Source organism: Saccharothrix algeriensis, from assembly GCF_016907655.1.
Lineage (GTDB): Bacteria > Actinomycetota > Actinomycetes > Mycobacteriales > Pseudonocardiaceae > Actinosynnema > Actinosynnema algeriense.
The window spans coordinates 6,442,787-6,558,129 of the sequence record NZ_JAFBCL010000001.1; the positions used below are offsets into that span (position 1 = coordinate 6,442,787).

Consider the following 115,343-nt stretch of genomic DNA (forward strand, 5'->3'; position numbering starts at 1 on the left):
CGCCGACGCTGCGGTCATCACCTCGCTGCTGACCGCGTGGCTGGGCGAGCCGCCGCCGGACGAGACGCTGCGCGAGCCCGCGGGCCTGGCGCTGGAGCGGCTGGTGGCCGCGACCCAGATCCGCTTCCCCGTGGTGGCCGACCTCGCCCGCAGCCTGGTGTTCGCCTGGTTCGGCCAGCCCCTGCTGCGCCGCAACCGCGCGCGCGTCTACGCCGACGTCCGCGAGCACCTGCGCCACCTCGACGCGCACCCGGACGCGCCGGACCGCGCCGAGCGCGTCGCCGAGATGGTGCGCAGCACCGAGCCGCTGGTGCGGCTGCTGGGCAGGCGGCTGGTCCGCGGCCACCGGGACAACGCGGTCATGCTGGAGGTGCTGACCCGGCGGTACTACGGCAACAAGGGGCTCACCGGCGTGCGCACCCGCGAGGTCGCCGGCTGCACGTTCGTGGTGGCCGAGCGCGCGGGCTCGTGCGTGGTCTCCACCGCGGTGGGCTTCGACGCGCTGGGCAGCGCGCTGCGCGGGCTCGCGGAGCTGGCCGGCGGCGAGGACACCATCGACGCCGACATCTACCTGGCGTGGGAGAACCAGCCGGAGGGCACCGACGCGATGGCCGCCGCGCTGCACGAGGTGGTCACCGCGCACCCGTTGCCCGAGCAGGTCCTCCGGCTCACCACCACGGTCGCGGGCAGCCGCGGCGCGGTGATGCACCACCACTTCACGTTCCGCCCGTCGACCACGGGGATGGCCGAGGAGCGGCTGATCCGCGGCCTGCACCCCTACATCGCGCAGCGGATGCAGATGGAGCGGCTGAGCCGGTTCGACCTCACCCGCCTGCCGTCCTCGGACGAGGAGGTCTACCTCTTCCGGTGCGTGGCGCGGGAGAACCCGTCCGACGACCGCCTCGTCGCGTTCGCCCAGGTGCGGGACCTGACCGAGCTGCGCGAGCAGGGCGGCCGGCTGGTCTCGCTGCCGACGGCGGAGGACACCCTGGCCGCCTGCCTGGACTCGATCCGCCGCGCGCAGGCGCAGCGGCCGTCGAAGAAGCGCTTCCCGACCAACCGGGTCGTGATCTACGTCTGGCCGCCCAGCGACCTCACCCGCGCGGAGCTGGAGATGATCGCCGGGCGGGTGCTGCCGACGACGGCGGGCGCCGGGCTGGAGGAGATCCTGCTCATCGGTCGGCAGCGCGACCACGAGACCGGCGAGCTGGTCAAGATCGCCGTGCGGGCCACCTTCGACGCCACCGGCGGCGCCCAGCTGACCGTCGGCGAGCCCTCGGCGGACCCGGTCGAGCCGCTGGACGACTACCGGCTCAAGGTGCTGCGCGCCAGCAGTCGCAACACGGTCTACCCCTACGAGCTGACCGGCCTGCTCGGCGAGTTCACCGAGCACGACCTCGACGACGACCACGCGCTCGTGCCGGTCGACCGGCCCAAGGGGTGCAACACCGCGGCGATCGTCGCGGGCGTGGTCACCACCCGGACCGCGCGGCACCCGCAGGGCGTCACCCGGGTCGTGCTGCTGGGCGACCCGACGAAGTCGCTGGGCGCGCTGTCCGAGCCGGAGTGCCGCCGCGTGATCGCCGCGCTGGACCTGGCCGAGCGGATGCAGGTGCCGCTGGAGTGGTACGCGCTGTCCTCCGGCGCCCGGATCTCCATGCGGTCGGGCACCGAGAACATGGACTGGGTGGCCGCGGCGCTCAAGCGGATCGTGGAGTTCACCCAGGACGGCGGCGAGATCAACATCGTGGTCACCGGCATCAACGTCGGCGCGCAGCCGTACTGGAACGCCGAGGCGACGATGCTCATGCACACCAAGGGCGTCCTGGTGATGACGCCGGACTCGGCGATGGTGCTCACCGGCAAGCAGGCGCTGGACTTCTCCGGCGGCGTGTCGGCCGAGGACAACTTCGGCATCGGCGGCTACGACCGGGTGATGGGCCCGAACGGGCAGGCGCAGTACTGGGCGCCGAACCTGACCGCGGCGCGGGACGTGCTGATGTCGCACTACGACCACACCTACGTCGAGCCGGGCGAGGACGGGCCGCGGCGGACGGGGACCGGCGACCCGGTCGACCGGGACATCTCCGACTTCCCGCACTCCCTGGCGGGCAGCGACTTCACCACGGTCGGCGAGATCTTCTCCGCCGAGGCCAACCCGGACCGCAAGAAGCCGTTCGACATCCGGACCGTGATGCGGGCGCTGTCCGACCAGGACCACCCGGTGCTGGAGCGCTGGGCGGGCATGGCCGACGCAGAGACCGCGGCGGTGCAGGACGTGCACCTGGGCGGGATGCCGGTGTGCCTGCTGGGCATCGAGTCGCGGTCGGTGCCGCGGCGCGGGTTCCCGCCCACCGACGGCCCGGACACCTACTCCGCGGGCACGCTGTTCCCGCGCTCGTCGAAGAAGGCCGCGCGGGCGATCAACGCGGCCAGCGGCAACCGGCCGCTGGTGGTGCTGGCGAACCTGTCGGGCTTCGACGGCTCGCCGGAGTCGCTGCGCAAGCTGCAGCTGGAGTACGGCGCGGAGATCGGCCGGGCGATCGTGAACTTCCGCGGTCCCATCGTGTTCTGCGTGATCTCCCGCTACCACGGCGGCGCGTTCGTGGTGTTCTCCAAGGCGCTGAACCCGAACATGACCGTGCTGGCGCTGGAGGGCTCGTTCGCCTCGGTGCTCGGCGGCGCGCCCGCCGCCGCGGTGGTGTTCTCCGGCGAGGTCGACGCCCGCACCGCGGCCGACCCGCGCGTGCAGGAGCTGGAGGCCCGCGTCGCGGCGGCCTCCGGCGCCGAGCGCGGCGTGGCGACCGCGGCGCTGGACGAGCTGCGCTCGGCGGTCCGCGCGGAGAAGATCGGCGAGGTGGCGGCCGAGTTCGACCGGGTGCACGACATCCGGCGCGCCGTCGAGGTCGGCTCCGTCGACGCCGTCATCCCGGCCGCCGAGCTGCGCCCGCGCGTCATCGCGGCCATCGAGTCGCACCGGCTCCGGCAGTCCTGACGGTTCCGGCCCCACCGCCGGCCCACCACGCGTGGGCCGGCGGTGGGGCGCGGGCGTCGGCGAGCGGGCGGGCCCACGCGCGCGGTGGACCGCCGGGGCGGGCTTCCCGCGCGTGGACGGGCGACCGGACCGCCCGCCGCCCCCGACGCGATGACCGATCGACCTCGACCATGGTCGAGGTCGGTGGTCCGGGGGCGGCGGACGGACCCGCTCAGTACGCGCGGGCGACCGCCAGGAGCCGGTTGGGCGAGCCCCTGGGGTCGGACACCACGCCCTTGGTGGCGTTGTCCGCCAACGCGGTCGCCACCTGGGCAGGTGTCAGGGCGGGCGTGCGGGACAGCAGCAGCGCCGCCGCGCCGGCCACGTGCGGCGTCGCCATGGACGTGCCCGACAGGTCGCCCGAGTCCGTGTCGCTGCCGTTGTAGGCCGACGTGATGCCGTCGCCGGGCGCGAACAGGTCCACGCAGCTGCCATGGTTGGAGAAGTAGGACCGCCGGTCGTTCCAGTCCGACGACGCGACGGTCAACGCCTCCCGCACCCGCGAGGGCGAGTGCCGGCACGCGTCGTCGGACTCGTTGCCCGCCGCGACCACCGCCACCACGCCGTTGGCGACGGTCCGCCGCACGGCGTCCTCGATCACGCGGTCCGGCGCGTCGCCGCCCAGGCTCATGTTCGCCACGGCCGGGCCGGACGCGTGGTGGGCCACCACCCAGTCCAACGCCTCGGCGACGTCCTCGCTGCTGCCGTTGCCGGCGCAGTCGAACACCTTCGCCGAGACCAGCCGGACGCCCTTGGCGACGCCGTAGGACGAGCCGCCCGCGGTGCCGGCGACGTGCGTGCCGTGCCCGTGGCAGTCCTCGTCCTGGTCGTCCACGGTGTTGGTGCCCCACACCGCGCGCCCGCCGAAGTCGCGGTGGGTGACCCGGACCCCGGTGTCGACCACGTACACGGTGACGTCCGACGCCGTGCCGGGGTACCGGTAGAGGCCGTCCAGCGGGAGCCGCTGCTGGTCGACCCGGTCCAGCCCCCACGACGGCGGGTCGCGCTGCTCGCCGTCGACCCTGACCCGCTGGTTCTGCTGCACGTAGGACACCGCCGGGTCGGCGGCGAGCCGCCGCGCGTCGTGCGCCGCCATGCGTGCCGAGAACCCCGGGAACACGTGGGAGAACGTGTGGACGACCGTGCCCGAGTACCGGGCCGCCAGCTCGTCCGCCGCGCGTTCCCCCTTGAGCACCACCACGTAACTGCCCTCGATCGCACCGGGCGCGTCCGCGCCCAGCACCTCGGCCACCGCGGTCGGTGCGGCGCCCACCAGCGCGCCGGCCGCCACCGCCGCGACCGTCAACCAGGATCCCGTCCTCATCGCACCTCCTGTGCGTCCTGCGGACAACGGCAGGCTAAGGCCGCTCGGCCGCACCGCGACGGGGCCGACCGGGCGGTTGCTCCGCGCCGACCGGAAAAGACCCCGAACGGTCGCCCTACCATCGTCCGGGTCCCGGGACGAACGGCGGACCCGCCGGCCGCGCGGCGCGGCTCACCGCAGAGGTTGCGCCGGCCGCGGCCCCTCGCACACCCGGGACTCCCGGGGTGGCCGGCCCGGGACCGCCGCGGCCCGACCGGGGGGCGCGGCGACCGCTCGGCGCCCCGAGCACCCCTCCCGGCCGGGTTTCACCACGCCGGCACCTCGTCCGCCGCGCGGACCGCGAGGTGGTAGTGCCGCTCGGCCGCGTCGAGGTGGGCGGCGAGTTCCGACTCGCCGGAGGGGACCACCCGCAGCCGGGGCGGCGGTCCGAACGCCGACGCCGGGTCCGGGTCGGCGGGCGGGGCGTGCGGAGCCGCGGGCGGCGCGAGGTCGAACGGGTCGTGCACGGCGTCCAGCGGCCAGGCCCGCGCCGCCGCGGGCGCGGGGCCCGGACCGACCCCGGCGCAGGCGTGCTCGACCAGCTCGAAGGCCAGCCGGCTGCGGCCGAGCGCCGTGATCAGCTCGAAGGCCAGGACCAGCGCGGGGGCGGCCACCACGCCCGCCCACCGCTCCCGGGTGGGACCGGGCGCGAACCGGTGGCCGAAAGCCTCGATCGCCAGCGCCGCCGGCAGCGCGAGGCCGAGCGCCGCCTCCCGCCGGCGCGCGCGTTCCCCGCGCCGCAGGGTCGCGCGGGCCGAGGAGGCCACCACGTCGGCGCGCAGGAAGTCGACGCGCGCGGCCTGGTGCCACGCGCCGGACCCCGCGCACAGCTCCCGCGCGGCGAGGAAGTGCCGCTCGCCGTCGGCCCAGCCGCGGGTGACCGAGGAGACGTAGCCGCGCAGCAGGCGGCACTCGACGAGCACCGGCACGTCCCCGGCGCGCTCCAGGGCGGTGGTCGCGTCGGCCAGCAGCCGGTCGGCGGTGCGGACGCGGGCCCGCCGCAGCGCGACGGCCGCCGCGCCGAGCCGGCAGCGCGCCGCGCCCACCACGTCGCCCGCCCGCTCGTGCCGCCGCAGCGCGGCGGTGAAGCGCTGCCCCGCCTCGGCCGCGCGGCCGGCGCGCAGGGCCAGCCGGGCCAGGTCCTCCTCGACGCCGGCGGGGTCGTCCCCGGCCGCCGCGCGCAGTTCGCCCGCCAGCAGCAGGTTCTCCTCGGCCCCGGTCCGGTCCCCGGTGCGCGCGGCCAGGGCCGCGAGGCCCGCGTAGGCTTCACCGGCGAGCCGGGGCTCGCGGTCGAGGGCGATGTCCAGCGCCCGCCGGAACTCGACCTCGGCCTCGGCGAGGCGCTCGGCCGCGAGCAGGGCGTTGCCCCGGGAGTTGCGCAGCTGGAACGACAGCAGCGGGTGGGCGGCCCCACCGGCGGCCCGCTCGGCCGCGGCCAGGTCGGCGAGCGCCTGCGGGGCCCGCCCGAGGGAGGTCAGGGTCTGCGCGCGGTTGACCAGCGCCGCGCACCGGACGGCGGCGGTGCCGTACTCGTCGCCGGCGGCCCGCTCGACCTCGGCGCAGGCGGCGAGCGCCCGCTCGAACAGCGCCAGGGCTTCCCCGGGCCGCCCGCGGTCGGCCACGACCCCGGCGAGGTTGCACAGCGCCCGCGCGCGCAGGTCGAGCCCTCCCGCGTCCGCGTCGGGCGCCAGGGTCCCCCGGTGCGCCGCGTCGAGCAGCGCTTCCGCCCTGCCGAGCCGGCGCCGGGCGTGCGCGCGCGCCGCCCGGTCGACGAGCCGGCGCACTTCCGTCCACTGTGGACCGTAGTGGCCGGTCGCCCGCACGCCCAGCAGGTCGTCCCCCGGTGATCGGCCCATCGCCCGGCCCCCTTCGCCCGAGGCCGACATCGTAGCGGGGACGGCCGCGCGCGCACCGCGACCGCGGTCGGGCCCGGGGTCCCGGTCGAACAGTTCCCGGGGTGGTGTCGAATCCGGGCGCCGTCGTTCGACGCTCGGGTGACGGCTGATGCCGGCGCCGGGGGAAACCCGGCGCCGGCCCGGGACGACAAGGGAGTGGCGATGCGGTTCCTGGTGCTGCACCGGCTGGACGAACGCGCCTCGGAGGCGTGGGACCCCAGCCCCGAGTTCGTCGAGAGGATGGGGGAGTTCGTCCGCGAGGCGGTCGACCGGGGTGTCCTGATCACCGCCGAGGGCGTGCACCCCTCGGGGAAGGGCGCCCGGGTCCGCAAGGCCCGCGGCGCGGGGACCACGGTCAGCGACGGGCCCTTCACCGAGGCCAAGGAGGTGATCGGCGGCTTCCTGCTGATCAACGCCGCGGACCGCGCGGAGGCCGTCGGGTTCGCCCGGCGCTACGCCGCGCTGTTCGACGAGGTCGAGGTCGAGGTCCGCCAGGTCGTGGAGGAGGAGGACCTGCCGACCCCGGTCTGACGGGTGGTGGGTCGGCCGCGAGGCCGTGCCGGGGAGGCCGGCCCACCACGACCCGCCTCGTCGGCGGGCCCCGCTCAGCCCCCCAGTTCCGCGGCGAGCCCGTCGGAGGTCAGCACCCGGCCGAAGAAGCCGCGGATCGAGCGGAGCGTCGCCTCCTGCGCGGAGCCGGACAGGGCGCCGGTCGCGTCCTCAGCGCCGCAGGGTGGTCTCCCGCTCCACGCGGGAGAGCTTCTCCGGGTTGCGCACGGTGTAGAGCCCGGTGACCAGACCGCCCTCGACCCGCACCGCCACGACGCTGTCGACCTCCCCGTCGAGCCGCAGCAGCAGCGCCGGGCCGCCGTTGACCTGCACCGGCTCGACCGACACCGCGGCGCGGATCCGGGGCAGCCCGGCGGCGAGCAGGCGGGCCACCCGGTCGGCGCCGACGACGGGCCGCAGCACGGCCTGCTTGACCCCGCCGCCGTCGCCGAGCAGGACGACGTCCGGGGCGAGGACGTCGACCAGGCGCTGCAGGTCGCCCGTCTCGATCGCCAGCCGGAACGCGTCGAGCGCGGTGCGGGCCTCGGCCGGGGAGACGACCCCGCGCGGCCGGCGCGCGGCGACGTGCGCCCGCGCCCGGTGGGCGATCTGGCGGACCGCGGCCGGGCTCTTGTCGACGGCCGCGGCGATCTCGTCGTAGGCCAGGGCGAAGACCTCGCGCAGCACGAACACCGCCCGCTCGGTCGGCGCGAGGGTCTCCAGCACCAGCAGCACCGCCATCGACACGCTGTCGGCCAGCTCGACGTCCTCGGCCACGTCGGGCGCGGTGAGCAGCGGTTCGGGCAGCCAGGGACCGACGTAGGACTCCCTGCGGCGGCCGAGCGCCCGCAGCCGGCCCAGCGCCTGGCGGGCGGCGATCCGGACCAGGTAGGCGCGCCGGTCCCGCACGCCGGCGAGGTCGACGCCCACCCACCGCAGCCAGGTCTCCTGGAGGACGTCCTCCGCGTCGGCCGCCGAGCCCAGCAGCTCGTAGGCGACGGTGAACAGCAGGTTGCGGTGGGTGAGGAACGCTTCGGTGGCGGGGTCCGGGCAATCGCCCTCGCCCCCGCCGCGCGGGTCGGGAGTGGTCCGCGACGTGCCGGTCATGGGTGGCTCCTGTTCACTCGGGACTGCGCCACCCAACGGACGCCGGGCGCCGCCGTTCTGTGACAGCAGGACGGCCGGCGGTTGTTTCCCCGCCGCGGTGGCGCCGGGCCCCGATGGCCCGGGTGGCGCGCGTCACCTTCCCTTCCGTCACAACGACACCGCGGCCGGCATCCAGTGGTCGTCCAGCGCAGAGCGCACAACCGAGGAACGGGGACGAAGTCATGAGCGCCCGCATCAACCTGTTCGACAATGAGCTCGCCATGAAGTTCGCCAAGCGGTTCGCCAACGCCGGCCTGGTGATCCGCCGGTCGTCCCTGCCGGAGTCCACGCAGGAGCTGGTGTCGCTGCGCGCCAGCCAGATCAACGGCTGCGGCCTGTGCACCGACATGCACACCAAGGACGCCGCGAAGGCCGGGGAGAGCCCGGTCCGGCTCCACCTGGTCGCGGCGTGGCGCGACGCCACGGTGTTCACCGACGCCGAGCGGGCCGCGCTGGCGTTGGCCGAGGAGGGCACCCGGATCGCCGACGCCCACCGCGGCGTGTCCGACGAGACGTGGGCGCAGGTGCGCGAGCACTACGACGACGACCAGGTCGCCGCGCTGGTCGCGCTGGTCGCCCTGATCAACGCGGCCAACCGGGTGAACGTGATCGTGCGCAACCCCGGCGGTTCCTACGAGCCCGGCATGTTCGACGCCGTGATGGGCTGACCGGCTCGCGGAGCCCGGTCCGGGACCGCTCGGCCCACGGGCCGGGCGCGACCGTTGGGGGAGTGCCGCCGGGTGGGTGGCGGCTCCCGCCCGGCGGCACTCCCCACCGGGCGGGAGCGTTCCCGGGCGTTCACCGCCGTCACCGGATCGGCCGCCGGTCGTCGGTCGCGCGGTGGCGGTGGGTCGCCACCCGGTCGAGGTCGCGGCCAACCGGGTGCAGTGCGGTCGGATCCGCCGCCCGACTAAGTAGGGTCGGGAACTTGTGACGTCCACCATATCCGCGAGGAGCCGTACATGTCCGTACGCAGACGTCCCGGGGCGCTGATCGCGTTCAGCGCCCTCGCCCTGCTCGGCGCCGCCACCGCGGCGCCGGCGTCCGCCGCGCCGGACGCGACCGCGCTCGCCGCCACCTGCAGCGAAGCGCCGCGGGACCTGCCCGTCCACCAGTTCACCGACCACCGCGAACTCGGCGTCGAGCTGGACCGCATCGAGCGCGTCAGCGGCGGCAAGGTCGCGGTCGACCTGCTCGGCCGCAGCAACCGCGGTCGGGAGGTCTGGTCGGCCCGGGTGGGCACCGGTCGCAAGGCCGTGCTGCTGACCAGCGAGATCCACGGCAACGAGAAGACCGGGACCGACGCCCTGCTGACCCTGCTGGACTGGGTCGGCACCAGCGACAGCGCCAAGGCGAAGCGCTGGCGCAGCGAGCTGACCATCGTCGCCATCCCCAAGATGAACCCCGACGCCGCCGAACTCGACCGCCGCGGCAACGACATGACGTGGCAGGAGGTGACCGCGCGCTTCCCGCAGCTGCGCGGGGCGCCGCCGGCGTGGAACTACTACACCGGGTCGCTGCAGGGTGACGACTACTCGGCGAAGCCGGGGTTCGACATCAACCGCGACTACCACCCGGACCTGGACTACGTGCCGCGCAAGGAGGACCTGCCCGGCGCGTCGGGGCTGCCGGGCTGGTACCTCTCGCCGGAGACCCGCATCGTCCGGGACGTCTACCGCGGGCTCACCGCCGAGTTCGGCGAGGTGGACACCTACGTCGACCTGCACCACCAGGGCGCCTGCTACGTGATGCCCGACGACCCGGAGCAGTTCGTCACCCTGTCGCTGTCGGGCCGGTTCGTCAACGACCCGGCGACCACCCCGGGGCTGGAGAAGTACGCGGACCGCTACGACCTGGACTACTCGAAGCGGCTCAACGTCGCGGTGCACAACGCCCTGCAGGCCGCCGCCGCGAACCGCCCGGTCTTCGGCAACGTCACGCTCTACCCGCAGGACATCCACCTGCCCGGCACCGGGCTCGGCTCGTTCGCGCTCAACGGCAGCGGCGCCGTGCTGTTCGAGGTCCGCGGTCAGACCCAGACGCTGGGCCAGCAGCACCGCGCCCTGCTGACCCGGGCCGTCCACATCGGACTGGACGGGCTGCTGTCGAGCATCGCCAGCGGCCAGGTGCACCGGCTCTCCCCGGCCGACTACGACCGGATCCCCCCGCGCGGCCCCAACATCGGCGGTCCGGGCGAGGACGCCGACCGCCGGGGCGGCGACCCGCGCGACGCCGTGCTGGAGCGCTAGGGCCGTGCTGGAGCGCCAGGCCGGTCCGGCGGGGCGGTGGAGCGCCAGGCCGGTCTGATGAGGTCGCGGTCGGGTGGCCGGTGACGTGCGTGACGGTGATCCCGCCGGGGAGGGGTTCGGCAATCGGCCTCCTCGGCGGGATCACCCGGGGGTGTTCCGGTTGTGAGGTTGCTCTGCCCCGTGTTGGTCCACGTGCGGTTGGTCTGCCCGTGTTGGCCCACTGTTCGGTGCGGAGCTTGGTGGAAGAGAGGAAAGAGTCCTCGCCGGACGGGCAGGCCGCCAAGGAGGAGGAAGAGCGGTCGTGTTCTCCCCGTGTGGCCTGTCAAAGACGACCATGCTTTCTTGGGGGGTGCAAGCGAAAAGCGTGCTTGCACCCCCCAAGAAAGCATGGTAGCCCTCCGGGCAGGCCATACGGGGAGAACACGAAGGCACAGGTTTGCGCCGGGGGCGCTGCCTGCTGTCGAAGCCGCCGCCCGGTGCCGCGACGGCCGGGGCTACCGTGCGCACCTGGTGCCGCCCGGTCGTGGAGCGCCGTGCGGCGGCTCGCCGCGGCGGTGAGCTGGAAGTCCACTGTGGACTGAATTGTGCGGTTGTTTCTCCGGTTGCGCATTGACAGTTGCCATTTGCGGATTACCGGTCGTACCGACGATCAGCTGTATCGCGTGCGCTGCGCGTTCAGTATGGTCACGTGATTGTGGAAGGTGGGTTCGGGACCCGGCGGAGCAAGCGGTGGCTGAGGCGGTTCGCGCCTTGGGTGCTGCTGGCCGGTTTCGCGTACCTGTACCTGGCGATCTGCGTGTCCGGTGGGAACGCCGGGCCGGCGGGTGTCGCCCAGGTCGTCCCCGCCGCGGTCTCCGCCCCCGCGGCGACGCCGCCGCCGGCCGACCACCACCACGGTGACGACGACGGCGGTGGCGTCCTGATCCACCACCCGGAGTGCTCGGTCTTCCTCGGCAGCGAACTGCCGGCGGGGGTGGACCTGCTGCTCGCGCTGGGGTTCCTCCTGTCGTTCGGCGCGTTCGGCGAAGCGCGGCACCGCGTCGCGCGCGGAGCCGGTGGAACACGGCCGCGTTCGACCGGGCTGTCCGGTGGGCGCGTCATCCTGCTGTCGCTGTGCGTCGCGCGGACCTGACCGGTCCCCGCGCGGTGGTGCGCCCCGCGACGCCCGGTGCGGCGTCGGACCGGGCACGCGTGCCCCTGACCGCCGCCGGGACCCGCTGAAAACCGCGCGCTGACCGTCGTGCGGCGCGGCGGGCGGCCCGTCGTGCGGGAACGAGCGTGATCGCACCACGTCCTTCTTCCCTCTGTTGTCGAGGGCATCTTCCGTCGCCGTGTGCCCGTGCGCCCCATCTCGCGCTGATCGCTGCTCGCAGTCGTCCCGCCTGCGCTCGTGCACGTCCCGAGCGGAAATCCCTGGGAGTCCACATGGTCCACATCCCGCACCCCGGCCCCGGCCCGGACGCCGCGGTCCTCCCGACGGTGCTGGACACCGTCGGCGCCACCCCGATGATCGCCCTGCGCCACCTGACCGACGAGTCCGACGCGTCGGTGGTCCTCAAGCTGGAGCGCTGCAACCCCGGCGGCAGCATCAAGGACCGGCCCGCCTGGCACATCGTGCGCAAGGCCGAGCAGGACGGCCTGCTGGCGGCCGGCGGGACGATCATCGAGTCCTCCTCCGGCAACTTCGGCATCTCGCTGGCCATGATCGGCGCGGCCCGCGACTACCGCGTGATCGTCATCGTCGACCCCAAGGTCACCGCGACGAACCTCGCGATGCTGCACGCGTTCGGCGCGGAGGTGATCGTCGTGGACGAGCAGGACGACACCGGCTCCTACCACAAGACCCGCATCGCCCTGGCCAACCGGCTGCACCGGGAGATCCCCGGCTCCTTCCGCCCCGACCAGTGCTTCAACCCGCTCAACTCCGAGGCCCACTACCGCGACACGGCCGTGGAGCTGGTCGACCAGTCCGGTCCCGCGCTGGCCGCGGTGGTGGCCACGGTGAGCACCGGCGGGCAGCTGGGCGGGATCTCCCGCTACCTGCGGGAGCACGCGCCGCAGGTGCACGTGGCGGGTGTGGACGCGGTGGGCTCGACGGTGTTCGGCGGCGAAGCGCACTCCTACCTCATCCCCGGCGTGGGCCTGGGCTGGACGCCGGCCAACGTCGACGACCTGTCCCGCCTGGACTCGGTCTACAAGGTCTCCGACGAGGACGCCTTCCTCGCCTGCCGGGTCCTGGCGCGCGCGGAGGGCGTCCTGGTCGGCGGTTCGACCGGGGCGGCGCTGTGCGTGGCGCTGCGGCTGGCCCGGCAGCACGGCGCGGGCCGCTCGGTCGCCCTGCTCGCCGCCGACAGCGGCGAGCGCTACCTGCACACCATCTACAACGACGACTGGCTGGCCGAGCACGGGCTGAGCCCGGACACCTCGCCGGAGGAGCTGCACCGCAGGGTGGAGCGCCTGACCCCGTACAGCGTCCAGCCGGCGCAGACGGCCAACTACCGGCCGGAACTCGCCGAGCAGCTGGGCTCGCCCTACGCGTCGGCCGGCGACCGCCTGCCCACGGCGGCGGGACGGCCGCGGTCATGACCACCGACACCGGGCGCGCGCCGCGCGGGGCGTGGTCGCTCCCGGACTTCCGCCGCCTGTGGCTGGCCAACACCGCCGACGCCTGGGCGGTCTCCCTGCTGCCCGCGGCCGTGACGCTGGCGCTGGTGCACCGGGGCGCCGGGGCGCTGGCGCTGGGACCGGTGCTGGCGGCCAAGACCGTCGGCTTCGTGGTCGCCACCGTGCCGGGCGGCGTGCTGGCCGACCGCTGGTCCCGCCGCAAGGCGATGGTCCTGGCGTGCCTGGTGCGGGCGGTCGCCGCGCTCGCGCTGCCGGTGGCGCTGACCGGGCCGGGTTGGGGCAGCGCTCTGTGCGTCCTGCTCGTCGGCGCGGGCGAGGGCGCGTTCCGCCCCTCCTACCAGGCGATGGTCGGCGACCTGGTCCCCGAGCCGCAGCGGCAGTCGGCCAATGCCCTGTCCACGATCACCTTCCGCCTGGCGCTGGTGCTCGCGCCCGGCGCGGCGACGCTGGCGGTGGTGCGCTTCGGGCCCGCGGCGGTGCTCGTGCTCACCGCCGCGCTGTGGTGCCTGACCGCGCTCGCCCTGCGCGGGCTGCCCGAGCACCGGGGCGCCAGCGGGAGCCCGGAGGGGTCGGTGGTGGCGCAGTTCCTGTCCGGCGTGCGGGAGGCCCGCCGCCACCGGTGGTTCGTGGCGGGCCTGGCGATGCTGGTCTTCGTGCTCGCCGCGGGGGAGGCGTCCCAGATGGTGCTGCTGCCGGTGATCAGCCGCGACCGGTTCGGCACCGACTTCGTCTACGCCGCCGCGCTCACCGGCTACTCGGTCGGGGCGCTGGCCGGCGGCGCGGTCATGACCCGCTGGACGCCGCGGCTGCCCGGCCTGGTCGCCGTGCTGGGCCTGGCGCTGTACGCGGGCATCCCGCTGGCGCTGGCGCTCTCGTCGCTGGCCTGGCCGGTGCTGCTCGCCTACGTCCTGGCCGGGGTGGGCATGGAGCTGTTCAACGTGCCGTGGTTCGGCGCCGTCCAGCGCGAGGTCCCGCCGGACCTGCGGGCCCGGGTGTCCTCTTTGGACTTCATGGTCTCCTACTCCATGAGCCCGCTCGGGCTGGCGCTGCTGCCGCTGGTCGTCGTGGCGGCCGGAATGCAGGCGGCGCTGGTCGGCACCGCGGTCGTGGTGCTGGTGGCCTGCCTGGCGACGCTGGCGGTGCCGGGGATGACCCGCTTCCGCACGCCGGGGCGGACGCCGGCCGCCGTCGCCGAGGACCGCGCGGCGCGGTGACGCGGTCGGACCGGTGGCCCGTCGCGCCCGGCGGGCCACCGGTCAGGCCGGGGGGTCGAGCAGCTCGGACAGCAGGCGGCGGACCCGGCGGTCGATCTCGTCGCGGATGGGCCGCACGGCGTCGACGCCCAGGCCCGCCGGGTCGTCGAGTTGCCAGTCGAGGTAGCGCTTGCCGGGGAAGACCGGGCAGGTGTCGCCGCAGCCCATGGTGATCACCACGTCGCCGGCCTCGACGTCCGCGGCGGTGAGCCTGGTGGGCGTCGCGGCGGTGATGTCCAGGCCGAGCTCGGCCATGGCCAGGGCGGCGGCCGGGTTGACCCCGTCGGCGGGCGCGGAGCCCGCGGAGCGGACGGCGACCCGGCCCAGCGCGTAGTGCTCCAGCAGCGCGGCGGCCATCTGCGAGCGGCCCGCGTTGTGCACGCAGACGAACAGCACTTCGGGGATCGCGCTCAACGGGGTCTCCTCGGTCGGTGGGGCGGCTCATCAGCCGGGCATGATGTATCATACTCGAGTGATATCAGTACAGGATGATGTGCTGCGCGTCCTCGCCGAACCGCTGCGCGCGCGCATCGTGGAGTCGCTCGCCGAGGAGCGGCTGTGCACCTGCCACCTCGTGGAGCTGACCGGGGCGACGCAGACCAACATCTCCAACCACCTCAGGGTGCTGCGCGAGGCCGGGCTGGTCGAGGCCGAGCCGCGGGGCCGCTTCACCTACTACCGGCTGGTGCCCGAGGTGCTGGAGCGGGCCGCCGCCTCGCTGGCCGCCGTGGCCGACCGGGCGCGCTCCGGCGAGCAGACCCGGAGGGCCTGTTGAGCGCCCCCGCCGCCGACCGGTCCGCCGTCCTGCGCGGGCTGTCGTCGCTCGACCGCCTGCTGCCGGTGTGGATCGGGGTGGCGATGGCGGCCGGCCTGGTGCTGGGCCGGCTCGTCCCCGGCCTGCCGGGCGCGCTGGACGCGGTGCGGGTCGCCGGGGTGTCCCTGCCGATCGCCCTGGGCCTGCTGCTGATGATGTACCCGGTGCTGGCCAAGGTCCGCTACGACCGGCTGGGCGCGGTGACCGGCGACCGGCGCACCCTGGCGCTGTCGCTGGTGCTGAACTGGGTGCTCGGCCCGGCGCTGATGTTCGCCCTGGCGTGGCTGTTCCTGGCCGACCTGCCCGAGTACCGCACGGGGCTGGTCATCGTCGGGCTGGCGCGCTGCATCGCCATGGTGGTCATCTGGAACGACCTGGCGTGCGGCGACCGCGAGGCCGCCGCCGTGCTGGTCGCGCTGAACTCGGTGTTCCAGGTCGTCATGTTCGGCGTGCTGGGCTGGTTCTACCTCGACCTGCTGCCCGGGTGGCTGGGCCTGGGCACGACGTCGCTGGACTTCTCGCCGTGGGAGGTGGCCCTGTCCGTGGTGGTCTTCCTGGGCGTCCCGCTGGCCGCGGGCTACCTCGGCCGGAGGCTGGGCGAACGGGTCCGCGGGCGGGACTGGTACGAGTCGAGGTTCCTGCCGAGGATCGGCCCGGTCGCGCTGTACGGCCTGCTGTTCACCATCGTGGTCCTGTTCGCCCTGCAGGGCGACCGGATCACCGCGCGCCCGTGGGACGTCGCCCGCATCGCGCTGCCGCTGCTGGTGTACTTCGCGGTGATGTGGGTCGGCGGCTACCTGCTGGGCAGGGCGGCGGGCCTGTCCTACGAGCGCACCACCACCCTGGCGTTCACCGCCGCGGGCAACAACTTCGAGCTGGCCATCGCCGTGGCGGTCGGGGTGTTCGGCGTGTCCTCCGGGCAGGCGCTCGCGGGCGTCGTCGGCCCGCTGATCGAGGTCCCGGTGCTGGTCGGGCTGGTCTACGTCAGCCTGTGGCTGCGCGGGCGCTGGACCACCACCTGAGCCCGGCGGCGCCGGGAGGGCCGGCCCCGGTGGTGGGACGTGCCCCGCGAACTGCGGAGCCGCCGGGGCGCAGCGCCCTACACTGCTCGGAGAGGTCCGCACCAGGTGAGCACCGGGGGAGTGGGATGTCCGGCGGATTCGCCCCGCTCACCGCCGACGACCCGCGCGTGGTCGGCGGGTACGCGTTGCGCGCGCGGCTGGGCGCCGGCGGGATGGGCCGGGTGTACCTCGCGTTCGGCCCCGGCGGGCGGGCGCTGGCGGTCAAGGTCGTCCGGGCCGAGCACGCCGAGGACGAGGAGTTCCGGCGGCGCTTCGCGCAGGAGGTGGCCCTCGCGCGCCGGGTGCGGGGCGCGGGCGTCGTGCCGCTGGTGGACGCCGACCCCCTGGCCGCGCTGCCGTGGCTGGCCACCGCCTACGTGCCCGGACCGTCGCTGCGGCAGGCCGTCGCCGAGCACGGCCCGCTCCCGCCCGCCGCGGTCCTGCGGCTGGTGGCCGGGGTCGCCGAGGGGCTGGCGGCGGTGCACGCCCGCGGCATCGTGCACCGCGACCTGACGCCGGCCAACGTCCTGCTCGCCGAGGACGGCCCGCGGGTCATCGACTTCGGGATCGCCCGCGCCGCGGCGGCCACGTCGCTGACCCGGACCGGGGCCAGCCTGGGCACGCCGGCCTTCATGGCGCCCGAGCAGGTGCGGGGGCGCCCGGTCACGCCGGCCGCGGACGTGTTCGCGCTCGGCCACCTGGCGGTCTTCGCGGCCGCGGGCCGGCCGGCGTTCGGCGAGGGCAACCGCGAAGCGCTGTTCTTCCGGATCCTCGGCGAACCGCCCGACACCGGGGACTGCCCCGAGGAAGTCCGCGCCATCGCGACCCGCTGCCTGGCCAAGGACCCGGCCGAACGGCCGTCGCCGGCCGAGGTCCTGGCGCTGGTCGCCGAGCGGGCGGGCGGGCGCCCGCCGCCGGGCCCGTGGCTGCCCGAAGCGATCCGCACGTCCCTGGCCGCCCACGACACGTCCGCCCTTCGCCGCACGTCCGCCCTTCGCCGCACACCGGGCACCAGCACGGCAGTCGGCCCCACGGTGGCCGGCCGCACAGTGGTCGGCCCCACGGCGGTCGGCCGCACGGCCACGCCGGCGCGGGCTCGCCGGGCCCGCCGCCGCGGGTCGGTCGGCCCGACGGTCGCCGCCGCCGTGATCCTCCTGGCCACGCTGGCGGTCGTCACCGCCGGCCCGGTCCGGGTGCTGAACGCGGCGACCGGGCTGTTCCCCGACCCGAGCGCCCTCCCGACCACGCCGCCCCCGGCCGCGCAGGCGCCCGCCGAGGCCCCGCCCCGGTCGCCGACGGGCTCGCCGGCCGCCGGGTGCGCCCGGGTGGTCGAGGGCATCGAGGCGTTCAACCGGTTGCCGGAGGACGGGGGCTGGGCCGCCCGCGTGGCGGGCGCGCGGCACCTGGCCACCGCCCTGGCCGCCGCGGCCGGGGTGGTCACCGACCCCGCCGTCCGCTCGGCCCTGGAGACGATGGCGACCGACCTCACGACCGCGATCGGCCACGCCCTGACGGGGGACGTCGAGCAGTTCCTCGCCCTGAGCGACAAGGTCGTGTCCGACGGCGAGGCGCTGGTGAACGCCTGTCGGGGGACCGGCTGACCGCTCGTCCCCGTGCCGGAGCGCGCCCCGGCTCCTAGGCTGGGTGCGTGCGCCTGGGTATTCACATCACCGAGTTCACCGTTCCCGCCGGCCCGGCCGGCATCGCGCCGGAGCTGGCCGAGGTCGCCAGGACCGCGGACGCCGCGGGCGTCGCGCGGTTGTCCGTGATGGACCACTTCTTCCAGATGGAGCGGGTCAAACCGGCGACGGACCCGATGCTGGAGGGGTACACGACGCTCGGCTTCCTCGCCGCCCACACCTCCGCCGTGCAGCTGGGCCTGCTCGTCACGGGCGTCACCTACCGCCACCCCGGCCTGCTGGCCAAGATCGTGTCCACTGTGGACGTGCTGTCCGGCGGCCGGGCCGAGCTGGGGATCGGCGCGGCCTGGTACGAGCGGGAGCACCTCGGGCTCGGGGTGCCGTTCCCACCGCTCGCCGAGCGGTTCGAGCGGTTGGAGGAGGCGCTGCGGATCTGCCTGCAGATGTGGGACCCAGAGGACGACGGGCCGTTCGAGGGCGAGCACTACCGGCTCGCCGAGACCCTGTGCTCGCCGCAGCCGATCCGCCGGCCGCCGATCCTCGTCGGCGGTGGCGGCGAGAAGAAGACGCTGCGGCTGGTCGCCCGGTACGCCGACGCGTGCAACCTGTTCGCGGGGGACAAGGACCAGGTGCGGCACAAGCTCGACGTGCTGCGCGGGCACTGCGACGCGCTCGGGCGCGACTTCTCGGCGATCGAGAAGACCCTGACCTACCGCGCCGCTCCCGGGGTCGGCGGCGCGGACGGGTTCCTGCGGGACGTGGCCGACTACGCCGGGCTGGGCGTCGACACGGTGATCCTCGTGCCGCCGGGCGACGCGCCGGCGGCGTGGGCGGAGCGGGTCGCCGCGCCCCTCGTGCCGCGGCTCGCGGACCTGTGACCCGGCGGTCCGGGCGGTCGGCCCCGCCTGCCGCCCGGACCGCCGTCAGCCCTCGGTCAGCCGGGAGAGGAATTCGTGGTTGGTGCGCGTCTTGCGCAGGCCGTCGAGCAGGACGTCGACCTCCCGGCCGTCGAGCGCGCGGCGCAGGGCGTTGGTGACGGCCAGCTCCCCGGGGGAGAGCAGGAGGTCCTCGCGGCGCGTCCCGGAGTGCTCCAGGTCCACGGCGGGGAAGACCCGCTTGTCGGCGGTCCTGCGGTCGAGCTTCAGCTCCGCGTTCCCGGTCGCCTTGTACTCCTCGAAGATGAGGGTGTCGCCGGCGGAACCGGTCTCGACCAGCGCGGTGGCGAAGACGGTCAGCGAACCGCCGCCCTCGACGTTGCGCGCCGCGCCGAGGAACCGCTTGGGCGGCAGCAGCGCCCGCGAGTCGATGCCACCGGACAAGATGCGGCCGGACCCGGTGGCGGCGAGGTTGTAGGCGCGGCCGAGCCGGGTGAGGGAGTCGAGCAGCACCACCACGTCCCAGCCCTCCTCCACCAGGCGCTTGGCGCGCTCGACGGCGAGTTCGGCGACCGCGACGTGGTCGGCGGGGGAGCGGTCGAAGGTGGAGTCGGCGATCTCGCCCGGCACGCTGCGGCGCAGGTCGGTGACCTCCTCGGGCCGCTCGCCGACCAGCACCGTGATCAGGTGGCACTCCGGGTTGTTCCGGCTGATGCCGCGCGCGATCGCCTTCAGCACGGTGGTCTTGCCCGCCTTGGGCGGGGCGACGATCAGCGCCCGCTGCCCCTTGCCGACCGGCATCGCCAGGTCGACCACCCGCGTGACCAGGTCGTCCGGCCCGGTCTCCAACCGCAACCGCTCGGACGGGTGCACGGGCACCAGGTCGGTGAAGTCGGGACGCCGCAGGCCGTCCGCGGCCGGCCGGCCGTTGACCTCGTCGACGCGCACGAGCTGCGGTCGCTGCCTGCCCCGCCCCTCGCCGACCGCGCCGGCCACCAGGTCGCCCCGGCGCAACCCGAACCGCTCCACCAGGAACGGCGGGACGCTCACGTCCTCCGGGGCGGCGAAGTAGCCGCTGGTGCGCAGCCAGGCGGCGGAACCGTGGGTGTCGAGGAGACCGCTGGTGGTCGTCGCGGTCCCGATTTCGTTTTCTCGCAACAAGGTCGACGTCATCGTGGGGGTGTGTCCTTTCCGGACGGAGGCGGGCCGTGCGCACACGGGACCGAGCGAAGGCGAACACCGCGGAACGCGGGTCCGAACCTGGGAGACATCCCGTGGGAGGCTTGGCCAACATCCACCGGGACGATGCCAGGGTAGCCGCGATCGACCACGACCGCAAACCACCCCGTGGCGTCGAGGACGCTCTCGCCTCAGCCGCGCCCCGCGCGGCGGCGCTTCAGCTCGCACCGCAAGCCGCGCCTCTCGCGGCGACGCTTCAGCTCCAGCAGGCCGCGCTCCGCGTGGCGGCGCTTCAGCTCTCGCCTCAGGCCGCGCTCCGCGCGGCGGCGCTTCAGCGCAGCCGTGTGCCTCGTGTTCTCCCCGTACGGCCTGGGCGCAGCCCAATCATGTTTTCCGGGGGGCGTCAAGCACGCTCTTCGCTTGACGCCCCCCGGAAAACATGATTGCCTCCGGCAGGCCGTACGGGGAGAAAACGACGCACTTCCCTCCTCCTTGGGGGCCTCCCGGCCGCTCTTCATACTGAGATCGCGCACCGATCCAGGAAATATTTGGCGCGGTACGGATCTAAGTTAAAGAGCTTTAAAGAGTCCTCGCCGGACAGGCAGGCCGCCAAGGAGAAGGAAAAGAAACAGCGGTCGTGTTCCCCCCGCATGACCTGTCAAAGACGACCATGCTTTCTTGGGGGGTGCAAGCGAAAAGCGTGCTTGCACCCCCCAAGAAAGCATGGTAGCCCTCCGGGCAGGCCATACGGGGAGAACACGAAGGCACCGGGCTGCACGGGGCGTGCCGAAGGTCCAAAAGCGCAAACCGGATGTGCGGGCCTGCTGTCAGTTGTGGTGGGGGTGCAGGTCGGAGAGTCGGATGGCGTACCAGCCGATTGGGCCGCAGTCGGTGGTCCAGGGGCACCGTTCCTTCACCACGGCTATTCGGGAATCCCTGCTGAGGTGGGGGCCGATGACGTCCGCGACGCCCCTGCGCGGTTCGGGGAGGGTGGTTTCGCGGCCGGTTCGCAGGTCATAGAGGTAAGTGCGGCTGGCGGCGAAGTTGTTCGGATCGCGGCTGAGCCAGTAGTAGCCGACGAGGGTGCCGGTGGGGTTGGTGGACCGCACTCCCACCGACCAGGTGAGGCTGTCCTCCTCCCAGGTCCGCAGCACGACCGGGGTGGCGCCGGGTGCGGTGGAGAGCTTCTTCAGCTCGAAGCGGTACTCGCCCGACCGGACGGCGTAGAAGATCCACCTGCCGTCACCGCTCAGGGTGTGGCCCACGTCCTCCGGCAAGGCGCGCAGCTCGCCGGTGGTGGTGTCCAGGATGGTGGAGCGGAGGGCTTCGCCGCGCTGCGGCTGGTACTTGATCAGGAACTTGGTGGCGTCGTCGGACACGCCCATGCCGCTGGTGCGGGTGCAGCCGTCGAACGGGTCGTTGCACTTGAGCAGTTCGGTCGTCTCGCCGGACGTGACGTCGTGGCGGCTGATGACGTTGTGCCCCTCCTCGCCGAGGCCGGCCCAGGTCAGCCACCGGCCGTCGGCCGACAGGCGGATGTGCTCGATGTACCACCGCCACGGCAGGGTCGTGACGCGTCGGGCGCCCGACGCCAGGTCCCGGTGGAACAGGGAGGGCTCCTCCTTGTCGCCGGTGCCGTAGGCGAACGCCGTGCCGTCCGGGCTCATCGCGCCGGTCCGCCAGTCGGCCACCAGCGGTGCGCCGTTCTCGTCCACGCTGACCAGGGTGATCGCGCCTGACCACAGGTCCTTGCGCACCAGGTAGTGGCCCAGTCCCCGGGACGTCCGGTGCGCTTCGGGGATCATGTTGCTGTCGGTGCGCGCCGCGAACAGCGCGTACCGGCCGTTGCCGGACGACGCGAGGAACCCCGTTTCCTGGCCGCCCACCGACTCGGGTTCGCCCTCGGCGTCGGTGTCGACCCTGGTGAACCTCGGGGCGGCTGCCGCCGCGGTTCCTGCCGCCTGCTGCGCCGCCGCGACGCCGACCGACGCCGCGGTCGGGATGCCGGCGGTGGCCACGGCCAGCACGGCGATCGTTCTCCGCAAGAATCCCATGATGGTCCTTTCAGGAGATGTGCCTGCGAGTGTGGCAGCACCTCCCTTGCCCGAAAGGGAACTCTTCGCTGCTCAGGACACCTCGCCGGGCATCGGCGGGATCACCCGGCGACGGGCGGTCCGGCCGCGGTGAGGGCCGCTCGCGCCGCGGAAGACCGGACTACCGGCCGTAGAGGGCGTGGTGGGCGCGGCACTACGGTCTGCTCGGTATGGATCTCCTCGGTCGTGACGACCTGGTGGCCACCGCGCGGGCCGCGCTCGCGCGGGGGTGCGTGCTGCTGCACGGGCCGGTCGGGATCGGGAAGTCGGCTGTCCTCGAAGCCGTCGTGGAGGCCGCCGCGCCGGAGGGGCGCCCGGTCCTGCGCAGCAGCCCGGTGGCGGCCGACCGGCTGATCCCGCACCTGGTGCTGGCCGACCTGCTCGCCGACGTCCGGGTCGACCTGCCCGCGCCGCAGCGCGAGGCGGTGGACCGGGCGCTGCGGCGCCGGGACGGGGAGCCCGACCCGCTGGCCCTGCGGCACGCCGTGCTGACCGCGTTCCGCGAGTCGGCGCCGCTGGTCGTCCTGGACAACGGGCAGTGGGTGGACGACGCGTCGGCGCGCGTGCTGGCCTTCGCCGCGGCCAGGGCGGGGACGCGGGTGCTCGTGGCGGCGAGGGAGCCGGTGGCCCGGTGGTGCGGCGAAGTGGTCGAGGTGCCGCCGCTGCCGGCCGCGGCGACCGCGGAGCTGATGGCCCGGCACGGTCGGGTCGACGTGCACCTGGCCGGCGGGAACCCGTTGTACGCCATCGAGCTGGGCAGGTCCCCGGGTGGGATCCCCGCCCGGTTGCGGCACGTCGTGGCCGGGTTGCTGGCCGAGCAGCTCGCCGGGACCCGGTCCGCGCTGCTGGTCGCCGCCCTGGCCGAGCGGCCGACCCTGCGCCTGCTGGTCCACTGCGGGCACGAGCGGGCCGCCGGGGAGCTGGCGGGCTGCCCGCTGGTCTCGGTGGGACCCGACGGCGGGGTGCGCTTCCGGCAGCCGCTCGTCGCCGCCGCCCTGCCGCTGGTCGTGCCACCGGACGAGGTGCGCGCGGCGCACTCCCGGTTGGCGGTGGCCGCGGCGGACCCGGTGGAGCGGGTGCGGCACCGGGCGCACTCGGTGGCCGGCTACGATGAGCCCACCGCCGCGGCGCTGCTGCGGGCCGCGGGCGAGGCGCGCCGGCGGGGCGCGCTGGAACGGGCCGCGGAGCTCGGCGCGCTGGCCGCCGAGCGCACCCCGCCGGGAGCCCCGTCGCGGGCGGCCGTGCGGCGGCTGCGGGCCGCGGGCGACGCGCTGGTGGCCGGCCGGCACGAGACGGCGACCGCGCTGGCGCAGGAGGTGCTGCGCTCGCCCGCGGTGCCCAGGGACCTGCGGGTGCGCGCCCAGCTGGTGATGGTCGACGCGGTCCGCTACGCGCGGACGGCGGCCGGCGGCATCGTGGGGGAGGCGCTGACGCGCGCCAGGGGCGACGCCGCCCTGCAAGCCCCGGTGGAGCACCGGTTCGCCGTGCACTCCGCGCTGGGCGGCGACCTGCGGGAGGCCCTCCGGCACTTCGCGGACGCCGTGCTGCTGGCCAGGACCGCCGGGGACCTGCCCACCGAGGCCATGTCGCTGTGCTCGCTCGCGCTGTGCCAGACCGCCCTGGGCGACCCCACCGCGCCCGCGACCCTGGACCTGGCGCGCCGGGTCGTGCCCGAGCGGATGGCGGCCACCCACGACGGCACGCTGTGGGTGGACGCCCGCCTCGACCTGTTCGCCGACCGGCTGCCGGCGGCGGCGCGGCGCCTCACGGCGCTGCTCGACCACGCGGGCGACCGCGGCGCGCTGTCGGAGGTCGTCGGCATGACGTGGGCGGTGATCGAGGTGCTGGTCGCGATGGGCCGGTGCGGCAGCGCGCTGCGCCGGGCGGCGGACTGCCTGCGGCTGGCCGAGGCCCTGGGGTCGGACGTGCCGCTGGCCTGCTACGGGGCCGCGCTCGCCGAAGCCTACGGCGGGGACCCGGTGGCGGCCGAGGCCCTCGCGCGCCGGGGGGCGGTCCGCGCCGAGTCCGACGGCGACCGCTCCTCCCTGGTGCGCAACCTGCACGCGCAGGGGCTGGCCGCGCTGACCGCCGGCGACCCGGTGGCCGCGGTCGACCCGCTGCGCCGGGCGGTGCGGCTCGAACTGGACATGGGCGTGGTGGACCCCGCGGTGTTCGCCGTCCGCCCGGACCTGGCCGAGCCGCTGGTCGCGGTGGGCAGCCTGGCGGAGGCCGCGGGGGTGATCGGCGGCGCGCGGGCCTGCGCGGTGCGCCTGGGCAGGCGCGGGGTGGTGGCCGCGCTCGACCGGGCCGACGGCCTGCTGCGGCTCGCGCTCAAGGACTTCGGCGCGGCCGAGCGGTCCCTCGGGGCGGCCGTCGAGGTCCACCGGGAGCTGTGCCAGCCGTTGCAGCTGGGCCGCAGCCTGCTGGCGCTGGGCGTCGTCGAGCGCCGGCGCAAGCGCCGCGGCGCGTCCCGCCGGCTGCTGGAGCAGGCCCGGCAGGTGTTCGCCGACAGCGGCGCGCCGAGGTGGGCCGACCGGGCGGCGGTGCTGCTGGGCGACACCCCCGGCGGGGCCCTGCTCACCGGGTTCGAGGCCAGGATCGCCCGGCAGGTCGCCGGCGGCGCCGGCAACCCGGTGGTGGCCGGACGGCTGAGCATCAGCGTCAAGACGGTGGAGGGGGCGCTGACCCGCATCTACCGCAAGCTGGGAGTGCGCAACCGCACCCAGTTGGCGGCCGTGTTGCGCGGGGAGCGGGAATTCCCCGTTTCCGACCCCGCGGCGGGCGCTCCATCCTGACTCTCGCCTGTCCCCCCTGCCTAGTGGACGAGGAGATCCCTGCATGCGTCCCTTCATCCTGGCCTGCGCGCTGTTGTGCGCGGTCACCGCCGTCACCGCCGGCCCGGCGAGCGCCGACCGGCGCGACGACGTCTCACCCATGATCATCGGCGGCACGCTGGTGTCGTCGGCGCCGTGGTCCGCGGCGGTCTACCGCAGCGGCTCGTTCACCTGCTCCGGCACGATCATCGCGCCGACGTGGGTGCTCACCGCCAAGCACTGCGTCGGCTCCGGCCTGACGGTCCGGGTCGGCAACGTCCTGCGGGCCCAGGGCACGCCCGGCACGGTCAGCCGGTACGTCAACCACCCGCAGGCCGACGTGTCCGTGCTGCAGCTGAGCGCGCCCATCCAGACCAGCCAGTACTCCAGGCTGGCCGACACCAACCCGGCCAACGGCACCACCAACCAGATCTACGGCTGGGGCTACACCAGCCGCAGCGGCCCGGTGTCGGCGCAGCTCAAGACCGCCAACGTGCGGATGAACTCGATCTGCCGGGACTACTACGGCGGCCAGGCCCTGTGCACCTCCCGGATCAACGGCAACGCGTGGTCCGGCGACTCGGGCGGCCCGCAGATGTACAACGGCCTCCAGGTCGGCGTCGCCTCCACCGCCGACGGCAGCTCCACGCAGCAGTACAGCAGCGTGCCCGCCGTCCGCGCGTGGATCCGCTCCACCACCGGCGTCTGACCGCTCCTCCCGCCGGCCGCCGGGACGCACCCGGCGGCCGGCGGGCCCGCGCGGGTGGCCGGGTCGCCCGCCACCCGCGCCGGTCGGTCAGGAGCGGCCGGGCGGCGCGTCGGTGACCGTGCCGGTGACGGTGATCCCGCTGCCGCCCGGCAGCGGCGGGAAGTGCCACCGGACCTGCTCGGCCGGCTCGGCCTCCGCGTCGGCGGTCGTCGGGACGGCGAACTCCGCGCTCCACTGCCCCGCCGGGACGTGGGCTGCCGCCATCAGCCGGGTCGTGGACAGCGGCCGGGGCGGCAGCGGGTCCTCCCCGTACGACTGGGTGGAGAACCAGTCGGCGTCGACGTCGGTGGTGCCCAGCTCGGGCGCGTCGGCCGGCGCGATCGGCGCGCCGAGCTGGAGGACCGCCTGGTCGGCCACCGCGGACAGCGTCGCGCGCCAGACCAGGGAACCGCCCTCGGCGACCCGGTCGGAGACCGGGGTGATGGTGAGCGTTGGCCGGGGGTCGTCGTCGAGCACCTCCAAGCCGCCCGCGTACCGGCCGGTGACCGTGCCCCGCACGGCTTTCGCCAGCAGCGCGCGCCGCGAGCCCGTGCTCCACCGGGTGTTGCCGGTGACCTGCATCGGCACTTCGATCGTGTGCTGACCGGGCTCGACCGTCACCAGCCGCTGGGTGAACGCGCCGCCGTCGCCGTCGTGGACGAACAGCCGCACCGACCCCGGGCCGTCGCCGGTGACGGTGACCGGCAGCGTGTAGTCCCGCGTGCCGGAGTCGCCCTCCTGCACCGTCAGCTCCCCCACGTCCACGCGCGGCAGCGCGGTCGGCCGCGGGTCGGGCAGGCCGCGGTCCCAGCCGTGCGCGTCGATCAGCCACGCCTGCCCGGGACCGCCGCGCGGCACCAGTTCCAGCGCGGCGACCCGGTGCAGGTCGACGCCGTGCGGCGGCAGCGGGACGCGGACCTCCTGCGCCCAGCGGGCGGAGGTCCGCTCGGTGCCGGGCAGGCCGTCGAGCGACACCGAGCCCAGCCGGGCCCGACGGCCGGCGGTGTCGGTGACGGCCACGTCGAAGCGGGTGGCGGCGGTGTTCGGCGGGACGGCCAGCCGCAGCGCCAGCTCCCGCGCCCCGGCCAGCGACACCGCCCGGCCCGGCCGCACGACCGCCGCCCGGCCCTCGGCGGACCACCGCAGCGCGACGGCGTGGCGGCCGGGTTCCTGTGTGATCCCGGAGAACCGGGTGAAGTGCGTCGACCCCCACCACTCGACCGGGTTGACGCACGCGGTGGCCGGGTCGGCCGAGACCTGGTCGCACACCCGCGCGCTGCCCTCCGCGGTGGTCGCCCCGTCGGGCACGACGAACGCCGACCGCGCGCCGCCGACGGCGTGGCTGAGCACGCGCGCCGGGTCGGCCGAGGGCGCGCGGACGCCCGAGCCGTCGACCAGCGGCAGCACCCGCTGGTCGCCCGCGACGAACAGGCGCGCCGCCGCCGCGACGTAGGTCGCGCCCGCCGCCTGCTGCTGCCGCGCCGTCAACCGGGTGGCCGTCCCCGGCGAGCACACCGGGTCGGCGGGCGCGGCCGGGAAGTCGTCGAACGCCGGGGCCTGCGCCTGGCCGGGCGTCCACTCGGTGTTGAAGTAGTTGTGGTTCGCGCCGATGAGGTACAGCGCGCTGTGCAGGGCGGTCCCCGAGCCCACCCCCCGGGTCGCGTCCAGGTAGAGCTGGCCCTGCAGGTCCCGCACGTCGCCGTCGCAGCCGGGCAGGATCGTCACCGACGGCACGTCCACCGCCGGGTTGTGCCCGAAGATCGTCGGACCGATCAGGACGGTGCCCCGGATGCGCCAGCGCGCCGGCCCGTCGTGCCCGCTGCCCGGTGGCGGCGGCGAGAGGCTGTCGGTGGCCGCCCGGTTGACGCCCTCGCCGCCCCGGGAGTGCCCGACCAGCAGCACGTTCGCCAGGTCGGCCGCGGGCGAGGCCCGGACGACCTCCGGCGCGGAGGCGCGACCGGGGCCCGCCCAGTCCGCCCACTTCGCCAGGTGCGCGCGCACCAGCGCCGAGCGCGCCCCCGCGCCCGCGTCCGGGTCGTCGAGGTCCTGCGCGTTGACGCCGTTGGCCGAGATCGACACCGTCACGTAGCCCTGGGAGGCCAGCAGCCGCTGCGCCTGGAGGTACCCGCGGTGGCTCGGCACCGGCTCGGCGCCCGCCGGGCACGGCCACGTGGCCCAGATCCTGCCCGGGTCGGCGGGGTCGTAGCAGGTGAAGTGCCTGCCGTGCAGGAACAGCGCCAGCGGGCGCCGGCCGCGCGCGCCGTCCGGCGCCACGACCACGGCCTGCGCCTCGACCGGCGCCGGGTACCCCGGCACGGTGATCGGGTCCAGCGCGTACTCCCCGGTGCGGGTCGGGAAGGGGCCGGGCCGGCCGGGGTCGGTGGCGCCGGCGGGCAGCGGCGCGGGGGCGGGCGCGGGCGGCGCCGAACCGGCCGGGCCGACCGGCTCCTCGGCGTCCAGCCGCCGGCCCGCCGCCCGGACCCGGAGCCGGTCGGCGCGTTCGAGCACCGGCCCGTCCAGGGTGTAGGAGCGCAGGTCGGCGGAGGGCCGCGGCACCCCCAGCAGCCGGTCGCCGTCCCAGAACTCGACCGCCGCGCCGCCCAGCGGGATCGGGGCGGGAGCGGTCCAGACCAGTCGGTCGCCGTCGAGCGCCCACCCCGGCGGCGGTGGGCCCGTCGCCGGTTCGGCCGCCGCCGCTGCCGCCGGCGCGACCAGGCCGGCCGCCAGCAGCGCGGGGAGCAAGGACGTGATCAGGCGCATGTGCAATCCCCCTCGAATTGTCCGATGCGCCACCCAGTTCTAGTGCTGTCGCGGATCACGCCACAAGAGTCCAAAAAGACGGATTTCGCGCTGATATAATGCGTTCCGCTTGTTTCCGGTTCGGTTTTGTTTCCGGTCCGGTCCGGTCCGGTCCGGTCCGGTGCTCGGTGCGGTGCGGGGTGTTCGCCTGACGACCGTCCACAGTGGCCGGTGGCGGGGCGGGGTCGGGGTTCCGCCGTGCGCGAAGCAGCCCCTGGCCGCGGGGCGGCCAGGGGCTGCGGTCTCGCTGGGGTTTCCGTGCGCGCCCTCCCTACTGCGCGGCGGCGAACCGGGCCCACACGCGGTGCTCGCCCAGCAGGGCGAGCACCTGCTCGACCACGTCGGTCGGCCCCTCGCCGGTCACCACACCGGGGCCGGAGCCGACCACCGCCGCGCCGGCGCCCCACGCGCCGATCGCCTTGGCGTGCCGGAAGGTCTCGGCGATCAGCAGGTCCACCCGCGGGTCCAGCGGCGACCCGGCCACACCGGCGCCCGCCTTCGCGTCCCGCGTCGGCAGCGCGTCCGGCGCGGGCGGGGGAGCGGCGGCGACCAGCAGGGCGTCGAACTCGACCGAGCGCGCGGTCAGGAAGGTGCGCTGGGCGACCAGCCCGTGCGCGAGGTCCCCGCCGCGGGCCGCGATGACCAGCGGCACCACCCCGGCGGCCTGGAGCGCGAGCCGGGCCGTGCGCACGCCCTCGAGGCCGTCCGGGTCGTCGGCGTCGACCACGATGCCCACCATCCGGCCGTCGACCGGCCAGGTGCGCCCGAGCTGCGACAGCGCCGGGCTGGGCTGCACCTGCGGCAGGTCGTCCGCGGCGGGCGCGGGCAGCCCGAGGCCCGCGGCGACCTCGGCGCACAGCCGCGCGTCCACCTTGGCCAGCACCTGCAGCTGCCGCTCCTTGATCGCCTGCTCGTAGCACTTGCCCAGCTCGAACGTGAACGACTGGATCACGTGCTCCTGCTCGATCGGGCTCAGGCTCTGGAAGAACAGGCGCGGCTGGGTGAAGTGGTCGTCGAACGACGCCGCGGCCCGCCGGACCTTCGTGGCCTCCGCGATGCGCTGCGGCACCTCGACGAACGGCTTGTCGCCCGCCCCGGCGTGGAACGGGCACCCGCCGTCGAGCGAGTTCGGCTTGTACGGCGCGACACCGCCGTGCACCGCGTGCTGGTGGAACCCGTCGCGCAGCATGTCGTTGACCGGCGCGTGCGGGCGGTTGATCGGGATCTGCGCGAAGTTCGGGCCGCCCAGGCGGGTCAGCTGCGTGTCCAGGTAGGAGAACAGCCGGGCGTGCAGCAGCGGGTCGTCGGTCACGTCGATGCCGGGCACGAGGTGGCCGGCGTGGAAGGCGACCTGCTCGGTCTCGGCGAAGAAGTTCGTCGGGTTGCGGTTGAGCGTGAGCATCCCGATCGGCTGCACCGGCGCCAGTTCCTCGGGCACGATCTTGGTCGGGTCGAGCAGGTCGATGCCCTCGAACGTCTGCTCGGGCGTGTCCGGGAAGACCTGGATGCCGAACTCCCACTGGGGGAACGCGCCGGACTCGATCGCGTCGTACAGGTCGCGGCGGTGGAAGTCCGGGTCGACGCCGTTGATCAGCTGCGCCTCTTCCCACAGCAGCGAGTGCACGCCCTGCTTGGGCTTCCAGTGGAACTTCACCAGCGACGTCTCACCCGCCTCGTTGACCAGGCGGAAGGTGTGGACGCCGAAGCCCTCCATGGTCCGGTAGGAGCGCGGCACGCCCCGGTCGGACATGTGCCACAGCACGTGGTGGGTCGCCTCGGTGTGCAGCGACACGAAGTCCCAGAACGTGTCGTGCGCGCTCTGCGCCTGCGGGATCTCCCGGTCGGGGTGCGGCTTCGCGGCGTGGACGATGTCGGGGAACTTGATGCCGTCCTGGATGAAGAACACCGGGATGTTGTTGGCCACCAAGTCGAAGTTGCCCTCGTCGGTGTAGAACTTCGTGGCGAACCCGCGGGTGTCGCGCACGGTGTCCGCCGAGCCGCGGGAACCCACGACGGTGGAGAACCGCACGAACACCGGCGTGGTCTTGCCCTCCTTGAGGAACCCGGCCTTGCACACCGACTCCGCGGTGCCGTAGCCGACGAACACGCCGTGCACCCCGGCGCCGCGCGCGTGCACCACCCGCTCGGGGATGCGCTCGTGGTCGAAGTGCATGATCTTCTCGCGCAGGTGGTGGTCCTGCAGCAGCGTCGGACCGCGCTCACCCGCCTTGAGCGAGTGGTCCGTGTCGTGCAGCCGGACGCCCTGCGCGGTGGTCAGGAACGCGCCCTGCTGGCTCTTGGTGGTCTTGGCCGCCCCGGTCGGCGCCCCGGTCGGCGACACGGTTTCCGGCGCGTCCTGGTCGGCCTTCGGCGGGAGCGGCTCCCGCGGTTCGGTCGGCTGCGCGACGGTCGGCGGCTCACTGCCCGGTGCACCCGGAACGTCCGGCGTGACCAGGTCGGTCACCTTCTCGACTGCCTTTTCGAGAGCGTTCTTCACGATCTCGGCGGGGTTCTTCGACTCCACTCGCCCTCCCTTGGTCGACCGCCGGTTACCCCTCGTCGGAGTGATCTACACCGGCGGGCAGGGGCTCCGACGGGTGGACATCGCGAGCGAACGGGTGGTCTTGGGGGGACACGGTTTGTGATGGCGTCGAGGGGGTGGTGCGAGGGGGTGGTGAGGGGGGTCGGTGGTCGACCCTGGTGAAAAGAGGAAAGAGTCCTCGCCGGACGGGCAGGCCGCCAAGGAGGAGGAAGAGCGGTCGTGTTCTCCCCGCATGGCCTGTCTAAAGACGACCATGCTTTTCCTGGGGGTGCAAGCGAAAAGCGTGCTTGCACCCCCAGGAAAAGCATGGTAGCCCTCCGGGCAGGCCATACGGGGAGAACACGAGGGCATCGGTTTGCGCGGGCCGCGCCGGGGGGCTGGGGCGGTGCGGGGTGGGTGGGAGAGGGGTGGGGTGGGGGTGAGCGGTGCCACAAGGGGGAGGGGGTGACGCGGGCGGGTGGAGACCCAGGTGTGCGGGGCGGAACGCCGTAGTTCAGGCTGGTCCCCGGACCGCAAGGCCGTCGACGGGTGATCAAGGAGTGAGCGCGTGCCGATCCTGGACGAGAAGTTGGGTGACATCTACGACGAGGTGCTGCGCCGCAACCCCGGTGAGAACGAGTTCCACCAGGCGGTGCGCGAGGTGCTGGACAGCCTGGGGCCGGTCGTGGCCAAGCACCCGGAGTACGCCGACGCGGCCGTGATCCGCCGGTTGTGCGAGCCCGAGCGGCAGATCATCTTCCGCGTCCCGTGGGTGGACGACTCCGGCACGGTGCAGATCAACCGCGGGTTCCGGGTCGAGTTCAACTCGGCGCTCGGGCCGTACAAGGGTGGCCTGCGCTTCCACCCGTCGGTCTACCTGGGGATCGTCAAGTTCCTCGGCTTCGAGCAGATCTTCAAGAACTCGCTGACCGGAATGCCCATCGGCGGCGGCAAGGGCGGCTCGGACTTCTCGCCGCGGGACCGCTCCGACGGCGAGGTCATGCGCTTCTGCCAGGCGTTCATGACCGAGCTGTACCGGCACATCGGCGAGTACACCGACGTGCCCGCCGGGGACATCGGGGTCGGCGGCCGGGAGATCGGCTACCTGTTCGGCCAGTACAAGCGCATCACCAACCGCTACGAGTCCGGTGTGCTGACCGGCAAGGGGCTGGCGTGGGGCGGTTCGCAGGTGCGCACCGAGGCCACCGGCTACGGCACCGTGTTCTTCGTCGAGGAGATGCTCAAGGTCCGCGGCGACTCGTTCGAGGGCAAGAAGGTCGTGGTCTCGGGCTCGGGCAACGTCGCGATCTACGCGGTGGAGAAGGTGCAGCAGCTGGGCGGCACGGTGGTCGCCTGCTCGGACTCCAACGGCTACCTGGTGGACGAGAAGGGGATCGACCTCGAACTGCTCAAGGAGGTCAAGCTGACCCGCCGGGCGCGCATCTCCGCCTACGCCGACGAGCGGCCCGGTGTCCGGTACGTCGAGGACGGCTCGGTGTGGGAGCTGCCCTGCGACATCGCCCTCCCGTGCGCGACCCAGAACGAGCTGAACGGGCGGGACGCCGCCGCGCTGATCGCGAACGGGTGCGCCATCGTCGCCGAGGGCGCCAACATGCCCTGCACCCCGGACGCCGTCCGGCTGTTCGCCGACGCCGGGGTGCTGTTCGCCCCGGGCAAGGCGGCCAACGCGGGCGGTGTGGCGACCAGCGCCCTGGAGATGCAGCAGAACGCGTCCCGGGACTCCTGGAGCTTCGAGCACACCGAGCGCCGGCTCGCCGACATCATGCACGGCATCCACGACCGGTGCCTGGAGACGGCCGACGTGTACGGCAAGCCGGGCAACTACCTGGCGGGCGCGAACATCGCCGGGTTCATCCAGGTGGCCGACGCGATGCTGGCCCTGGGCGTGATCTGAGGCGGCGGGATCCGCGGTGGACGGCCTCCCGCGCGGGAGGCCGTCCACCGCGGGGCGCGGCGAGGCGCCCGCCGCCGGCCGGCCCGCGGCGCGGGGACCGCGTGGTCCCCGCGCCGCGGCGGTGTCACCGGTCGCAGTTGGCCTCGTAGGGCAGGTTGGCGCGCTCGTCGCCCTGGAAGTACACCGCGCTGGCCAGCCGCCGGCCGCCGTCCTGGCGGGACAGCACGAGCCAGACGTCGTTGGTGATGCCGGCGTCGGTGATCGGCTCGCCGTAGGTCCAGCAGTAGGCGATGGACGTGCTGCCCGCCGGGAGCCAACCGATGACCGGGCACGACGTGGCCTCGCACGACCGGACGTTGACGTCGTGCCACGTCGTGACGTAGTAGGGCGCGTTCGGGGCGGCGACCGCCGTCCCGGACGCGCCCAGCACCCCGGCCGCGGCGAGCGCGGCGCCGGCGGCGATGCTGGCGAACTTCATGTGGGAAATCTCCTCCGTGGAGCACCTGTGGTCGATCGACGTCGTCGATCGACCAGGAAGACGCCGCACGGTGACCGGAGGTTGCCCGGCGCGCTCATCCCGTTACGGACCGAAGTCATCGGGGAGCGGGGACCGCAGGTGGGGCGGTGTCCGGTTGCGGTGATCCGCAGGTGGGCCGTCGGCTACTCGGCGGCCTCTTCGTCCTCGGCGGGCGGCGTCGAGGTCCCCGGCGCGGGGCTGCTCTCGGAGGTCTCGGAGGAGGGCGGCGGCGTGCTCGACGTGGTCGGCGGCGGGGTGGTGGTGGTCGTGGGCGGCGGGGTGGTGAGGGTGGTCCCCGGGCTCGACGGCACCGCGGCCTCCGGGGTCGGGGCCGAGGTCGTGTCCAGCGGCGCTTGCGGGGCCGCCGGGACCTGGCGCGGACCGGGCGCCTGCCAGGCGACCGTGACCTGCGGGCCGTCGACCGAGACCTTCGGCGAGGAGGGCAGGGGCGCCTCGGCGGCGGGCGGCGCGGTGGGGTCGGGGGCCGACGTCGCCGGCTCGCGGCCCGAGGTGGTGCCCATGGTGATCACGATGGCGCCGATCATCACGCCGGTGGCGGTGACCAGCCCCTTCCACGACGGGCGCAGGCCGTGCTTCGTCGCCGCGCGCATGTCGAAGTGCGCGGTGTCGGTCGCCGCGGCTCCGACGGGGGAGGTGCTGCGGGGCGCGGGGCCGGCGGGTGGTGAGGTGCCGGCGGGCGGGGTGCTGAGGGGCGGGGTGCTGAGGGGAGGGGCGCTGTCGAGCGCGGCGGGGGTGGCGACCGCGGACAGGATCCGCGCGCACTCGGGCGCGGTCGGCCGGTCCTGCGGCTCGGTGGAGGTCATCCGGGCCAGCAGCCGCCGGGCGAAGGCGGGCAGGTGCTCGGGGATGGCCGGCGCGCGGTGCAGCCGGGCGATCGCGGCCTCGACCTCGCTGCCCCGGTACTCGCGCTGCGCGGTCAGGCACTCCAGCAGGACCAGGCCCAGGGCGTAGACGTCGGCCGGGTGGTCGACCTCCCCGCCGAGCACCTGCTCGGGGGCCAGGTAGGCGGCGGTGCCCACCAGGTGGTCGGTGCGCGTCAGCCGCGTCGCGCCGGTCAGGTGGGCCAGGCCGAAGTCGGCGAGGTGGGGCGTGCCCTCCTCGTCGAGCAGGATGTTCGACGGCTTGACGTCGCGGTGCACCAGGCCGTGGGCGTGCACGTGCGCCAGCGCGTCGGCCAGCCCCGCCCCGAGCCGGCAGACCTCCTCCAGCGGCAGCGGCCCGTCGGCGATCCGCTCGTGCAGCGTGCCGCCCTCGATCAGCTGCAGCACGACGAACGGCGTGCTGCCCTCGGTGTCGGCGTCGTAGACGGCGACCAGCCCGGGGTGGCAGAGCCGGGCCAGGGCGCGGACCTCGTTGTCGAAGCGGCGGACGGCGGAGGGGTCGAACCCCGGTTGGAACAGCTTGATCGCGACGTGCCGCCGCAGGAGGGTGTCCCAGCCCCGGTGGACCTCGGCCATGCCGCCGAACCCGATCGGCTCGTCGAGCCGGTAGCGGCCGGCCAACAGGTCTTCACTTACCGCCCGTGACACCGTCCTACCCTCCGGTTGCGTCCGCTGTCCCCGTTCGGGTGCCCTGCCGCCGGTGAGCGCAAACCGCCGATCGGGCCGCCCGCCGCGCCGCCGTTGCCGTCGAGGTCGGCCGGTGGGGCCGCCACGCCTCCTGGACGGGGGACGCGCGGAAGCCCGCCGCCCGCGGACCACGCCCCGGTGTTCCCACTGCGTGGGACGGCCGGCGGCTGCCGATGACGCCCGGAACGCCGGTGATCCACCTGGTCGGGCGACGTGCCCGCGCTGCCGCCGGGATTCTGCTTCCCGCGCGGGGCAACGGGTGCGCTATCTTCGGCGCAGAGGTCGAGAGGCGCTGCAACGGGCATCGGGCCCGCCACGCTCGACCTCCGATCCTTCCCAAGGGCGCCTCCCGCTGTGTGACACGGGAGGTCGAGGGTGGGCACCGTCCCCGAACGAGACGACGACACCGCCGGGCGACCGGGCGACGCGCTGCGCGAGGTGCTCGACCGGCGGATAGCCGTGCTCGACGGCGCGTGGGGGACGATGCTCCAGTCGGCGGGCCTCGGCCCGGCCGACTACCGCGACGCCACCCTCGCCGACCACCCGCGCGACCTCACCGGCGACCCGGACCTGCTGAACCTGACCCGCCCGGACGTGGTGCTCGACGTGCACCGGCGCTACCTGGCCGCGGGCGCCGACATCACCACCACCAACACCTTCACGGCCACCGGCATCGGCCAGGCCGACTACGGCCTGCAGCCGCTGGTCCGCGAGATGAACCTGCAGGGGGCGCGGCTGGCGCGGCAGGCGGCCGACGAGGCGGGCGGCCGGTTCGTCGCGGGCTCGGTCGGGCCGCTCAACGTCACCCTGTCGCTGTCGCCGCGGGTGGAGGACCCGGCGTACCGGGCGGTGTCGTTCGACCAGGTCCGCGACACCTACGCCGAGCAGATCGCGGCCCTCGCCGAGGGCGGGGTCGACCTGCTGCTCGTCGAGACGGTCTTCGACACGCTCAACGCCAAGGCGGCCCTCGCCGCCGCCGCGGAGGTCGCGCCGCACCTGCCGCTGTGGATCTCGGTGACGGTCGTGGACCTGAGCGGGCGCACCCTGTGCGGCCAGACCGTCGAGGCGTTCTGGACCTCGGTGGCGCACGCCGACCCGCTGGTGGTCGGGGTGAACTGCTCGCTGGGCGCGGCGGAGCTGCGCCCGCACGTCGCGGAGCTGTCCCGACTGGCGGGCGCGTACACGGCCTGCCACCCCAACGCCGGGCTGCCCAACGCCTTCGGCGGCTACGACGAGACGCCCGAGCGGACCTCGGCGCTGCTGCGCGGGTTCGCCGACGAGGGCCTGGTCAACGTGGTCGGCGGGTGCTGCGGCACCACCCCGGAGCACGTGGCGCGCATCGCCGCGGCCGTGGCGGGCGCGGCGCCCAGGCCGGTGCCGCCGGCGCGGCGGACCACCCGGTTCAGCGGCCTGGAACCGTTCGAGGTCGGTCCCGACACCGGGTTCGTGGTGATCGGCGAGCGCACCAACGTGACCGGCTCGGCGCGGTTCCGCCGGCTGATCGAGGCCGGCGACCACCAGGCGGCCGTGGCCGTCGCGGTCGACCAGGTGCGCGGCGGGGCCAACCTGCTCGACGTCAACATGGACGCCGACCTGCTCGACGGCGAGCGGGCGATGACCACGTTCCTGAACCTGCTGGCCACCGAGCCGGAGGTCGCCCGCGTCCCGATCGTGGTCGACAGCTCGCGGTGGAGCGTGCTGGAGGCGGGGCTCAAGTGCGTGCAGGGCAAGGCGGTGGTCAACTCGATCAGCCTCAAGGAGGGCGAGGGGCCCTTCCTGGAGCAGGCCCGCCGGATCCGCGCGCACGGGGCGGGCGTGGTCGTCATGGCCTTCGACGAGCGGGGCCAGGCCGACACCGCGCAGCGCAAGGTGGAGATCTGCGCCCGCGCCTACGACCTGCTGACCGAGCGCGTCGGGTTCCCCGCCGAGGACGTCGTGTTCGACCCCAACGTGCTGGCGGTGGCCACCGGGATCGAGGAGCACAACGGCTACGCCAAGGCGTTCCTCGACGCCCTGCCGCTGATCCGGCGGCGCTGCCCCGGCGCGCACGTCTCGGGCGGCATCTCCAACCTGTCGTTCGCCTTCCGCGGCAACGACGTCGTGCGCGAGGCCATGCACTCGGCGTTCCTGTTCCACGCCGTGCCCGCCGGGCTCGACATGGGCATCGTCAACGCGGGCCAGCTCGCCGTCTACGACGACATCCCGGCCGACCTGCTGGAGCTGGTCGAGGACGTGCTGTTCGACCGGCGGCCCGACGCCACCGACCGGCTGGTCGCCTTCGCGGGGACGGTGACCGGGAAGGGCGCCCGCCGGGAGGTCGACCTGGCCTGGCGGGACGCCCCGGTCCGGGAGCGGCTGGCGCACGCGCTGGTGCACGGCGTCGTCGACTTCGTCGAGGCCGACACCGAGGAGGCGCGGCTGGCGGCGGACCGGCCGCTGGAGGTGATCGAGGGCCCGCTGATGGACGGCATGAAGGTCGTCGGCGACCTGTTCGGGTCGGGCCGGATGTTCCTGCCCCAGGTGGTCAAGAGCGCCCGGGTGATGAAGCGCGCCGTGACCTACCTCGAACCGTTCATGGAGGCGGAGCGGCGGACCACGGGCGCCGACGCCGCCGGACCGCACCGCGCCGGCAAGGTGGTGCTGGCCACGGTGAAGGGGGACGTGCACGACATCGGCAAGAACATCGTGGGCGTCGTCCTGGGCTGCAACAACTACGAGGTCGTGGACCTCGGCGTCATGGTCCCCGCCGCGGTCGTCCTCGACACGGCGATCGCCGAGGGCGCCGACGCGGTGGGGCTCTCCGGGCTGATCACCCCGTCGCTGGACGAAATGGTGTCGGTGGCGGCGGAGATGCAGCGCCGCGGGATGGACCTGCCGCTGCTCATCGGCGGCGCGACCACCTCGCGCCAGCACACGGCGGTGCGGATCGCGCCGGAGTACCGGGGCACGACCGTGCACGTGCTCGACGCCTCGCGGGTCACCGGCGTCGTCGCCGAGCTGCTCGACCCGGCCCGCGCCGGCGCCCTGGCCGCGAGCACCCGCGCGGAGCAGGAGCGCCTGCGGGAGGAGCACGCCGGCAAGCAGCGCCGGCCGCTGCTGAGCCTGGCCCGGGCCCGCGCCAACGCCGAGCGCGTGTCCTTCGCGGACCTGCCGACCCCGGAGTTCAAGGGCCTGCGCACCGTCCGGCCCGAGCTGTCCGAGCTGCGGGAGCTGATCGACTGGCAGTTCCTGTTCCTCGCCTGGGACCTGAGGGGCAAGTACCCGAAGATCCTGGAGGACCCGGTCGCCCGCGAGCTGTTCGACGACGCCAACGCCCTGCTCGACCGGATCGTCGCCGACGGGTCGCTGCGCGCCGCCGGCGTGCTCGGCTTCTGGCCCGCCCGCGCCGACGGCGACGACCTCGTGCTCGACGTCGACGCGGGCGACCTGCGGCTGCCCCTGCTGCGCCAGCAGACGGTCAAGCCCGAGGGGAGGGCGAACCGCTGCCTGTCGGACTACCTGGCGCCCGCCGGCGACCACCTCGGCGGGTTCGCCGTGGCCGTCCACGGGGCCGAGGAGCTGGCCGCGCGCTACGAGGCCGAGCAGGACGACTACGGCGCCATCATGGTCAAGGCCCTCGCCGACCGCCTGGCCGAGGCTTTCGCCGAGCACGTCCACCTGCTGGCCCGGCGCGCGTGGTTCGAGCCGGACGCCGACCCCGACGTCCGCGACCTGCACGCCGAGCGGTTCCGCGGCATCCGGCCGGCCTTCGGCTACCCGGCGCTGCCCGACCACGCGCACAAGCGGGCGCTGTTCGACCTGCTCGACGCGGGCCGCCTGGGGATGGGCCTCACCGAGTCCTTCGCGATGACGCCGGCGGCGAGCGTCAACGGCCTGGTGTTCGGCAACCCGGCGGCGCGCTACTTCACCGTGGGGCGCATCGGCCGCGACCAGCTCGCCGACTACGCCGAGCGCTGCGGCATCACCCTCGACCAGGCCGAGCGGCGCCTGCGCCCCAACCTGGGGTGAGCGGGCGCCCCGCGCCCGGCCGCCGGTCCCGCCGCCCGGCCGCCGGCTACCGGCCGCGGGCCAGGCCGGTCTCGTAGGCCAGCACCACCGCCTGGACGCGGTCGCGGAGCCCGAGCTTGCCGAGGATCCGGCCGACGTGGGTCTTCACCGTCTCCTCCGCGATGGACAGCCGGTCGGCGACCTCCGCGTTGGACAGGCCCTTGGCGACCTGGCGCAGCACCTCGGTCTCGCGCGGCGTCAGGCCGGACAGCTCGCGGGGCCGGGCGGACGGGGCGGGCGCCTGCTGCGCGAAGCGCTCGATCAGCCTGCCGGTGACCCGCGGCGCGAGCAGGGCGTGCCCCTCGGCCACCACGCGGACCGCGGTGATCAGCTCCTCGGCGCGGGCGTCCTTGAGCAGGAAGCCGCAGGCCCCCGACCGCAGCGCCTCGTACACGTACTCGTCGAGGTCGAACGTGGTCAGGACCAGCACCTTCGGCGGGTCCGGGTCGCCCATCAGGGCGCGGGTCGCGGCCAGGCCGTCCACCACCGGCAGGCGGATGTCCATCAGGACCACGTCCGGCTTCTCCCGGCGGCACAGGGCCACGGCGTGCTCGCCGTCGCCGGCCGCGCCGACGACCGCCATGTCGGGCTGCCTGTCCAGCAGCGCGCCGAACCCCTCCCGGACCATCGCCTGGTCGTCCACGACGACAACCCGGATCATGCGCCCCCTCCGCGGTCGGGGATCACCGCGTCGACGACGAAGTGACCGGCCCCGTCGGGCCCCGCCGCGAACCTACCGCCCAGCAGGTCCACCCGTTCCCGCATCCCCGAGATGCCCTGCCCCGGCGCGCCCGCGCCGCCGCGCAGCCGGTTGCGCACGCGGACCCGCACCGCGTCGCCGTCGCGGGTCACGCTCACGTGCAGCGGCTCGCCGGCGGCGTGCTTCAGCGCGTTGCTCAGGCTCTCCTGCACGATGCGGTAGACCGACAGCGCCCGCGGCGGCTCCAGCCGGCGCAGCCGGGCGTCGAACTCGAAGTCCACCGGCGTGCCGACCCGGCGGACCGACTCCACCAGCGCCGCGACCTGCTCGGGCGTCGGCCGCGGGTCGCGCTCGGCCGCCTCGTCGCCGCGCAGCGCGCCGAGCAGGCCGCGCATCTCGTCCAGCGCCAGCCGCGCCTTGTCGGCCAGTTCGCGGAACTGCTCGGCCACCGGCGGCGGCAGGCCGTCGAGCCGGTACGGCGCGGTCTCGGCCTGCACGGCCAGCACGGACATGTGGTGCGCCACCACGTCGTGCAGCTCGCGGGCGATCCTGGTGCGCTCCTCCCGCGCGGCCGGCGCCCGCGCGATCTCCTCCCGCGCGGCCCGCGACCCGCCGAGCAGCACGGCCGTCACCACGGCCAGGACCAGCACCTCCGGCCTGCCCACCCCGGTCGGCAGCGCCGCGGCGAGGGTCGCCGCCGCGACGGCCGCCGCCACCGACCGGCTCCGGGTGAGCCCCACCCCGTAGAGCACGGCGAGCAGGGCGAACTGCCCCGGCGTGAACAGGCTCCCGGTGGAGGTCCCGACCGCCCGCTCGATCAGGTGCGCGCCGCCGCAGGCCACCAGCAGCGCCGCCCACGCCACCACCGGGCGCCGCCGCCACCACAGCACCGGGGCGCTCTGGCTCGCGGCCAGGGCGAGACCCGCCGCGACCCGGCCCGCCGCGGGCCAGCCGTCGGGCAGGACGCGGAACGCGAACGCCCACGCGGCCAGGGCGAACAGCAGCGCCGCGGCGACCGGCGCGCCGAGCCCGGCGCGCCGGCCCCCGGACCGCCCGCCGAATCCGCTGCCGCGCCGGCCCTCGAACCGACCGCCGCGCAGGCGCGCCGGCCGACCGCCGCGCAGGTCGCTGACCCGGTGTCGTCGCATCCGCCCCGCCCGCCCCCTCTGAGGCCGGGGCACATCCTCCCGCACCAGCCGCGCCACCGTCAGGCCGGCCGGCGGGCGCACCGGGGCAACCTCGCACGGTCACGGTCACGGGTCACGGTCGCGGGTCACGGGTCGCGCGGGTGGCGGGTCGCGCGGGTCGCGTGCTCAGGGCTGCCCCGCCCGGCGGGCGGGCATCCCGGTCCACGTCACGACGGCGGCGAACACCGCGCACATCCCGCAGAGGGCGCCGGCGCGGCGGGTCGCCGGAAGTGCCCGGGGCGGGGTAGCGGCGTCGGCGACCCTTCCCGGTGGCCGGGCGCGCCCTGCCGGGAGGCGCGCGCCGGCTCGGACCGGTTCCGCCCGCCTGCCCAGGAGTTGTCCGCGCGCCACGTCACCGAGCAGAGCCAGGGCGGGGTAGCTCTGCGGAGCTACACCACCCGCGACCGTCCCCCGTGGGTGCTCCCGGCGGATCCGCCTGTCGGAGGACGTGTCGCCCGCCGCGCCTGCGTAGGTTTTCCCCGGCCGGGTTCTCGGCCGACACCCCTTCCCGAAACGCCCCCCACCCGACCCGACTCCGGAAGCAGGACACCCCGATGCCGCTCGTCCCGACGCCCCGCCGCGTGCTGCCCCGACTGCGCGACCGGGTGGTGAGCGACGCCGTCCGCGGCCTCGCCCGCGCCGGCCGGTGGGTCGAGCCGGAGCTGCGCGGCCTGCGCGGGCTGGTCCGGCGCGGCGACGTCTGCCTGGACGTCGGCGCGGCGCTGGGCCTCTACACCGCGGAGCTGTCCCGGCTGGTCGGCCCGACCGGCGTCGTGCACAGCGCCGAGCCGCTGCCGTTCGCGCACGTCGCGCCCTCGCGGCTGCTGGGCCTGCGGTCCCTGCCCAACGTGCGGTGGCACCGGCTCGCCCTGGCCGCGCGCAGCGGCCCGCTGACCATGAGCGTGCCGCTGCGCAACGGCCGGTTCGTCACCGGGCGGTCCTTCCTCACCGCGGGCGCGGACGGCCTGGGCTCGAACGCGGAGTTCGAGGACCAGGCCGAGGTCTTGGTGGAGGCCCTGACCCTGGACGGGTTCTGCGACCGGTTCGGCGTCGACCGCGTCGACTTCGTCAAGGCCGACGTGGAGGGCGCCGAGTTCGACGTGCTGCTCGGCGGCTCCCGCCTGCTGGAGCGCTGCGCCCCGACGCTCCTGCTGGAGGTCGAGGAACGCCACCTGGGCCGGTTCCACCGCTCGCCGGGGACCGTCCGGGACTGGCTCGCCGAGCGCGGCTACCGCATGTGGGCCTGGGGCGGCTCGGCCTGGCGGGAAACCCGCGAGGTGGTCGGCAGCCGGCGGAACTACCTGTTCAGCCGGGGCGTGCCCGGTCGGCGCCCGCAGGGCCGCGGGTGAGCCGGTGTACCGTCGTGCCGGTTGATCGACTTCGGGGGGTGCCGTGGCGGAGCGCATCGTGCGGGCGGGGACGGTCCGGCTGTGGAGCGAGGACCGGGGAGAGCCGGGCGCGGCGCCGGTCCTGCTGGTCATGGGAGCCGGCGCCGCGGCGCCCGGCTGGCCGGACGAATTCGTCGAGCTGCTGGTCGAGGGCGGGTGCCGGGTCATCCGGTACGACCACCGCGACACCGGCAGGTCCACGGCGGTCCCCGCGGCGGAAGCCGACTACGACTTGGGCGACCTCGCCCGGGACGCCGTGGCGGTGCTCGACGCCCACGGCGTCGACCGGGCGCACGTGGTGGGCATGTCGATGGGCGGGCTCATCGGCCAGCTGCTGGCCGTCGACCACGCCGACCGCCTGCGCTCCCTGACGCTCACCCACACCGGGGCGCTGGACATGGGCACCACGGACGAGAACCCGGCGGTCGGCCCCGAACGCCTCACGCGGGTGATCGCCCTGGCCGAACCGGGCGCCACCGAGGAAGCCGAGCTGGAGCGCCGCGTCGCGCTGTGGCGGGAGCTGCACGGCGACGCGCTGCCGTTCGACCCGGCGGAGTACCTGCGGCTGGAGCGGCGCGTCATCGCGCACGCCGGCACGTTCCTGCCGTCCACCGGGCACATCCGGCTGGCGTCCACCCCGCTGCCGCGCGGAGCGGACGACCTGCGCACGGCGACCACGCCCACGCTGGTCGTCCAGGGCGGGCAGGACCCGTTCTTCCCGCTGGGCCACGGCCGCCACCTGGCCGGGCTGCTGCCCGACGCGCGGCTGCTGGAGATCCCCGAGCTGGGCCACGCCCTGCCGGCCGTCGTGCACCGCAGGGTCGCCGACGCGATCCTCGACCACCTCCGCCGCCACCCCTGACCGTCGCGGTCGGGCCGTCGTGCCCCGGACCGTCGTGCCCCGGACCGGCGTGCCGGTTCCGGGGCAGCGACCCCGCTGTCCCGGACGCCGCGCGGGGGTGGTTCGCGTGTCGCCCACCCCACCCACCCCGCCCAGCTCTCACCCGACCCCGCTCCGCCGGCGGACCCAGTGGCGGGTCGCGGGGAGCACGAGCAGGGCGAGGGCTGCTGCGGAGCCCGCGAAACCGAGCGGTACCGCGGCCAGGTCGGCGATCCGGACGAACGCGGGCGTGACAGCGGGGTCGAAGTAGGCGCTCAGGTCGTCCGGGTCGAGCGCGGCGCGATCCCGCCAGCCCACCCCCGGCAGCGCGATGGCGGTGAACAGCACGTGCGGCGCCAGCACCGCGAGCGCGGTGACGTGGCCCGAGCGCCTGCCGCGCAGGAGGAGGTGGACCGCGACGCAGAGCAGGGCGGTGCTCAGGCCCGTGACGACGAGCGAGAACCCCGAGAGCCAGTCGCCGACCACCACGGCCGACGCGCTGTCGAAGGCGTCCCGCTTGGTCCTGGCGAGCGCGAAGACCTCGTCCTCGTGCTCGAACGCGTAGAAGACCGTTGTCGCGTCGAGCACGAACCCGGCCACGAGCAGGAGCACGGCGAACGGCACGGCCTTCACGGCCCGGGGCGGTGGCATGGTCGTCACCTTAGGCGCTCCCGGCCGGAGCCGGCCGCGGTTCGGCGGTTCGAGTCCACTGTGGATTGACGGGGAACCGGGGGACGCGCTGCCGTCCCGGGGAACCCGCCTCGCACAGGGGCTTACCCAGAAAACAGGAACGTATTCCACGCGATACCTGACCCGGTGAAAGCATTCCCGCGTCGTTCCCCCGGCGATTCGACGGGTATCCGAACCGCACATCGGACGAGTGGAGCCATCATGGAACACTATGACGAGTCGACGCGCATTCGGTCCTCCGGCAAGGGGGACCGGTCCTCCCGACGACGAGCGCTGGCGGCAGCAGCGGCGGCGGTCGCGCTGGCGGGCGCCGGGGTCGGTGTGCTCGAACAGCCGGGTGTGGCACAGCCCTCCGACCGGACGACCGCGACGGCGGAGCGCGTCGTGGAACTGGTCAACGCCGAGCGGGCCAAGGTGGGGTGCGCGGCGGTGACCGTGGACAGCCAGGCGCAGGCCGCCGCCCAGGCCCACGCCGACGACATGGCCGCCCGCAACTACTACGACCACAACAGCCCGGAGGGCGCGGACGCCGGCGACCGCCTCAACGCCGCCGGGTACACCTGGCAGAAGTGGGCCGAGAACATCCACAAAGGACCGTCGGCCCCCGAGCAGGCCATGCGGGACTGGATGAACAGCGACGGCCACCGCGCCAACATCCTCGACTGCGGCCTGCACGACCTCGGTGTGGGCGTGAACTCGAGCGCCAACGGGCCGTGGTGGGTCCAGGTGTTCGCCACCAAGCGCGGCTGACACCACGTCGTCCCCGGCGGCGCTGCCGCGAGCAGCGCCGCCGACGCCGCGTTCCGCGCCGGAACCCCCGGCGAATTCGTCCCGCGACCCGGACCGGCCGACGATTCGGCGAACCCGAACCCGAACCCGAACCCGAACCCGGGCCGAACCCGAACCCGAGCCCCGAACAGCTTGACGACAATGGCCGGCAAAGCGATTCCGGACCTGCCACGACCAATGCGCGCAATGCGCCCGACAATGGCTGCGGGCCCGCGGGTCGTCGAAAGTGCCCGGCCGCGGGGCCGGGGCCCGCACGACCGGTGCGGGCGCGTCGACCTCGAACGGGCGGGGCCGGTGAGTAGGTGGCGGGGACCGGGTACCCGTGGCGGCATGATGACACGCGCGTTGTGGCAGGGCCTGGTCGCGGGAACGGCCGGGGTGCTGGTGATGACCCTGGGGGAGAAGGTGGAGCAGCGCCTGACCGGACGCCCCGACTCGCACGTCCCGGCACGGGTCCTGCAACGGCTCACCGGGATGCGGGAGCGGGCCGGGCGTCAGCCCAGGTCGGTGAACCTGGCGATGCACTACGGGCAGGGCGCCCTGCTGGGCGTGCTGCGCTCGGTCATGGCGCACGCCGGGCTGCGGGGGCCGTGGGCCTCGGCGAAGTTCGCCGTGGTCCGGCTGACCAACGACCAGATCCTGGAGAACGCGACCGGAGTCGGCGCGCCGCCGCCGACCTGGCCCCGCGGCGAGCTGGCGGTCGACCTGCTGCACAAGACCGTCTACGCCTTCGCCACCGGCCTCGTGGCCGACGCCCTGGCCGCCCGGTCCGGTCCGGGGCCGGGGCAGCGCCACGCCGCGGTGCGCCCCGGCCGCCACTCCGGCGTGGGCCCGCTGCCCCGCGGGCAGGCCGCCACCCGGTGACCGGGGGCGCGGGCTCCCGCGCCCCGGTCGACGCCTCGTGACGGGCGCCGCCCGCGGTGGCGGTCACCCGCCGTGCGGTCGTCGGTCCTCGGGTGGAGTCACCGGTACCCCCGGAGGGGTGCTCTTGGCCGCCCTTCAGGGCGACGGCCGCGGACTTCGGGTTTCATACCCCCCGTGGGCACGAGACGAATTTCCGCGATGACGACGGCCCTCTGCCTGGCGGTGGCCGGCCCCGCCGGCGTCCCGGTCGGCGCGGCGGTCGCCGCGCCGGAGACCTCGGAGCTGTCCCGCACGGTGCAGCGCGACGCCGACGCGCTGCTCGCGCAGGGCGTGCCGGGCGTGCTGGTCGGCGTGGACGCGCGACGGGGCGATTTCACGGTGCGCAGCGGGCACGGCGACCTGGACGCGAAGACGCCCGTGCCGTGGAACGCGCACTTCCGGATCGGCAGCTTCACCAAGGCGTTCGTGGCCACGACCGTGCTGCAGCTCGTGGGTGAGCGGCGACTGTCCCTTGAGGACACGGTGGACCGGTGGCTGCCCGGGGTGGTGGCGGGCAACGGCAACGACGGGCGCGCCATCACCATCCGGCAGCTGCTGCAGCACACCAGCGGGCTGCACGACTACGCGAGGGAGCTGCCGTTCCTGTCCACGCGGGAGGGCTTCCTGAAGTCCCGGTTCGACACGGTCACCGCCGCCGAGGCCGTGCGGCTGGGGGTGTCCAAGCCGCCGACGTTCGCGCCGGGCGCGGGCTGGTCGTACTCCAACACCGGTTACGCCCTGGTCGGGATGGTGATCGAGCGCGTGACCGGGCGGACGTGGCAGCAGGAGGTGACCGCGCGCGTCATCCGCCCGCTGGGCCTGGGCAACACCCACGCGCCCTACACGTCGCCCCACATCCCCGGCCCGCACGCCAAGGGCTACGACCGGTTCCCCGAGGGCGACGCGGCCGACCCGGAGTGGGGGCCGCGGGTGGACGTGACGCTGCAGAACCCGTCGTGGGGAGGCGCGGCCGGCGCGATGACCGGCACGGTGGACGACGGCAACCGGTTCCTGCGGGCGCTGCTGGGCGGGCGGGTGCTGCGGCCGGACCTGCTGGCGGAGATGAAGCGGACGGTGCGCGCGCCGCAGTTCGACGACGCCTGGCCGGGCGCGCGGTACGGCCTGGGCATCATGTGGACCCCGAACTCCTGCGGCGGGGCGTGGTCGCACGGCGGCACCATCCACGGCTACCTGACCCGCAACGGCGTGACCGACGACGGCGACCGCAGCGTGGTGGTGTCGATGAACACCCGCACCCCCGTGCCGACCGACGGCAGCCCGCCGGCGGAGAAGGACCCCTCGACCGCCCTGATCGACCACGCGCTCTGCGGCTGAGCCGAGCGAGCCGAGCGAGCCGAGCAGCGGGGGACCGGGACGAGGGGCGGCTGCCGGCTCGGTGAGCCGGCAGCCGCCCGTTCGGCGTCGCGCCCGGGGGTCAGCAGGCCCCCAGGTCCTGCCAGACGGCCCACGAGCCGGGCGCGCCCGGCTCGGCGCCGACGGAGTACCACTTGGACTGCCACTTGTGACCGTTGTGCGACACCACGTCGTTCGGCACGTAGGACGCCGCCTCGCCCCACGCCGCCACGCCGTCGCAGCCGCCCGGACCACCACCCCCGGTGACGGTCAGGGAGTACGTGGCCGTGCGCGTCACCGCGCCGGAGCCGACGACGGTGATCGAGTAGGTGCCGTTGGCGGCCGACGCGGCGACCGAGACGGTCGCCGTCGACGAGGAGCCGGACTGGACGGTCGCGGGGCTGAACGTCACGGTGACGCCGCTGGGCAGGCCGGTCGCCGAGAGGGTCACGTTCTGCGGTGACCCGGACGTCGTCGTGGTGTTCACCGTGAACGCGCCCGAGGTGCCCACCCCGATCGACCCGGAGGCCGGGCTCAGCGCCAGCGAGAAGTCGTTGTCCGGGGCGTCGGCGGTGACGGTCAGCGCGTACGTCGCCGTGCGGGCCACCGAACCCGTGCCCCTCACGCTGATCGACGACGTGCCACCCGCCGCCGACGGGCTGACCGAGACCGTCGCCACCGACGAGGAGCCGGACTGGACGGTCGCGGGGTTGAACGTCACGGTGACGCCGCTGGGCAGGCCGGTCGCCGAGAGGGCCACGTTCTGGGGAGACCCGGACGTGGTCGTGGTGTTCACCGTGAACGTGCCGGAGCCGCCCGCCGGGATCGTGCCGGAGGCCGGGCTCACCGCGAGCGAGAAGTCGGCGGCCGGGCTGTCGTTGACCGCCTGCTTCCAGATCGTGTGGGCGATGCCGTCCGAGGCCCGGTCCAGCGCCGTGGCGTTGATGTTGCTGGTCGTGTCGCACCTGTTGTGGTAGCACGGGTCGTAGGCCGTCCCGGCCGTGCCGCCCCACTTGGACGCCTGCGCGTTGGTCTTGCGGTACGAAGCGCCCGTGGCGTAACCCGACGACGGGATGCCCGCCCGCTGGAACGAGGCGTCGTCCGAACGGCCCGCGCCCTCGGTGTTCTCCTCCGGCGACAGGCCCAGCGACGTCCAGTACTCCCGCAGCGGCGCCGCCGCCGCGGTGTTGATGTTGTTGATGAAGTAGCCCGCGTTGCGGGACGCCACCATGTCGAAGTTGTAGTACGCCTTGATCGCCGACCTCTGCGCGGAGGTCAGCTGGCTGACGTAGTAGGCGGACCCGTTGAGGCCCTGCTCTTCGTCGGTCCACCAGGCGAACCGGACGTGCTTGGTCATCGTCGGCTTGCGCGCGGCCAGTTGGAGGGCGTTCTCCAGCAGGGCGGCCGAGCCCGAGGCGTTGTCGTTGATGCCGGGGCCCGCCGTCACGCCGTCCAGGTGCGCGCCGAACATGATGGTCTGGTTGGTGTCACCGCCCGGCCAGTCCGCGATCAGGTTGTTCGACACGTAGGTGCAGGTCGTGCACCGCTGCTCGACCACGGTGTAACCGGCCGCCTGGAGCTTGCCCTTGACGTAGGCGACCGACTGGGTGTAGCCGCCGCTGCCGGCGCGCCGGTGACCGCCGTTGCTCGTGGCGATGCTCTGGAACTGCGACAGGTGGGCCTGCACCGCGGCCACGTCGACGTCGGGCGGCGCGAGCGCCGTCGTGGTCGACGTCGTGCCGGGCTGCCGTTCCTCGGCCGCCGCCGCGGCCCCGGCGGGCGCGGTGACCCAGGCGAGGGTCGCCAGGGCGACCGCCGCACCCAGGACTCTGTGTTTCATCCGATGCTCCTCGTGAGGCAGGGAAAGGCCGACCGCGTCCGCCCTCGCAGGAATTGGCGGCCTGGTCGGGACGCGGTCGAACCAGCGAAGCGTCGCACCCGGGCGGTGCGCGGTGGTAGGTGCTTCCGGTCGGTACCGCCGGCGGCGTTTCCCGGCCACACTTCAGGGTTGCCCCGCGCACCGGCCCCACCGGGCGCCCCTGCCGGCACCGACCCCGCGCAGCCGTTCCCGCGGAGAGCGGGTCCTGCGGAGCCGGTCCCGCGGAGCCGGTCCCACAGGGAGCCGGTCCCGCGGCGGTGGTCGACGCGGCGGTGACCGACGGGCGGGCGCGCCGCGGGCGGTCCACCGTGGACCGGGAGGCGCCGGGGTCAGCCGTTCGAACCGGACCGGGCGGGCACGGGCGCGGGGCCGGGCAGCTCGACGCCCAGCGCCGCGGCCAGCCCCGCGGCCCGCGAGCGCACGGCCGGGGTGTCGTAGCGGGCGCACTCGGCCAGCGCGCGCACCCGGTGCTCCCGCGCCTCGGCGGGGTCGGCGGACAGGTCCGCCAGCCGGCTCAGGATCTCGACCCGGTTCTCCGACAGGCGCTCCTCGCCCAGCGCGCACAGCAGCTCGGCGCGCGCCTCGTCCCGGTGGCCCGCCTCGGCCAGCGCCAGCCCGCGCAGGTAGCGGACCCGCGACACGCCCGCCGGCGCGCCGTGCCGGGCGAACCGGGACTCGGCCTCGGCCAGCAGCCCCAGCGCGCCGGGCAGGTCGCCGGACGCGGCCAGGCCGGTCGCGAGGCGGGTCAGCACCATGGACAGCAGCTCGGCGTCACCCGCGCGGCCCTGCGAGTCGGCCCGCCGGTAGTGGGCGACGCTGCGCCGGTGCACCGCCACCGCCTCCGCCACCTCGCCCGCGGCGTGCAGCATCACGCCCAGCAGCGACAGCGCCAGGTGCAGGCCGTTGGCGTGGCCGGCCGCCTCGAACAGGGCGACGGCGCGCCGGCAGTGCGCGACCGCGGCGGTGGCCGTCGTCAACCGCCGCTCGATGCCCGCCCGGTAGTACCACGCCCACGCCTCGGTCACGGTGTCCCCGGACCCGACCGCCGCCGCCAGCGCCCGCTCGTGCGCCCCGAACGCCTCGCGCGCCCGCCCGCACAGCGCGTAGAGCGCCCACGACAGGTAGTTGAGCTGCTCGGCCTCGGCGCGGCGGTCGCCCAGCGCGCGGGCGGCCTCGGCGCCCGCCTGGAAGACCTCGCGCCACAGGCCGCCCGTGCCGCGCAGGTCGGAGTACCAGTGCACGGCGCGGGCCAGGTCGAGCACCTGCCGGTGCGCGCCGCGCCCGGCCGCCGCCCGCAGGGCCTCCCGCCACGCGCCCTCCTCGGCGGCCAGCCACCGGCCCGCCGACTCCCGGTCGGGCACCGGGTCCGGCCCGTCGACCGCGACGGCGACCTCGGTCCGGTCGTGGTCGAAGTGCAGCGCCGCCTTCGTCGCCACCGCCAGCAGCCAGTCGTGCATCCGCCGGGTCACCCGCGCGATCCCGGCCGCGTCCTCCTCCCGCTCCAGCAGCTCCCGGGCGAACACCCGGATCAGCTCGTGGCAGGTGTGGCGGCCGGGCTCGTCGCCGGCCCGCAGCAGGCTCGCGTCGGTCAGCTCCGCCAGGGCCGCCGCCACCTCCGCCGCCGGTAGGCCGGTCACCACGCGGACCAGCTCGGCGGAGGTGCCGGCGCCGGGCGCGACGGCCAGCCGCCGGAACACCAGCGCGACCTCCGGCCGCAGCTGGCGGTAGGAGACGTCGAACGCCGCGCGCACCTGCAGGTCACCCGCGGTCAGCACCGACAGCCGGCGGTGGCGGGCGTCGAGCTGGTGCGCGAAGTGCGCGATGGTCCACCGGGGCCTGCTCGCCAGCCGGTTGGCCGCGATCAGCAGGGCCAGCGGGATGCCGCCGCACAGCTCGGCGACCCGCTGCGCCGCCGCGGGCTCGGCGGCCACCCGGTCGCCGCCCGCGATCCGGCCCAGCAGCGCGACCGCCGCCGCCGGTCCCAGCAGCTCCAGCGACAGCCGCCGCGCGGCCAGGCCGGCCAGCGCGCGGCGGCTGGTGACCACCACCAGCGAACCCGGACCGCCGGCCAGCAGCGGGCGGACCTGCGCCTCGTCGGCCGCGTCGTCCAGGACCAGCAGCACCGACCGCTCCCGCAGCAGCGAGCGGTACAGGGCGAGGCGGTCCGGCCGCTCGGCCGGGATGTCGCGCTCCGCCACGCCCAGGCCGCGCAGCAGCGCGCGCACCGCCCGCGCCGGCGTCAGCGGGTCGGCGCTCATGCCGCGCAGGTCCAGGAACAGGCAGCCGTGGGCGAACCGGGCGCCCAGCCGGTGCCCGGCGTCGACCGCGAGGGCCGTCTTGCCCGCCCCCGGCGGGCCGTGGACCAGCAGGACCTGCGACACCGCCGAGGAGTCCGCCTCGGCCGCGCACGCGTCCAGCACCCGCTGCTCGGGCTCCCGGCCGGTCAGCTCGATCAGGATCGGCGGCAGCGCGCACTGCCCGCCGGTGAAGCCCGGCGGCCCGGCCGCCGGGGCGACCCGGTCCCGGCGGCCGGCGCGGGCCAGGCCGGCGAACTCCGCCGCGTCCTCGCCGGTCAGGCCGAGGCCGGCGACCAGCAGTTCGACGGTGCGCCGCTGCGGGGTGCGCGCCCGGCCCCGCTCCACGTCGCTGATCGCCCGCACGCTGACACCGGTCCGCTCGGCCAGCTCCTCCTGCGTGAGTGCGGCCCGCAGCCGGTAGAAGCGCAGGAAGTCGCCGAACGTCGTGACCACTGGCGGAAACCCCCCTGCCGGGAGGGGCGCCCTCGCCCCGCGCCCCTCTGCGGTGGCGATCCTGCCACGCGCCCCGGCCACCGGTACTGCCGCCGGTTCCGCCGGTTGTTCTGCCTGGTCCCCCCGCGCTCCGCCTGATGGACTTGCGGCAGGTCGGAAGGCGGCACCGGGACCCCGGCGCTCCCCCGCGAAGGCTCCGCGTGCGCCCCCGATCCTCGGCGCGGTGGCAGGGACCGCGCCTGGCAGGGGTGGTCGGCGGGGCGGGGACCCGGTCCGCGGGCCACCCTTCCGCCCTTCTGCCGTGCCGCCCTTCTGCCGTGCCGCCCTTCTGCCGTGCCGCCGTGCCCACCGGCCCGCAGACCCCTGCGGCACCCCGCAGTCCTGCCGGTGGTCCTGTGCAGTTCTGCCGGTGGTCCTGCCTGGTCCACCGCCGCCGGGAGTGGTCCCCTGGTGCTCGGGCAGCGGGTCACCTCGGGCACGCCGGTCACCTCGGGCAGCGGGTCACCTCGGGCACGCGGGCCACCTGCGCCGGGAGTCGCCGCCCACCGGGGCGCGCGCGACGGAGCCCCCGGCAGAACCGGCCCTCCGTACCGGTTCTGCCGGTCCCTCCCGCGGCCGGAACGGGCGCGACCGCCGAGCGGCGTTCTGCTACCCTCGGCAACGGACTGTTCCCGAACGTCGGAGTGGTGACGTGGCAGGCGTGGCAGGTGACGACGACATCTCCGGGTGATCCCCGGGGTCGTTGAGCCACCGGCGAGCGCGCGCGGGTCGCGCGGCTGCCGTGGCGGTGTCGTCATACCACCCAGCCCACCAGCGGTGTCGCCGTGGTGCGCCCGCTCGCCACCTCCGAGGTCTCTTCCGTGTCCGACGCGTTCATCGTCTGCTCCGCCCTGTCGTTCTCCTGGCCCGACGGCACCCCGGTGTTCCAGGACCTGTCCTTCAGCGTGCCGGGTGGCCGCACCGGCCTGGTCGCCCCGAACGGCGCGGGCAAGAGCACGCTGCTCAAGCTGATCGCCGGCGAGCTGCGGCCCGCGAGCGGCAGCGTCTCCGTCGACGGGGTCGTGGGCCACCTCCCGCAGAGCCTGCCGCTGACCGGCGACCTGACCGTGGCCGAGGTGCTCGGCATCGCCCCGGTGCTCGCGGCGATCGCGGCCGTCGAGGCGGGCGACGCCGCCGAGGAGCACTTCACCACCATCGGCGCGGACTGGGACGTCGAGGAGCGCACCGCGGCGCAGCTGGAGCGGCTCGGGCTGGGCGGGCTCGACCTCACCCGGCGCCTGGGCGCCCTCAGCGGCGGGCAGGTCGTCTCCCTCGGGCTCGCCGCGCAGCTGCTCAAGCGGCCCGACGTGCTGCTGCTCGACGAGCCCACCAACAACCTCGACCTGGACGCGCGGCGGCGGCTGCACGAGGTGCTGGCGGACTGGTCGGGCTGCCTGCTGCTGGTCAGCCACGACCGGGCGCTGCTGGACCGCGTGGACCGCATCGCCGAGCTGGACCGCGGCGAGGTCCGGTTCCACGGCGGCAACTACACCGACTACGAGGCCGCCGCCCGCGCCGCGCGCGAGGCCGCCGACAAGACCGTCCGCAACGCCGAGCGGGAGGTCAAGCGCGAGAAGCGGGAGATGCAGCAGGCCCGCGAGCGCGCGCAGCGGCGGGCCGGCAACGCCGCGCGCAACCTCGGCAGCGCGGGCCTGCCCCGGATCTTCGCGGGCACCATGAAGCGCAACGCGCAGGAGTCGGCGGGCAAGGCGGGCGAGGTGCACGCCGCCCGCCTCTCCGCGGCCAAGGCCCGGCTGGACGAGGCCGAGAGCGCCCTGCGCGACGAGCAGCGGATCGCCCTGGAGCTGCCCGACACCGCCGTGCCGGCCGGGCGCACGGTCTTCCTGGGCGAGGGGCTGCGGGTCCGCCGCGGCGACCGCGCCCTCTACGCCGGCGACGGCGTGGACCTGGTGGTGCGCGGGCCCGAGCGGATCGCGCTGACCGGCCCCAACGGCTCGGGCAAGTCCACCCTGCTGCGGCTGGTCAGCGGCGACCTGGAGCCCGACGAGGGGCGGGTCGCGCGGCACCCGGGGCGGGTCGCCTACCTGTCCCAGCGGCTGGACCTGCTCGACCCCGAGCGCAGCGTCCTGGACAACCTGGTCGCGTACGCGCCCGCGCTGCCGCCGTCGCAGCGGATGAACCTGCTGGCCCGCTTCCTGTTCCGCGGCGCGCGCGTCCGGCTGCCGGTGGGGGTGCTCTCCGGCGGCGAGCGGCTGCGCGCCACCCTGGCGTGCGTCCTGTTCGCCGAACCGGCGCCGCAGCTGCTGCTGCTCGACGAGCCGACCAACAACCTCGACATCGTCAGCGTCGGCCAGCTGGCGAGCGCGCTGGACGCCTACCGGGGCGCGTTCGTGGTCGTCAGCCACGACGAGCGGTTCCTCGCCGACATCGAGGTCGAGCGCCGGCTGCGGCTCGCCGACGGCCGCCTGCTCGACGTCACCGCGCCCGACGCCCGCTGACCGGCCCGACCACCTCCGGGGGATCCCGCCATGCAGCAACCGGCCCTGCTCGCGCACGACCTGGTCCGCGTCCTGGGCGCGCGCCGGGTGCTCGACGGCGTCAGCTTCACCGCCGCGCCCGGCCGGCGGTGGGGGTTGATCGGGGAGAACGGCGTCGGCAAGTCCACCCTGCTGCGGCTGCTCGCCGGGGTGGACCAGCCCGACGCCGGCTCCGTCACCAGGCCGGCGGACCTGGGTTTCCTGCACCAGGAAGCGCTGTTCGACCCGGCCGGGACGGTCGCCGACGTGCTCGCCGACGCGCTGCGCGACGCGCGGGAGGACCTCGCCGAACTCGACCGCCTGGGCCGGCTGCTCGCCCGCGCCCCGGAGGACGGGGCACTGCTCGCCGCCTACGCCGACCGGCTCGACCGGGCGCAGCACCGCGAAGCCTGGGACGCCGACCGGCGCGCCGGGGTCGTCCTCGCCGCGCTCGGCCTCGCGGCCCTGCCGCACGACCGCCCGCTCGGCTCGCTCTCCGGCGGGCAGCGCGGCCGGTTGGCCCTGGCCGCGCTGCTGGTGCGGCGGCCGTCGGCGCTGCTGCTGGACGAGCCCACCAACCACCTCGACGACGAGGCGGTGTCCTTCGTGGAGGAGCAGTTGCGCGCGCTGCCCGGTGTCGTGGTGGTCGCCGGCCACGACCGCGCGTTCCTCGACGCCGTGTGCACGGACCTGGTCGACCTCGACCCGGCGCTGGGCGGCCCCACCCTCTTCGGCGGCGGCTACACCGCCTACGCGGCCCGAAAACGCGCCGACCGGGACCGGTGGCAGCGGCGTTACCAGGAGCAGCAGGAGGAGTTGGCCGCACTGCGCCACGCGGCGGGCAGCACCGCGCGCCACGTCGCGCCGAACCGGGACAAGCGCGACAACGAGAAGATGGGCTACGGCCACTCCGGCGGCCGGGTGCAGAACCAGGTCGCGCGCCGCGTCCGCAACGCCACCCGCCGCCTGGAGGTCCTGGAGCGCGCTGCGGCGCCCGAACCACCGCGACCGCTGCGCTTCCACCCGGCCGCCCTGGCCGTCGAGGCGGAAGCGGCGGGCGAGGCGGCCGAGGAGAAGCCCGTGGTGCTGCGCGACGTCCGCGTGCCCGGCCGGCTCGTCGTGGACCGGCTCGACATCGGGGCAGGGGAACGGCTCCTGGTCACCGGCGGCAACGGCGCGGGCAAGTCCACGCTGCTCGCCGTGCTGGCCGGGAGGCTGGAGCACGGGGGAGAGGTGCGGCGGCGGCGCGGGCTGACCACGGGCCTGCTCGCCCAGGACACCGCCTTCGACCGCCCGGACCGGACCGCGCGCGAGACCTACGAGTCCGAGCTGGGCGTCGAGCGCGCCGAGGACGTGCCGCTGACCTCCCTGGGCCTGCTGGCCGAACGCGACCTCGACACCGCGGTCGGCCGGCTCTCCGCCGGCCAGCGCCGCAGGCTCGCACTGGCCCTGCTGGTGGCGGACCCGCCGGAGCTGCTGCTGCTGGACGAGCCCACCAACCACCTCGCCCCGGGGCTCTGCGACGAGCTGGAGGACGCGCTGGGCCCCGGCCCCGGCGCGATCGTCGTGGCCAGCCACGACCGGTGGCTGCGCTCCCGCTGGTCCGGCCGGGAGGTCCGGCTGGAAGCCGGCGCAGTGCACCGTGAAAGTAAGTCCACTGTGGACTGACAACCCGCGGTGCCCGAGGTCGCAGGGCCCACCGAGCCCTCGCCCTCGGGCACCGCACCGGACCGGCCGCGACGAACAGCGCCAGCATCCGGTCACCCGGCACCCGTGCGCGCGATTTCCGCTCTTGGCTTCCAGGCTTTCGGCACGCCCCGTGCAGACCGGTGTCCTCGTGTTCTCCCCGTATGGCCTGCCCGGAGGGCTACCATGCTTTCTTGGGGGGTGCAAGCACGCTTTTCGCTTGCACCCCCCAAGAAAGCATGGTCGTCTTTGACAGGCCATGCGGGGGGAACACGACCGCTCTTGCTCTTCCTCCTCCTTGGCGGCCTGCCTGTCCGGCGAGGACTCTTTCAAGCTCTTCAGCCTCGGGCGGTACAGCACCGAATCTCACCCGGCTCGGTGCGCGACCCAAGTAAGAAGAGCGGCCGAGAGGCCCCCAAGGAGGAGGAAAAGAAAGTGCGGTCGTGTTCTCCTCCCCGCACGGCCTGCCGAAGGCAATCGCATTTGTCGGGGGGTGTCAAGCGAGGAGCGTGCTTGACACCCCCCGACAAATGCGATCGGGCTGCGCCCAGGCCGTACGGGGAGGAGAACACGAAGCAACCGGTGTGCGCACGAGGTGCGGCATCGTTGCGTCTTCCTAGGGCTTGTCCGGTACCAGGCCGAATTCGGTCATCAGCTCGCCCACCTCGGTCGCGTCCAGCTTGCGCAGCAGCCAGTTCCGGAAAACGCCCGGACCCGGCAAGCGCAGCTCCTCGCCGTCGCGCAACCTGCTCGTCGCGGCCAGCAGGGCCCGCACGTCATAGGTCGAGCCGAACACCTCGGGCACCCCGCGGCCGACGTCGAGCAGGGTGTAGACGGCTTCCATCGGGGTGCGCACCGAGTACTCGGTGGTGAAGATGCAGTCGCGGCTGGTCTCGGCGAACTGGCCGATGAACGCGAAGTTCACCGACCCCTCCGGCACGACGTCGGGTCGGTCGCCGGCGTGGCGGGGCATGAAGAACGACGTGATGTAGGGCATCATGACCGGCACGCACTTGGCGCCGGTCGCGGCCAGTTCGGGGATGTCCTCGACCGGCACCCCGAGGTGGTACAGCCACTCCCGCGTGATCTCCTCGCCCGTGCAGTCCTGCATCGGCTTGCGCACGAAGTCGCCCGGCCGGTCCACGAACAGCGAGTAGAGCCACACGACGATCTCGTTCGGCTGCTGCTGCTTGAAGTGCGGCTGCCGGTTGACCGTCCAGCTCATCAGCCAGCTCGAGTCCTTGACCGTGACGATGCCGCCGGTGACGACCCGGCCGCTGAACGGGTCGCGCTTGCAGATCCTCCTGATGTGCTCGGGGATGCGCGGGTCGAGGGTGGTGACGGTGGCCGACTCCCACTTGGTCTGCGGGATGTGGGAGCCGAACACGTCCGGGCGGCCGAAGGACGGGTCCTTCGCCGCGATCCGCCGCCACAGCTCCCAGGCCGGCGCGGGGCCCTCGTCGAGCGCGGCCGGCGTGTGGTGGTCACCGCTGTCGGAGTTCTCGGTCAGCGAGCCGATGGTCATGAACAGCAGGTCGTCGGGGCCGAGTTCCACCCCGCCCTCGGCTCCGCCGCGGATCCAGTGCACGCGGGTGGCCTGCTTGCGCCCCGGCGTGATGTCGAAGTCGACGTCGGTCACCTCGGTGCTGAAGTGGAACACCACGCCCTGGTCCAGCAGCCACTTGTAGAGCGGCAGCACCAGCGACTCGTACTGGTTGTACTTGGTGAACTTCAGCGCCGAGAAGTCCGGCAGCCCGCCGATGTGGTGGATGAACCGGTGCAGGTACAGCTTCATCTCCAGCGCGCTGTGCCACTCCTCGAAGGCGAACATGGTCCGCCAGTACAGCCAGAAGTTGCTCTTGAGGAAGTCCTCGCCGAAGACCTCGTCGATGCGCTTGCCCTCCATCTCCTCGCGGGTGGCGAGGAAGACCTTGATGATGTCCTTCTGCGCCCTGTCGCTGAGGGTGAACAGGCCGTCGGTGCGGGCGTCCCGGCCGCGGTCGACGGTGGCGCGCTGCAGCGAGCGGTTCGGGTCCTCCTTGTTCAGCCAGTAGAACTCGTCCAGCACGCTGGCGCCTTCGACCTCCAGCGACGGCACGGAGCGGAACAGGTCCCACAGGCACTCGAAGTGGTTCTCCATCTCGCGCCCGCCGCGGATGACGAAGCCCTTCTTCGGCTCCTTGATCCCGTCGAGCGCGCCACCGGGCAGGTCCAGCCGCTCCAGGACGGTGATCCGGTGGGCGGGCAGCTGCGCGTCGCGGATGAGGAACGCCGCTCCCGCCAGCGAGGCGAGGCCGGAGCCGACGAACCACGCGGTCTTGTCGTCCACGCCCTCGGGCTTGCGCGGCCGGGCGAACGCCTCGTAGTTGCCGTTGCTGTAGTACATCGGGATCGTGCCCTTCGCTGTGCCGCCCGACGTCCGCGCGGGTGGGTGTGGAGGGTTCCGCCGACTGCGGTGAACGTACCTCGCGCCCCGGCCGCCGCAACTCCACCGCGGAGCGCGACCGCGCTCGTCACCCGCAGGTCGCGGCACCGGACACCAACGGGTGAACCGCCGCTGTCGCCGGCCCGGCGCGTGCCGCCCGGACCGCCGCCGCGACGGCGGTGTTATCCGTTCGGCGCCGCCCCCGGCCGCCGGTATCGTCATGATCATGGTTCAGATCCGCCGCGCCACCCGTGACGACGTCGACGCCGCCGCCGACACCCTGGCCGCCGCGTTCTCCGGGTACCCGTTCATCCGGCACGTCGTGGCCGCGGACGACCACGAGCGCCGGGTGCGGGAGCTGCAGCGGCTGTTCCTGGTCGAGGTGGGGCTCGCCCACGGCGCGGTCTGGGTCGCCGACGACTGCGCGGCCGTCGCGGTGTGGACCACCCCGGACACCGACGCCGCCGCCGCGTTCGGGCCGCTCGCCGAGCGGGCCGCGCACCTGGCCGGCGACCGGGCCGAGGTCTCCGCCCGCGCCGAGCGGGCCTTCGGGCCGCACCGCCCGACCGGGCCGGCGTGGTTCCTGGGCACCGTCGGCGTGCGGCCGGACCGGCAGGGCAGGGGGCTGGGCAGCGCCGTGATCCGCCCCGGCCTCGCCGCCGCCGACGAGGCCGGGGCGCCCGCGTACCTGGAGACGACGGGGGACCGCAACGTCCGGCTGTACCGGCGGCTCGGCTTCGAGGTGACCGCCGAGGTGCAGCTGCCCGACGGCGGGCCGCTGACCTGGTGCATGAGCCGCCCGCCGCGGGCGACCTGAGCGCACCCCTCCGCCCGGGGCCCGGCAGCCCTCCCCCGCGGGGGAGGGCTGCCGGGCCCTGCGCCACCCGCGGCCGCCGAGCCGCCCGCGCAATTCCACCCGGAATTGAATGAATCTGACGAATGGTGGGAATCCGCCATCGGCGACGGAAATCCGGCGCGCTTTCTGGAACACTCGGCGTCGGCAGTGCGCGGGATTTTCTCCGCAATAATAAGGAGAACGCATGACGGGTGCCGACGCGGTCGTGGTCCGGGTGGCCAGCGGGCGGTACGCGGCCGACCACCCCGGTTGGCTCGCGCAGGTGGCGCTGCTGGAGCGGCGGCTGCGCGGCGTGGCGCCGCACGCGGGGGCGGACGGGCCCGCGCTGCGGGTGGAGGTGGACCGGCCGCGGGAGCCGGGGACCGGGCCGGTCAAGGGCCTGGTGGAGGTCACCGCCGTCGTGCTGGCGTCCTCCCAGGTGATCCGGGCGGCGGCCGTCGTGCTGCGGGAGTGGGCGCGCCAGGACGCCGGGCGCGAGATCACCGTCGAGGTCGAGCAGGGCGGGCGCCGCATCACCGGCACCGGGCGCGGCAGGGCGGGGATCGAGGCGGTGCGGCGGGTGCTGGCCGAAGCGCTGGGCGACGAGCCCCCGTCGTCCGAGGGGGAGGCCGAACCCGCCGATGATGACAGGTGACGCGCCCGCGACGGCGTTCAAGGCGCTCGCGGTCGGCAACGCCGCCTTCCCCGCCGACCCCCACCGGCTCTCCGCGCTCAACGGGCCCCTCAACGACGTGGAGGCCGTCTGCGCCGCGCTGTCCGACCCCGACACCGGCCTGTTCCGCTGCCAGCGCCCGCTGAAGGACGCCACCGGCCAGGTGCTGCTCGACACCGTCGAGGAGTTCTTCACCGCCGCGGAGGCCAACGACTGCCTGCTGTTCTACTACAGCGGGCACGGGCGGATCGACCTCGAAGGCGACTTCTACCTCTGCGCGCGCGACACCGACACCGCGACGCTGGGCTCCCCGCGGCTGACCGGCTCGCACCTGGGCAAGGTCGTGGCCCGGTCCCCGGCGCTGCTCAAGATCATCGTGCTGGACTGCTGCTACGCCTCGGAGTTCAAGGGCGAGGTGTGGACGCCCGGGTACTTCCGCGGGCGGGGCCGGTTCGTGCTGGCCGCGACGCGCGGGCCGGGCAGCCCGCTGGTGCCCGACGCGCCGACGCCGCACGACCTGAGCCCGTTCACCGCCCTGCTGGTGGAGGCCCTGCGGCGGGGCGACCTGGACACCGACCACGACGGCTACGTGACCGCCCGCGACGTCGGGGCCTACATCTCCGACCGGGCCCGCCGGGCGGGCGGCGCGCCGTTCGCGCTGGAGCAGTGGGCCGGCACGGGCGTCGTGCCGCTGGCCCGCTCGCCCCGCGCGCACGGCTCGGCCGTGGTGCTGCCGCCCCGCCCGTCGGCCACCGCCGCACCGATCACCGCTGCTCCGATCACCGCTGCTCCGATCACCACCGCTCCGATCACCACCGCTCCGATCACCGCCGCACCGGTCCCGCCGCCCGCCGCGCCCGACGTCGTGGGGTTCCCGATCGCCGTGCGCCCCGGCCCGCTGCCGGACCTGCTGCCGACGCCCGACGGCTTCCGGCTCGGCCGCCACCTGGTGACCAACGGCCAGTTCCGGGTGTTCCTGCTGGACCCGGCCAACGACCGCTGGCGGCCCAGGGCGGCCCGCCGGGAGGGCCGCCACGTGGACGGGAACTACCTGCGGCACTGGGACGACCTGGACTTCCCGCCCGAGCGGGAGCACGAGCCCGTCGTCGCGGTGGGCGCCCGCGCGGCGGGCGCCTACGCCGAGTGGGCGGGCGGCCGGCTCGGCCTGCCCCTGCGGCTGCCCCGCGCGGACGAGTGGGAGCGCGCGGCGCGCGCCGGGCGCCGCGGGGACTGGGTGGCGGCCGACGTCGCCGAGGGCCGGGTGAACTTCCGCCGCACCCTGGGCGCGCTGTCGGAGGTCGGCGAGTTCCAGGCCGGCCCGCACGGGCTGGCCGACCTGCTGGGCAACGCGTGGGAGACCTGCGTGGACGCCGCCGGGCGGCCGGTGCTGCGCGGCGGCGCGTTCGACACGCCCGAGCACCGGCTGCTGGAGGAGCTGGTCCCCTCCTCGGCCGCCGAGTGCCGCGCCGACACCGGATTCCGCTGCGCCTGTTCGAGGATGTGAGGTGGGGATGACCGAGGACGCCGTCGCCGTCGTGTTCGCCAAGGCGCCGTTCGCGTGGGAGCCCGAGGAGGCCGAGCTGGTCAAGCGGGTGTTCCGGGAGCGGCGGCCGGCGGTGCCGCGGCAGGTGGTCGCGCCGCTGTGGCGGTACTGGCGGCAGCGCTGCCCCGGGCAGCCGCTGTTCGACGACCCCGAGGACGACCTCGCCCTGCTGCTGCACGCGCGGGCGCTGGGCGTCGAGGTCCCGGCGCCCGACCCGGGGGAGCCGCTGGCGGCGCTGCTGGACCGGGCCGAGGACCCCGGCGAGTGCGGGCCGGTCGTGCCCGAGCGGCTGCCGTGGGGCCCGCGCGCGGCGCTGTCGACGGACGTGCGGGCGGCGCTGCCCGGCACGCTGGTGCGCGCGTGGGTGGTGGCCGACGACCAGGGGCCGGTGGAGGTGCTGGTGGTCGGGGAGGGGCTGCCGGAGATCCGCCGGCAGGTCGTGCAGAGCGCGCTGACGACCTCGTTGCGGGTCAACGGGATGGCCGACGGCGAGCCGGGCGTCGTGGGCGACTTCGTCGGCGTCGGGCTGATCCGCATCTCGGCGGGCCTGGCGGGCAAGCAGACCGCGATGGACCTGCCGTCGGTGTTCGACGCCCGGCACGTGACCACCGCGGAGGGCGCGGCGCCCACGGCGCGCGGCGCGCTGCGCGAGTTCGTCAACCACCTGCGGGCGCTGGAGCGCGAGACGAACCTCGTGGAGCTGGCCGAGGTGGTGCACGCGGACTCCGTTGCGTTCGCCGAGGAGGTCCGCGCGCTGGCCGACCGGGCCGCCGCGCAGCCGCACCGGGCGTTCCTGCGCCCCGCGCTGCCCGGGGCCGACGGCGGCGGGCCGGTCGCGCTGCTGCCCTGCCTGCGGACCGCGGAGCCGGACGACGCGCGGCCCGGCTCGGGCATCGGCGTCGCCCTGCACCCGGACCTGCTGGAGACCGCGGCGTACCGGGCGCTGGAGGAGGCCCACCAGCGGGTCCTCGCGCAGCGGCTGGCGATGGACGCGAAGCTGCGCCGCGACCGGCTGGAGGCCGACATCCGGTGGCTCCGCACCGAGCTGGAGGCTTACCTGCGGGCCGACGAGGACGAGCGCCGCTCGATGTGGGACCCGACCGTGCTGCTGGTGGAGCGGTTCGACGAGCGGGTCGGCACGGTGATCCGGCTCGCCGAGCCGGAGGAGATCGACTCCGACACCTACTACCGCAACAACGTCCCGCAGCTGATCGCCCTGCGCGAGGACTGGGCGCGGCGCCTCAACGAGCTGGTGGCGAACCTGGAGACCGCCGTCGCCAGGCCCTACGCCCCGGCGCGGCAGCTCGCGGCGGGCCGGTTCCTGGACGCGGTGCTGCGCGACGTCGTGCCCGACGAGAGCCCGGCGACCGAGGACGCGTTCCGCCGGTGGAGCGACCAGGTCGCGCCGCTGCTGCGCTTCGAGTGGCGGCACGCGCTGCGGCGGCAGCGGATCGACCCGGCCGACGTGCTGACCCGGCACACCGCGTTCGTCACCCGGTACCTGCCCGCGATCGACGGCGACGACGCGGAGCTGCACGTGCACCTGTACTCGGTGGTGGACGACCGGCTGTCGGCGGTGCTGGCCGACGCGGCGCGCGGCGCGCTCGTGGTGCGGGACGCGACCGACCACGCCGAGCCCGAGCCGGCCGGGGAACCGGACGCGGTGGCCGCCGACCAGGCGTGGCAGACCTTGGTCCGGCTCGCCGGCGACGGCGACGAGAAGGCGTTCGACGCGGCGTTCCTGGCGGCGCTGCGGGCCCACCCGCGGCACGTCGCGCACCGGGTGGCCGAGGAGCTGCACCCGCCCGAGCCCGGCGCCGCCGAGGCGGAGACCATCGACGCCGAGCTGGAGTCCGCGCGGCGGGCGCTGTCGCTGAGCGAGGGGATGCACCGGGCGCTGGTCGCGATGCGGCTGTCGGCGTTCGCCACCGCGCGGCAGTGCCTGGACGCCGTGCACGCCGAACCGCGCTGGGAGGCGAGGGCCTGGCTGCTGCGGGCGGTCGTGGAGTGCGTGGCGGCCGAGGTCCCGTACCGGGAGATCCCCGACCTGCTGGGCGCGCACCTGCCCGGCGTGCCCTCGGCCGCCTCGCGCGCGGTGGACGAGGCGGCGGACCTGGACGCGGCCTACACCACGGCGTGGCTGGCCGCGCTGCCCGACACGGACCTGGACAAGGCCGTCCGCCGGCTGTTCCACGGCATACCCCGCGCCCGGACCTGCACGACGGAGCGGGAACGGGCCGTGTGGCTGTTCCGGGGCGCGGTGGAGTCCGCGCGGCTGGCCCGGCAGCTGGAGCAGGCCGGCGAGGAGCTGTCGGAGGAGGCGGAAGCGATCGACTCGGCGCTGGTGAAGGTCGGCAAGGCGGTGGAGGACATCGTCCTCGGGCAGTTCGTCAGCGGCGGCCGGGACGAGGCGCAGGCGTTGTTCGAGGTGCTGACCGGCGAGGAGCAGCCCCGCTACGGCCGGGTGACGGGAGCCTGATGGAGAACGAGCTGTACGTGCTGTGGCTGGTGCGGACCTCGGAACGGGCGCGCGCGGCCGTGAGCCAGGTCTACGGCGACCTGGCGCGCTCGGACCTGGTGCGGCGGGTCACCGGGCCCGGCCTGCACGAGGACCGGTTGGCGGAGCTGGCCGCGCGCATCCGCGCCGAGTTCACCCCGCCGCAGCTGCCGGCCGTGCTCACCGAGCACCACCTGCGGATGCTGGTGGACCCCAAGGCGCTGCCGGCGCTCGCCGAGCTGCTCGGGTGCCCGGTCGCCGACGTGCACGCGAACCTGCTCGACTCCCACCAGCTCGTGCGGGCGTTGCGCGACACCGGGCACACCAGGGCCGAGATCGCCGACGCGGAGCTGCTGCTGCTCACCCTGCTGCCGCGCCTGCCCCGGCTGGCCGCCGCGCACGCGCTGGACGCCGGCGAGTGGGGCGCGTTCGTGGAGCGGCGCAAGTGGCTCACGCCGCGGGCCGTGCAGCGGCTCGCGGACTGGGCGCGGGCCCGGGAGTGGGCCGCCGACGCGCGGCCCGCGCAGGTGCTGGCGGGCGTGCTCGAAGGCGTCGGCGGGCGGCGCGCGGAGGTCGAGCCGTCGTCGCGGTTCGACGCGCTGGCGCTGATCGAGCTGCGCCGCCGCATCGGGCTGCTGGCCGAACTCCTGCGCGGCGACGCGTCCGCGCACGCCGAGGAGGCGGCGCTGCTGGCGCCGGACCTGACGAGCGTGGCGCGGCTGCCCGCGTGGCTGGAGCTGTACGAGCGCAACGCGGTCGCCGTGGGGCTGCACCGGCTGTTCACCGGCTCGACGTCGTTGGCGGAGCTGTTGCAGGGCAAGTACACCGACCCGCCGGCCGTGACCGGCGAGCCCAGGCCCGGCACGGCGCTGGAGATCACCAACGAGATCTCCTTCGGCGTGTTCCGGAAGTGGGTGGCCTTCGACATCACCTGCGAGGTCGAGGGGCAGGCCGGGCAGCAGGTGGTGCTGCGCTGCCGGGGCGTGCGCAAGGACCTGTACAAGCCGATCCGGGACAAGGTCCTGCAGTTGCGGGTGGTCGACCTGTCCCAGGTCGGCAACACCGTCGGCGAACGCCTGCTCAACACGCAGGTGGCCCAGCACCACGGGCTGCGCGGCCGGCTGCGGCTGGCGCTGCGCCGCCACGGGCCGCAGGCGATCCAGTGCGTGCTGCTGGCGGGGGTGCGGCGGCCGATCACCGTGCCGTCGCCGTGGCACGAGTACCTCAACACGGCCCTGCCCTACGAGGTGCGGCCCACGCGCGACACCCGGTTCACCGGGGTGGAGCGGGTCAACGCGGCGCTGCGCGCGAGCGTGCGGGACAAGCGGGTCGAAGAGGTGCGGTAGGGGCACCACGAGGAGGCTGACGATGCGCACGACCACCAACCCGGCGATCCGCAACCTGCTGGTCACCAGCGGCACGGCGCTGCCCCGCGCGGGGGCCGCCGCGCCGGCGCGGACCTCGAAGTACCGCCCGACGGGCACGAACCGGCCGATGACGGTGGACGACGTGGTGGCGAAGTCGGCCGTGACGCTGGGCACGACCGTCGCCGCGGGGGTCGCCACGGTGCTGTTCGACCTCTACGCGGCCGTGCTGCCGGCCGCCGCCGCGGGGCTGGGGCTGTGGCTGTTCCTGACGTTCCGGCTCACCGCGAGCGCGGGCCTCACCCTCGCCTACGCCACCGCCCAGGGCGTCGTGACCGGCGGCGTCACCGGGTTGCTCGACGGCGCGCACCCCGGCCTGGCGGCGCAGGCGGCCCTCGGCACCACGGGCGTGTTCGTCGCGATGCTGGCGGTCTACAAGCTGCGGCTGCTGCGCCTGACCACGCGGAAGGTCAAGTGGTTCATCGCCGCGGCGGTGGGCGTCGTGCTGCTGCTGCTGACCGAGGTGCTCGGGGCCGCGGTGCTCGGCGCGGAACCGGGGTTGCGCGGCGGCGGGTTCTTCCCGATCGCGTTCAGCCTGCTGTGCGTGTGCCTGGCGGCGTTCAGCTTCCTGCTCGGCTTCGAGGCGGCGGACCGGATGATCCGGCACGGCGTGGCGGCCGACTGGGCGTGGTACCTGGCCTTCGGCCTGGTGGGCACGCTGCTGTGGCTCTACACCGAGTTGCTGTGGCTGCTCTGGTCCTTCCGCTGAGTGTCCGTTGTGGACCGTCCTCTTGAAACTACCCGGTGATCACCCGTCGACCGGGCCCAGGACGGCGGCGAGCGCGGCGAGCGGGGGCGGCCGTTCGAGGCGGTGGTCGGGCCGCCACTCCCAGGGCGGCACGACGCCGGGCGCGGCGGTCGGGCGGCCGGCGAACCCGGCGAGCAGCACCTCCGGGGGGCGGGGGTGGCGGGGCAGGGGACCGGTCGGCTCCGGCCGGTGGTCGGCGGTGAGGTGGGTGAGCGCGAACGCGCTGCCCGGCGGCAGGGCGGCCAGGTAGGCGTCGGCGAGGCGCTCGGGGTGGTCGTCGTCGGGCAGGGCGTCGAGGACGTCGACCGCCAGGACGCCCAGCGGGCGGTCGGGGTCGAGCCGGCCCGCGACCCCGGGGTGGCGCAGGACGCGCCCGGGGTCGCGCAGGTCCGCGTCGACGATCACGGCGGCGGGGGAGTCCTCGAGCAGCAGGCGGGCGTGGGCGAGGGTCGTGGGGTCGTGGTCGACGTAGACGACCGGGATCGCCTCGTCGTGGGCGCGGGTGACGTGGTGGGCGGGCGCCATGGTGGGCAGCCCGGAGCCCAGGTCGAGGAACTGCCGGATGCCGGCGGCGAGCAGGTGCCGCACGGCCCGGTGCAGGAACGCCCGGTTGAGCCGCGCCAGCTCCCGCAGGCCGGGCAGCCGGCGCAGGGCGAGGTCGGCGGCGTCGCGGTCGACGGCGGTGTTCAGGGTCCCGCCGAGCAGCCAGTCGTGGGCGCGGGCGGGGCTGGGCCGGTCGAAGTCCGCCGGCGCGGGGCCGGGCTGCTCGGCGCCGGCCGGCGCGGGGCTGTCGGGGTCCTGGGGCACGGCCGATCCCTCCGGTCGCGGTGCGGGCGGCGGTCTCCTCGCTCGGCGATGGTCGCCGGAATTCGACCGGGGGCGGGGCGTGATCACCGGTCCGGCGTGGAGCGGGACCCGGCTTGTTCACCCTGCCGGCGTCAGGGGCGCTCGTGGGGGTGGTGTTCGCAGTACACGGCGCGTCGCATATCAGATCATTCGGGTGAACCTGGTGCCGTCGGCACGGATTTCCGGGAGTCCCGGGACCGGTGGGGGGTGTACGTCCACAACGGATGTGCTTCGTATCCCGCATCGGAAGGGTTGTGTGTTGCTGCCCCAGGAAACGATCACGGTGGACGCGCGCCGGCTGCCGGCCGGAGCCGAGGCCGGTCGGCGCGCCCACCGTGCGGCGGACCGGGGCGGCGTGCCCGGGTCCGCCGCGGGCGGCCGTCGTCGGCTGACGGCGTCGGGTGCGCGCGGTGCTCGGCCGACACCGCCGCGGGCGGTGCTCGGCGGGGGGACGGTCCGGGGCGACGGTCCGTGACCGACATCCCCCAGCCGGGCCCCGGCGACGCGGCCCGCGCCGAGCAGGAGTTCAGGCAGTTCTACCGGGCGAACTACGACGCCGTGCGCCGCTGGGTGCGATGGGAGGCCCCGGACGTGGACGACGAGGAGATAGCCGCCGACGCGTTCTTCAAGACGTGGGAGCGCTGGGGGCGGGTGGCGGAACCGCGGCCCTTCGTGTTCCGCGTGGCCCGCCACGGGATGCTCAACGGCCGGCGCAAGGCCCGTCGGCAGGCGCCGCCGGTCGCCCCGGACGACGGGCACGCCGCGCTCGTGCCGCCGCCGGCCGACGGCCACACCCGGCGGGAGTTCCACGAGGCCCTGCACGAGGTCGACCGGTTGCCGCCGCAGCTGCGGGAAGCGGTGAAGCTGGACGCCTTCGGGTTAAGCATCGGGGAGATCGCCGAGGTGATCGGCTGCGGGAAGAAGACCGTGTCGAACTACCTGTGGCAGGCGCGTCAGCGGCTGAGCTGCCCCGGCGCGGCGGCAGGCGGGGACGACCGCTCCGGGGGCAGTGATCCAGGGGGACGACAGGACAGAGGTGACGCGTGATGTGGCGGTGGGTTGCGCACAGGATCCCCGGGACCAAGGAGCACGCGCGGTGGCGGACCGCGCGGGCGGCGCTGCGGTGGCGGGCCCGGTCGGGCCCGCCCGCGCCGGCCGGCCCGGCGGAGGAGGAAGCCGCCCTGCGCCGGATCTTCGACCGGGCCCGGCACGGCTCGTCGTCCCGCGACACCGCGCCGGCGCCGCCCGCGGGGCCCGGCGCCGCGCCGCCTCCCCGCGCCAGCCCCGCCCCGTCGCCGCGGACCGGTCCGGGTCCGGGCCTGGCTCCGGGGTCTGCACCGGGTCCGGACCTGGCACCGGGGTCTGTGCCGGGTCCCGGCCTGGCTCCGACGTCGGGTCCCGAAACGGTGCCGGAGCCGGGCCCCGGTCCCGCTCCGGCACCGCGCACAGGCCCCGACCCGGCGCCCGCACCGCCGGCCGGTCCCACCCCCGAAGCGGCGCCGCCGGGCGGTCCCGACCCGGTGTCGGCGCCGCGCACGGGCTCCCCCCTGGCGGCGCCGGGTGGGGGCCCGGCCCCGGGACTGCGCACGGGCGGCGCCGAGGTCGGACCGCCACCCGGCTCCCCGCCACCGGCCGACGACGCGGTGCGCCGGCCGCACGGCGGGTTCCACGTGCTGCTGGGCGACGTCACCGCGGTGCGCGCGTGGTGGTGGTCCCCGCTGCCGGACACCGGCCGCGGCGAGGTCACCCACCTGGCCGAGCAGCGCGACTTCCTGCACCGGGTGCAGTCCACCATCGACGCGACCGCGGGCGGGGTGGCGCTCGGGCTGTGCACGCTGCGGCTGCGCGACCTGGGCGCGCTCACCCGGCGGTTCGGGCCCGAGGCGCGGGACCGGGTCGCCGCCACCGCGGCCGCCCGCATCACCGCCGCGGTCGCCGGGATGCCCGCCGCCGCGGTCGGCCGGCTGGACCGCGACACCTTCGGCGTCCTGATCACCGACCGGCCCGGCCGGCACGGCGTCACCGAGGCGGTGCGCCGCCTGGTCGACCGGGTGTCCGAGCCGATGCGGGTCGGCCACCGGGAGCTGGTGCTCCGCCCGGCGGTGGGGGTGGCGGAGGTCCGGGGCGGCACGACCGCCGTGCAGCTGCTGGCCCGCGCGCAGGTGGCGCTGCACTCCGCCGCCGAGCCGCGCGCTGGCTGGCGGGAGGTCGGGTCCCGGCGCGGCGCGCCCGACGAGGGCGTCGGGCACCTGCTCGCCGCGCTGCCCGGGGCGCTGGAGCGCGGCGAGGTCGTCCTCGCCTACACGCCGATCGTCCGGCTCGGCGACGGCCGGGTCGTCGGGGTCGAGGCCAGCACCTGGTGGCAGCGGCCCGACGGGAGCCGCCGCCAGGCCGACGACCTGGTGGCGCTGGCCGACGACGTCGGCCCGGCCCTGCGGTGGGGGCCGTGGGTGCTGCGCGGGGTGCTGGCCCAGGCGTCCCGCTGGGGCGCGGCCCTGGGCGAGGCCGCGCCCCGGATCACCGTGAACGTCCCGTGCCGGCTGGCCCGCGACCGGGAGCTGGTCCGCGACGTGGCGGCGGCGCTGCGGGAGTCCGGGGTGGCCGGGTCGCAGCTGATGCTGTCGCTGCCGCACGGCGCCGTGGTCGACGACGACGGGCTCCCGCGGGACAACCTGGTGCGGCTGGGCGGGATGGCCGTGCCGGTCGCGCTGGAGGGGGTGGGCACGGACTTCGCCCGCTACGACGCGCTCACCCGGCTGCCCCTGCAGTCCGTCGTCATCCCGCCGCAGCTGACCGCCGGCCTGGACGGCCCCCGGGTCGAACCCAGCCGGCGGTCGGTCGCGGCGAACCTCATCCGGCTGAGCAGCTCGGTCAGCCGCGAGGTCACCGTCAAGGGCGTGCGCACCCAGGCCCAGCGCGACACGGCCCGCGAGCTGTCCGCGACCTCCGGCCAGGGCGAGCTGTTCGGCGGTCCCCAGTCGCCCGAGGACATCGAGCACCTGGTGGCCGACCCGCCGATCGCCGTGTGACCGCCCGGCGCACCCCACCCCCGACACCCGGAGACCCGACCCGTGGCCACCCCTTGCGACGGCCCTACCCCCGCGCGCCCGCTGCCCGCCGAGCCGCTGGCGGAGGAGGACGCGGCCGACGTGCTGTGCGCGCTGGCGCCCGGCGCGGGCACCCGCCGGCAGGCGGCCCGGCTCGCCCGCGCCCTCGGCGGGCTGCCCCCGGCCCTGCACCTGGCCGGGCGCTGCCTGCGGGCCGCCGCCGGGCGCCCGCCCGCGCCCGGCCTGCCGGCGGGGTTCGACCACTACCGCGGGCTGCTGCTCGCGCGGCCCCCGGACGGCGACCGCGACCCGCCCGCCCGCGCCCAAGAGCTGACCCTGGACCTGCTGGCCGGCCTCGGCCTGCCCCGGGCCCGGCCGCTGCTGCGCTGGCTGGCCTGCTTCGCGCCGGCCCCGCTGCCCCGCGCGGTGCTCGACGCGGGCGTCCTGGCCGCGTCACCGCTGTTCGCCGGCGTCACCGGCGCCGAGCTGGCCCGGTCGCTGGCCGCGCTGGTCGACTTCGGCCTGCTGGACGAGGTCACCCTGCGGACCACCCGCTGCGTGCTGCCGGCACCGGCCGTCCGCGAGCGCCAGCGGCCCGACGAGCGGCGGGACCACCTCGCCCTGTGCGTCGCCGTCCTGGACGGCGCCACCACCCACCTGAGCGCCACCGACCCCGAGCACCTGTCCCGGTGGACCGCCCTCGCGCCGCACTGCGAGCACGTCGTGGCCGACACCGCCCTGCCCGACCGGTGGGAGCTGCCGGCCACGCGGCTCACCCGCGGCGCCGCCGTCCTGGCCCACCTGACCGGCGCGCACGACCGCGCGCAGGCCCTGTTCGCCCGCGCACTGGCCGCCCGCCGCCGCCACCTCGGCGACCACCACCCCGACGTGCTGGCCCTCCGCCGGGACCTGGCCTGGTCCCGCCACGCCCGCGCCGACCCGCCACCGGACCACCGCGCCCTCGCCGAGTACGCGTCCCTGGTGCGCGACTGCGCCACCGGCCCCGGTCCCGACCACCCCCTGACCCTGGCCTGCCGCCTCGACCTGGCCTGGCTCGCGTCCCGCGCCGCGCCGGACGAGGCCGACCGCTGCCGGGAGGTCGTCCGCGCCGAGCACCGGGCCCTGGGGCACCACGGGCCCGCCGGCCTGGCGGCCCAGCTGGAACTGGTCGCCCACCTCTGGCGGCGCGCCCACGACACCGGGCGGGCCGACCCCGCCGCGGTGGCCGCCGAGTTCGACCGCCTGCACGCCGTGATCGACGACATCGCCCACCACCCGGACGTCCACCCCGACCTGCCCGTCCCCTTCGACCGACTCCGGCAGACCGCCCACGACCTCCGCCACGCGTTCGAGCGCCGGCACGCCCACCGACCCCCGCCGCGACCGCGCGGCGCCGAGTGACGCAGCGGCGCGGACGACGGGTCGTGGCCGAGGGGCTCACCCGGCTGCTCGGCGATCGCCCGGCCCTCGCCGCGGGGTTCCGCCGAGCGGGCGCTTATCGGGTGGGAGTTTTCCGGAACGGTCGGCGAATGCGCGGGAGAGGGGATGGTCGGATGACCTCAGGTTTCGCCGGCGGACCCGCGTCCTGCGGACGGGAATGACTCCGATCGGGGTGTTCCCGACCGGGCGTCCGGACGAGTCGAACAAGTGTGACACAGCACACAGAAATGGCGTGCGGGTGTGCTCCGGGATGTCACCGCGTTGCCGAGTTTAGCCGTGGGCGACTACGCAGCGTATTCCTCTCCCGGGTGGTAAGGCCGGCTGACGTGCGGGAACGTCCGGTCGTTCCCGCGGTAAAACGAGCGAAACTCGCATCGCCGCCGCAGTCGTGCGATTCGCACATCACTCTTCCGGTCGAGTTTGAAGCGCTCCGCGAACGGGTTCGGATGAACACCATTCATGCCGCATGAAATGGTCCGGAAGGGCGCCTCGGCGGTTGGCTTGCGACTCAAGGAGTAATCGCCGCGACTCTTTCCGCACGGTCACCCGAAAGGACTCGTGCGGCGGCCTCGCTCGATCTGCTTCTATTTGTCCGGCGCTGGACGGCGTCAATGTCGAAATCGGAATCCCTAGGAGCCACACGTGTTGAAGCGTCTTGTCTCGGGTGCCGCGTTGGCCGCGATCACCGGTGCGATGGTCCTCGGTGGCGCGTCGGCCGCGCAGGCCACGACCGTGCCCCACGCGTCGTGCATCAACTCCGACCCGACGGGTCTGGTCAACGTGCTCATCTGCACCGTCAACACCAAGGTCCAGGTGCCGATCGACCTGGACGACGCGCTCATCACCATCGGCGACGTGGCCAGCGGGAACGACATCGACGTCCTCAACGGCGCCGAGCTGGACCTGGTCGAGGCCGAGATCGAGGACGTGCTGAAGAACGTGTCCATCGAGGACAACCTCATCTTCAAGAGCGCCCTGGTGGACGCGCTGAACGACGCCGACATCATCGACGACATCGACATCTCGAAGGTGTTCCTCGACATCCTGTGACACCCGCCCGCGCGGCGCTCCGGTGACCGGGCCCCGCAGGACAACGCCTCCCCGGCGTCCTGCGGGGCTCCGCCGCGTCGGCCACCCCGGCGCCCGCCCCCGGCCCTCAGCAGGGGAGCAGGCCGTTGGTCCGCACGTGCTCGCTGATCCCCGCCCGCGAGTCGGTCCGCAGCTTGTCCGCCAGCCGCGCCACGTGCGACTGCACGGTCCGCCGCGGCAGGGACAGCTCGTCGGCGATGTCGGGGTTGGACAGGCCGGCCGCGACCATGCGAGCGATGCGGACCTCCATCGGCGACAGCGCCCGCCACCCGGACACCACCGGCTCCCGCACCGCGGGAGCGTCGCGCCGGACCCCCGCGGCGCGGCGGCGGTTCTCCGCCCGCCGCACGTCCCACCGGGCGGACAGCCCGCCGAACAGCTCCACCGCCTCGGTGAAGGCGGCCGACGCCTCCCGCGTCCGGCCGGCGGCGGCCAGCAGCGCGCCGGCGTCCTCCAGCGCCGTGGCGCACTCCACCACGCGCCCCACCCGGCGGTAGTGGTCGGCGGCGCCCAGCACCGGGTCCGGCTCGCCCGTCACCAGGCCGCGGCAGTGCGCGGCGGCGGCGGACGCCCGCGCCGGCCGGACCTCCTTGGCCGCCTCCTCCTCGCACACGGCGAGCGCCCGGCGCGCCGTCGCCACGTCGCCGACGCCCAGCGCGAGGCGGGTCGCGTAGGCCAGCCACTGGTGGCGCAGCATCATCCGCGCGTAGTCCGGGCGCAGGACCGGCTCCAGCCGCGCCACCGCCTCCCGCGCGGCGCCGCGCTGCTCGGCCGCCAGCGCCGCGGCGACCAGGTGGAAGTCGCAGCTCTCCCGCTCCGCCCCGGAGGACGGGACGCGCGCGCCCGCGTCCAGGTGCGCCGCGGCGGCGGCCCGGTCGCCGCGGCGACCGGCGACCAGGGCGGCCACGCCGTGCAGCAGCAGCGCCGCCGCCCCCGGCTCGCGCAGGCCGAAGAACGTGATCGACGGCCCGTCCTCGATGACGGCGTCCAGCTCCGCCAGCGCCTCGTCCCAGCGGCCGGTCCAGTAGTGGTGCACCGCGGCCGACACCTGCAGCCCGGTCGGCAGGTGGTGGTGGGCGGCCACCACGCGGCCCGAGCGCAGCGCGTCCTCCGCCTCGGCGAGGCGGTCGAGGTTCTGCAGGCTGAACACCCGGTTGTCCAGCAGGTCGAACCGCAGCTCGGCCAGCTCGGGCCGGTCGCCGGCGGTGGCCAGCGCGTCGTCGACGTGGCGCAGCGCCCGCTCGTGGTCCCGCCGGATGGAGTGCACCAGCCACAGCGTCTGCGCCGCGTGCGCCGCGGGGTAGGGCTCGCCGCCGGCGACGGCGTCCGCGCGCGCCCGCTCGGCCGAGCGCTCCGCCTGGTCGAGGTCGGACAGGTCGCCGCGGCGGATGTCGGCCAGCAGCGCCACGTGCCGGGCCCGCCACAGCTCCGGGACCTCCGGCACGGCCAGCGCCTCCCGCAGCACGGCGACCGCCGTCGCCGTGTCGCCCCGGCGGTACCGCATGGTGGCGCGCAGCTGGCGCATCTCGGCGGCCTCCGCCGGGTCGCCGGTCAGCGCCAGCGCCCGCTCCGCCTCCACCTCCGGGAACCGGTCCAGCCGGAACTGCGCCTTCACCAGGCTGGTCAGCAGGTCCGCCCGCTGGGCCGCGTCCGGCAGGTCGGTGTCCAGGGCCTGGCGGAACAGCTCGGCCGCGACCGACGGGGCCCGGCCGGCCACCGCCGCGTGGTGCTCGGCCAGCCAGCGCACCACCCAGCCGTCGACCGGGATCGGTTCGGCCACCAGGTGCTCGGCGATCCGCTCGACCGGCGCGCGCATCCCGGCCAGCGCCTCGGCGGTGTGCCGGTGCAGCGCCGCCCGCATCGACCGGGGCACGCCCTCGCGCAGCGCCTGCCGCAGGCAGGGGTGCCGGAACGCCAGGTCCTCGCCCGCCTCGACCACGACGGTGGCGGCGACCGCCTCGTCCAGCACGCCCACCAGCTCCAGCGCCGACCTCCCGGTCACCGCCGTCAGCTCGGCCACCCGGAAGCACGCGCCGAGCAGCGCCGCGAGCCGCAGCACGTCGCGCGCGTCGTCGGACAGGAACTCCAGCGTGCGCTCCACGGCGCCCAGCAGCGAGCGCGGCACCTCCCGGGCGGCGGGCGGGTCGACCTCGGCGACGCCGTCCACCACCCGCACCGAGCGCCCGCGCACCAGGGCGTTGGCCACCTCGGTCAGGTACAGCGGGTTGCCCGCGGTGCGGCGGGCCAGCTCGCGCAGCGCGCCGCCGGGCCGGGCGCCGACGGCGTGGCCGATCAGCGCCTCGGCGTCGGCCGTCGACAGGGGCCGCAGCGCCAGCACGTGCCCGTTGCGGGACTCCACGCCGTGCCGCACCCGGGCCAGCTCCCGCCGGCCGGGGTCGGGTCGGGTCGCGGCCACCAGCAGCAGCGGCAGCTGCCGGGTCGCGGCGGCCAGCCGGTGCCACAGCAGCACGCTGGCGTCGTCCGCCCAGTGCAGGTCGTCGATCACCAGCACCAGCGGCGCGGTCGCGCACGCCTGGTCCACCGACGCCAGCAGCCGGTCCACCGCGGCCGGCACCGGGTCCGCCGCGCCGGGCGAGCCCGGCGCGGGCGCGCCGCGCTGCCCGTCGGGGTGCGCGCCGAGGCACTCGGTGATCACCCGCAGCGGGTAGCGCCTGCTCGACTCGTCGGCCACCGCCCAGGCCACCTGGCAGCCCCGCTCGCCCGCGTCGGCCAGCGCGACGGCGAGCAGCTCGGACTTGCCGATGCCCGCCTCGCCCTCCACCCACGCGGTCGCGCCGCGGCCCGCGGCGGCGGCGGCGACCAGCCCGCGCAGCCGCGCCACCTCCGCGGACCGGCCGACGAAGGCCCGGCCCGGGTCGCGCACCGCGCGGGGCGGCCGGCCGAACGACCGGCGCGGGCGCGCCGGCGGGGGCGGCGGGTCGGCGAGGACCTCCCGGTGCAGCGCGCGCAGCGCCGGCCCCGGCTCGACGCCCTGCTCCGACACCAGCGCGCGGTGCGCCTCGTGGAAGACCTCCAGCGCCTCGGCGCGCCGGCCCGAGCGGTGCAGGGCGAGCATCACCAGCTCGCGCAGCCCCTCGTGCCAGGGGTGCTCGGCGACCAGCCCGGTCAGGTCGGCGACCACCTCGGCGTGCTCGCCCAGCTCCAGCCGGGCGCGGGCGTGCAGCTCGGCCGCGCCCAGCCGCAGCTCGGCCAGCCGCTGCCGCTCCAGCTCCGCGAACGGGCCGGGCACCCCGGCGTAGGCCGTGCCGTGCCACAGCTCCAGCGCGGCCCCGAGGGCGTCCCGGGCCTCGGCCCAGCGCCGCGCCGCCAGCAGCCGCCCGCCCTCGGCCCGCGCCGCGTCGAACTCCTCGGCGTCCACGGCGCGGTCGGCCAGCCGCAGCGAGTACCCGGCGGAGCGCGACTCCAGCGCCGCCTGGGCGCCGCCCAGCGCGCGGCGCAGCCCGGACAGGTAGGTGTGCAGGCTGCCCACCGCGTTCGCCGGCGGCGCGGCGCCCCACACGCCGTCGACCAGCTCGTGCCGCGACACCACCCGGTTCGCCCGGCCGGCCAGCACCGCGAACACCGCGCGCCGGCGGGCCGGCCCGAGCGCCAGCTCGGCGCCGCCCGACCAGGCCCGCACCGGCCCCAGCACGCTCACCCGCAACCCGTCACCCGCAGCGCCCGCCACCACCCGCACCCCCGATCTCCGTCCCCCCGTACTGAACACGTGCCGAGGGGGAGTCGGTTCACGGCGGAGCCGACGATCACCCGGCCGGAGCAACGGGCTTTCCGGTGGCGCGGGCAACCGGGAGGTACGGACGGGCAGACCACGCCACGCTCCCTTGGTTCGCGTCCGCGTGCGTGGTGGGCTCGTGGTGATTCTCGTTCCCGTGCGGAGGTGCGGTGGGTATGCGGTCCGAGGGGAGCGGGAGCCGTCGGCGGCGGGGCGCCACCGGGGAGGGGTTCGCGGGCGACGTCCTGCTCCGCCTGGCCAGGGAGGGGTGGCTGGTGGTGCCGAGGGCGGAGGCCGAGCGCGTCATCGCCGAACTGGAGCGCACGCTGAAGGTGGTGCGCGCGCGGCTGCGGCGGGCGGAGCTGTCCCGCAGGCTGCGCGACGTCGCCGACCGCGACGTCGACCCCGCCGTGGAGCGCCTGGCGGTGGACGCGGCGTTCGCGGGGCAGATCGCCGCCGACACCTGGGAGCGGGCGCTGGTGGAGCTGCCCAAGTACATCGAGGCGTTCCGGATAGCGGCGGGCGGCCGGTGACGACGCCCGGGGTGCCGGTCCGCGACCTGCTCCGCGAGCTGGTCGCGGCCGGCGAGGAGCGCCGCGCGGTCGTCGCGGACGGCGACGCCGAGACCGCCGAGCTGCTGGCGGCCTGGATCGACGCGCTGCTGGACGAGTGGAACCGCCGCTGCCGCGCCGCCTGAGGGCCGGCGGCTGCCCTTTCGGGCAACCCCGGCGCGCGCGAGGGCAGAAGCGGCCGGCGGCGCGCCCGGTCGGGCCCCGCGGGCAACAGGATGGGCCCACGGATGACGTCGGCGGAGGGGTCCTGATGCGGCGGGTGCGTGCGAGTCGGTCACTGCCGGCGCTGGTCGTGGCGCTGGCGCTGGTCGTCGCCGGGTGCGGTGGCGCCGGCGACGGGGGGAAGCTGCGGCTGACCGTGGCGACCTTCGGCGAGTTCGGCTACGAGCCCCTGTTCGAGGAGTACGAGCGGGCGCACCCGGAGGTCGACGTCGTCGGCCGGGTGGCGGACTTCGACGCCCACCACAAGGGGCTGGTCACCGCGCTCGCGGCCGGCCGCGGCGCCGCCGACGTGGTCGCCGTCGAGGAGCAGTACATGCCCCGGATGCGGCAGTCGGCCCGGCGGTTCGCGGACCTGTCCGCGTTCGGCGCGCGGGAGCTGCGCGACCGGTGGCCCCGGTGGAAGTGGGAGCCGGGCGTCGCTGAGGGCGGCGACTACGTGTTCGGCCTCGGCACCGACATGGGCAGCCTGGCCATGTGCTACCGCCGCGACCTGTTCGAGCGCGCGGGCCTGCCCACCGACCGGGACGCCGTCGCCGCGCTGTGGCCGACCTGGGAGGCTTACGCGCAGGTGGCCGAGCGCTTCGCCGCGCGGGTGCCCGACGCCGCGTTCGCCGACTCGGCGGGCACCGTCTACACCGCCGTGCTCAACCAGGCGGAGGAGAACTACTTCGCCAAGGCCGACGACTCCTTCATCGGCGACACCAACCCCAACGTGCTGCGGGCCTTCCGGATCGCCGGCGCGATCGGGGCCGCCGGGCGCACCGCGAAGGTCACCACCTTCACGCAGCCGTGGAACGCCGCCATCAACCGGGGCGGTTTCGCCACCATCACCTGCCCGGCGTGGATGCTGGCCCAGATCAAGGAGGCGGGCGGCGCCGACGGCGCGGGCAAGTGGGACGTCACCGAGGTGCCCGGCGACGGCGGCAACTGGGGCGGCTCCTACCTGGCGGTGCCCGCGCAGGGCGCGCACCAGCGCGAAGCCTACCGGCTGGCGGAGTGGCTCACCGCGCCCGAGCAGCAGGAGAAGCTGTTCGTGCGGGACGGCATCCTGCCCAGCGAGCCGGAGGTCTACCGGGACCCGGTCGTGCTGGAGCACACCGACCCCTACTTCGGCGACGCGCCCGTCGGCCGGCTGTTCGCCGCCTCCTCCGACACCGTGCGGCCCAACCACCGGGGGGTGCGCGACGCCGACGTGCGGCCGGTGTTCGGCCGGGCGCTGGGCCGCGTCGAGAACGGCGCGCAGAGCGTCGACCAGGCGTGGGAGCAGGCCGTCCGCGAAGCCCGCGACGTCCTGCGGTAGCCGCCGTGCCGTTCGCCCGGTGGGACCGGAGGATCACGCCCTACCTGTTCGTCGCGCCGTTCTTCGCGCTGTTCGCGGTGTTCGGCCTCTACCCGCTGCTGCGCACCGCCTGGATGTCGCTGCACCGCTGGGACCTGCTGGACGGGCCGGTGGCCTTCACCGGCCTGGCCAACTACGCCGAGCTGTTCACCGACCCGCACTTCTACAACGCGCTGGCCAACACCGCGAGCATCTTCCTGGTGGCGACCGTGCCCCAGCTGCTCGCCGCGCTGGGCATCGCGGCGCTGCTGGACCGCCCGCTGCGCGGGCGCACCACGTGGCAGGCGGTCGTGCTGCTGCCCAACGTGGTGCCGGTGGTGGCGGTGGCGCTGGTGTTCACCCAGCTGCTGGGGCGCGACCAGGGCCTGGTGGCCTGGGTGCTGGCGTCGTTGGGCGCGTCACCGCTGGACTGGCAGGCGCACGCGTGGTCGGCGCACCTCGGCGTCGCGCTCATGGTGATCTGGCGGTGGACCGGCTACAACGCGCTGCTGTACCTGGCGGCTATGCAGTCCGTGCCCAGGGAGCTGCACGAGGCCGCCGCGCTGGACGGCGCGTCGCGGGCGCGGGCGTTCCGGTCGGTGACGCTGCCCGGCATCCGGCCCACCCTGGTGTTCACCGCGGTGGTGTCGACCATCGGCGGCCTGCAGCTGTTCGCCGAGCCGACCCTGTTCGGCGGCGCCAGCGCCGGCGGGAACGACCGGCAGTTCCAGACGCTGGTGATGTACCTGTACGAGAACGGTTTCGAGCGCTTCGACGCCGGTTACGCGGCGACGATCTCGTGGGTGCTGTTCGCGCTGTGCGCGGTGCTGGCGTTCGCCAACACCGCGCTGGTGCGCCGGTTCGTCGGGCGGGGGTGAGGGGTGCGCCGCGGACCCGGCCCGCTCGCCTGGGCGGCCCTGCTGCTGGTGCTGGTCGCCTCGCTGTTCCCGCTGTACTGGTCGGTCGTCGTGGCCTCGCACGACAACGCGGCCATCTCGGCGCGCGTGCCGCCGCTGCTGCCGGGCGGCGAGCTGGCGGCCAACGCGCGCGAGGTGTTCGCCGCGGTCGACTTCGGGGCCGCGCTGGTCAACTCGGCGGTCGTGGCGGGCACGGTCACCGCGTCGAACGTCCTGCTGGCCACGATGGCCGGGTTCGCCTTCGCCCACCTGCGCTTCCGCGGGCGCCGGGCGCTGTTCGCGCTGCTGGTCGGCTCGGTGATGGTGCCGGCGCAGCTCGGCGTGGTGCCGCTGTTCGAGCTGGTGGGCGCGCTGGGCTGGTACGGCCGGCTGGAGGCGGTGGTCGTGCCGGGCCTGGTGAGCGCGTTCAGCGTGTTCTGGATGCGCCAGGCGTGCCGGGAGGCGGTGCCGCGCGAGCTGGTCGACGCCGCCCGCGTCGACGGCTGCTCGCTGCCGCGGACCTACTGGCACGTGGTGCTCCCGGCGCTGCGCCGGCACGCGGTGGTGCTGGCGATGCTGACGTTCCTGGCCGCCTGGAACGACTTCTTCTGGCCGCTGGTGGTGCTCGACCCCGTCGAGTCGCCCACCGTCCAGGTCGCGCTGTCGCGCCTGGCGGGCGGCTACTACACCGACTACCCGCTCGTGCTGACCGGCGCGGTGCTCGGCACCCTGCCGGTCGTGGTGCTGTTCGCCCTGCTGGCAAGGCAGTTGGTCACCGGTCTCCTGCGGGGCCCGGTCAACCGGTGAGGTGGTTGATGGAACACGTTTTCCCGACGGGCTTCCTGTGGGGCGCCGCGACGGCGGCCTACCAGATCGAGGGAGCGGTGGCCGCGGACGGGCGGGGTCCGTCCATCTGGGACACCTTCGCGGCGGTGCCGGGCGCGGTGCTCGGCGGCGTCGGCGGCGACCCGGCCTGCGACCACTTCCACCGCCACCGCCAGGACGTGGAGCTGCTGCGCGAGCTGGGCCTGCCCGCCTACCGGTTCTCCACGGCGTGGCCGCGGGTCATGCCCGACGGGCGGACCGTGGAGCCGCGGGGCCTGGCCTTCTACGACCGCCTGGTGGACGACCTGCTCGCCGCGGGCGTCCGGCCGCTGGTCACCCTCTACCACTGGGACCTGCCGCAGGCGCTGCAGGACCGCGGCGGCTGGTGCGACCGCGACCTGGTGGGGCGCTTCACCGACTACGCGTGCACGGTCCACGACCGGCTGGGCGACCGGGTGGCGGACTGGACGACGCTCAACGAGCCGTTCTGCTCGGCGTTCCTGGGCTACGGCGTCGGCGTGCACGCGCCGGGCCTGTCCGACGCGGGCGCGGCGCTCGTCGCGGCCCACCACCACCTGCTGGCCCACGGCGCGGCGGCCCGCGCGCTGCGCGAGCGCGGCCGGCCGGGCGACCGGCTGTCGATCGTGCTGAACTTCTCGCCCGCGCTGGCCGACGGCGACGACGCCGCGCACCGCGACGCGGCGCGGCGGTTCGACGTGCTGCACAACCGGTTCTTCCTGGACCCGGTGCTGGGCCGGGGTTACCCGCAGGACCTGTTCGCCGACGTGGCCCACCTGGCGGCGCTGGAGCCGGCGATCCGGGACGGCGACCCGGCGCTCATCGCCGCGCCCGTCGACTGGATCGGGGTCAACTACTACGCGCCGACCAGGGTGGCGCCGCTGGCCGACCTCCGCGCCCCGAGCAACTGCCCGCTGCCGGGCCTGCGCGGCGTGGACGTCCTGCCGCCGCGGGGCCCGCTGACGTCGATGGGCTGGGAGCAGCACCCGGAATCGCTGACCGAGCTGCTGGTGTGGTTGGGCGAGCGCTGCGGACCCGTGCCGCTGGTGGTGGCCGAGAACGGCGCGGCGTTCGTCGACGTGGTGGACCCCGACGGCCGGGTGCGCGACGTCGGGCGCACCCGGTACCTGGCCGAGCACCTGCGCGCCGTGCACGCCGCCCTGGCGCGCGGGGCGGACGTGCGCGGCTACCTCGCCTGGTCCCTGCTGGACAACTTCGAGTGGTCCTTCGGCTACACCCAGCGGTTCGGCCTGGTGCACGTCGACTTCGACACGCAGCGCCGGACGGTCAAGGACAGCGGGCGGTTCTTCGCGGAGGTGGTGGCGCGCAACGCCGTCCCGGCCGGCTGAGGCCCGCCGCGCCGGCGGGCGCCCCCGCCGGCGCGGGTCAGTTCCCGTCGGGCAGGTCACCGAGTTCGCCGCTGACGTTGACGACCTGGAAGCAGTTCGGCGCCTGCTGCCCGGTGGCGGGCGTGCCGGGCTTGGTGCAGTCCACCGTCGCGGTGACGGCGGCGCCCTCCGGGATGTCGATGGGCGTCACCCAGTGGTAGTCCTGGTTGCGGAAGGTCTCCAGCGCGATCCAGGTGATCGTCCGGTCGCCGAAGGCGATGGTGAGCACGCCCTCGTCGCCCTGGTGGTTGCCCAGCACGAGGTCGGTGACCCGGAAGACCTTGTTCTCGGGCACGACGTAGGTGCCCGTGCCCTGCCCGCCGCCGTCGGTGCGCACCTCGATGGTGCTGGAGCTCTGCTGCCCGCCGCCGATCCCGTTGCCCTGCGGCTGACCCTCCTGCCCCTGTCCCTGGCCCTGACCCTGACCCTGTCCCGGGTTGGTGCGCTGCCCGCCCTGCTGCGGCGGTCGCCCGTCCTGCCCCTGGGGCTGCTCCGGCGCGGGATCCTGTTGCACCGCTTGGGCGATCTCCTCCGCCCGGTCGTCCACGGCCTGCTCCGCGGCGCTGCGCACGGCGGGGCGCACCAGCAGCAGCCACGCCAGCAGCAGGGCCAGCAGCAGCGCCAGCAGGGCCAGCAGCCAGCGCGGCAGCACCGGCAGCTGGATCAGCTCGCCCTCCAGCTCGTGCCGCGTGGTGGCGTCCCCGCCCCCCTCGACGCCCCGGTCGGCGACGGCGGTCGCGTCCAGGCGCAGCGGCCAGTGCTCGGGCTTGCCGAACCACAGGATCTTGCCCACCCGGACGCGCAGTTCGAGTTCCGCGCGGTCGCCGGGCTCGACCGCGACCGGCCGCTGCGCCACCGCGTAGGTCAGCCGGTCGTCGGCCTCCGGCGCGCTCAGCGCCACCGCGACCGGCGTGTTGCCCGCGTTGTGCAGCTCCACGTGGTAGCGGGCGCTGCGCCAGGCGCGGCGGCGCTCCGGGACCAGTTCGGCGCGCTGCTCGGCGAACGCGGCGACGACCACGGTGGTCTCCGAGACCACCACCGACTCCGGCCGCTCGGCGGGCAGCACCCGCACGCCCAGCGGCAGCTCCCCGGCGCGCACGGCGGGGGAGCGCGGCGGGCTCAGCCGGACGAGCACCTGGCCGGACGTGCCCGGGTACAGCGACAGCCGGGCCGGCTCGACGGCGGTCCACGGCGCGCACTCGCCCACCACCTCGAATTCGTACGCCTCGACGATGTCGCTGTCGTTGCGCACCGTCATGGTCGTGCTGGTCTCCTGGCCGGGCGTGACGGCCACCGTGGGGAGACCGAATTCCGTTGTTGCGGTCACGCCCGGCAACGGTAGGCACGGCGCCGCCCGGTCGGCAGGGAGAAAAGGGCACTGTGCGGGCAAACCGGTGCACTCGCGGCCCACCGGGGCTGACCGGCGCGCCGGCGCTGGGCACGATGGTCGCACCAGGGCCGCCGCGGCCCGGTTGTTGCGGAGGGGAACCGGCATGAAGACGAGAATCCCGGTCGCCGTGTACGCCGAGGACCCGGTGCTGCGCACCGGCGTCGTCCACCAGCTCCGCCCCCGGCCGGAGGTCGAGGTGCTGACCGCGCAGGACCAGGCGCGCGCGACCGTGGCGCTGGTCGTGGTGGACGAGGTCGACGACGCGGCGGCCCGCCTGCTGCGCCGGCTGCAGCGCTCGTCCGCCACCCGCACCGGCGTGGTCGTCGGCCGGTTCGACCACGACGCGCTGCAGGTGACCGTGGACTGCGGGGTGTCGGCGGTGGTCCGCCGCGCCGAGGCCGACCAGGACCGCCTGGTGAACACCGTCGTGGCGGTGGACCGGGGCGAGGCGGTGCTGCCCGGCGACCTGCTGGGCGTGCTGCTGGACCACGTCGGCCGGTTGCAGCGCAGCGTGCTGGACCCCAACGCGCCCACCATGTCCACGCTCACGACGCGCGAGGCCGACATGCTGCGGCTGATCTCCGAGGGCTTCGACACCGCCGAGATCGCCACGAAGATGTCCTTCTCCGAGCGGACGGTGAAGAACGTCCTGCACGAGGTGAGCACCCGGCTGAACCTGCGCAACCGCGCCCACGCCGTGGGTTTCGTGATGCGGCACGGGCTGATCTGAGGGCCGGTTGCCCGAAAGGCCACCGCGCCGTCCCCGACCCTGCCCGCGCGGTCCTCGGCCCGGCGCGGGCGCCGCGGCGACGATGTCGGCGAGGACCGCCACCGGAGGTGCGAAGTTGTCCAACAGGGCGAGAAGACGAGCCGTCGCCGCGACCACCGCCGTGGCCGCGCTGTGCGGCGTGGTCGCGGCGGTGCGCGCCACCACCCCGGCCCCGGCGCTGGCGCAGCAGGGCGACCCGCCGGCCGTCGGCCGCATCGCCTTCGCGGGCACCGGCCACCGCGGGATCGGCGTGGTGGCCGACCCGGTGCCCGACCCGCCGGCCGACCGGCCCGCGGTCAGCGAGCCGCTCGCGGGCCCGGGGCCCGCGCACTTCGACGACCACGTCTCGGCGCGCGGGGACCTGGTGGTGTTCACCAGCCTGCGCGACGAGCGCCGGCCCCAGGTGTACCTGCGCGCCGCGGACGGCTCGGTGCGCCGGCTCACCACCGGCCGCGACGCGGGCCACCCGCAGCTGTCGCCGGACCTGCGGACGGTGGTGTTCGACTCCGCCGAGGACGGGCAGCGCGACCTGTGGGTGGTCGGCGTCGACGGCTCCGGCGCGCGCCGGCTCACCGACGGCCCCGCCGACGAGACCTGGCCGACGTTCTCCCCGGACGGCGCGCAGGTCGCGTTCTCCGCCGACCGCGACGGCGAGCCCGAGCTGTACCGGCAGCCGGTCGCCGGCGGCGCGGCCGTGCGGCTGACCGACGAGCCCTCGGGCGCGGCCGTGGAGCCGGCCTGGAACCCGCGCGACGGCCGCATCGCCTACACCCTGGACCGCGGCCCGGCCGCGCCCGCGCAGCTGCGCGTGCTCGACGGCGCGGGCCTCGGCGTCCCGGTGCTCGGCGGCGACCAGGCCGGCTGGCGCGGCCGTTGGCCCGCCTGGAAACCCGACGGCAGCGGCCTGCTGTTCCTGAGCCAGGACCAGACCTGCTCGTGCCCGGCCGACCCGGAGGTGACGAAGGTCTACCAGGTCGACACCGGCTACGGGCTGCCCGTCACGGCGCCGCCCGGCCTGCTGCTGGCCGAGGACCGGCACGTGTCCTCGCCCGCGTGGTCGGGGGCCGGCGCGCCCGCGCTGCTGGTGTCGCGGACGACCGCGGCGACCCGGTCCACCGCCACCCTCCAGGACGTCCGGCCCGACGGCGTGGACCCCCGCGACCTCGGCGTGGCGGTGCTGCGCGAGGACCCGGGCAGCGTCGAGGACCCGAACCTGCTGTTCTACCCGCGCGAGGGCTACGACCCGTGGACCCAGCGGCAGTCCTACTCGCCCGACGGGCGGCGAATCGCGGTGACCCGGTTCGAGGAGCTGGAGGGCAGGAGGGTCCAGCGGCTGTGGCTGGTGGACGCCGACGGCGGCGACCCGCGCCGCGTCCCGGTGGCCGACCGCGCCGCCGAGGACTGGGAGTTCGACCCGGCGTGGTCGCCCGACGGCCGGTTCATCGCCTTCGCCCGCCGCTCGCCCGGCGGGGTGCCCGGCCGCGGTGGGCCGAGCCGGATCGCCGTCGTGGAGGTGGCCACCGGCGCCGTGGTCGGCAACCTGCGCCCGCCGCCGGAGGTCGCCGAGCGCGAGGACACCCAGCCCGCGTGGTCGCCCGACGGCGCGACCCTCGCGTTCACCAGGGGCGTGATCAGCGACCCCGGGACGCCCGGCGAGGTGCGCGACAACCACATCTGGACCGCGCGCGCCGGCACCCTGGACCGCCAGCGCGACCTGTCGGCGGCGGTCTGCGGGTCGGACTGCCGGGTCACCGACGACAGCGCCGCGTTCCGCCCCGACGGCGCCGCGGTGGTGTTCAACCGCGAGTTCGACGGCCTGGTGGAGGTCTCCCTGCGCGACGACCGGTGCCGCGTCCTGCAGCCCAGGGGGCAGGGCGGTTGCTCGACGCCGCTGACCGCGCCGCCCACGGGGCCGTTCCAGCCCCGGGACGCGGCGCACTCGCCCGACGGCGACCGGATCGCGGTCACCGCGCGGCGGCAGGGCGACGCCCGCTCCCCGGAGGAGCTGGTCGTGCACGACCCCGCCGGCGGCGGGCTCGACCGGATCACGCGCGACCTGCCCGGCCGGCAGAAGGAGCCGACCTGGCAGCCCTCGGTGGACCTGGCGGTGCAGGCCCCGCCCACCGTGCCGGACCTGGACAGCGGCGGCTCCACCACCACGACCGTGACCGTCCTCAACCGGGGACCGGCGACCTCGCCCGGCACCGCGCTGACCGCCGCGGTCCCCGAGGGCGTCCGGGTCGACGTGCTGCGGCCGGACCGGGGCAGCTGCGACGCGGCCACCCCGCGGTGCGACCTGGGCGCGCTGGAGGGCGGGGCGAGCGTGCGGGTCGAGGTCGTCCTCGTGGGCCTGACCCCCGGCCGGCGGCGGGTGACGTGGTCGGTCACGGGCGGCGTGCTGGACGTGCGGCCGTCGGACAACTCGGCGCAGACCGAGGTCCCGGTGCGCGAACCGGCCCCGCCCCCGCCGACGACCACCACCCCGCCGCCCCCGCCACCTCCGCCGCCACCTCCGCCGCCACCTCCGCCCCCGCCGCCACCTCCGCCCGCGCCCTCGGCCGGCCCCGGCGTGACCGTCGTCGTGCAGCCGAACCCGTCCTACGTGGGCGGGCGCGCGACCGCGAACTTCACGGTGCGCAACGCGGGCGGCGCGCTGGCCACCGGCCTGCGCCTGGACTTCGGGCTGCCCGGGGCGGTGCCGGTGGCGGCGCTGCCACCGGGGTGCACGGCGGCCGGCTGCGCGCTGCCCGACCTCACCCCCGGCGCTGTGCAGGTCGTGCAGGTGGTCTTCGCGCCGGACGCGCCCCTGGAGACCACCGTGCGCGCCGCCCTGCGGACCTCCGGGACGGACGCCGACCCCGCCGACAACACCGCCACCGCGCCCATGCGGGTGCTGCTGCCGCGCATCGTGGCCGTGCCGCCGATCGGCGAGCCCGGCTTCGTGACCTCCGTGCGGGGCCTGGACTTCCCGCCCGGCGTGCCGGTGCGGCTGACGTGGTCGCCCGGCATCACCGCGGTGGCGGCGCCCACGATCCCGCGCGCCGACGGCGGGTTCGCCGCGCAGCTGCTGGTCCTGGCCAAGGACCAGACCGGGCCGCGCACCATCACCGCGACCGGGCCCGGTTTCCGGCCGGCCACCACGCCGTTCCTCGTGGTGCCCGGTTCGATCGGGCCGCCCGACATGGTGCGGCGCAGGTGAGGACCGACCCGAGGACGAGGAGGCAGTCGTGATCCACGAGGTGGACGAGGGGATACGCCGGTTGTTCACCGCCGCCGGCGTGCCGGGGGACCACGGCGACCTGGCGTTCGACGCGCCCACCAAGGAGTGGACGGCGCGGCGCAACGCGCCCACGGTCAACGTGTTCCTCTACGACCTGAGGGAGGACCTGTCCCGCCGCAACGCGGGCGCGCACGACGTCTACGGCGACGACGGCGCCCTGCTGGGCAGGCGCGGGGCGGCGCGCTGGTTCGAGCTGACCTACCTGGTGACCGCCTGGACCAACCGGCCGCAGGACGAGCACCGGCTGCTGTCCGACGCGCTGGCGTGCCTGGTGCGCCGCGAGCGGCTGGACCCGGGGTGGCTCACCGGGTCGCTGGCCGAGCTGGGCCTCGCCGTGGAGCTCCAGGTGGCCGCGCCGTCGTCGGACACCCGCGCGGTGAGCGAGGTGTGGTCGGCGCTGGGCGGCGAGCTGAAGCCCTCCATCACGATCACGGTCACCTCGCCGCTGGCCGGCGACTGGACGCCGGCCGGTCCGCTGGTGACCGAGGGCATGGTGCTGCGCGGCGACCCCGCCGCGCCCGCGGGGGGCGCCTCCTCCGGCGACGTGCGCCGGCTGCGCTACGAGGGGCCGACCACCGCGGAGGGCGAGGGCTTCGCGGTCGCCAGGCCGCGCCCGCAGCCCTCGGCCAGGCGCAGGCGCGGCGAGCCGATCCGGTGACCGCGCACGTGACGGGGGCGGTCGGGCAGGCGGACCCGGTCGGGCAGGCGGACCCGGTCGGGCAGGCGACCCCGGTCGAGCAGGTGGACCCGGTCGAGCAGGTGGAGCGGGTGTTCGCCGAGTGGGCCGGGGACACCGGTCCGGCGCTCGCCGGGCCGCCGGCCGCCGACCTGGTCTACCTGTGGGCCCGGCTGGGCGCGGTCGAGCGGCGGGTCCGGCGGGCGGTGGCGGAGCGGCTGGCCACCGACCCGAACCCCGACGACCCGTTCCGCGGCCTCTACCTCACGCCGGAAGGGGTGCGGCGGGTGCTCGACGCGCCCCGCCGGCCCCCGTCGCACCCGCCGGCGGACGAGGCGCGCCTGGACGCGCTCGCCGCCGCGGTGCCCGCCCCCGGCCCCCGGCTGCTGGGGCTGGCCCGCGACTTCCACCTCGACCGGCTGGACCTGGAGTTCCTGCTCGTCGCCCTGGCGCCGGACCTCGACGCCCGGTTCGAGCGCCTCTACGGCTACCTCAACGACGACGTGACCCGCCGCCGCGCGACCGCGGGGCTGGCGCTGGAGCTGTGCGGGCAGCCCGCGGCGGGCCCCGGCCGGTTCCGCCTCTCCGCCACCGCGCCGCTGGTGGCGGGCGGGCTGGTCGAGGTGCGGGAACCGGACCTGCCCGCGCTGTCGCGGGTGCTGCGCGTGCCCGACCGCGTGGTGGCCCACCTGCTCGGCGACGACGCGCCCGACCGCCCGGTCGGCGACCTGGCCCGCGTCGTCCCCGCGGGCCCCGTCCCGCAGGACGGTTTCGCCCGCCGGGTCGGCGCGGCGCTGCGGGCCGGGGTCGGCGCGGTCCACCTGCGGTCCGCCGACGGCGACGCGGGCCCGACGGCGGTGGCCGCGCTGGCCGCGGCCGGCCGGGGCGCGGTGGTGCTGGACGTGGTCGCGCTGCTCGACCGGGACCGGCCCGCGCTCGCCGAGGTCGTCCGGGAGGCGCGGCTGCGCGGCGCGGGGCTCGTGCTCGGCCCGGTCGAGCCGCTGGCGCCCGACCGGCTGCGGCTGCTGCGCGAGGTGGTCGCGTCGGCGGGCGACGTGCCGCTGGTCCTGCACGGCGGGCGGCACTGGGACCCGCGGTGGACCGACCGGCCGCCGGTGTCGGTCCCGGTGCCGCCGCCCGACGCCGACCACCGGTCGGCCCGGTGGGCGCGCAGCCTGGCCGAGGCGACCGGCGCGCCGCCGGCGGAGGACCTGCTGGCCTCCCTGGGCGGCTACCGGCTCGGGGCGGCCGAGGTGGACCGCGCGGTGTCGGTGGCGGCCCGCCTGGCGGTCCTGGACGCCCGGCCGCTCGCGGTGGAGCACCTGCGCGCCGGGGTGCGGGCGCAGAACGGCGCGGGGCTGGACCGGCTGGCCCGCCGGATCACCCCATCGGTCGGCTGGGACGACCTGGTGCTGCCCGCGGCGACCCGACGGCAGCTGGGGGAGCTGGTGCTGCGGGCCCGGCACCGGGAGCGGGTGCTGGGCCAGTGGCGGATGCGCCCCGGTGGTGGTCGGGGCCGCGGCGTGGTCGCGCTGTTCGCGGGGGAGTCCGGCACCGGCAAGACGATGTCCGCCGAGGTCGTCGCCGCCGAGATCGGGATGGAGCTGTACGTGGTGGACCTGTCCACCGTGGTGGACAAGTACGTGGGCGAGACGGAGAAGAACCTGGAGCGGATCTTCACCGAGGCGGCCGGCGTGCACGGGGTCCTGCTGTTCGACGAGGCCGACGCCGTCTTCGGCAAGCGGTCCGAGGTCAAGGACGCGCGCGACCGCTACGCCAACGTCGAGTCGGCGTACCTGTTGCAGCGCATGGAGTCCTTCGACGGCATCGCGGTGCTGACCACCAACATGCGGTCCAACGTGGACGAGGCGTTCACCCGGCGGATCGACGTCATCGCCGACTTCCCGGTGCCCGACGCGCACCAGCGGCTGGCGCTGTGGGACCGCTGCCTGGGCCCCGCCCTGCCCCGCTCCGGCGACCTGGACCTGGCGTTCTGCGCCGAGCGCTTCGAGCTGGCGGGCGGGTCGATCCGCGCCTGCGCGGTGACCGCCGCCTACCTGGCCGCCGAGGCGGACCGCCCGGTGTCGATGGCCGACGTGGTCGCCGCGGTCCACCAGGAGTACCGCAAGCTCGGCAGGCTGGTGCTGGAGAGCGAGTTCGGCCCCTACCTGACCGCCTGACACCCCGCACCGGGGCGCCCCCGCCGCCGGCGGGGGCGCCCCGGTCGCCTGCCGCCGGCCGACATCCGTCCACTGTGGACTTGCTGGCGTGCTGTGCCGGTGCGGAAGAGGAAAAGGGGCACACCCGGCGGCCGGCGCGCGCCGTGCCCTTTAGGGCACCCGGTCTGCCCCCTGCCGGGAGCGGGCGGACCTCCCGCCGCACCACCCGGACCAGCAGTCTGTTGCTACCAGAGCGGGAGCAGCGCACACCAGACAGGAGCGACCATGCCGCAGTACCTCTCACCCGGCGTGTACGTGGAGGAGGTCCAGTCCGGAGCACGGCCGATCGAGGGGGTCGGCACCGCGGTGGCCGCCTTCGTCGGCTTCGCCGAGCGGGGCCCCTTCCACCGGCCGACGCTGGTGGCGAACTGGAACCAGTACGTGCAGAACTTCGGCGGCTTCGTCGAGGACACCTACCTGCCGCACGCGCTCTACGGCTACTTCGCCAACGGTGGCGGCGCGGCGTACGTGGTGCGCGTCGGCGGCCCGCAGGCCGGCACGGAGGCCAAGCCGCCCGAGCCGAAGCCCGTGCAGCTGGGCGGGCTGCGGGTCGCCGCCCTGCCCGCCGCGGGCGACGACGTGACCGTGGAGGTGGCCGACGCCGACGGCGAGAACCCGGCGGACGACCGCTTCAAGCTGCTGGTGCGCCAGGGCGGGAAGGTCGTGGAGACCTACGACGTCTCCACCCGCAAGAACGCCAAGAACTACGTCGTGACCCAGGTCAAGGAGCGCTCGAAGCTGATCGGGGTCACCGAGCAGTCCAGCGGGGCGCTGGCCCGGCCGGACAAGCAGACGGTGCCGCTGCCCGCCGCGGGCTCCGACGGCGCGGCGCTGCCCGCGGTGGTCGACGCCCAGGAGTACCTGGGCGACCCGGAGGCCCGCACCGGCTTCGGCGGCCTGGAGAGCGTCGACGAGGTCACCATGGTCGTGACGCCCGACCTGATGGCCGCCTACCAGCGCGGGATGATCGACCTCGAAGGCGTCAAGACCGTGCAGCTGGCGATGATCTCGCACTGCGAGCAGATGGGCGACCGGGTCGCCCTGCTCGACACCCCGCCCGGCCTGTCCCCGCAGCGGGTGCGCGCCTGGCGCATGGACGAGGCGGGCTACGACTCCCGGTACGCGACCCTCTACTACCCGTGGATCAAGGTCTTCGACCCGGCCGGCGGGCGGAACGTCATGGTGCCGCCGTCCGGTCACGTCGCGGGCGTGTGGGCGCGCAGCGACGTGGAGCGCGGCGTGCACAAGGCGCCCGCCAACGAGGTGATCCGCGGCGCGGTCGAGCTGGAGGTCGGGCTGAGCAAGAGCGAGCAGGACCTGCTCAACCCCATCGGCGTGAACTGCGTGCGCGCCTTCCCCGGCCGCGGCATCCGGATCTGGGGCGCCCGCACGCTGTCCTCCGACCCGGCCTGGCGCTACCTCAACGTGCGCCGGCTGTTCAACTACCTGGAGGAGTCGATCCTGATCGGCACCCAGTGGGTCGTCTTCGAGCCCAACGACGACCGGCTGTGGTCGAGCATCCGGCGCAACATCACCGCGTTCCTGACCGAGCAGTGGCGGCAGGGCGCCCTGTTCGGCCGCACCCCGGCCGAGGCGTTCTACGTCAAGTGCGACCGGGAGAACAACCCCCAGGAGTCCATCGACCTCGGGCAGGTCGTCTGCGAGATCGGCGTGGCGCCGGTCAAGCCCGCGGAGTTCGTGGTCTTCCGGCTGTCGCAGTTCTCCGACAGCACCAGCCTCGTCGACGAATGAGCAACCCGCCCCCGCTCGGGGCACGTGAACCGGAAAGGCGAGCACATCCATGGCAGAAGGCGACGCACTCTCCACGCACATCTTCGGCGTGCAGCTCGGCGGCTTCATGGTCGAGTCCCTCCAGGAGGTCAGCGGGCTGACCGTCGAGGAGGACGTGGTCGAGGTGGCCCAGGTGACGCCCACCGGCAAACCGCTGCTGCGCAAGCAGCCCGGCGCGCAGAAGGGCGGCGAGGTCACCCTCACCAGGGGGCTCGACATCAGCGAGGAGTTCACCAAGTGGCTCAAGGAGACCCTGGAGAAGGGGGCGGTCGCCGCGGCGCGGCAGAACGTCACCATCGAGGTCAAGGACTCCGAGGGCAACACCGTCCGGCGGATGCAGCTGATGAACGCGTGGGCCAGCAAGTGGGAGGGCCCGTCGCTCAAGGCCGGTGAGTCCAGCGCCGCGACGGAGAAGGTGACCCTCGTCTTCGAGGAGATCAAGGTCGAATGAGGCGCCGGACGATCGCCCTCGACCAGCTCGACGAGCTGGTCGAGGAGACCGCGCAGCGGCAGCCGGAACGGGCTGCCGCCACGCCGGAGGGCGCCACCATGCGCACGGTGTTCGACTTCGAGCTGCCCCGCGGCTACGTCGACCCGAGCGGTGTGGTGCACCGGCACGGCCGGATGCGGCTGGCCACCGCGCGGGACGAGCTGCGGCCCCAGATCGACCTGCGGGTCAAGGAGAACCCCGGCTACCTCAGCGTGGTGCTGCTCAGCCAGGTCATCACCGAGCTGGGCACGGTCGGCGAGGTGCACGCCGGCGTGGTCGAGCAGATGTACGCCACCGACATCGCGTTCCTCCAGGACTTCTACCGGCGCATCAACAGCGAGGGCCACACGCGGGCCGGGGTGTCCTGCCCGTCGTGCGGCGCGGCGTTCGAGGTGGACCTCGCCGGTGGTCGCCTGGGGGAATCGTGACGTACGCGGCCGAACGGCTGCTGGAGGAGGTTGCGTACGTGGCCTACCACTTCCACTGGTCGCGCGAGGAGATCCTCGACCTGGAGCACCACGAGCGCCTGCGCTGGGTCCGGGAGATCGCCCGCATCAACACGAGGGTGAACGAGGGGAGGTGAACCATGTCCTTCTGGGACAGGCTGCTGGGGCGCGAGCGCGCCGGCGCCGGGACCGCCGCGGCGCCCCCGCCGGCCGACCGCCCGACCCGGCCGCCGTGGGACGGGGGCTGGCGCGCCGTCCCTCCGTCGACCGGGGTGATCCAGCGCGACAGCCCCGCGGTCGGTGACGGCCTGCGCTTCCGCGCGGGCCTGACCGCCTGGCAGGACCACACGTTCGACACCGGGATGGGGCACGCGGTGGACCCGTCGGCCCCGGCGGGGGTGCTGCACGGCCTGGTGCTGCGGCGCACGCCCGAGCAGGGGCGCTACCACGGCGGGGCCGCCATGCCGATGGCGCTGCGACCGGAGGGCTCGGAGGGAGCGGAGGAGCCGGCGGCGCAACCGCCGTCGGGCGCGCGGCCCGCTCCGGCGGGGAGGCGGCCCGGCCCGGCGGGGAGGCGGTCGGTGGCCGAGCGCGCCGGCTCGGCGGCGGGCCGCCCCGCTCCGGCGGGGGAGCCCCCGGCGGCCGTGCGCCCCGATCCGGTGGCGCCGCGGTCGACGGCCGCGCGTTCCGGGCCGGTGGTGTCGCGGTCGGTGGCCGAGCGCCCCGGGTCGTCGCGGGAGTCGTCGGCCGGATCTCCCGGGCTGTCGCGGGAGCCGTCGGCGGCCGGGCGTTCCGGGTCGTCGGTGGCCGGGTCTCCGGGGTCGTCGCGGGAGTCGTCGGTGGCCGGGCCTCCCGGGTCGTCGCCGGAGCGGCCGGTGGTCGGGCGTTCCGAGCTGTCGCGGGGGTCCTCGGTGGCTGCCGGGCCGGAACCGTCGCGGGAGCGGTCGGTGGCCGAGCCCTCGGGCCCGGTGGGGGAGCGGCCCGTGGTGGCCCACCCCGCAGCGGTGGCCGAGCGCCCGGCGGCGGTGCGGCTCGCCCCGGTGGGGCCGCGGCTGACGACGGCCGCGCGACCGGCCGGTGTCGTCCGGCGGGTGCCGGTCGTGCCCTCGCCGCCCGGCCCACCGCCCGGCTCACCGCCCGCCGACGTGCGGGGCGGCGGGACCACCGGCGGCGGGACCACCGGCGGCGGGGCGGGTCCGGCCGTGAGCGGCGGTGGCACCGAGGTGGTCCAGCGCAGCGCCGTCGCGGGAGGTCCTGATCCGGCGGTCGCCCGGAGGGATGTCATCGGTGGTGCCGAGGTCCCGGTCGCTACGAGGGGTGCGGTCGCCGCGAACGACACGGGCAGGGGCACGAGCACCGGCCCCGACGCGGCGACGGCTGGAGCGACGCGGACGAGTGCGACCGCCATGCCCGCCGTGAAGAGGTCGGCGGCGGAGGGCGGGGACCGGGGGGAGTCCCGCGCGGTGCGGCGGTCGGAGGTCGCCGGCGGTGGGGACCTGCCCGCCGTGCAGCGGCTGACCCGGCAGCAACCCTCCGCGCAGCGGCCTCCCGAGCAAGAGCCCGCTGGGCAACAAGCTGCCCCGCAACAACCTCCTGCGCAGAAGCCTTCCGGGCAAAAGCCTTCAGACCAGGAACTTCCGAACCGAAAACCTGCAGACCAAGATCCTTCCGGGCGGCAACCCGCCCCCGGTTCCACGGCCGGTGGTGATGTGCAGCGAGCCGCTGTGCGATCACCGGGGGCGGCTGCTGCGCGGTCCGCTCCGGTGCTGGGTGAACCGCTGGCGCGGATGCCCGCGAGCGCCCTGCCCTCGACCGATCGGCCCTCGGCCGGCGACCTCCCGGCCAACCGTCCTGCCGGCCCGCCGCGGACCGGTCGATCACCGGCCGATCACCCCTTGGCGAACCGCCCAGCGGCAGATCCACCCCCGACGAACCGCTCCTCGCCAAAGCACTCCACTGTGGACGGTCCATTGGCGGACCGCCCTGCGGCAGACCGGACCCCGGTGGACCGGTCCGTGGCGGGTCGGCCGCCGGCCGGCGGGTCGCCGGTGGACCGGCCCTCGGTCGATCGGCCGAAGGCCGGTGCCCGAGCCGCTGCCACCGACCCGGCGGCAGCGGTGGTGCGCCGCCGGGTCACGCCGGCTGCGGAAGAGCGGGCGCCCGAGCCCGGAGCGGCGACGACGGCCGGACGCGCGTCGGGCAGCCCGGCAGCACCGCCGGTCCGCCCCACCGTGGGGTTGGGGCAGCAGCTCGCGGCGATGCCGGCCACGGCGATCCCCGACACCGGCGTCGCGAGCGGCAAGCCCACCGCTCCGCCCCGCCCACCGCTGGTGCAGCGCGCCACCGAACCCACCCCGGTCCGGACTTCCCGGCCGGCGCCGCCCACGAGGGACGTGCCGGTCGTCCCGGTGACCCGCCTCCCACCCCGGACACCACCGCGAGGAGCCGCGGCCGCCCCGCTCGCAGTGCAGCGCGCGGTCACGACCGGTTCCGCAGACGTCCCGCCCCTTCCCCACGGTCACCGCTCCAGCGGCGAAGCCGTCACGCGGCACGCGTCGGAGCGACCCCGGACCCGGCAGACCTCCGACGGGCCTGCCGCACCGGAGCGCGCTTCCGCACCGGAGCGCGCTTCCGCCGAGGTGGCCGGTCCCGCGGCGCGGCGCGGGGCTCCCGCCACGCCCCTGCCGGTGTCGCGGCGCGCGGAACCGCTGCTGGGGAGCCGACCGCTGGTCCCGCTGCTGCCAGTGGAACCGACCGCACCGACCGCGCCGCCCGCTCCCCGGCGAAAACCGGTGGTCCAGCCGCGGTGGCAGTCGGTGCGAGCCGAGGTGGAGGGCCGGGAACCCGGTTCCTCCACCGCGTCGGGCGGAGCTTCGCCCGCGGCGCGGCGCGCGGCCGGCGGGAGCGCGCGTCAGCGACCGGTTCCGGGCACCCGCGCACCAGGTCCTCCTGCGCCGGGCGCCGCCGTGCGATCGGCGCCCGTGCCGGGCGACCTCGCGCGGCCCTCGACGCCCACCGGAGCACCGGCGCGACGAGCCGGCGTGCCGGCGCGGGGAGCCGAAGCCCCGGCGCACCGCACCAAAGCTCCGGCGCACCGCACCGAAGCCCCGGTGCACCACGCCGGAACCCCGGTGCACCACTCCGGAACCCCGGTGCACCACGCCGGAACCCCGGTGCAGCGGACGGCGGAGCCTGCGTCGGCCCGGGCGGTCGTGCGGCCGGAGCCCGCGCGGTCACCCGACCACGGCGCGGCGCGCCCACCCGCCATGCCGGTCGCACCGCCGCACCCGCGGCCCGGCCCGGAGCCCTCCGGCGCCGATCCGCGGCACCCGGGACCCCGAACCCCCGCCGACGCCGCCCGGACCACCGCGCAGCGGCAGGCGACCGACCACCGGAACCCGGCCGCCCCGGAGCAGCGCGGCTTCCAGGTCACCAACCCGACCGCCGCGCCGCGCAAGCGGGGCGCCGGACCAACCGACACCGCACCGCAACCCGGGACCGCGTCGGCCACTGCGCCGGCCACCGCGTCCAGGGGCGCACCCGGCGCGGCGCCCGAACCGCAGGCCGTCAAGCACACCGGGATGACCGGCGGCCACGCCTCCGCCGACCTCGACGAACTCGCCCGCAAGCTGCTCGAACCGCTCACCAGGCGGCTGCGCGCCGAACTGCGCGCCGGCCGGGAGCGCGCCGGCCGGCTGCACGACCGCCGCTGAACCGGCACGACAGGAGAACCGATGACCGACACCGTCTTCGCCAGCAGCGTCTTCTTCCAGCTCTCCATAGCGGGCAACGACCTGGGCGCGTTCCACACCTGCGACGGGCTGTCGGCGGAGGTGGAGGTGGAGCGGTTCGACGAGGGTGGCAACAACGGGTTCGCCTGGCAGCTGCCCTCGCGGATCACCTGGTCCAACATCACCATGACGCGACCGGTCACCGCCGACTCGGCCAAGGTCCTCAAGTGGTTCAACGAGATCATCCAGCGGGCCGAGCGCAAGGACGGCGAGATCGTCGCGCTCACCCCGGAGCTGGACCCGATCGTGCGCTGGCAGGTGCTGGGCGTCATCCCGATCCGCTGGCAGGGGCCCTCGTTCGACCCCAGCCGGTCGCAGGTCGCCGTGGAGACCCTGGAATTCGCCCACGAGGGCATCCAGGCGTCGTGACGCGGAAGGGGACTGCGTAGTGGCGCGCAAGCCGGGGGCGAGCCTGGTCAAGGCCCGCCTGGTGATCATGGAGCCGCCCGCCAGGGTCGGCGCGAAGCCGGGAGCGAGGATGGCCACCGTCCAGTTCCAGTTCAACCCCGGGTCGCTGGCGCTGACCAAGTCCGTCGAGTGGCGCCGCGAGCCCGCGCGGATGGCGGGCCAGGCGGCGATGCCGGAGTTCGTCGGCAGCGGGCCGCGCACCCTGGCCGTCGACGTCTTCCTCGACGCCACCGCCACCCACGACAACTCGGTGGAGGCGGGCGTGGAGAAGCTGATGGTGGCGTGCGTGCCGACCAGGAAGAGCATCCAGAAGAAGAAGCCCGCGAGCCCGTGGGTCCGCTTCGAGTGGGGCACCGCGAAGTCGGTCTCCTTCGACGGCGTGCTGTCCGGGATGTCGGTGGCCTACTCGCTGTTCGACGTGGACGGCAAGCCGCTGCGCGCGACCTGCTCGCTGTCGATCGAGGAGGCCGGCGCCGACACGCCCGGCCAGAACCCGACGTCCGGGTCGCGCGAGGCCCGCCGGACCCACCGCGTGGTCGCCGGCGACAGCCTGCCGCAGCTGGCGTGGCGGGAGTACGGCGACGCCGGCGCGTGGCGCGTGATCGCCGAGGCGAACGGGATCGACGACCCGATGGTCCTCGCCCCCGGCCGGGAGCTGCTGCTGCCCGGCACCGAGGGCGTCGACCCGGAACCGGAGGAGCTGCGATGACCAGGACGAGCCGCGCGGGGGAGCACCGGTGAGCCCGGCCAAGCACGGGGGGCGGGCCTTCGCCGCCGGCCCCGTCGTCATCGCGAACAAGCCGGTGGACGGGGCGTGGGACGACGAGCTGGTCAGCTGCGTGGTGGACGAGAACGTCGGGCTGCCCGACACCGCGGTGCTGACCTACCACGACGGCAACCGGGAGTTCCTGTCCACCAACGGGATCACCATCGGCACCCCGCTGCGCATCCTGGTCGCCTCGGCCCGGTCGCAGGCCGACGAGCTGCTGTTCGCCGGCGAGGTCACGGCGGTGGAGATGGACCTCGACGCCACCGGGGCCCACACCGTGGTCCGCGCGATGAGCAAGGCGCACCGGCTGTTCCGCGGTCGCCGGGTGCAGGCGTACCAGAACATGACGGCGTCCGCGATCGTCACCAAGGTCGCCAAGGCCGCGGGGCTGGCCGTCGGCCGGGTCGAGGCGCCCCGCATCACCTACAAGCACCTGAGCCAGCCCGGCGTGTCGGACTGGGACTTCCTGCAGATGCTGGCCCGCGAGCACGGCGCGGTCGTGCGCGTGGACGACAAGGGGCGCCTGGAGTTCACCAAGCCCAAGCCCGCCGCCGGCGCACCGTCACCGACGACGTCGGCCGAGAAGCACCCCATGGTGCTGGAGTTCGGCCGCAACCTGCTGGTGCTGCGGGCCGCGCTGAGCAGCGCCGAGCAGGCCAACGGCGTGCAGGTGCGCAGCTGGGACGTCGCCCGCAAGAAGGCGCTGGTCGCCGTGCAGAACAGCACCCGCAGCAAGGTCGCGGTCCCCGGCGTGCCCTCCACGACGGCGGGCAAGGTGTTCGGCGCCAAGAACCGCGCCCTGGTCACCGACGTGCCCTACGCCACGCAGGCCGAGGCGACCGCGGCGGCGCGCTCCCTGGAAGCCTCGATCAGCGCGGGCTTCGCCGAGCTGGAGGCCGTGGTCGAGGGCAACCCGAAGCTGCGGGCGGGCGTGCCGATCGCCCTGGGCAACGTCGGCGACGCCTTCAGCGGGCGCTACACCGCGACCGCCGTGACCCACGTGCTCGAACCCGACCGCGGCTACCGCACCACCGTGGTGGTCAGCGCGACGCACGACCGCTCGCTGGCCGGGCTGGCCACCGGCGACGCCGCGGCGGCGGCCACCGCGCCGCGGATGCCGGGCCTGGCGACCGGGATCGTCACCGACATCAAGGAGGTGGGCGGCCAGCGCGGCTGGGTCAAGCTGAAGTTCCCCTGGCTCGACGACAAGTACGTGACCGACTGGGTGCGCACCGTGCAGCTGGGCGGCGTCGGCGGCGGCGGGGTGTTCAGCCCGGACGTCAACGACGAGGTGCTGGTCGGGTTCGAGCAGGGCAGCCTGAACCGGCCCTACGTGCTGGGCGGGCTCTACAACGGGGTGGACGTCCCCTCGCCGCACGACGACCCGCTGGTCGACCGCCGCAGCGGGAAGGTCAACCGCCGGTCCCTGGTGTCCCGCAAGGGCAACCGGGTCGAGCTGCTGGACGGGCCGCGCAACTCCGGCGTCCGGCTGGTCAGCGGCGACAAGCGGCTGGAGGTCCGGCTCGACGAGAAGCGCGGCCGGCTGGAGCTGAGCGTGCGCGGGCCGGGCGGGCGCGGCGTGCTCGGCTCGCTGCGCATCGACGGCACCGGCATCGCGCTCGACGCCAAGAACGGGGTGGTGCGGATCAACGGCCGGATGATCCGGCTCAACTGAGCGCACCCCCGACCACCACTACCCGAGGAGAGCACCATGCCCCCCGCTGCCCGACTGGGAGACAAGACCTCGCACGGCGGGAGCATCGGGCCGCCCGCGCAGCCGGCGCTGGCCCTGAAGGTCGCCAGCGTCCTGATCGAGGGCAAGCCCGCCGCCGTCCTCGGCGGCAGCGTGCACGTCTGCCCCAAGGTGCCCGACCCGCTGCTGGGCCCGTCGAACCTGCTGGTGCCCAAGGGCCCGCCGCGGCTGGTGCTCATCGGCGACCGGCCCGCCGCGGCCGTCGGCGACCGCGCGGTCTGCCAGGCGTCGGTCGTCCTGGGCGCGCGCACCGTCTTCTACGGGGGGATGCTGTGAACACCGACTTCATCGGCCGCGGCTGGGGTTTCCCGCTGCGCGTGGGCGCCACCGGCGGCATCGGGATGGTCGAGCGGGAGCAGGAGATCCAGGAGGCCATCCGGCTGATCCTGGGCACCGCGCCCGGCGAGCGCCCGATGCGGCCGGAGTTCGGCTGCGGCATCCACGACTTCGTCTTCGCCGCGGCCGACCACGCCACGGCGGGCGACATCGCCCGCGAGGTGCGCGTCGCGCTGGACCGGTGGGAGCCGCGGATCGAGGTCACCGACGTCGTCGTGGCCTTCGACGCCGTGGAGGCCGGGACGCTCTACATCGAGGTGCGCTACACCATCCGCGCCACCAACGACCAGCGCAACCTGGTCTTCCCCTTCTACACCATCCCTTCCGAGGAAGCGGGGGCCTACTGATGGTGCTGCCCGCGCCCAACCTGGACGACCGCCGCTTCCAGCAGCTGGTGGACGAGGCCAAGCACTACGTCCAGCGCAGCTGCCCGGAGTGGTCGGACCACAACGTCTCCGACCCCGGCGTCACGCTCATCGAGACCTTCGCGCACATGGTCGACCAGCTCGTCTACCGGCTCAACCGGGTGCCGGACAAGAACTACCTGGCGTTCCTGGACCTGCTGGGGGTGCGGCTGTTCCCGCCGACGGCGGCCCGCGCCGAGGTGACGTTCTGGCTGTCCGCGCCGCAGCCGGAAACCGTGCTGCTGCCGCCCGGGACCGAGGTCGCCACGGTGGGCGGCGACACCGCCGAGGCGGTCGTGTTCGCCACCACCGACGAGCTGCCCGTCGTGCCCTGCTCGCTGACGCGGCTGGTCACCCGGTCCGCGGGCGGCGACCACGCCGACCGCACGCGCGACCTGGAGGCGGGCAAGGACGTGCCGTGCTTCCAGGCCCGGCCCGCGGTCGGCGACGCCACGCTGTTCGGCCTGTCCGCCGCCGTGCCGCGCTGCGCCGTGGTGCTGCGGCTGGACAGCCGGGTCGAGGGCGTCGGCGTCGACCCGCGGCAGCCCCCGCTGGTGTGGGAAGCCTGGGACGGGCAGGGCTGGGCCGCGTGCGCCACCGACGAGGACAGCACCGGCGGGCTCAACCGGCCCGGCGAGGTGGTGCTGCACGTGCCGGCCGGGCACACCGAGTCCGCGGTGGGCGGCCACCGCGCCGGCTGGCTGCGCTGCCGGGTGACCGAGCCGCTGGAGGACCAGCCGTTCTACGCCGAGTCGCCGACCGTGCGGGAGGCCGAGGCGTTCACCATCGGCGGCACCACGACCGTCGAGCACGCCGAGGTCGAGGCCGACGTGCTGCTGGGCGAGTCGGCCGGCGTGCCCGGCCAGCGGTTCACCCTGCCGACCGCCCCGGTGCTGCTCGACCGCGACCCCGTGGTGGTGCAGGTGGCGACGGGCGCCGGCTGGGAGGACTGGTCGGTGGTGGGGGACTTCGGCTCCTCCGGGCCCGACGACCGGCACGTGGTGCTGGACGCGAGCGGCGGCGAGGTGCTGTTCCCGCCCGCGGTGCGGGAGGCGGACGGGTCGCTGCGCCGCTACGGGGCCGTGCCGCCCAAGGGCGCGGTCGTCCGGGTGCCGCGCTACCGCACCGGTGGCGGCCGGGAGGGCAACGTGGCGCGCGGCGCGATCTCCGTGCTGCGCAGCTCGGAGCCGTACGTGTCGGAGGTGGAGAACCGGGAGGCCGCCACCGGCGGCGTGGACGCCGAGACCGTGGCCGAGGCGAAGGTCCGCGTGCCCCACCAGCTGCGCGTGCAGGAGCGCGCGGTGACCGCCGCGGACTACGAGCTGATCGCCCGGCAGGCCGTGCCGTCGCTGGCCAGGGTGCGCTGCCTGCCGGTCGACGGCGAGCCGGGCGGCGCGCGGGTGCTGCTGGTGCCCGACGCCGTCGCCGACGAGGGCGACCGGCTGCGGTTCGAGCAGCTGGTGCCCTCCGACGAGGTGCTGGCGGCGGTCGCGCGGCGGCTGGACGAGTGCCGCCTGCTGGGCACCCGGCTGGTCGTGGAACCGCCGCGCTACCAGGGGATCACCGTGGTGGCGCGGCTGGTCACGGCGGACCCGGCGGTCAACCGGGTGCGCGAGGCCGCGCTGTCGGCGCTGAACCGCTACCTCGACCCGCTGCGCGGCGGGCCGGACGGGACCGGGTGGGCGTTCGGGCGGTCGGTGCAGTTCGGCGAGGTCTTCGCGGTGCTGCAGCGGGTCGGGGGCGTGGACCTGGTGGAGGAGGTCCGGCTGTTCCCGGCCAACCCGATCACCGGGGCGCGCGGCGCGCCGGTCGAGCACCTGGAGCTGGAGCCCAACGCGCTGGTGTTCTCCCACCAGCACCAGGTCGCGGTCGGCGCGCCGTGAGCCGGGCCGCGCTCCCGGAGCTGCCGAGCACGCACCCGCTCGGCGGGCTGCTGCCCGGCCTGTACGCGGCGGATGACCTCGCCCAGCGGTTCACCGGCGGGCTGGACGAGGTGCTGTCCGCCATCCTGTCCACTTTGGACAACATCGCCGCGTACTTCGACCCGGCGCTGGCGCCGGAGGACTTCGTGACCTGGCTGGCGTCCTGGGTCGGCGCGGACGTGGACCCGGCGTGGCCGCTCGCGCGCCGGCGCGCGGTGGTGCGCCGTGCGGTGGAGCTGCACCACCGGCGGGGCACCGCGCGCGGCCTGGTCGACCGGCTGGAGCTGTCGCTGGGCGTGCGCGCCGAGGTGGTCGACGGCCCGGCCGTCCGGTGGTCGGCCACCCCGGGCGCCGACCTGCCGGGCGAGCCCGCGCGGACCGTCGTGGTGCGGGTGCGGCCGGGCCGGTCCGGGCCGGTGGACCGGGCGCGGGTCGAGGCGCTGGTCGCCGCGGTCTGCCCGGTGCACGTGCGCTGCGCCGTCGAGGTGCTGCCGGGGGAGGAGCCGTGACCGGGCGGTCGTGCCCGCAGTGCGGTGCGCCGGTCGGCGACACCGACGACTTCTGCGGCAACTGCGGCAACTACCTGGGGTGGGCCGCGGAGCGCGGGCGGGGCGGGGCGGGCTCCGGGGCCCGCGATCGGTCCGCCGACGCGCCCGGCCGGTCGGGGGCAGCGGGCGGCGGTCCGGGCGGCGAGCCCGCGGCGGGTGGCCGGTCCGGGGACGCGGCCGAGCCGGGTCGTCGGACCGGCGGTGGTGACGCTGCCGGCGGCGGGTCGGGTGGTGACCGGTCGGCTGGTGGCGCGGCCGGTGGCGGGTCGGGTGGTGACCGGTCGGCTGGTGGCGCGGCCGGTGGCGGGTCGGGTGGTGACCGGTCGGCTGGTGGCGCGGCCGGTGGCGGGTTCGGTGGTGGTGCGGACGGTGGCCGGGCCGGTGGTGGCGCTGCCGGTGGCCGGTCGGGCGGCGCGGAGGTGAGCGGTCGGTCCGGTGGTGGCGCGACAGGCGTGGTGGGCGGCCGGTCGGGTGGCGACGTGGCCGGCGGTGGCGCGTCGAGCGGCGACGCGGCTGGCGGTGACGGGTCGGGTGGTGGCGGGCCGGGTGACGATGGGTCGGGCGGTGACGGGTCGGGCGGTGGCGTGGCGGGTGGCCGGTCGGCCGGTGCGCGGGCCGGCGACCGGCCGGCGGGCCGGGGCGGTCGGTCGGCGCGCGGCCGGGGGCCCGCGTACCTCGGGCCGGTGCCGCCGGGCCGGCCGGAGGCCAAGCGCCCGCTGCCCTCCGCGGCCGTGGACGACGCGGTGGAGGGTCCGCCGTGCCCGCGCTGCGGCACCGCCAACCCGCCGGGGCGGCGGTTCTGCCGCCGCTGCGCGGCCCCGCTGCACCCCGACGAGGCCGCGGCGCGCCTGACCCGGCGCCGGCGGTGGCGCTGGCGCGGCGACCTGTCGCGGTGGCTGCGCCGGCTGGCCGCGCTGCTGGTGGTGGCCGTGCTGGTGCTGGCGGTGTGGCTGTTCCACCCGAACCTGCTGGCGCTGTGGGAGGACCTGCGCGATCGACTCGCCACCCCCGCGCCGGTGGCGCCCACGGGCGTCACGGCGAACGCCGCGGTGCCCGACCACCCCGCCGCCTCCGCCGCGGACGGGCTGTCCAACCGCTACTGGGGCGCCCCGGCGGTGGGCGACTCGGCGGAGTTCGCCTTCGCGGCCCCGTTCCGCCTGCTGTCGGTGATCGTGCACACGGGCGCGTCGGCGGAGCAGGAGGGCTTCCTCGCCCAGGCGCGGCCCTCGGCGGTGGACCTCGTCGTCACCACCGCGGACGGCGCCAAGCGCACGGTGCCGGTGAAGCTGGCCGACAAGCCCGGCCCGCAGCGGACCGACACCGGCATCAGCGACGTGGTGCGCGTCACCCTCGTGGTGCGCGCCGCCGCCGGCGCGGCGCCGGGCAGGCACATCGCCCTGGGCGAGGTCGAGTTCTTCCGCCGACCTTGATCGTCGCCGCCGGCGTTCTCGCAGGTGAGGGCCGCTCCTTCAGGAACTCGGATCGCTCCGGGGCGTTCTGTAGAAGCGTTTGAGAGGACGTGAAGCCGCGGCTCCGACACTGGTCCTGCAAGCCGGAACTGTGGGAGGCAGTGGTGGAGCAGCGGATTCGAGTCGTAGTCCAGTCCACGGACCAGCTCAGCATGGCCGGTCTCACCAGCCACCTCGGGTCGAGGCCGGAGATCGCGCTGGTGGGGGCTGATCAGCGGGCGTCGGCCGACGTCGCCGTGGTGGCGGTCGGGAGGCTGACCGACGAGGTGGCGGCGAGCCTGCGCGCACTGGCGGCGCAGGGGCGCGTGCCGGTGGTGCTGGTGCTCGACGAGATCGGTGAGGCGGACGTGCTCACCGCCGTGGAGTGCCGGGTGGTGGCGATCGTGCCGCGCACGGGTGCGACGGGGGACCGGGTGCTGCGCAGCGTGCTGGCCGCCGCCTCCGGCGGGGGCGTGATGCCGCCGCACATGGTGGCCGAGCTGCTGGAGCACGTGCGGCGGCTGCGGCGGCAGCTGGAGCAGCCCGTGGCCGAGCAGAACCGGCTGACCAGCCGCGAGGTCGAGGTGCTGCGGCTGATGGCCGACGGGTTGGACACCGCGGAGATCGCCACCACGCTGTGCTACTCCGAGCGCACCATCAAGAACGTCTTCTACGGCATCACCAGCAGGCTGAACCTGCGCAACCGGCCGCACGCCGTGGCGTACGCGCTGCGCAAAGGGGTGATCTGACGTGCCGTCGCCCAACGGCTCTTCCCGGCCCGGCGTCGGGCTGCCGTTCACCGGCCCGCGCCGGCGCGGCTCCGAGTGGCGGGCCGCCGGCGAGCCCGACCCGGCGCGGCGCCCTGCGGTCACCGGGTCCGCGCCGGCCCGGTGATCGGGAGGCTGCGCACAGGTCCGGTGACCCGGGGGCTGTGTGCCGGCCTGGTGACCGGGGGGCTGTGTGCCGGCCTGGTGACCGGGGGGCTGTGTGCCGGCCTGGTGACCGGGAGGCCGCGTACTGGCCCGGTGATCGGGAGGCTGCACGCCGGTCCGGCGACCGGAAGGCCGCGCACAGGTCCGGCTCCGGGGAGCGCGCCGGACCGGCGCCGGGGGAGCGCGTGGTGATCCGGTGCCGGGGACCGCGCGCGAACCCGGGCCGGCACGGTGCGGCGGGGCGACCGCCCGCCCGGCCGCGCCGGCCCGGTCAGCCCAGGCGGGTGGCGGCCCGGCGCACGTCCCACACCGCGCCGAGCCCCCGGTAGAGCCCGACCGCCTCGTGCAGGACGCCCGCCGCCGGCTCGCCGCGGCGGTCCAGCAGCACCGCCCGGTCCTCCAGGGTCTGCGCCAGCTCGAAGGTCCGCCCGACCGCCCGGTAGTGCCCGGCCACCTCCAGCAGCCCGTCCGGGTCGGCGTCGAGCAGGCACCGGCAGCGCCGCGCTGCCGCCGCCGCCCGCGCGACCGACGTCTCCCGGGCGGCCTCGGCCTCGCACGCCGCGACGGCGTTGCGCGCCGTGGCCCGGTCGCCCAGCTCCAGCGCGAGCCGCACCAGCTCGGGCAGCCACTGGTGGCGCAGCATCATCTGGGCGTACCGGGTGTCCAGGATCGCGCCGAGCAGCGCGACCGCGCCCTCCGGGTCGCCCTGGCGGACGGCCGCCGCCGCCCGCGCCGCCACCAGGAAGTCGCAGTTCTCCCGGTCGGCGGCGGCGGCCAGGGGCAGCTCCGCCCCGGCGGCCAGGTGCGCCCGCAGCCGCGGCGCGTCGTCGCGGTGCGCGGCGATCAGCGCGGCGACGCCGTGCAGCAGCAGCACCGGCCCGCCCTCGCGCAGCCCGAACCCGGTGAACCGCGGGTCGTCGTCGAGCAGGGCGTCGAGCCGCGCCACCGCCTCGTCCCACTCGCCCAGCCAGAACTGGTGCACGGCCGCGGCGACGTGCAGGCCCGCGACCGGCGTGCCCGGCCCGGCCACCGAGAAGGCCAGCCGCAGCGCCCCGGTCGCCTCCTCCAGCCGGTCCAGGCACTGCAGCGTGAACACCCGGTTGTCCAGCAGCACCAGGCGCAGGTCGGTCAGGCGCGGGTCGGTGCCGACCACGTCCAGCGCCCGGTCCAGGTGGCCGAGGGCGCGCACGTAGTCGCGCTGCACCGCGTCCACCTGCCACAGCACCTCCAGCGCCTGCCCGACCGCGAACGGGTCGCCGGCGCGCCCGCCCTCCTCGACGGCCCGGCGGGCGCTCGCCGCCGCCGCGTCGAGGTCGCCCGTGCCCGCCCGCTGCACCAGCGCCAGCAGCGACAGCAGCCGCGCGCGCCAGGCGCCGGTCGGCGCCGGGTCGGCCAGCGCCTCGTGCAGCGCCTCCAGCGCGGCGTGCGGGCGGGAGGCGCGGTAGGGCACGTAGGCCAGCGTCCAGCGCGCCTCGGCGACCAGGTCGGGGTCGCGCAGCCGGGGCAGGGCGCGCCGGGCCGCCTCCTCGGCTTCGGCGTCGTGGCCGATCCGGAACAGCGCCCTGCTCAGGTGCGCGGCCAGCACCGCGTCCCGCTCGTCGCGCCGGTCCTCGTCCGGCTCGTCGCGGTCGTCGTCCCGGTCGTCGTCCAAGTCGTCCCGGTCGTCCCGGCCGGGCGGCAGGCTGCGCCGGAGCAGGTCGACGGCGACCAGCGGCGCCCGCCGGACCAGCGCGGCGCCGCGCTCCTCCAGCCACCCGGCCACCCACCGGTCGAGCCCGTCCTCGGCGGCGAGCAGCTGCGAGGCCACGTGCTCCACCGGCGCGTCGGCCGCCGCGAGCGCCCGCGCGGCCCGCCGGTGCAGCGCGGCGCGGTCGGCCGCCGGCGTGCCCTCGTAGAGCGCCTGCCTGATCAGCGGGTGGCGGAAGGCCATGCGCGGGCCCGCGTCGCGCAGCACGCCCGCCGCCATGGCCTCGGTGACCGCGGGCAGCAGGGCCGGCACCGGCCGGCCCACCACCACCGACAGGTCGCCGACGGGGAACTCGCCGCCCAGCAGCGCCGCCGCGCGCAGCACCTCGCGGGTGCGCTCGGACAGGAAGCCCAGCCGGTCGGCCACCGCGGACACCAGCGACAGCGGCGTGCGGTCCAGCACGTCCGCCGCCACGTCGGCCGACCCCGCGTCGAAGCGCACGACCTCCTCGCGCACCAGCGCGTCGGCCAGCTCCCGCGCGTACAGCGGGTTGCCGCCGGCCCGCGCGGCGATCCGGCGCAGCCCGGGACCGGGTTCGCCGCCCACCACCGCGGCCACGATGCCCGCCACGGCGGCGTCGGGCAGCGGGGCCAGGTCGAGCACGACACCGCCGCCGGACTCCACCTCGCGCCGCAGCCGCGCCACGTCGGCCCGGTGCGGCACCGGCCGGGTGGCGCCGATCAGCAGCAGCGGCCACCGGTCGGTGGCGGCGGCGAGGCGGCGCCACAGCTCCGCGCTGTCCTCGTCGGCCCACTGGAGGTCGTCCAGGGCCAGCAGCAGCGGCCCGTCCGCGCACAGCCGCCCCACCAGCCCCACCAGCCGGTCGACCGCCTGCGCGTGGGGGTCGCCGGTCGCGGGGGCGTACCCGGTCGTGGCGTGCGGGTCGCGCAGCTCCCGGGCGATCTCCGCGCACCGGGGGTCGGACGAGCGCGGGTCGACGCCCAGGCTGCGCAGCGCCGTCCGCAGCGGGAAGCGGGTGCCCAGCTCGTCCGCCGCGTCGTGCGCGACCCGGAGCCCGAGGGCCTCGGCGCGGGCCGTCGTCGCGCCCAGCAGGCTCGACTTGCCGATGCCCGGCTCGCCCTGCACCCACAGCGTTCGGCCGCGCCCGGCGCGCACGTCCTCGACCAGGCCGTGCACGGCGGCCAGCTCGGCGTCGCGGCCGAGCAGGACGGGTTCCGCCGCGCCGACCGGGCCGTGCGCGGCGGCCCGCTCGGCGTTCCGGCCGGAGGGGACGGGTCCCGCCGCGACGGGGTCGGGCGTGGTGTGGTCGGGCGTGGTGTGGTCGGGCGTGGTGAGGTCGGGACCGGGTGCGGCGGCCGGCTCCGCGCCCCGGCCGAGGAGGGCGGACCCCGCCGCGCCCCCGCTTCCGGCCCCGGCGTCACGGCCGGACCGGGCGGACCCCGCCGCACCGCCCGCCACGTCGTCCGCCGCGCCGCCTGCAGGTCGGGTCGCGTCGTCCGCCGATCGGGTCGCGTCGCTCGCCGATCGGGTCGTGTCGTCCGCCCGCCGGGTCGCGTCGTCCGCTGACCAGGTCGCGCTGCCCGCCGATCGGGTCGCGCTGCCCGCCGATCGCGCCGCGTCGCCCGTCGACCGGCCCGCACCGCCGGCCGACCGGCTCGCGTCGTGCTCGACGCCGGACCCGTGCCCGGGCGGCGCGGCGCGGAGCACCCGCTCGTGGGCGGCGCGCAGGCCCGGACCGGGCTCCACCGCCAGCTCCGCCCGCAGCACCTGCCTGGCCTCGCGGAAGACCTCCAGCGCCTCGGCGCTGCGCCCGGCCCGGTGCAGCGCCGACATCAGCAGCTCGCGCGGGCGCTCGCGCAGCGGCTCCTCGCTGATCAGCGCGCCCAGCTCGCCGATCACGTCCAGGTGCGCGCCGGCGGCGAGCGCGGCCTCGGCCCGCAGCTCCCGCGCGGCGGCCCGCGCCTCGCCCAGCCGCAGCCGCTGCGCCCGCGCGAACGGCCCCTCCAGGCCCGTCAGCGGGACGCCCCGCCACAGCGCCAGCGCCTCGTCCAGCGACCGCAGCGCGGCCTGCGGCTCCCCGGCGTCGAGCTGCCGCCGGGCCCGCCGCCGCAGCGCCTCGAACCCGGCCACGTCGGAGGCGGCCGGGTCGAGCACCAGGCGGTAGCCCGGTCCGACCGACTCCAGCAGCCGCGAGGCGGCGCCCCGCCGCCGGCCCGGTTCCAGCGCCTTGCGCAGCACCGAGACGTAGGTGTAGACGCTGCCCTCGGCCGTCGCCGGCGCGTCCTGGCCCCACACGGCCCGGATCAGCTCGTCCCGCCGCACCACCGCGCCCGGCCGCAGCGCCAGCACCGCGAACACCCCGCGCTGCCGCGAGGAGCCCAGCGCGACCTCCTGCTCACCCGACCAGGCGCGCACCGGCCCCAGGAGCGCGACCCGCAGCGGTGGCGCCGCCACCCCGCCCGTCGTCATGCCGCCCACCCACCCGTCGTCATGCCGTCGTCGCGGCGCCCGGTCGCGCCTCGACCCGCCGGAGGTCCAGCACCGCCCCGAGCCGCCGGTAGCCGGCCACGGCCTCGTCCCGCGCGGCGCGCGCGCCGGCGGCGTCACCGCGCGCGGCGAGCAGCACCGAGGCGATCTCGGCGGCCTCGGCCGCCTCGACCGGCCGGCCGACCCGCCGGCAGCGCGCCGCCGCGGCCAGCGCGGGCCGCGGGTCGCCGTCGAGCAGGCCGCGGCACAGCCCGGCGGCGGCCGTCGCGCCGGCGGGAGCCCGTTCGGCCACGGCGTCCTGCGCGCCGGCCCGCGCGGCGCACACCGCGACGTCGCGCCGGCCCGCGGCCAGGGCCAGCCGCGCGAGCAGCGGCAGCCACTGGTGCCGCCACAGCGGGCGCGGTTCCCGCACCAGCGGCTCCAGCGCCGCGATCGCCAGGTCGGGCCGCCCGTCGGCCTCCGCCCGGAACGCCTCGGCGACGGTCGCGAACCCGGCGGACTCGTGCGGCGCGGTCGGGTCGGCGTCGAGCAGGTCGCCGCCGGCCACCACCCGGCCCCGGCGGACGGCGACCAGCGCGCCGACGCCGTGCGCCGGGCTCCCGCCCGGTCCGCGGCGGTCCGCGTCGTCCCACCGGCCCGCCCAGTAGTCCTGCACCGCACGGGCGGCCGGCGCCAGGTCCGGCACCACGTCCGGCCCGGCGCAGCCGGCCGGGTCGGACCCGCGCAGCACGAGGTCGGCCTCGGCGAGCCGGTCCAGGTGCCGCAGGGTGGCGGCCTTGTCGGTGGACAGCAGCGCGTGCCACGCGCGCAGGTCGGCGCCCTCCCGCGCCACGGCCAGCGCGCGCTCGATGCGGTCCAGCGCCTCCGGGTGGTCGAGCCGCGCGCAGCCGGCCAGCCACAGCACCTGCCACGCGTGCGCCGCGGCGAAGCGGTCCCGCGCGTCCCCGGCGCGCCGCACCGCGCGCCACGCCGCCTCCTCGGCCTCCCGCCGGTCGCCCGCGCGGAAGGCCACCCCCGCCTGCAACGCCTCCAGCCGGGCCCGCCACACGGCCGGCACGCCGTCGTCCGCGACCGCCGCCCGCAGCGCCTCCGCCGACTCCCGCGTCGTGCCGTCCCGGTGCCGCAGGTGCAGCAGCAGCCCGCGCGCGCCGGCGGCCAACCCGGGTTCGGCGGTGCGCGCCAGCACGTGCCTGGTCTCGGCGTCGGGCCACCGGCCGAGCCGGAACAGCAGGTCGGCCAGCCGCGCGGCCAGCCGGTCGCGCACCGCCGGGTCCGCCGCGGACTGGTCGGCGGCCACCCGCAGCAGCCGGACCGCCGCGTCCGGCGCGCGCTCCTCCAGCGCGGGCGCGGTGGCCGCCAGCCAGCCGGCCACCCACGGGTCCGCGGCGGTCGGCGCGGCGACCAGCTGCGCGGCGACCACCTCGACCGGCGCGCCCGCGTCGGCGAGGGACTGGGCCGCCTGGCGGTGCAGCGCGGTGCGCACCGCGTAGGGCATCTGCTGGTACAGGGCGTGCCGGAGCAACCGGTGCCGGAAGGCCAGCCGGGGGCCCGTCGCGACCAGGACGCCCGCCGCCACCGCCTCGTCGACGGCCGCCGCCAGGTCCGCGGCCGGCCGCCCGGCCGCCGTCGCGGCGTCGAGGGCGGTGCACCCGTCGTCCAGCAGCGCCACCCACCGCAGCGCCTCGGCCGCCCCCGGCGACAGGAACCCCAGCCAGCCGGTCAGCACCGGCACCAGCGAGGGCGGCGCCTGCCCGGCGGCGTCGGCGTCGATCTCGGCCACGCCGTCGCGGTGCTCGACCAGGCCGTCGCGCACCAGCACGTCCACCGCCTCCCGGGCGTAGCGGGGGTTGCCGCCCGCGCCCGCGGCGAACCGGCGCAGGTTGTCGCCCGCGGGCGCGCCCACCAGGCCGGCCACCAGCGCGGCCACGTCGTCGGCCGGCAGCGGGCCCAGCTCCACCACGTCGCCGCCGGCCTCGGCGAACGCGCGCCGGGCCCGCGCCACGTCCGCGCGCCGCGGGGCCGGCCGCGCCGCGGCGACCAGCAGCAGCGGCAGCCGGCGCGCCGCCAGGTCCGCCCAGGCCGCGACGCTGTCCTCGTCGGCCCACTGCAGGCCGTCCAGCACGAGCACCAGCGGCCCCCCGGCGGAGCGCCCGACCACCAGCTCCACCAGGCGGCCGGCCTCCGAGAGGTCGGCCGGCGACCCCTCGGCGGCCGGCTGCCGGCCGGTGACCGGGTCCGCGCCGTCCCGCGCCGGCGGCAGCGGGCACCGCGCGCCCAGCTCGTCGACCGCCACCCGCGCCACCCGGCAGCCCAGGTCGGCCGCGCCGGCCAGCCCGGCGGTCAGCAGCGCGGTCTTCCCCGAGCCCGGTTCGCCCTCCAACCAGACGCACCGCCCGCGCCCGGCGGCCACGTCGGCGACGGCGGCGCGCAGCAGCGCCACCTCGCGCTCCCGCCCGACGAACGCGGGCCCGGTCGCCGCGGGCGCGGCTCGCGGCGCGCGCCGGTCGGCCGCCGTGCCGTCGCCGAGCGCCCACCGGTCCGGGTGGTCGGCCGCGGTCGCGCCGCCGTCCGGCGCCCACCAGTCCTGCTCGCCGCCCTCGGGCGCGCTGTCGTCCGCTGCCCACCAGCCCGGGTGGTCGGCTGCGGTCGCGCTGTCGTCCGATCCCCACCAGCCCAGGGCATCGTCCCCGGCCGCGCTGTCGTCCGGCGCCCACCAGCCGGGGTGATCGGCCCCGGGGTCGCTGTCGTCCGGCGCCCGTCGGTCCACGCGGCCGACCCCGGCCGCGTCCGCGCCCAGCACCTCGCGGTGCGCCCGGCGCAGCGCGGAACCGGGTTCGATGCCCAGCCCGTCGACCAGCGCGCGGTGCGCGTCCCGGTAGACCGCCAGCGCCTCGGCCCGCCTGCCGGCCCGGTGCAGCGCGGTGACCAGCAGCGCGTGCAGCCCCTCGCGCACCGGGTGCTCGGCGGCCAGGTCGGCCAGCCCGGCGACGACTTCGGCGTGCCTGCCCAGGGCCAGCGCCAGTTCGGCGCGCCGCTCGACGGTGGCCAGCCGCAGCTCCAGCAGCCGCGCCCGCTGCGCCTCGGCGAACGGGCCCGGGACGTCGTGCAGCGCGTCGCCGCGCCACAGCGCCAGGGCCCGGTCGAGCTCGGCCAGCGCGCGTGCCGGGTGCTCGCCCGCGAGGGCCTGGGCGCGCGAGCGGTGCCGCTCGAAGCGGTGCACGTCCAGGCAGTCGGGGTCGACCCGCAGCGAGTAGCCGCCGCCGGTGGAGACGATGACCTCCGCCGCCGACCGCTTGGAGCGCTGCGGCTCGAAGGCGCGGCGCAGCCCGGACACGTAGGTGTAGAGGCTGGCGCCGGCGGTGGCGGGCGGCGAGTCGCCCCAGACGCCGCCGATCAGCTCGTCGCGGGAGACGGCCTGGCCCGCCCGGACGGCGAGGACGGCGAACACGGCCCGCCGCCGCGCGGCCCCGACGTCGACCGCCGCCCCGGCCCGCCACGCCCGCACCGGCCCGAGCAGCTGGACGGAGAGCCCGTCGCTCGTGGTCACCTCATGCCACCGGGGTTGGAATACCGATCGAACCGCGTTTTATCACTGGCCTACCTGCTCTGCAATCCGCCTTGTCGTGCACTCGACTTCCGCACCGGGGTGAACTTCGCGGGCCATTCGCTGTATTCGTCGCACATTATCACGCCCGACCGCGCAACTGTCGACTGGTCCTATGGTCGGGTTCGGGTTCCGGTGGTCGTGCTTTCGCCGCGCCCGCGCGGCGCGCCGTTCCGCGACAGGTGGTCGGCCACCGCGTCGGTGTGGACGTCTCCGATACCGACACATGGCCTACGACCTGCGTCAACGGTCATGCCGGGCCAATGGGGGCGTTCCCGGCCGATCACGAGGCGCTCTCGTGTGCCCGGTCGCGTTCCCGGTGGGCACGATATCGCTCCCGGTCGGCGCGCGCGGATTCCGCTACCTGTCGACTCGCTATCGAACCGGGCAATTCCCGGCTGCGCCGCGCGGCCGGGAAATCGCGGAACCGCCGGAGTGGGCGTGCCGGGTTTGTCGTCAGGCCAGTTCACGACCGGTTGCGCGAGCCCGCCCGCTCGGGGGGCGGTCGCGCGGGGCCGCCCGCGGACGCCCCGCCCGCGGACGCGGCCCCGCCGGCCCGGGGCCGCCCGGCGCACTCGCTCGCCGCGCACTCGCTCGCCGCGCACTCGCTCGCCGCGCACCCGCTCGCCGCGTGACCGCTCGCCGCGTGACCGTCTGCCGCGCACCTGTCTGCTGCGCACCTGCCCATGGACACCCGCTCGCCACGTGCCCACTCGTCACATGACCGCCCGCCGCGCACTCGCTCGCCGCCCACCCGCTCACCGTGCACTCGCCCGCCGCGTGACCGGCGGCACATCGGCGAAGAGGCCCGCTGCCGGGTGGGCGGGGGTAGCGCCTGCGCTACCGCCCCGCCGAGGGCGGTCGGGAAGAATCGGGGCCATGACCCGGCTCGCTCCCCTGTGGACCGCGGCGCGCTACCTGCTCGTCGGCGCGGCCACCGCGTTCCTGTCGATCTTCGCCCTGATGGCGCTGCTGGTGGTCGCCGTCCTGAGCGTGGTCGGCGTCGGGCTGCCCGCCGTGCCCGAGGCGCTGCGCCTGGTGCGCCGGCTGGTCGCCTTCGAGCGGCGGCGGGCGGGCCGGGCGCTGGGCGAGTCGATCCCCGACCCGTACCGGCTGCTGACCGGCCCGCTGTCGCAGCAGGTCGCCACGGCCGTCACCGACCCGGCGACCCGGCGGGACCTCGCCTGGCTGGCCCTCCACGGCGCGGTCGGCGCCCTGCTGGGCGCCCTCGCGGTCGGGTTGCCGACCAGTGCGGTGAACCACCTGCTGATACCCGCCTACTGGTGGCTCGTGCCCGGCGGCGTGGAGACCTCGTTCGGCGTGTCCGTGGACTCGTGGGCGACGACGTCGTACGCGGTGGCCATCGGCCTGCTCTACGGCGTGCTGACGTTCCGCCTGCCGTGGCTGGCCCGGTCGCAGGCGCTGGTCGCGCGGTGGCTGCTCGCCCCGGCGCCCGGCGTGCGGCTGACCGACCGGGTGGCGGAGCTGACCGCGTCGCGGGCCGGCGCGCTGGAGGCGCACGGCGCGGAGCTGCGGCGCATCGAGCGCGACCTGCACGACGGGGCGCAGGCGCGGATCGCGGCGGTGGTCATGCAGCTGGGCATCGCCGGGCAGATGCGCGAGCGCGACCCGGACGCGGCGTTCGACCTCGTGCGCAAGGCGCAGGACACGGCGGTGGACGCGCTGGCGGAGCTGCGGGACGTGGTGCGCAGCATCTACCCGCCGGTGCTGTCGGACCGCGGCCTGGACGGCGCGATCTCGGCGCTGGCCGCGCGCTGCCCGGTGCCGTGCACCCTGGAGGTCGCGCCCATCGGGCGGCGGCCGGCCGCGATCGAGGCGGCGGCGTACTTCATCGTCGCCGAGGCGCTGACCAACATCACCAAGCACTCGGCGGCCGACCGCGCGGCGGTCAGCCTGGCCGCGACCGACGACGCGCTGCTGATCACGGTCCGCGACGACGGCCGGGGCGGCGCGGACGAGCACCGCGGGACCGGTATCGTCGGCATCCGGCGTCGAGCCGACGCCTTCGACGGCCGGGCCGAGCTGAGCAGCCCACCCGGAGGCCCGACCGTGTTGCGAGTGGAGCTGCCGTGCGCGTCGTGATCGCGGAGGACGACGTCCTGCTGCGCGAGGGGCTCTCCCTGCTGCTGGCCAACGCGGGCATCGACGTCGTGGCCGCGGTGGACAATGCGACGGAGTTCCTGGCCCGCATCGCCGGGGACCGCCCGGACGCGGTCGTGATGGACGTCCGCCTGCCACCGTCCTTCCGGGACGAAGGGCTCCGCGCGGCGGTGGAGGCGCGCCGGGTGCACCCCGGCCTGCCGGTGCTGGTGCTGTCGGCGTACGTGGAGAACAGCTACGCCGCCGAGCTGCTGGCCGACGGCGTGGGCGGTGTCGGCTACCTGCTCAAGGAGCGCGTCGGCAAGGTCGGCGAGTTCCTCGACGCGCTGCACCGCGTGGCCGACGGCGGCACGGCGATGGACCCCGAGGTCATCTCGCAGCTGCTGGTGCGCCGCAAGCCCGACGACCCGCTCACCACGCTGACCGCGCGCGAGCGCGAGGTGCTCGCGCTGATGGCCGAGGGGCACGACAACGGCGCCATCGCGAAGATCCTGGTGGTCAGCGAAGGCGCGGTGCACAAGCACATCCGCAACATCTTCAGCAAGCTGGGCCTGCCGAACGACGAGGGCGGCCACCGCCGCGTCCTCGCCGTCCTGGCCTACCTCAACGCCTGACCGACCGCCTGCCGCGCGCCGAGAGCACCGCCAGCGCCACGACGCACAGCACCGCCACGCCGCCGCTCGCCAGCCGCAGCGCCTCGGCCAACCCGACGAACGCCCCGATCGCGTTGACCCCGGCGGTCACCAGCAGCACCACCCACAGCAGCGCCTTGGCCGCCCCGAACTTCGCACCGCCGTGCTCACCCGAACCGCTGTATCCGCTCATGGGGCGACGCTATTCCCGCGGCGCGCCACCGGGCGATCCCACCGGCTACCCGATCGCCGGTACAGCCGGCACCACCCCCGCCCGACCGCCGACGTCCCGATGATCACTGGGCCGGGTGAATTCCGCGGCCGGCGTTGGCGCGGCTCCCCCCGCGCGGCCAGGCTGGCCCGTCGGCACCTCCAGTGGCGGAGAAGGGGCGTGGCGTGGGCGCGGGCAACGACAGCGGGGACCGATCCGTCGC

At 75.9% G+C, this 115,343-nt stretch carries 83 protein-coding genes and 1 riboswitch (2 of these 84 running past the window's edge); of the genes, 60 read left to right on the plus strand and 23 right to left on the minus strand.

Annotated features, from left to right (window positions below; genetic code table 11):
• A protein-coding gene (locus JOE68_RS28965; RefSeq protein ID WP_204845543.1) for an ATP-binding protein crosses the window boundary here: on the plus strand, positions 1-2,995 show its 3' portion. Its footprint begins 2,480 nt before the window's first position; only the last 2,995 of its 5,475 coding nucleotides appear in the window; its start codon lies off the left edge, out of view; it ends in the stop codon at positions 2,993-2,995.
• A 211-nt stretch (positions 2,996-3,206) separates the two neighbouring features.
• Here the strand turns inward: JOE68_RS28965 and JOE68_RS28970 are convergent, their stop codons facing one another.
• Positions 3,207-4,358: a S8 family peptidase gene (locus tag JOE68_RS28970; RefSeq protein ID WP_204845544.1), complete on the minus strand. Its 1,152-nt coding sequence runs from the start codon at positions 4,356-4,358 to the stop codon at positions 3,207-3,209.
• A gap of 305 nt (positions 4,359-4,663) precedes the next feature.
• Positions 4,664-6,253 carry a hypothetical protein gene (locus JOE68_RS28975; protein WP_204845545.1) on the minus strand — a complete coding sequence of 530 codons (1,590 nt, stop codon included), beginning with the start codon at positions 6,251-6,253 and terminating at the stop codon, positions 4,664-4,666.
• Positions 6,254-6,454: 201 nt separating this feature from the next.
• On the opposite strand from JOE68_RS28975, the gene JOE68_RS28980 reads away from it, so the two are divergent.
• Positions 6,455-6,823: a YciI family protein gene (locus JOE68_RS28980; RefSeq protein ID WP_204845546.1), complete on the plus strand. Its 369-nt coding sequence runs from the start codon at positions 6,455-6,457 to the stop codon at positions 6,821-6,823.
• 189 nt (positions 6,824-7,012) lie between these two features.
• On the opposite strand, the gene JOE68_RS28985 is transcribed toward JOE68_RS28980, so the two are convergent.
• The gene (locus JOE68_RS28985) at positions 7,013-7,948 is read right to left on the minus strand and encodes an RNA polymerase sigma-70 factor (RefSeq protein WP_204845547.1); all 936 of its coding nucleotides are present in this window, start codon (positions 7,946-7,948) and stop codon (positions 7,013-7,015) included.
• 221 nt (positions 7,949-8,169) lie between these two features.
• Between JOE68_RS28985 and JOE68_RS28990 the strand changes: the two genes are divergently transcribed.
• The 5 genes from JOE68_RS28990 to JOE68_RS29010 all read left to right on the plus strand — a co-directional run bounded on the left by JOE68_RS28990 (position 8,170) and on the right by JOE68_RS29010 (position 14,075).
• On the plus strand, positions 8,170-8,655 hold the full coding sequence (locus JOE68_RS28990; RefSeq protein WP_204845548.1) for a carboxymuconolactone decarboxylase family protein: 486 nt from the start codon (positions 8,170-8,172) through the stop codon (positions 8,653-8,655).
• Positions 8,656-8,949: 294 nt separating this feature from the next.
• On the plus strand, positions 8,950-10,236 hold the full coding sequence (locus tag JOE68_RS28995) for a M14 family zinc carboxypeptidase (RefSeq protein ID WP_204845549.1): 1,287 nt from the start codon (positions 8,950-8,952) through the stop codon (positions 10,234-10,236).
• A gap of 688 nt (positions 10,237-10,924) precedes the next feature.
• Positions 10,925-11,368: a hypothetical protein gene (locus JOE68_RS29000; RefSeq protein ID WP_204845550.1), complete on the plus strand. Its 444-nt coding sequence runs from the start codon at positions 10,925-10,927 to the stop codon at positions 11,366-11,368.
• A gap of 293 nt (positions 11,369-11,661) precedes the next feature.
• On the plus strand, positions 11,662-12,822 hold the full coding sequence (locus JOE68_RS29005) for a PLP-dependent cysteine synthase family protein (RefSeq protein WP_204845551.1): 1,161 nt from the start codon (positions 11,662-11,664) through the stop codon (positions 12,820-12,822).
• Positions 12,819-14,075, plus strand: a complete 1,257-nt coding sequence (locus tag JOE68_RS29010) for an MFS transporter (RefSeq protein WP_204845552.1) — start codon at positions 12,819-12,821, stop codon at positions 14,073-14,075. The genes JOE68_RS29005 and JOE68_RS29010 overlap by 4 nt, the downstream gene beginning before the upstream one ends.
• A 42-nt stretch (positions 14,076-14,117) precedes the next feature.
• Here JOE68_RS29010 and JOE68_RS29015 read toward each other — a convergent pair whose 3' ends face one another.
• Positions 14,118-14,528: an arsenate reductase ArsC gene (locus JOE68_RS29015; protein ID WP_204845553.1), complete on the minus strand. Its 411-nt coding sequence runs from the start codon at positions 14,526-14,528 to the stop codon at positions 14,118-14,120.
• Positions 14,529-14,586: 58 nt separating this feature from the next.
• Here JOE68_RS29015 and JOE68_RS29020 point away from each other — a divergent pair, with 58 nt between their 5' ends.
• From JOE68_RS29020 to JOE68_RS29035, 4 genes are all read left to right on the plus strand, one after another.
• Positions 14,587-14,889 carry an ArsR/SmtB family transcription factor gene (locus tag JOE68_RS29020; RefSeq protein WP_307819964.1) on the plus strand — a complete coding sequence of 101 codons (303 nt, stop codon included), beginning with the start codon at positions 14,587-14,589 and terminating at the stop codon, positions 14,887-14,889.
• Positions 14,886-15,950: an ACR3 family arsenite efflux transporter gene (arsB, locus tag JOE68_RS29025; RefSeq protein ID WP_275584751.1), complete on the plus strand. Its 1,065-nt coding sequence runs from the start codon at positions 14,886-14,888 to the stop codon at positions 15,948-15,950. The genes JOE68_RS29020 and arsB overlap by 4 nt, the downstream gene beginning before the upstream one ends.
• 125 nt (positions 15,951-16,075) lie before the next feature.
• Positions 16,076-17,590: a serine/threonine-protein kinase gene (locus JOE68_RS29030; RefSeq protein ID WP_204845555.1), complete on the plus strand. Its 1,515-nt coding sequence runs from the start codon at positions 16,076-16,078 to the stop codon at positions 17,588-17,590.
• Positions 17,591-17,637: 47 nt separating this feature from the next.
• Positions 17,638-18,507: an LLM class F420-dependent oxidoreductase gene (locus tag JOE68_RS29035; protein ID WP_204845556.1), complete on the plus strand. Its 870-nt coding sequence runs from the start codon at positions 17,638-17,640 to the stop codon at positions 18,505-18,507.
• A 45-nt stretch (positions 18,508-18,552) separates the two neighbouring features.
• Here the strand turns inward: JOE68_RS29035 and rho are convergent, their stop codons facing one another.
• The gene (gene rho / locus JOE68_RS29040) at positions 18,553-19,662 is read right to left on the minus strand and encodes a transcription termination factor Rho (RefSeq protein WP_307819966.1); all 1,110 of its coding nucleotides are present in this window, start codon (positions 19,660-19,662) and stop codon (positions 18,553-18,555) included.
• 848 nt (positions 19,663-20,510) lie between these two features.
• Complete coding sequence (locus JOE68_RS29045; RefSeq protein ID WP_204845558.1) at positions 20,511-21,728, minus strand: hypothetical protein; 1,218 nt, start codon at positions 21,726-21,728, stop codon at positions 20,511-20,513.
• Between the two features lie 218 nt (positions 21,729-21,946).
• On the opposite strand from JOE68_RS29045, the gene JOE68_RS29050 reads away from it, so the two are divergent.
• Positions 21,947-24,571, plus strand: a complete 2,625-nt coding sequence (locus tag JOE68_RS29050) for an AAA family ATPase (protein ID WP_204845559.1) — start codon at positions 21,947-21,949, stop codon at positions 24,569-24,571.
• 43 nt (positions 24,572-24,614) lie between these two features.
• Positions 24,615-25,298, plus strand: a complete 684-nt coding sequence (locus tag JOE68_RS29055) for a S1 family peptidase (protein WP_204845560.1) — start codon at positions 24,615-24,617, stop codon at positions 25,296-25,298.
• An 87-nt stretch (positions 25,299-25,385) separates the two neighbouring features.
• Here JOE68_RS29055 and JOE68_RS29060 read toward each other — a convergent pair whose 3' ends face one another.
• Together JOE68_RS29060 and JOE68_RS29065 are read right to left on the minus strand one after the other, a co-directional pair.
• Positions 25,386-28,097, minus strand: a complete 2,712-nt coding sequence (locus JOE68_RS29060; protein WP_204845561.1) for an alpha/beta hydrolase family protein — start codon at positions 28,095-28,097, stop codon at positions 25,386-25,388.
• A gap of 310 nt (positions 28,098-28,407) precedes the next feature.
• Positions 28,408-30,660, minus strand: coding sequence for a catalase (locus tag JOE68_RS29065; protein ID WP_204845562.1), 2,253 nt, complete (start codon positions 30,658-30,660; stop codon positions 28,408-28,410).
• Between the two features lie 571 nt (positions 30,661-31,231).
• Here JOE68_RS29065 and gdhA point away from each other — a divergent pair.
• Positions 31,232-32,572, plus strand: coding sequence for an NADP-specific glutamate dehydrogenase (gene gdhA / locus JOE68_RS29070; protein WP_443705454.1), 1,341 nt, complete (start codon positions 31,232-31,234; stop codon positions 32,570-32,572).
• A gap of 124 nt (positions 32,573-32,696) precedes the next feature.
• Here the strand turns inward: gdhA and JOE68_RS29075 are convergent, their stop codons facing one another.
• Both JOE68_RS29075 and JOE68_RS29080 read right to left on the minus strand, forming a co-directional pair.
• The gene (locus tag JOE68_RS29075; protein ID WP_204845564.1) at positions 32,697-33,050 is read right to left on the minus strand and encodes a hypothetical protein; all 354 of its coding nucleotides are present in this window, start codon (positions 33,048-33,050) and stop codon (positions 32,697-32,699) included.
• 182 nt (positions 33,051-33,232) lie between these two features.
• Positions 33,233-34,639: a serine/threonine-protein kinase gene (locus JOE68_RS29080; RefSeq protein ID WP_204845565.1), complete on the minus strand. Its 1,407-nt coding sequence runs from the start codon at positions 34,637-34,639 to the stop codon at positions 33,233-33,235.
• A gap of 317 nt (positions 34,640-34,956) precedes the next feature.
• A riboswitch (S-adenosyl-L-homocysteine riboswitch) is annotated at positions 34,957-35,032 on the plus strand.
• 21 nt (positions 35,033-35,053) lie between these two features.
• Here JOE68_RS29080 and metH point away from each other — a divergent pair.
• Positions 35,054-38,686 (plus strand): methionine synthase, encoded by a 3,633-nt coding sequence (metH, locus tag JOE68_RS29085; RefSeq protein WP_307819967.1) that lies wholly within the window; start codon positions 35,054-35,056, stop codon positions 38,684-38,686.
• A 46-nt stretch (positions 38,687-38,732) separates the two neighbouring features.
• Here metH and JOE68_RS29090 read toward each other — a convergent pair whose 3' ends face one another.
• Both JOE68_RS29090 and JOE68_RS29095 read right to left on the minus strand, forming a co-directional pair.
• On the minus strand, positions 38,733-39,386 hold the full coding sequence (locus JOE68_RS29090) for a response regulator (protein WP_204845566.1): 654 nt from the start codon (positions 39,384-39,386) through the stop codon (positions 38,733-38,735).
• The gene (locus JOE68_RS29095) at positions 39,383-40,573 is read right to left on the minus strand and encodes a sensor histidine kinase (protein ID WP_204845567.1); all 1,191 of its coding nucleotides are present in this window, start codon (positions 40,571-40,573) and stop codon (positions 39,383-39,385) included. Before JOE68_RS29095 ends, JOE68_RS29090 begins: the two co-directional genes overlap by 4 nt.
• 593 nt (positions 40,574-41,166) lie before the next feature.
• Here JOE68_RS29095 and JOE68_RS29100 point away from each other — a divergent pair.
• On the plus strand, positions 41,167-41,961 hold the full coding sequence (locus tag JOE68_RS29100) for an FkbM family methyltransferase (RefSeq protein WP_204845568.1): 795 nt from the start codon (positions 41,167-41,169) through the stop codon (positions 41,959-41,961).
• A gap of 43 nt (positions 41,962-42,004) precedes the next feature.
• The gene (locus JOE68_RS29105) at positions 42,005-42,862 is read left to right on the plus strand and encodes an alpha/beta fold hydrolase (RefSeq protein WP_307819968.1); all 858 of its coding nucleotides are present in this window, start codon (positions 42,005-42,007) and stop codon (positions 42,860-42,862) included.
• A 138-nt stretch (positions 42,863-43,000) separates the two neighbouring features.
• Here the strand turns inward: JOE68_RS29105 and JOE68_RS29110 are convergent, their stop codons facing one another.
• Entirely contained in the window at positions 43,001-43,531 is a 531-nt protein-coding gene (locus tag JOE68_RS29110; protein ID WP_204845569.1) for a hypothetical protein, read from the minus strand.
• Positions 43,532-43,771: 240 nt separating this feature from the next.
• On the opposite strand from JOE68_RS29110, the gene JOE68_RS29120 reads away from it, so the two are divergent.
• From JOE68_RS29120 to JOE68_RS29130, 3 genes are all read left to right on the plus strand, one after another.
• The gene (locus JOE68_RS29120; RefSeq protein WP_239562388.1) at positions 43,772-44,320 is read left to right on the plus strand and encodes a CAP domain-containing protein; all 549 of its coding nucleotides are present in this window, start codon (positions 43,772-43,774) and stop codon (positions 44,318-44,320) included.
• Between the two features lie 369 nt (positions 44,321-44,689).
• A complete protein-coding gene (locus tag JOE68_RS29125) occupies positions 44,690-45,223 on the plus strand; it encodes a hypothetical protein (RefSeq protein WP_204845572.1) in 534 nt (177 codons plus the stop codon).
• Between the two features lie 174 nt (positions 45,224-45,397).
• Positions 45,398-46,597 carry a serine hydrolase domain-containing protein gene (locus JOE68_RS29130; protein WP_307819970.1) on the plus strand — a complete coding sequence of 400 codons (1,200 nt, stop codon included), beginning with the start codon at positions 45,398-45,400 and terminating at the stop codon, positions 46,595-46,597.
• Positions 46,598-46,697: 100 nt separating this feature from the next.
• On the opposite strand, the gene JOE68_RS29135 is transcribed toward JOE68_RS29130, so the two are convergent.
• Both JOE68_RS29135 and JOE68_RS29140 read right to left on the minus strand, forming a co-directional pair.
• Positions 46,698-48,455: a M28 family peptidase gene (locus JOE68_RS29135; RefSeq protein WP_204845573.1), complete on the minus strand. Its 1,758-nt coding sequence runs from the start codon at positions 48,453-48,455 to the stop codon at positions 46,698-46,700.
• 368 nt (positions 48,456-48,823) lie between these two features.
• Positions 48,824-51,244: an ATP-binding protein gene (locus tag JOE68_RS29140; protein ID WP_204845574.1), complete on the minus strand. Its 2,421-nt coding sequence runs from the start codon at positions 51,242-51,244 to the stop codon at positions 48,824-48,826.
• An 860-nt stretch (positions 51,245-52,104) separates the two neighbouring features.
• Between JOE68_RS29140 and JOE68_RS29145 the strand changes: the two genes are divergently transcribed.
• Both JOE68_RS29145 and JOE68_RS29150 read left to right on the plus strand, forming a co-directional pair.
• Positions 52,105-53,742, plus strand: a complete 1,638-nt coding sequence (locus JOE68_RS29145) for an ABC-F family ATP-binding cassette domain-containing protein (protein ID WP_204845575.1) — start codon at positions 52,105-52,107, stop codon at positions 53,740-53,742.
• Positions 53,743-53,772: 30 nt separating this feature from the next.
• Complete coding sequence (locus tag JOE68_RS29150; protein WP_204845576.1) at positions 53,773-55,428, plus strand: ABC-F family ATP-binding cassette domain-containing protein; 1,656 nt, start codon at positions 53,773-53,775, stop codon at positions 55,426-55,428.
• 634 nt (positions 55,429-56,062) lie between these two features.
• Here JOE68_RS29150 and JOE68_RS29155 read toward each other — a convergent pair.
• On the minus strand, positions 56,063-57,832 hold the full coding sequence (locus JOE68_RS29155; protein ID WP_204845577.1) for an oleate hydratase: 1,770 nt from the start codon (positions 57,830-57,832) through the stop codon (positions 56,063-56,065).
• Positions 57,833-58,097: 265 nt separating this feature from the next.
• Here JOE68_RS29155 and JOE68_RS29160 point away from each other — a divergent pair, with 265 nt between their 5' ends.
• The 6 genes from JOE68_RS29160 to JOE68_RS29185 all read left to right on the plus strand — a co-directional run bounded on the left by JOE68_RS29160 (position 58,098) and on the right by JOE68_RS29185 (position 65,552).
• On the plus strand, positions 58,098-58,688 hold the full coding sequence (locus JOE68_RS29160) for a GNAT family N-acetyltransferase (RefSeq protein ID WP_239562389.1): 591 nt from the start codon (positions 58,098-58,100) through the stop codon (positions 58,686-58,688).
• A 223-nt stretch (positions 58,689-58,911) separates the two neighbouring features.
• A complete protein-coding gene (locus JOE68_RS29165) occupies positions 58,912-59,361 on the plus strand; it encodes an effector-associated constant component EACC1 (protein ID WP_204845579.1) in 450 nt (149 codons plus the stop codon).
• Entirely contained in the window at positions 59,348-60,883 is a 1,536-nt protein-coding gene (locus JOE68_RS29170) for an SUMF1/EgtB/PvdO family nonheme iron enzyme (RefSeq protein WP_204845580.1), read from the plus strand. Before JOE68_RS29165 ends, JOE68_RS29170 begins: the two co-directional genes overlap by 14 nt.
• A gap of 7 nt (positions 60,884-60,890) precedes the next feature.
• Complete coding sequence (locus tag JOE68_RS29175; protein WP_204845581.1) at positions 60,891-63,401, plus strand: hypothetical protein; 2,511 nt, start codon at positions 60,891-60,893, stop codon at positions 63,399-63,401.
• Positions 63,401-64,765: a hypothetical protein gene (locus JOE68_RS29180; RefSeq protein WP_204845582.1), complete on the plus strand. Its 1,365-nt coding sequence runs from the start codon at positions 63,401-63,403 to the stop codon at positions 64,763-64,765. Before JOE68_RS29175 ends, JOE68_RS29180 begins: the two co-directional genes overlap by 1 nt.
• 22 nt (positions 64,766-64,787) lie before the next feature.
• Positions 64,788-65,552: a Bax inhibitor-1/YccA family protein gene (locus JOE68_RS29185; protein WP_204845583.1), complete on the plus strand. Its 765-nt coding sequence runs from the start codon at positions 64,788-64,790 to the stop codon at positions 65,550-65,552.
• A gap of 39 nt (positions 65,553-65,591) precedes the next feature.
• On the opposite strand, the gene JOE68_RS29190 is transcribed toward JOE68_RS29185, so the two are convergent.
• The gene (locus JOE68_RS29190) at positions 65,592-66,398 is read right to left on the minus strand and encodes an SAM-dependent methyltransferase (RefSeq protein WP_204845584.1); all 807 of its coding nucleotides are present in this window, start codon (positions 66,396-66,398) and stop codon (positions 65,592-65,594) included.
• 510 nt (positions 66,399-66,908) lie between these two features.
• Here JOE68_RS29190 and JOE68_RS32355 point away from each other — a divergent pair.
• The 4 genes from JOE68_RS32355 to JOE68_RS29210 all read left to right on the plus strand — a co-directional run bounded on the left by JOE68_RS32355 (position 66,909) and on the right by JOE68_RS29210 (position 71,974).
• Positions 66,909-67,484, plus strand: coding sequence for an RNA polymerase sigma factor (locus tag JOE68_RS32355; protein WP_204845585.1), 576 nt, complete (start codon positions 66,909-66,911; stop codon positions 67,482-67,484).
• A gap of 596 nt (positions 67,485-68,080) precedes the next feature.
• Entirely contained in the window at positions 68,081-69,466 is a 1,386-nt protein-coding gene (locus JOE68_RS29200; RefSeq protein WP_204845586.1) for a GGDEF domain-containing phosphodiesterase, read from the plus strand.
• A gap of 42 nt (positions 69,467-69,508) precedes the next feature.
• Positions 69,509-70,885 carry a hypothetical protein gene (locus JOE68_RS29205; protein WP_204845587.1) on the plus strand — a complete coding sequence of 459 codons (1,377 nt, stop codon included), beginning with the start codon at positions 69,509-69,511 and terminating at the stop codon, positions 70,883-70,885.
• A gap of 681 nt (positions 70,886-71,566) precedes the next feature.
• Complete coding sequence (locus JOE68_RS29210; RefSeq protein ID WP_204845588.1) at positions 71,567-71,974, plus strand: hypothetical protein; 408 nt, start codon at positions 71,567-71,569, stop codon at positions 71,972-71,974.
• 106 nt (positions 71,975-72,080) lie between these two features.
• Here JOE68_RS29210 and JOE68_RS29215 read toward each other — a convergent pair whose 3' ends face one another.
• Positions 72,081-75,701 carry an ATP-binding protein gene (locus JOE68_RS29215; protein ID WP_307819971.1) on the minus strand — a complete coding sequence of 1,207 codons (3,621 nt, stop codon included), beginning with the start codon at positions 75,699-75,701 and terminating at the stop codon, positions 72,081-72,083.
• A gap of 221 nt (positions 75,702-75,922) precedes the next feature.
• On the opposite strand from JOE68_RS29215, the gene JOE68_RS29220 reads away from it, so the two are divergent.
• The 6 genes from JOE68_RS29220 to JOE68_RS29245 all read left to right on the plus strand — a co-directional run bounded on the left by JOE68_RS29220 (position 75,923) and on the right by JOE68_RS29245 (position 80,946).
• A complete protein-coding gene (locus JOE68_RS29220) occupies positions 75,923-76,279 on the plus strand; it encodes a hypothetical protein (protein ID WP_204845589.1) in 357 nt (118 codons plus the stop codon).
• Entirely contained in the window at positions 76,276-76,443 is a 168-nt protein-coding gene (locus JOE68_RS29225) for a hypothetical protein (protein ID WP_204845590.1), read from the plus strand. Before JOE68_RS29220 ends, JOE68_RS29225 begins: the two co-directional genes overlap by 4 nt.
• Positions 76,444-76,568: 125 nt before the next feature.
• Positions 76,569-77,840 (plus strand): ABC transporter substrate-binding protein, encoded by a 1,272-nt coding sequence (locus JOE68_RS29230; RefSeq protein WP_204845591.1) that lies wholly within the window; start codon positions 76,569-76,571, stop codon positions 77,838-77,840.
• 5 nt (positions 77,841-77,845) lie between these two features.
• Complete coding sequence (locus JOE68_RS29235; RefSeq protein WP_204845592.1) at positions 77,846-78,736, plus strand: carbohydrate ABC transporter permease; 891 nt, start codon at positions 77,846-77,848, stop codon at positions 78,734-78,736.
• Between the two features lie 3 nt (positions 78,737-78,739).
• A complete protein-coding gene (locus tag JOE68_RS29240) occupies positions 78,740-79,561 on the plus strand; it encodes a carbohydrate ABC transporter permease (protein ID WP_307819972.1) in 822 nt (273 codons plus the stop codon).
• 8 nt (positions 79,562-79,569) lie between these two features.
• On the plus strand, positions 79,570-80,946 hold the full coding sequence (locus JOE68_RS29245; protein ID WP_204845593.1) for a GH1 family beta-glucosidase: 1,377 nt from the start codon (positions 79,570-79,572) through the stop codon (positions 80,944-80,946).
• 37 nt (positions 80,947-80,983) lie between these two features.
• Here the strand turns inward: JOE68_RS29245 and JOE68_RS29250 are convergent, their stop codons facing one another.
• The gene (locus JOE68_RS29250; RefSeq protein WP_204845594.1) at positions 80,984-82,312 is read right to left on the minus strand and encodes a COG1470 family protein; all 1,329 of its coding nucleotides are present in this window, start codon (positions 82,310-82,312) and stop codon (positions 80,984-80,986) included.
• Positions 82,313-82,478: 166 nt separating this feature from the next.
• On the opposite strand from JOE68_RS29250, the gene JOE68_RS29255 reads away from it, so the two are divergent.
• The 8 genes from JOE68_RS29255 to JOE68_RS29290 all read left to right on the plus strand — a co-directional run bounded on the left by JOE68_RS29255 (position 82,479) and on the right by JOE68_RS29290 (position 92,183).
• Positions 82,479-83,105: a helix-turn-helix transcriptional regulator gene (locus JOE68_RS29255; protein WP_204845595.1), complete on the plus strand. Its 627-nt coding sequence runs from the start codon at positions 82,479-82,481 to the stop codon at positions 83,103-83,105.
• Between the two features lie 115 nt (positions 83,106-83,220).
• Positions 83,221-86,343, plus strand: a complete 3,123-nt coding sequence (locus JOE68_RS29260) for a DUF11 domain-containing protein (RefSeq protein ID WP_204845596.1) — start codon at positions 83,221-83,223, stop codon at positions 86,341-86,343.
• A gap of 28 nt (positions 86,344-86,371) precedes the next feature.
• On the plus strand, positions 86,372-87,082 hold the full coding sequence (locus JOE68_RS29265; protein ID WP_204845597.1) for a Pvc16 family protein: 711 nt from the start codon (positions 86,372-86,374) through the stop codon (positions 87,080-87,082).
• A gap of 110 nt (positions 87,083-87,192) precedes the next feature.
• Entirely contained in the window at positions 87,193-89,280 is a 2,088-nt protein-coding gene (locus tag JOE68_RS29270; RefSeq protein ID WP_204846348.1) for an AAA family ATPase, read from the plus strand.
• Between the two features lie 264 nt (positions 89,281-89,544).
• Entirely contained in the window at positions 89,545-91,071 is a 1,527-nt protein-coding gene (locus JOE68_RS29275) for a phage tail sheath family protein (RefSeq protein WP_204845598.1), read from the plus strand.
• A 49-nt stretch (positions 91,072-91,120) separates the two neighbouring features.
• Complete coding sequence (locus tag JOE68_RS29280) at positions 91,121-91,561, plus strand: phage tail protein (RefSeq protein WP_204845599.1); 441 nt, start codon at positions 91,121-91,123, stop codon at positions 91,559-91,561.
• Positions 91,558-92,028: a hypothetical protein gene (locus tag JOE68_RS29285; protein WP_204845600.1), complete on the plus strand. Its 471-nt coding sequence runs from the start codon at positions 91,558-91,560 to the stop codon at positions 92,026-92,028. Before JOE68_RS29280 ends, JOE68_RS29285 begins: the two co-directional genes overlap by 4 nt.
• Positions 92,025-92,183 (plus strand): DUF6760 family protein, encoded by a 159-nt coding sequence (locus tag JOE68_RS29290; protein ID WP_204845601.1) that lies wholly within the window; start codon positions 92,025-92,027, stop codon positions 92,181-92,183. The genes JOE68_RS29285 and JOE68_RS29290 overlap by 4 nt, the downstream gene beginning before the upstream one ends.
• Before the next feature lie 305 nt (positions 92,184-92,488).
• Here JOE68_RS29290 and JOE68_RS29295 read toward each other — a convergent pair whose 3' ends face one another.
• The gene (locus JOE68_RS29295; protein WP_204845602.1) at positions 92,489-93,265 is read right to left on the minus strand and encodes a hypothetical protein; all 777 of its coding nucleotides are present in this window, start codon (positions 93,263-93,265) and stop codon (positions 92,489-92,491) included.
• Positions 93,266-95,312: 2,047 nt separating this feature from the next.
• On the opposite strand from JOE68_RS29295, the gene JOE68_RS29300 reads away from it, so the two are divergent.
• From JOE68_RS29300 to JOE68_RS29350, 11 genes are all read left to right on the plus strand, one after another.
• A complete protein-coding gene (locus JOE68_RS29300) occupies positions 95,313-95,759 on the plus strand; it encodes a hypothetical protein (protein ID WP_204845603.1) in 447 nt (148 codons plus the stop codon).
• A gap of 21 nt (positions 95,760-95,780) precedes the next feature.
• Positions 95,781-96,206, plus strand: coding sequence for a phage tail protein (locus JOE68_RS29305; RefSeq protein ID WP_204845604.1), 426 nt, complete (start codon positions 95,781-95,783; stop codon positions 96,204-96,206).
• A 19-nt stretch (positions 96,207-96,225) separates the two neighbouring features.
• Complete coding sequence (locus JOE68_RS29310; RefSeq protein ID WP_307819973.1) at positions 96,226-96,954, plus strand: CIS tube protein; 729 nt, start codon at positions 96,226-96,228, stop codon at positions 96,952-96,954.
• A 28-nt stretch (positions 96,955-96,982) separates the two neighbouring features.
• A complete protein-coding gene (locus JOE68_RS29315; protein WP_204845605.1) occupies positions 96,983-98,689 on the plus strand; it encodes a VgrG-related protein in 1,707 nt (568 codons plus the stop codon).
• A 36-nt stretch (positions 98,690-98,725) separates the two neighbouring features.
• Positions 98,726-99,043, plus strand: a complete 318-nt coding sequence (locus JOE68_RS29320; RefSeq protein ID WP_204845606.1) for a PAAR domain-containing protein — start codon at positions 98,726-98,728, stop codon at positions 99,041-99,043.
• Positions 99,040-99,450: a GPW/gp25 family protein gene (locus JOE68_RS29325; RefSeq protein ID WP_204845607.1), complete on the plus strand. Its 411-nt coding sequence runs from the start codon at positions 99,040-99,042 to the stop codon at positions 99,448-99,450. The genes JOE68_RS29320 and JOE68_RS29325 overlap by 4 nt, the downstream gene beginning before the upstream one ends.
• The gene (locus tag JOE68_RS29330) at positions 99,450-101,390 is read left to right on the plus strand and encodes a putative baseplate assembly protein (protein WP_204845608.1); all 1,941 of its coding nucleotides are present in this window, start codon (positions 99,450-99,452) and stop codon (positions 101,388-101,390) included. Before JOE68_RS29325 ends, JOE68_RS29330 begins: the two co-directional genes overlap by 1 nt.
• Positions 101,387-101,938 carry a phage tail protein gene (locus JOE68_RS29335; protein ID WP_204845609.1) on the plus strand — a complete coding sequence of 184 codons (552 nt, stop codon included), beginning with the start codon at positions 101,387-101,389 and terminating at the stop codon, positions 101,936-101,938. The genes JOE68_RS29330 and JOE68_RS29335 overlap by 4 nt, the downstream gene beginning before the upstream one ends.
• Positions 101,939-102,178: 240 nt before the next feature.
• The gene (locus JOE68_RS29340) at positions 102,179-102,400 is read left to right on the plus strand and encodes a hypothetical protein (protein ID WP_204845610.1); all 222 of its coding nucleotides are present in this window, start codon (positions 102,179-102,181) and stop codon (positions 102,398-102,400) included.
• Positions 102,401-102,660: 260 nt separating this feature from the next.
• Positions 102,661-103,407 carry a zinc ribbon domain-containing protein gene (locus JOE68_RS29345; protein ID WP_204845611.1) on the plus strand — a complete coding sequence of 249 codons (747 nt, stop codon included), beginning with the start codon at positions 102,661-102,663 and terminating at the stop codon, positions 103,405-103,407.
• A gap of 191 nt (positions 103,408-103,598) precedes the next feature.
• On the plus strand, positions 103,599-104,174 hold the full coding sequence (locus tag JOE68_RS29350) for a helix-turn-helix transcriptional regulator (protein WP_239562392.1): 576 nt from the start codon (positions 103,599-103,601) through the stop codon (positions 104,172-104,174).
• Positions 104,175-104,628: 454 nt separating this feature from the next.
• On the opposite strand, the gene JOE68_RS32050 is transcribed toward JOE68_RS29350, so the two are convergent.
• Both JOE68_RS32050 and JOE68_RS29360 read right to left on the minus strand, forming a co-directional pair.
• Positions 104,629-108,534 (minus strand): ATP-binding protein, encoded by a 3,906-nt coding sequence (locus tag JOE68_RS32050; RefSeq protein WP_275584752.1) that lies wholly within the window; start codon positions 108,532-108,534, stop codon positions 104,629-104,631.
• A 19-nt stretch (positions 108,535-108,553) separates the two neighbouring features.
• Positions 108,554-112,099, minus strand: a complete 3,546-nt coding sequence (locus JOE68_RS29360) for an ATP-binding protein (protein ID WP_204845613.1) — start codon at positions 112,097-112,099, stop codon at positions 108,554-108,556.
• A gap of 936 nt (positions 112,100-113,035) precedes the next feature.
• Here JOE68_RS29360 and JOE68_RS29365 point away from each other — a divergent pair.
• Complete coding sequence (locus JOE68_RS29365) at positions 113,036-114,259, plus strand: sensor histidine kinase (RefSeq protein WP_204845614.1); 1,224 nt, start codon at positions 113,036-113,038, stop codon at positions 114,257-114,259.
• Positions 114,247-114,891 (plus strand): response regulator, encoded by a 645-nt coding sequence (locus JOE68_RS29370; RefSeq protein WP_204845615.1) that lies wholly within the window; start codon positions 114,247-114,249, stop codon positions 114,889-114,891. Before JOE68_RS29365 ends, JOE68_RS29370 begins: the two co-directional genes overlap by 13 nt.
• Here JOE68_RS29370 and JOE68_RS29375 read toward each other — a convergent pair.
• Complete coding sequence (locus JOE68_RS29375) at positions 114,881-115,102, minus strand: hypothetical protein (RefSeq protein ID WP_204846402.1); 222 nt, start codon at positions 115,100-115,102, stop codon at positions 114,881-114,883. The two genes, JOE68_RS29370 and JOE68_RS29375, sit on opposite strands and share 11 nt — an antisense overlap.
• 203 nt (positions 115,103-115,305) lie before the next feature.
• Between JOE68_RS29375 and JOE68_RS29380 the strand changes: the two genes are divergently transcribed.
• A protein-coding gene (locus JOE68_RS29380) for a type I polyketide synthase (protein WP_204845616.1) crosses the window boundary here: on the plus strand, positions 115,306-115,343 show its 5' portion. Its footprint extends 7,231 nt past the window's final position; 38 of the gene's 7,269 nt are visible here — the first part of the coding sequence; the start codon lies at positions 115,306-115,308; its stop codon lies beyond the right edge, outside the window.

Coding starts and splice junctions, on each gene's coding strand:
- JOE68_RS28970 (WP_204845544.1), bottom strand. CDS start 4,358: ATGAGGACGGGATCCTGGTTGACGGTCGCGGCGGTGGCGGCCGGCGCG.
- JOE68_RS28975 (WP_204845545.1), bottom strand. CDS start 6,253: ATGGGCCGATCACCGGGGGACGACCTGCTGGGCGTGCGGGCGACCGGC.
- JOE68_RS28980 (WP_204845546.1), top strand. CDS start 6,455: ATGCGGTTCCTGGTGCTGCACCGGCTGGACGAACGCGCCTCGGAGGCG.
- JOE68_RS28985 (WP_204845547.1), bottom strand. CDS start 7,948: ATGACCGGCACGTCGCGGACCACTCCCGACCCGCGCGGCGGGGGCGAG.
- JOE68_RS28990 (WP_204845548.1), top strand. CDS start 8,170: ATGAGCGCCCGCATCAACCTGTTCGACAATGAGCTCGCCATGAAGTTC.
- JOE68_RS28995 (WP_204845549.1), top strand. CDS start 8,950: ATGTCCGTACGCAGACGTCCCGGGGCGCTGATCGCGTTCAGCGCCCTC.
- JOE68_RS29005 (WP_204845551.1), top strand. CDS start 11,662: ATGGTCCACATCCCGCACCCCGGCCCCGGCCCGGACGCCGCGGTCCTC.
- JOE68_RS29010 (WP_204845552.1), top strand. CDS start 12,819: ATGACCACCGACACCGGGCGCGCGCCGCGCGGGGCGTGGTCGCTCCCG.
- JOE68_RS29030 (WP_204845555.1), top strand. CDS start 16,076: ATGTCCGGCGGATTCGCCCCGCTCACCGCCGACGACCCGCGCGTGGTC.
- JOE68_RS29050 (WP_204845559.1), top strand. CDS start 21,947: ATGGATCTCCTCGGTCGTGACGACCTGGTGGCCACCGCGCGGGCCGCG.
- JOE68_RS29055 (WP_204845560.1), top strand. CDS start 24,615: ATGCGTCCCTTCATCCTGGCCTGCGCGCTGTTGTGCGCGGTCACCGCC.
- JOE68_RS29060 (WP_204845561.1), bottom strand. CDS start 28,097: ATGCGCCTGATCACGTCCTTGCTCCCCGCGCTGCTGGCGGCCGGCCTG.
- JOE68_RS29075 (WP_204845564.1), bottom strand. CDS start 33,050: ATGAAGTTCGCCAGCATCGCCGCCGGCGCCGCGCTCGCCGCGGCCGGG.
- JOE68_RS29090 (WP_204845566.1), bottom strand. CDS start 39,386: ATGATCCGGGTTGTCGTCGTGGACGACCAGGCGATGGTCCGGGAGGGG.
- JOE68_RS29095 (WP_204845567.1), bottom strand. CDS start 40,573: ATGCGACGACACCGGGTCAGCGACCTGCGCGGCGGTCGGCCGGCGCGC.
- JOE68_RS29100 (WP_204845568.1), top strand. CDS start 41,167: ATGCCGCTCGTCCCGACGCCCCGCCGCGTGCTGCCCCGACTGCGCGAC.
- JOE68_RS29110 (WP_204845569.1), bottom strand. CDS start 43,531: ATGCCACCGCCCCGGGCCGTGAAGGCCGTGCCGTTCGCCGTGCTCCTG.
- JOE68_RS29120 (WP_239562388.1), top strand. CDS start 43,772: ATGGAACACTATGACGAGTCGACGCGCATTCGGTCCTCCGGCAAGGGG.
- JOE68_RS29125 (WP_204845572.1), top strand. CDS start 44,690: ATGATGACACGCGCGTTGTGGCAGGGCCTGGTCGCGGGAACGGCCGGG.
- JOE68_RS29135 (WP_204845573.1), bottom strand. CDS start 48,455: ATGAAACACAGAGTCCTGGGTGCGGCGGTCGCCCTGGCGACCCTCGCC.
- JOE68_RS29150 (WP_204845576.1), top strand. CDS start 53,773: ATGCAGCAACCGGCCCTGCTCGCGCACGACCTGGTCCGCGTCCTGGGC.
- JOE68_RS29155 (WP_204845577.1), bottom strand. CDS start 57,832: ATGTACTACAGCAACGGCAACTACGAGGCGTTCGCCCGGCCGCGCAAG.
- JOE68_RS29160 (WP_239562389.1), top strand. CDS start 58,098: ATGGTTCAGATCCGCCGCGCCACCCGTGACGACGTCGACGCCGCCGCC.
- JOE68_RS29165 (WP_204845579.1), top strand. CDS start 58,912: ATGACGGGTGCCGACGCGGTCGTGGTCCGGGTGGCCAGCGGGCGGTAC.
- JOE68_RS29170 (WP_204845580.1), top strand. CDS start 59,348: ATGATGACAGGTGACGCGCCCGCGACGGCGTTCAAGGCGCTCGCGGTC.
- JOE68_RS29175 (WP_204845581.1), top strand. CDS start 60,891: ATGACCGAGGACGCCGTCGCCGTCGTGTTCGCCAAGGCGCCGTTCGCG.
- JOE68_RS29180 (WP_204845582.1), top strand. CDS start 63,401: ATGGAGAACGAGCTGTACGTGCTGTGGCTGGTGCGGACCTCGGAACGG.
- JOE68_RS29185 (WP_204845583.1), top strand. CDS start 64,788: ATGCGCACGACCACCAACCCGGCGATCCGCAACCTGCTGGTCACCAGC.
- JOE68_RS29220 (WP_204845589.1), top strand. CDS start 75,923: ATGCGGTCCGAGGGGAGCGGGAGCCGTCGGCGGCGGGGCGCCACCGGG.
- JOE68_RS29230 (WP_204845591.1), top strand. CDS start 76,569: ATGCGGCGGGTGCGTGCGAGTCGGTCACTGCCGGCGCTGGTCGTGGCG.
- JOE68_RS29245 (WP_204845593.1), top strand. CDS start 79,570: ATGGAACACGTTTTCCCGACGGGCTTCCTGTGGGGCGCCGCGACGGCG.
- JOE68_RS29255 (WP_204845595.1), top strand. CDS start 82,479: ATGAAGACGAGAATCCCGGTCGCCGTGTACGCCGAGGACCCGGTGCTG.
- JOE68_RS29275 (WP_204845598.1), top strand. CDS start 89,545: ATGCCGCAGTACCTCTCACCCGGCGTGTACGTGGAGGAGGTCCAGTCC.
- JOE68_RS29280 (WP_204845599.1), top strand. CDS start 91,121: ATGGCAGAAGGCGACGCACTCTCCACGCACATCTTCGGCGTGCAGCTC.
- JOE68_RS29285 (WP_204845600.1), top strand. CDS start 91,558: ATGAGGCGCCGGACGATCGCCCTCGACCAGCTCGACGAGCTGGTCGAG.
- JOE68_RS29300 (WP_204845603.1), top strand. CDS start 95,313: ATGCCGGTCGCACCGCCGCACCCGCGGCCCGGCCCGGAGCCCTCCGGC.
- JOE68_RS29305 (WP_204845604.1), top strand. CDS start 95,781: ATGACCGACACCGTCTTCGCCAGCAGCGTCTTCTTCCAGCTCTCCATA.
- JOE68_RS29320 (WP_204845606.1), top strand. CDS start 98,726: ATGCCCCCCGCTGCCCGACTGGGAGACAAGACCTCGCACGGCGGGAGC.
- JOE68_RS29330 (WP_204845608.1), top strand. CDS start 99,450: ATGGTGCTGCCCGCGCCCAACCTGGACGACCGCCGCTTCCAGCAGCTG.
- JOE68_RS29350 (WP_239562392.1), top strand. CDS start 103,599: ATGGCCGGTCTCACCAGCCACCTCGGGTCGAGGCCGGAGATCGCGCTG.
- JOE68_RS32050 (WP_275584752.1), bottom strand. CDS start 108,534: ATGACGACGGGCGGGGTGGCGGCGCCACCGCTGCGGGTCGCGCTCCTG.
- JOE68_RS29365 (WP_204845614.1), top strand. CDS start 113,036: ATGACCCGGCTCGCTCCCCTGTGGACCGCGGCGCGCTACCTGCTCGTC.
- JOE68_RS29375 (WP_204846402.1), bottom strand. CDS start 115,102: ATGAGCGGATACAGCGGTTCGGGTGAGCACGGCGGTGCGAAGTTCGGG.